This is a genomic window from Flavobacterium psychroterrae (assembly GCF_018380615.1).
In the GTDB taxonomy this organism is placed as follows: Bacteria; Bacteroidota; Bacteroidia; order Flavobacteriales; family Flavobacteriaceae; genus Flavobacterium; species Flavobacterium psychroterrae.
In genome coordinates this window covers 1-115343 of sequence record NZ_JAGYVZ010000013.1, presented here as the reverse complement: position 1 = coordinate 115343, position 115343 = coordinate 1, and the positions used below count along the sequence as shown (strand labels likewise).

The following is a 115343-nucleotide window of genomic DNA, read 5'->3' as shown; positions in this document are numbered from 1 at the left end:
GTAAAATGATAATAATAATAATAATAAAGTAAAGATGAAAAAAGTTCTTTTATCTGCAATTGCAGTTATGGCATTTACATTTGCTAGTGCACAAGATGTAAAATTTGGTATTAAAGGAGGCTTGAATGTCTCAAACTTTTCTGGAGATACAGACGGTATAGATTTGGCATCTAGAGTTGGATTTAATATAGGGGGTTTTGTAGAAATAAAATTATCGGAAAAATTTGCTTTACAACCAGAACTTCTATATTCTACTCAAGGAGCAAAATTTAAGAATGTAGGGGCAGAAGTTGATGGAAACTTTTATACAGGTGATGTCAACTTTAATTTGGGATATATTAATGTACCAGTTATGTTTAGATACTACGCAACAGAAAAGTTTTCAGTTGAATTAGGTCCTCAAATTGGATTTTTGACTTCTGCTAAAACTAAAACGAAATTAGATGGTTTTAGTCGAACGAATGAAATGGATGTAAAAGATATGTTTAAATCGACCGATTTTGGCTTAAACTTTGGTGCTGGATATTATTTAACAGAAAATATTTCTGTTGGGGCGAGATATAACTTAGGATTATCTAATATTATCAAAACTGAGGCTGAAGATAGTGACAAAGTACATAATGGAGTATTTTCGTTATCTGTTGGATATAAATTCTAATTATTTTTTCCGAATATATTATAAAACCTTCCTTAATCCGGAAGGTTTTTTATTATTTCATTTTTATATTGAAAGAAAAAGACTACTTTTACACATCAATGAATTAAGTATGAAAATGAAAAAAGTTATTTTATGTATGATTGCCATTATAGTATTTGGATTTGCAAACGCACAAGAAACGAAATTTGGATTAAAAGGTGGTGGAAATATTTCCAATTTCTTGGGAGACGTTAATGGTTTCAAATCAAGGGTTGGATTCAATGTTGGTGTTTTTGTAGAGATTAAATTATTGAAAAATTTTTCAATTCAACCAGAAATATTATATTCACAACAAGGCGCAAAATTAAAATATGCAGGTAACTTTTATGATGGAAATAATTATCAATATTATAAAACCAAACTTATGTATAATTTAGGTTACATTAATGTGCCAATAATGTTTAAATATTATGCAATTGAAAAGTTAGCTATAGAGGCAGGACCGCAGATTGGATTTTTAGTTAGTGCAAATGGTAAAACAAAAGTTAATGGTTTGAATACAGACATTAGCATTAAAGATTTTTATAAAACAATTGATTTTGGCTTAAACTTGGGTGCTGTATATGATTTTACAAAAAATATTTCTGTTGGGGCGAGATATAACCTAGGATTATCTAATATTATCAAAACTGAGGCTGAAGAAAGTGACAAAGTACATAATGGAGTTTTCTCGTTATCTTTAGGGTATAAATTCTAATTATTTTTTCCGAATATATTATAAAGCCTTCCTTAATCCGGAAGGTTTTTTTATGCCTAAAAATGTTTTACTTTGTAGTATGAATTGGAATAGGTATATAAAAGATTATCAGTCGTATTTAAGAATCGAAAGAGGGTTGTCTAAAAATACAATCGAAAACTATGGTTTTGATATTGAGCGTTTATGTCTTTTTTTAGAAACCAATCAAATCGAAGTTTCACCTTTAAAAATTACAGATGAAACTTTACAGCAATTTATTTATGCAGTTGCCAAAGAAGTAAATCCCCGTTCGCAAGCAAGAATCATATCGGGATTAAAAAGCTTTTTTGGTTACTTAATTTTTGAAGATTATAGAAATGATAATCCTTTAGAATTAATCGAAACACCAAAAACAGGTCGGAAATTACCGGATACTTTATCCGTTAAGGAAATTGATTCGCTTATTGCTGCTATCGATTTGAGTTCTAATGAAGGCGAGAGAAATCGGGCAATGTTAGAAACACTTTATGGTTGCGGACTTCGGGTTTCGGAATTGGTTTCGCTAAAAATTTCAGATTTATTTTTTGATGAAGGATTTATAAAAATTACCGGAAAAGGAAATAAAGAACGTTTTGTCCCTATTGGGAAACTGACTCAAAAATACATGCAGATTTACCAAAAAGAAGTTCGCGTAAATCTCAATATAAAAAAAGGTTGTGAAGATACTTTGTTTTTAAACCGAAGAGGGAATCAGCTCACGCGCGCAATGATTTTTACGATTATTAAAGACTTGGCAGTAAAAGTAGGGTTGAATAAAAATATCAGTCCGCATACTTTACGACATTCTTTTGCAACCCATTTACTTGAAAATGGTGCCGATTTAAGATCTATTCAATTAATGTTAGGTCATGAATCGATTACAACTACCGAAATTTATGTGCATTTAGACAGGAGTTTCTTAAAGGAAGTAATGCATTCGTATCATCCACGAAAATAATATTCTACGTAAAACGCTCATTTTTAATGTAAAAATCAATATATTGTGTGATATTTTGTGTTAATAGAGAAATTAAAAAGTAGGAATTAGATCTTTTGTTGAGATTATCTTAAATAATTGAATCTACAAATAAGTGATGTATGGTTTTTGATTTATATGGAAATGAGGATTGCTTAGATGTAAATAATTTTTATAAAAAGTTATTGGCAGAAATGCCTGATTTGCTTTTTCAATTTGTTATTGATTGTGATAATAATTATTCTTTTCCCCTTGTTAGTAAATCTGCCCACGAAATTTTTGAACTTACAGCTGAAGTGTTCTCTAATGACGCCAAATTAATTATTTTTAATAGAATTCATCCTCAGGATCGTGATCTGTTTTTTCAATCTTTGGTTAAAGCGCGAAGAGAAGTAAAACCCTGGCATGCTGAATTTAGGGCGATTTTGCCTAAAAAAGGATTGCGATGGTTTAAAGTTTCTTCTAAAACCGAATTATCTTTAGAGGGTTGTGTTAGCTTTTATGGACATGTTTCTGATATTACAGAATTAAAAGACAAGGAAGAAAAACTTCGAATATCCGAAGAACGCTTTCAGTTTGCCCTTGATGCCTCGACAGCCGGAATCTGGGATTGGGATATGGTCACTAATAATGTTTTTTATTCCTCCCTCTCGCTAAAAATTTTAGAAGTAGAATCCTGTGATATTTTTGATGATCCGGAGCGTTGGGATAAAATTGTTCATCCTGATGATCTCACAAAATACTACTCAGATATTCAGGAACATTTTGATAATAAGATTCCGTACTACGAAAATTATCATCGCGTAATGACTTCGAGTGGTAATTACAAATGGATTTTAGACCGCGGAAAAGTAATTAAAAGAGATGAAAACGGTAAGCCATTACGTGTAATTGGAACGCATACAGATGTTTCTTCGCAAAAGGAAAAAGAGTTGGAGCTTTTAAAAACGATGAAACTTTACAGTGATCAAAATAGCCGACTGGTTAATTTTTCGCATATCGTTTCTCATAATTTAAATACTCAGGCAGGAAATATAAAATCGATTTTAGACTTCATTGACGCTGATGTCGAAAGACAAACGGTGAACGAAATGCTGGAACATTTGCGAACAGTTTCGAATGATTTAAATGATACAATTGCAAATCTAACTCAGATTGTAAAAACACAAAGTAATATTAATATTGCTGTTATACCACTAAAGCTTTGTGATTATATCGATAAAACAATCTCAACGATTAAAGGATTTGATAAACAAAAAAATGTTTCGATAATAAATAACGTTCCTAAATATCTAACGGTTAACTTTAATCCTGCTTACATGGAAAGTGTTTTGTTGAACTTTGCAACAAATGCGATAAAATATGCACATCCGGACAGAGATCCCGTTATAATTTTTGATTTTGGCATTGAGCCGGAAGGTTATAAATCATTAAAAATTACAGATAATGGATTAGGAATTGATCTCAATGTTTACGGTGAGTTATTATTCGGGATGTATAAAACATTTCATAAACATCAGGAAGCTCGAGGAATTGGTCTTTATATTACCAGAAATCAAATTGAAGCCATGAAAGGCAGTATTTCTGTAGAAAGTGAAGTTGGAGTAGGAACAAGCTTTAAAATTATCTTTAATGATGTTTAAAGTGATTTAAATTGTGAGTATTTTTAAAACACATTTTTTAGTTCAATCTAGTAATTCTGAGGAAGGAAGAATTTCACAAGTTGCTCCATACAGAGGCGAACTCAAACTTTGTAGAGTTACTCATGGAGATTCTTCGTTTCTCAGAACGACAAGATTGCGTTAAAAAAAGAGAGGCTGTCCTTTTGGGACAGCCTCTCTTTTTTATATTGTTTGGAGAATTACTTCGCAATATTCACTGCTCTTGTTTCTCTAATTACAGTAACTTTTACCTGACCTGGATAAGTCATTTCGGTTTGGATTTTTTGTGAAATTTCAAAAGATAAGTTTGCTGCATTATCATCAGAAACTTTTTCGCTTTCTACAATCACACGAAGTTCTCTACCAGCCTGGATTGCGTATGCATTTTTTACACCGCTAAATCCGTAAGCAACTTCTTCAAGATCTTTTAAACGTTGAATGTATGAATCTAAAACCTGACGTCTTGCTCCTGGTCTTGCACCTGAAATGGCGTCACAAACCTGAACGATTGGAGAAAGTAATGATTTCATTTCAATCTCGTCGTGGTGAGCTCCAATTGCATTACAAACTTCTTCTTTTTCACCATATTTCTCCGCCCATTGCATTCCTAATAATGCGTGAGGTAAATCACTTTCAGTATCCGGAACTTTACCAATATCGTGAAGTAAACCTGCTCTTTTAGCCAGTTTTACATTCAAGCCTAATTCGGCCGCCATGATACCACAAAGTTTAGAAACCTCTCTGGAGTGTTGTAATAAGTTTTGTCCGTAAGATGAACGGTATTTCATTCTACCTACAACTTTAATCAATTCAGGGTGTAAACCGTGAATTCCTAAGTCGATAACAGTACGTTTACCAACTTCAATAATTTCGTCGTCGATTTGTTTCGCTGTTTTAGCAACAACTTCCTCGATTCTTGCTGGGTGAATACGTCCGTCAGTTACCAATTTGTGCAATGCCAAACGAGCAATTTCTCTACGAACAGGATCAAAACAAGAAAGGATAATAGCTTCCGGTGTATCATCAACAATGATTTCAACTCCCGTTGCAGCTTCAAGCGCTCTAATGTTACGACCTTCACGACCAATAATTCTACCTTTAACATCATCAGATTCGATGTTGAAAACAGATACGCAATTTTCAACTGCTTCTTCAGTTCCAACTCTTTGGATTGTATTAATGATGATTTTCTTGGCTTCTTGCTGTGCAGTAAGTTTTGCCTCTTCAATTGTATCCTGAATGTGAGACATTGCTTTGCTTTTAGCCTCGGCTTTTAAGCCTTCTACTAATTGTTCTTTTGCTTCTTCGGCAGAAAGTCCTGAAATCGCTTCAAGTTGTTGTAATTGACTTTTGTGTAACTTATCAACTTCAGCTTGTTTTTTGTCTAAAACCTCAATTTTGTTGTTGTATTCTAATGTTTTAGCTTCAAAATCGTCGTTAACTTTCTTGGCTTTTGAAAGCTCATTTGAAATTTGAGATTCCTTATCACGTACTCTTTTTTCTACTTCGGCTACTTTTTTATCTCGGGATAAAATTACTTGTTCGTGTTCAGATTTTAATTCTATGAATTTTTCTTTTGCCTGAAGGATTTTATCTTTTTTAATGTTTTCAGCTTCTAAATTGGCATCTTTTAATATGGAAGAGGCTTCTTTTTTTGCATTTTTGATTAAGTTAGAAATATTGCTTTTTTCGATAATTTTAGCGATTGCAAAACCTGCTGCAATCCCTACAATACCTGAAATAATGATCGTTATGATGTCCATGTTTGTTAAAATTTATATATAAAAAAAAGCCTACATTAATTGCTTGAATAAACTCGTAAAGACAAGTTTTGAGCTAACTCGCTGTTCAAGTTTCCGTGCAAAAGCATGGCATACTATAGTAGCGAAGATTCACTCACTTTAATTTGTTAGTGTTGAGTTTACCAATTGTGAACTAATGTAGGCAGTATCTTAGTTTCTGTAAAGAACGTTTAATTTTCGAGATATTGATCTAATAGCGAATTTAATCTTTTAATTCTTTCAATGGTTTCTTCGCCATCGATTGCGTTATCAATTTGTTTTTGTTCTACTTGTGATGCAAATTGCAAAGCACACATAGCCAGAACATCTTGTTTATCACGAACCGCGTAACTTTCTTCGAATTGCTTAATCATAGCATCAATTTTTTTAGAAGCACTTCTAAGTCCTTCTTCCTGAACAGGTTCAACCGTTAACGGGTAAACTCGGTCTGCAACTGATATCTTAATTCTAAGCTTTCCGTCCATGTTTTCTAATCTGATAGTTGTGCTATACAGTAATCAATTTCGCGAATTAATGAATTTATTTTAAGCTTTGTCTCTCTCTTGTTATTGTCGCTGCCAAGCAACGAATTGGCTATCTTAAGTGTGTCATATTGCTTTTTCAAAGCCTCCATTTCTTCAGATTGTTTCTGGATAATTTGCGCAGCTTTGGCTAATTCTAATCGTAAAACCTGATTGTTCTTCTCCAAACCTTTTGATTTCTCAAAAAGCTTTTCGACTTTATATTCAAGAGTATCAATTATTTCTGCAATTACACTCATTGTAAATCCTATTCATTACTTAATCATACAAAGTTAGTATTCCTTTTTATTAATGCAATTTTTTATCGATTTTTTTACATTAAAAATAACCAATTATATGAAATTCAATCAATTGTATTTTTGTAGCTTTATACTCGGTTTTCGCCTCTTATTTTTTTATCTTAGCAAAAATGTTGCTTATGAAAATGACTGTACTTTCCGTGTTTTTTTGTTCCTTTATATTTGCTCAGACTCAATATCCAAAGGGAGATTTTAGTCCGCCGCTTGATATTCCTATGCAATTGTCGGGGAATTTTGGGGAACTTAGACCCAATCATTTTCATGCCGGTTTCGATTTAAAAACAAATCAAAGAGAAGGTTTAAATGTGTATGCAATTGGCGATGGATATGTTTCCAGAATCAAAATTTCAACTTACGGAAACGGTAAATGTATTTATATTACGCATCCAAATGGGTACACTTCGGTTTATGGACATTTGCAAACGCCTGTAGGTGAAATCCAGAATTATGTTACAAAAACGCATTATAAAGAGCAGGCTTATGAAATTGAAATGTTCCTTAAACCTAATGAATTACCAGTTATAAAAGGACAAATAATAGGGCTTTCAGGCAATACAGGTTCATCAGAAGGACCGCATTTGCATTTTGAAATCCGTGATTCTAAAACAGAATTTGTGATTAATCCGATATTCTTTGGTTTTGATAAAAATATAAAAGACACTAAAAAGCCCACAATTTCAAGCGTTTATGTTTATCCGTTAGACAATTCGACCGTCAATCAGTCCAAACAGCCATTATTGCTGAATCTTGTGCTTCAAAAAGACGGAACTTATTTAGCAAGCAAAGTAAAGGCGAACGGGAAAATTGGTTTCGGAATTTCTGCTGTTGACTTTGATGATGTTTCATTTAATAAAAATGGCGTTTTTAATGTATCTACATTTTTTAACGGAAATCAAAATTACAATTATCAGTTCAATACCTACTCATTTGATGAAATGCGCTATATAAATGCATTTATTGATTATTATAAATATAAAAAATCAGGTCAGCGCGTTCAAAAACTGTTCATGAAAACGCCTTTTGCCCTGAGTATTATTAAAACGGATTCGCTTCGTGGAATTATTTCGGTCGAGCCGAATTTAGCTTCAACCTACAGAATTGAAGTTTCGGATTACTTCGGGAATTTAAATTCAGTTACGATTCCTATTGAATATGATTCGGCAACGCCAATTGTTTCAGCCGAACCTGTAGTTTCTAAATATTTTATAAAAATCAATAAAGACGCGATTTTTGAAAAAGAGAATATGTCAGTATTTTTTCCTGCAGGAACTTTTTACGATGATTTTAATTTGAATTTTGACGTAAAAAATAATCGCATTTACATTCATGATGATACCGTTCCCGTTCATTCAAATTTTACAATTACAATAAAAGATGATTCTTATCCCGAAAATTTAAGAGATAAACTTTTCATTGGAAAATTTAGCGGAAACAGCGCCAGCCATAATGGTACAGTAAGAAAAGGCGACGTTTTTACAGCAAAAGCAAAAATATTGGGACAATATGGATTAGTTCTGGATACGATTGCGCCAAAAATTACTATCGCTAAACCTATTGAAGGCAAATGGATTAGTGATGTTAAAAAAATACAGTTCACTATTAGCGACAGTTCATCAGGAATTAAATCCTATAACGGTTACTTAAACGGAAAATGGATTTTGTTTGAATATGAAAATAAAACCAAAAAAATCACACACACTTTTGATGATACAATTGTTGCCGAAGGTGCCAATGATTTAAAAATAGAAGTGATTGATAATGTGGGTAATTCTGCTATCTTTGAAACTCATTTTTTTAGAAGCCAACAAAAATAAAACCAAAACATTTGAACCCAAATAAGCAATTATTCGTATTTCTTTTTTTCTGCATTACCAGTATTTCATTTGCTCAAAATGCTCATGTTAAAGGTATTATTTTAGACAATCAAAATCGTCCGGTTGCCGATGTTAATATTACTTCTTCAGGTAATACAAAACAATCAGACGCAAACGGTTTTTTTGAAATCGATGTTCCTTCAAATAAAAAAATAGTTCTGATTTTTACTCACATTTCTTTAAAAATGATGAGCTTGACGGTGAGTTTAAAGCCAAATGAAGTTTTTGTTTTTAATCCTGTAATGAATAATTCAGAGGAACAAATGGGAGAAGTTTTTGTTTCTTCTAAAAATAAAAAACGAGTTCAGGGAATTACAACTGTTGATGCTGCTACAATTAAAAAAATTCCAGGCGCAAATGCCGGAATCGAAAATATTCTAAAGACATTGCCGGGAGTAAATTCAAACAATGAATTAAGTACACAATATGCAGTTCGTGGCGGAAATTATGATGAAAATTTAGTTTATGTAAATGAAGTCGAAGTGTATCGGCCTTTTTTAATTCGTTCAGGACAACAAGAAGGTTTGAGTTTTACAAATACAGATTTAGTTCAGAATGTTGACTTTTCGGCGGGTGGATTTCAGGCTAAATTTGGCGATAAATTATCCTCGGTATTAGATATTACGTATAGAAAACCAACTGAGTTTGGCGCTTCTTTAGAGGCAAGTTTATTGGGCGGAAGTATTTCTGTTGATGCCGTTTCGAAAAATAAAAAATGGTCGGCAGTAACCGGTGTCCGTTATCGTGATAATAGTTTGCTGGTTAATAGTCAGGATACACAAACCAATTATACGCCCACTTTTGCAGATATCCAGACGAATGTTAATTATGATATTTCGGATAAATGGCAAATTAGTTTTTTAGGAAATATTTCTCAAAATAAATATTTATATCAGCCTTTAACGCGCGAAACAAAATTTGGAACCATAGATCAACCCATGTCGCTTGCTGTATATTATGAAGGTAAAGAACGCGATCAATATGATACTTATTTTGGCGCTTTTAAAACCACTTATAAAGTTTCTCCAAGTTTGACGTTGAAATTTATAGGTTCATTATTTCATACCATAGAGGAGGAGCATTTTGATATTTTAGCACAATATCGTTTAGGAAATGTGGGCGAAGATGGATCTACCGATGTTGATTTTACCCGCGGAATTGGTTCACAACTTAACCACGCCCGAAATGATTTAGATGCTTTGATTGCAAATGCCGAGATTAAAGGATTTAAAGAATGGAAAAATGACAGCCAATTAGAATTTGGCTTAAAATACACCAGAGAATCTATTCGTGACAGAATTGTAGAGTGGGAAATGATTGATTCGGCTGGGTTTTCTATAAATCCGCCAATTGTTGTTTTGCCAAAAAACAATCAGCCTTATGAACCTTATACCGGACCACTTTTGCCGTATCAGGATGTTCGCGCTACAAACTTTAATAATATTAACCGATTTTCCGGTTATGCACAATACAATAAAAAAGCAGAATTAGGATCGAATCAAATATGGTATAATATTGGTGCTCGTTTCCAAAGCTGGAATGTTTCCGGAGCAGCTGTTGAAGGTAAAAATCAAATTGTTGTTAGTCCCCGTGCTCAATTTGCCATAAAACCGGATTGGGATATGGATATGGTTTTCAGGCTTTCGGGAGGATTATATTATCAGCCGCCTTTTTACAGGGAACTTCGTGATTTGGATGGTGTTGTAAATCCGAACGTAAAAGCACAGGAATCGGTACACATTGTTTTGAGTAACGATTATAATTTTAAAATGTGGAATCGTCCTTTCAAATGGGTTACAGAAGTGTATTATAAATCACTTTCGGATGTAAATGTGTATTCTATCGATAATGTCAGAATTCGTTATATCGCCAATAATAATGCAACCGCATATGCTCAAGGTCTTGATTTTAGATTAAACGGAGAATTTGTTCCAGGAACTGAATCGTGGATTAGTTTTGGTTATTTAAAAACCGAAGAAAATTATGCAGATAAAGGATATATTGCCAGACCAACAGATCAACGTTTGAAATTTGCAATGTTGTTTCAGGATTATATGCCAAGTATTCCAAGTGTGAAATTATATCTTAATTTAGTTTATAATACTGGTTTGCCTGGCGGATCTCCTTCATATTCAGATCCTTATTTATATCAAAGCCGTTTAAATGATTATCGCAGGGCAGATGTGGGTTTTGCCAAAGTTTTTGTAGATAACAGTACCAAAGTGGCAAAGGCAAAATGGTTGAAAAACTTCAAGGAATTATCTGTAGGATTAGAGATTTTTAATCTTTTCAACAATCAAAACGCAATTACCAACACTTGGGTTCGCGATGTGTATTCTAAAAATCAATATGCAATCCCAAATTATATGACTTCAAGAGTTTTTAATGTGAAGCTGAATGCGAGGTTATGATAGAAAAACGTGAAAGACGAAAGAAAATTTTTTATGTGCCGGGATTGATTTCGTTGGTTTTTATACCTGTTTTATGTTTGATTTTCTGGTATAAGACAGATGCTTTTAAAGAAGAAAGCTGTATTAATATCTCGTTTCGCGCAGAATCTCTTACTAAGCCAAATTTGTTGTCTTTTAAAAGAAATTATCAGGTTTTTAGTTTCAATAGTTCTGAGGTTGCATTGCGTAAAGATTTAGGGAATCTTCAGGTTGCTTTAAAGAAATTAAATCGTGAAAATGATACGATAAATGGAGTTCGGATTCATTTAGGTAATAAAATGAAGTATGAAGTTTATATTAGGCTTCTGGATATTTTTGCAATTGAAGAAATGTCAAATTTCGAACAATATAATAATGATTTTTTTGTTGTAATGGTACCAAAGCCAAAATATGATAAGAATTTACGAAAAATCGTTCCTGTTAAATGTGGGTATTGGGAAGCCAATAAAAAATTTTTCTTAAAAGAAGAGAAAGAAAAGCAGTTTCAATATGTTTTGGCGCTGTATAAAAAGTATTGGTTTATTTTTCTGGGTTATCTTGGCATCGTATTTCTGAATATCTTTGCCCTAGTAAAATTCAATAAAACTAGATAATACAATCAAAAATACTATATTTGATATCCTAATATAATTTAGCATACATGAAAAATTCCTTAAAATATATAACCTTAGCAATCATCGGAACATTAGTGAGTTGTAAAGATGACGCTCAGAAACCAAAAGTAATTTATGATGCTGCAAGCAAAACAAATGTTGTTTCAAAAACCGATTCGACACAGATTGAAGTAGCTGATTTGCCAATTCAAATGCAGGGAACGGATTATTTAATTCATCCTGTTGGAGATTTGCGCGTTTTCGAACGAGGAACAAAATCCCGTTACGGATCATCGAGTGTGAATGATGTGAGTTTTACAATTTCGAATTTAGGAGAATATGAAATTACAGGATATTTACAAAACCTGAAATTTCAAAAAGTAGATTCAGATTCTATCCGACCTTTAACGGATAAACCTGCTTTGATTTTAACTGCGACTTATTTAAAAGCAGTTGCTGATAAAACTCAAAACCAAATTATGGTATATACTCTGGCTGATTCTGATACTAATAAAGATGGTAAAATTGACTCAGGAGATATTAAAACATTATATCTAAGTAATATTAGCGGTGAAAATTTCACTAAAATATCAGAAGATTTTCAGGAACTAATCGATTGGAGTTTAGTAGAATCTAAAAGCCGTCTGTATTTTAGAACAATCGAAGACACGAACCAAAACGGACAATTCGATAAAAATGATGTTTTACATTATAACTATGTCGATTTAACTGCTAAAAAATGGGAAGTTAAAAGTTATAAACCTATTTGATTTCTGACTAAAGAGATTTCATAATGTATTCTGAAGCAGAACTGAAAGATCAAGAAAACAAAGTTAAAAGTGTGTTATGGTACATTTTTATGCCAATATTGTTTTTATCATTAATTGGAGGATACTTTCAGACTAATTCAATAGGCTATATTGAACGGGAGTATAAAGAAGCTAATGAATATAGTTTTTCCGGTATTGTTTATGAAAAAAAGGTTGAAGGAGGTGATGGATATCGTTTTCCTCATTGTTTATTTTTAAACACAGGAATAAGATGGGTTGTTAGTAATTCGCTGTATGATAAAATTCAGATAGGAGATTCTGTTGTGAAGAAAAACAAATCTGATTCAGTTTTTTATTATATCAGGAAGAATAATCAAACAATAATAGAAGACGAAAATCTTTATCTACGAGAAAAATATTTGAACAAGCTAAAACAAAAATAATCTAAATTAATATTTCACTTTCTTATATAAATTTTAGATTTAAAATTTTGACCTTGATCAAACAAAAAACCATTTGAAAATTAATTTTCAAATGGTTTTTTGTTTTTTAATTTGATTAAAAAAGAGCCGCTAGGCTCAATCAATATTGTAGAGCTGGACTTCAGTCCAGTTTAGAAATAACGGTTAAAAATGACCACGATCTAAATCAAAATATCACTTTCCAAATCTGACTTCTCAATTTCAAATCCAAATCCCAAGCGATCAACCAATTCAATAACCAGTTTTTTGTACCAGTTTTCTGATTTTGGATGAATGTAAATCTTTTCGATTAATTGTTTGAGATCAACATTGATTTTTAAACCATCATTCAATTTTGAAATACTTTTTGAAGTATCAGTAATAATGCGGACTTCGCGCTCGTATTGAAAACTCTTTCGTTTAAACAAAAACGGAAAGAACAAATCATCAAACGGAATATATTCTTTTTTGTAATCGATATAATTGACTTCTCCAATATACTGATCAAAATTATTCTCGGGATTCAATGCCTTTTGCAATCTGCCTATAGTCGACTGAATCGCTAATCCTTCGCTGTTTTGAGTAAAAATCTGCCACATAGCAAATGACTCATATTCATTAATGTGCCAGCTGCTTATAGCAACTTGTTCGCGGTGCGTTTTATAATAATTTAAAAAGTCAGGATTATCAATCGCCAGTTTTTTAATCTCTTCAAAAGTAGGTTCGCTGAAAGTCCCTTCGTACTGGTCTTCAAATTTATCAGAACGGGACATGAATAATTTCTTGGATAATAATAAGTCCAGGAATTTAGACAAGTCTAAGTATTTCCAAACAATAGTATCTGGATCATCAGGAAGCTTTATGTTCGAATTATTGAGATACATTTTTATTTGTTTTAAGATTTATTCTAAAAAAATAGCCACAGATTATAAAGATTAAAATGATTTATTTCGTTAAAAAAAGAATCTGTGTTAATCTGTGTAATCTGTGGCTAAAAGATATTTTTCTTTTATTTACGACTCAAAAGACTGCATTGTAACTAGTTTATTGTACGTTCCGTTGTGTGTAATTAGTTCGTCATGTGTACCTTGTTCTACAATTTTTCCTTTTTGCATGACCACAATTAAGTCTGCTTTCTGAATTGTTGAAAGACGATGCGCAATTACAATTGAAGTTCTGTTTTGCATCATATTTTCAAGTGCAACCTGAACAAATTTTTCACTTTCAGTATCTAATGCTGATGTAGCTTCATCCAAAATCATAATTGGAGGATTTTTCAATACCGCACGCGCAATTGATAAACGTTGTTTTTGACCGCCGGAAAGTTTGTTTCCACTATCACCAATATTAGTATAGATTCCTAAAGGCAATTCATTTACAAATTCAAAAGCATTTGCGATTTTTAGCGCTTCGATAATTTCATCATCAGTAGCATCTAATTTTCCTAACGAAATATTCGCTTTTATAGTATCATTAAATAAAATACTATCCTGAGTTACTAATCCCATCAAACTGCGAAGCGATTGTAAATTCATATCTTTAATATTAACGCCGTCAATCGAAATTGTTCCGTCATTTACATCATAAAAACGAGTCAGCAAATTTGCAATCGTACTTTTTCCACTTCCGGATTGTCCCACAAGCGCAACAGTTTGACCTTTTTTAATTTGAAGAGAAAAGTCTTTTAAAACCGTTTCATCTTCATATTTAAAGTTGATATTCTGAACGCTTATATTGTTATCAAAAGTTGTTTTTTCGATTGCATTATCTTTTGATGTAATCGTGTTTTCCTGCTCTAATATTTCAAGAACACGTTCTGCTGCCGCATTTCCTCTTTTTACTCCATAAGAAGCTTTAGAAATTGCTTTTGCAGGTGTCAGGATATTATAAGCTAATCCCATATAAGCAATAAAAGAAGGTCCGTCAAGGGTTTTTTCAATCAAAACCATTTGTCCGCCGTACCACAGTAAAATAGCGATAACCGTAATTCCCATAAATTCACTTGCAGGCGAAGCTAAGTTCTGGCGATTGCCTATACTATTTGATAATTTAAAAAAACGTTCTGTCGAATTTTGAAAAACAGTATTAAAATAGTTTTCAGAATTATATCCTTTTACGACTTTCAATCCGCCAATAGTTTCTTCAATAGTTGATAGGAAAATACCTTGTTCCTGTTGTGCTTTACTGGATTGTTTCTTTAGTTGTTTTCCAATTAATGAAATGATATATCCTGATATTGGAATAAAAATGAATACAAATAAAGTTAGTTTGGCGCTAATGATTAACATTGCAAATATTGTAAAAACAATAGTCAAAGGTTCTTTTACAATAAGTTCTAAGATAGCTAAAAATGAAGTCTGAACCTCATTTACATCGGCAGAAATCCTTGAAATGACATCTCCTTTTCTTTTCTCAGAATAAAAAGCTAATGGCAGTTCCAGGGTTTTTTTATACAATGCATTTCGCATATCTCGCAAAACACCATTTCGTAAAAAAGTGATGAAAAACATAGCCAGATAATCGGCTAAATTTTTCAATAAAAATATCGAAATAATTAGCGTAACCATTACCGAAAGTACAAAACCTGGATTATGAGGATCTGTATTTGTGGTAATATAATAACTTAAATAGTTTTCTCCATATTCTTTGATATGGGTGATTCCTTCATAAGTTGGCATAATAGTATTCTTCTTCGTTTTATCAAATAAAACCTGAAGCATAGGAATCAATGCCATAAAGGAAAGTGTACTGAAAAGCGCATACAAAATATTAAAAAAGATATTTAATAATGCGTATTTCTTATACGGATATATAAAAGGAACTATTTTTCTAAAATTACTCATTATTTGTGGATGTTATTTTCTGCTATGGCAATGGCTCTTTCGAGTTTTTCCAGCAATAATTTTTTTTCTGGTAATTGGGTTAAATAAGCTGAAACTTTGATTTGTTCGTCGTTATCAAGCATTAAATAATTGATTTGTTCAGGAGATTTTTCACTGCACAAAATTAATCCAATTGGTTTGTTTTCACCTTCTTTTTGCTCATTTTTCTCTAACCAGCGAAGATATAATTCCATTTGACCTTTATATCCTGCTTTAAATTTTCCAAGTTTTAAGTCAATAGCAACCAATCGGCGTAAGCCACGATGGTAAAAAAGTAAATCAATATAAAAATCTTCATCGTCGATTGTTATTCTTTTTTGGCGGGCAAGAAAAGCAAATTCGCTTCCCATTTCGGTAATGAAATTTTGTAATTGAGCCAAGATTGAACTTTCTAAATCTTTTTCAGAATAACTATCATGCAATCCAAGAAAATCTAAGAAATAAGGATCCCGAAAAGTTAAATCAGGACTAATTTGTTTTTCGTTTTGTAATGACGCTAAATCATTAAGGATAGTTTGTTCAGGTTTTTTACTAATGGCAGTTCTTTCAAAAAGCATACTGTCAATGCGTTCCTGCAAAGTTCTTACGCTCCAACGTTCGTGTATGCTCATTTGAACATAGAATTCACGTTTTATGTGGTCTTCAATGTAAATTATATTTCTAATATGAGACCAACTCAATTTTGCACACAGTGTGTGCAAAATTGTAAAGTCTTCAATTACAGTATTTAACTTGATAAAACTTTGTAGATTTCTTTTGTTAAAACCTACTCCGTATCTTTTTGTTAATGCTTCGCTTAATGCTGGAATTATTTTTTTTCCATAATCGGCTCTATCGTTTTTTAGAATCTCTTCATTTATGGTTTTTCCAATATTCCAATATAATAAAGTCAATTCCTGATTAACCGTTTTGGCAACAAAATGACGCGTCTGATCTATTAATCCAATGATTGAATTTAATAGTTCGGGCTGATCATTTGTTTCCGGTTTGTCACTCATTTTTTTATTTCAATTGCATTCCTGCAATGATATTTTGTATTTTTTCGTCTAGGAAACTTTCCGCAGCATCAAAATTAGTAACCGAATCTAATTCAGCATTAACGCTAATGTAGAATTTAATTTTAGGTTCAGTTCCGCTTGGTCTTGCACAAATTTTAGAACCATCCTCCGTATAATAAATCAATACGTTTGATTTCGGAATATCCATTGTAGATTCTTCACCCGTCAATAAATTCAAAGCAATTGATGATTGATAATCCTCTACCATAATTACTCTTTGTCCGCTGATTTCTTTCAAAGGATTTTCACGTAAATCAATCATCATCTGAGTAATTTCCTGTAAACCTTCGATTCCTTTTTTAGTTAACGAAACCAGGTATTCTTTATAAAAACCATTTTCAACATAAAGCTGTAAAAGTTCTTTGTAAACACTGCTTCCTGCTGCTTTTGCCTGAGCTGCAACTTCGCAAATTAATAAAGTAGCTGCAACAGCATCTTTATCTCTCACGGCATCACCAACCATAAAACCAAAGCTTTCCTCGCCACCACCAATAAATTCGAGTTCCGGGAAATCCTTAATCATTTTGGCAATCCATTTAAAACCGGTCAAACCAACTTTACATTCAACGCCATAACTGGATGCTAATTCCATCATCATAGGAGTTGAAACAATTGTAGAACCCACAAATTGTTTACCGTTAATTTTACCCGCTTTTTTCCATTGCTTCAATAAAAAAGAAGTCATTAAAATCATGGTTTGATTTCCGTTAAGCAAAATCATTTTACCATCATTGTTTCTAACCGCAACGCCAAGACGGTCACAATCAGGATCAGTTCCTACTACAATGTCAGAATCTGTTTTATCGGCAAGAGCCAAAGCCATAGTCAAAGCCTCAGGTTCTTCAGGATTTGGAGATTTCACTGTTGGGAAATTTCCGTCAGGAACAGCTTGTTCCGGTACAATATGTACGTTTTTATAACCCGCTTGCGATAAAGTATCAGGAATAGATTTTATTGAAGTTCCGTGTAACGAAGTAAAAACAATCTGAAGATTATCTTTGGCTTCAGCCGGAGTATTAAAACTTGCGTTTTCTATAGATGATTTTATAAAAGCTTTATCAATTTCAGTATCAATATATTGAATCAGGCTTTCGTTAGCATTGAATTTAATTTTATCGTAATCCAGATTTTCGATTACATTAATAATCGCTGCATCTTCAGGAGGAACAATTTGTCCGCCATCTTCCCAATATACTTTATAACCGTTATATTCCGGTGGATTGTGTGAAGCTGTTAAAACAATTCCGCATTGACAGCCTAAATATTTAAGCGCAAAAGACAATTCCGGGGTTGGGCGTAAATCAGAGAATAAATAAACCTGAATTCCGTTAGCTGAGAAAACATCAGCCACAACTTTAGCAAGCGTATTACTGTTATGACGGCAATCATAAGCAATAACAACTTTTAAAGGCTTGTTAGGGAAAACTTCGTGTAAATAATCAGATAATCCCTGAGTGTTTTTTCCAAGCGTATATTTGTTAATTCTGTTGTTTCCAACGCCCATAACACCGCGCATTCCGCCAGTTCCAAATTCCAGATTTTTATAAAAACTTTCCTCAAGTTCCTTTGGCGACGTGGTCATTAATTCCTTAACCGCAGCTTGTGTTTCGTTGTCAAATGTAGGGGTCAGCCATTCGTTTACAGCATTCAAAATATTAGGTGCTATATTCATCATTCGTATATTTTTATGTTTAATAATAATTTTCAGGAGCTATTTCCTGCTGTCATTCCAATCTTTTTTATCCGCCGCGGCGGATAAAAAAGGATTTTCCCTTCCATCAGGGCTAGGGATTTACGTTAAAAATTAACCTCTCGGGCAACTTTATAACGCGCTTCATTACTTTTGGTTCTCAAAATAATTTCTCCCAGAAAACCTGCAAGAAATAATTGCGTTCCTAAAATCATGGTTGTTAAAGCAATAAAAAACCAGGGATTGCTGGTGATTAAGCTATATTTCATTCCGTTATACATATGGTATAATTTAGAAATACCAATATAACCCGCAGATAAAAAACCAATAATAAACATAATTGAACCCATTGCACCAAATAAGTGCATTGGTCTTTTGCCGAATCTTGATAAAAACCAAATCGTAATCAAATCCAGAAAACCGTTTATAAAACGCTCCATTCCAAATTTTGTTTCACCATATTTACGAGCCTGATGAATTACAATTTTTTCGCCAATTTTACCAAAACCGGCATTTTTAGCCAAAACCGGAATATATCGATGCATTTCGCCCGAAACTTCTATGTTTTTTACAACGATATTTTTATATGCTTTTAATCCACAGTTAAAATCGTTCAATTCAACACCGGAAGTTTTTCTTGCCGCCCAGTTGAACAATTTCGACGGAAGATTTTTTGCTACAACAGAGTCGTAACGTTTCTTTTTCCAGCCGGAAACCAAATCGTATTTATCAGCCGTAATCATTTCGTATAATCCCGGAATTTCGTCCGGACTATCCTGTAAATCGGCATCCATTGTAATAATTACATCGCCTTTTGCTTTTGCAAAACCAGCATGTAAAGCCTGTGATTTTCCAAAGTTTTTCATGAAACGAATCCCTTTTACATTCGGATTTTCATTAGAAAAACTTTCAATTATATTCCAGGAATCATCCGTACTTCCATCATCTACAAAAATGATTTCATAAGAGTAATTATTAGATTGCATCACTTTAATGATCCACGAATAGAGTTCCTTTAGTGATTCCTCCTCATTAAGAAGCGGTATAAGTATAGATAAATTCATTTAAATTTTTATAAACTTTGAGTTTTGTTATTCTTTATAATTGCTCCTATAAGTGACGAATACAATAATCCGAAGAAAGAGTACATCACAAGCGTTACAGGGAAAACAATTGCAGGATTCATGAATTTTTTTATCATAGAAACTCCCATCTCCATTTCCTTAGCTGTCATTTCAGGGTTTTTGGCAAGCATTCCCTCTTTAGAAATATCAATCATTTCGTTTATGAACTCAGGAAAAATCAAATTAAAAATCACGCTAAAAGCAGCATAAACAAAAGCAGCAACAAAAGTGATTGAAATTCCAACTTTTAAACATTCACTGAAAGAAATAAATCCGTTATTAACATTTTTCTTATAATTAGTGCAACCTATATATATAAACAAGATTGGTAATACAAGATAGTTTCCTATGTTTACAATTGTACCAATGCTGGAATTTACCAGCGATTTCATACCTATTATATACATAATAACAAATTCTAAAACCATGATGACACCAAACAAAACACCATATAGTATTGATGATTTAGCAGGAGAAGTATTTTTTTCCATAAAACGATGATTTATTAATCCACAAATATAGCAATTCCCAATATAATCAGAGATAAAAAAAGCTTTTTGAATTTAAGTAAAAAAAAGTGGGCTAAACATTTGAATATTAAAAAAGAATTGTAAATTTGCAAACTCAAATAATTAAACGTTTTAAACAAAAAAAGAGTATCCTTTGTTTACACCTTTTTCTAACCACGGAAAAGCTTCAAAATAAAAATGCTCTAAACAATAAATAAAAGAAAAGATGAAAAAAGGAATTCACCCAGAAAATTACAGATTAGTTGCATTTAAAGACATGTCAAATGACGAAATTTTTATCACTAAATCTACTGCAGATACAAGAGAAACAATTGAAGTTGACGGAGTTGAGTATCCAGTTGTAAAAATGGAGATTTCTAGAACATCTCACCCTTTTTATACTGGTAAATCTAAACTTATCGATACTGCAGGACGTATTGATAAATTCAAAACTAAATACGCTAAACACGCTAAATAATAAAAGCTGTTTTTACTTATATAAAGCCTTCCAATCCGGAAGGCTTTTTTTATGGAGTTATTTTTTGCTATAAATGATAGTCTCAATTTTTTAACTACAGAGATCAAAAAGGTTTCGCAAAGTTTACAAAGGTTTTCTGGTGAAGTTATTGAAGCAAGTACGCAAAGCTTTGTGTTTTTATAAAACCGGCTGATAAAAAGCTTTGTGCACTTTGTAGTAAAATTTCAATACGCGATTTCAATACGTTTAATGAGACAAATAAAATATTTGTAACTTTGAACCCGATAACCAAATCAATTTTTTAACAAGTACCAAATTTAATATTTATGAATTACATTCTTTTTGACGGTCCCGTCCGGAATGCTTTACTCCCTTTTACTTTTACAAGACCTGTTGCTGATATATTAATTGGAATAATGACGATTCGCCAGAAATGGGAAGCGCGTTTAGGTTCGACAATAACAACTATTACCGAAGAATATCTGTCAGAGAAATTCCCAATGGTAGAATTAGAAGAAAATGTTATGATCAATGCGGCGTATTTACCAAATGATACGCTTACTGAAATGGTTTCTGACTTAAAAGAAAATCAGGCAATTTTTAAAGGCGATGATGTAATTGCTTTTTTTACAAATGAAAATCAGGAAGAAGTAGATTTTGACACTTACGAAATCATTCAGTATAATGGGGAAGCCTTGACTGTAGAACATACTTGGGATATTTTCTCTAAAAATGATGCTGCAATCCGTGAAGACTTTATCTATTTAACCGAAGACAGAAAATCACAGCCCATCCCAAAAAGCGTAAATGTAATTGCGCCCGAAAATATATTTATTGAAGAAGGAGCAAAATTAGAATTTGTGACCCTAAATGCTTCAAACGGTCCTATATATATAGGTAAGAATAGCGAAATTATGGAAGGAACCGTAATTCGTGGTCCTTTTGCTTTATGCGAAAACGCACAGGTAAAAATAAGCGCAAAAGTTTACGGCGCAACAACAGTTGGTCCGGGATCAAGAATAGGAGGAGAGGTTAAAAACTCTGTTCTTTTTGCAAATTCAAACAAAGGGCATGATGGATTTTTAGGAGATTCAGTTTTAGGAGAATGGTGTAATATTGGTGCAGATAGTAACAACTCAAATTTGAAAAACAATTACGAAGAAGTAAAATTATGGAGCTATGAAACAGAAGGTTTTGCAAAAACCGGACTTCAGTTTTGTGGTTTAATGATGGGTGATCATAGTAAATGCGGAATCAATACTATGTTCAATACCGGAACTGTAGTAGGAGTAAGTGCTAATATATTCGGAAGTGGTTTTCCCCGCAATTTTGTTCCGAGTTTTTCATGGGGCGGAGCAGCAGGTTTTACAACTTACATTACTAAAAAGGCTTTTGAAACCGCAAGATTAGTGATGGGCAGACGAAACATAGATTTCGATGCAACGGAAGCTGCAATACTGGAACACATTTTTGAGGAAACTAAAAAATGGAGAAAAGATTAATTAGATAATTAGTCAATTTGATAATATGATAATTTCAAAAAGCAACAAACCTGACTGGTTTTTATAAACTTGTCGGGTTTGTTGTTTTTTATTAAGTACTATTTATCAATTTTAGTAAAATCTCCTTTTAAGGTGAATTTTAATTCTAAACCGTTGGTAAGTTTTGTTTCATAACCAGAAGTTCCTATTTCTATTTTGGTTATTTTTTCTTTGCGAAAGTTGTCTTTCACATAAGAAGCAATTTTTTTCGGAATAATAGATGAAGGTATTTTGGAGCTGTTTCCATCAACTTCTTTCCAGTTTCCTTTTTTATCAAATTCTATTTCCATTTTATTATCAAATTGAACCTTATATTCTGTAGAAAGGATTTCTTTGTCCTCAATTATATAACTGGGTTTTTTTGATCCAAAGTGAGTCTTTAAGAAAGTTTGAGCATTTGCAGGTAAAGCTTCTTTTTTAATTATTGTTTTTTGTGCATTTGCTGAAAGTCCAAATAGTAATCCTGTAATTAGACTGGCTATCACGTTCAATTTCGTTCTCATATATTACTGATTTTTGATTCTTATACAAGATAAGATTAAATTTTTAAAGAGGTAAGAATATTGGTATAAATTAAAAAACGAAATATCTTAAAAAAGAAAAGCCCCGAAATTAAATTCGGAGCTTATGATTTCTGTAATTGCGTGTTTATTTATCAATTCGGATAAAATTTCCCTGAAGATCAAAAACTAATTCAAGATTGTTAGAAAGTTCAACTTCAATAAAAGTTTTTTCATTGTCAATTGAAGTTACAAACTGGTTTGGATAATTTGTTGTGATATAAATGCTGATTTTTTCAGGAATCAACTCAACAGGAATTGCCTGATGATTTCCATCAATGTCAATCCAGTTTCCATTAGCATCAAAATCAATTTCAAAATCATTTGTTAAATAAACATCATATATAGAGCCGTCTGCATCTGGTTTGTCCTGTTTTTTTATTACCTGATAAGTAGCATTAGGAAAATATGTTGTAATAAATGTACTTGCCGTTTGTGGTAAATCCGTAGCTGTAATTACTGTTTCGCGATCGTCGTCATCGCTGTCACAAGATGTTGTAGTGAATAAAAGTGATAAGGCGATAAAACCTGATAATAATATTTTTTTCATGATGGTGTTTTTAAAATGTAAATGCTTAATTGTCGATTCTTGTAAAGATGCCTTTAGAGTTAAATTCCAGTTCTAATCCGTTGTTTATATCTACTTCATAACCATTATAGTCTTTACTGATTTTGGTTACTGTTGTGTTAGCAAAATTTGCTTTTAAATAAGTTGCAATTGTTTTAGGAATTATTGCAGCAGGAATTGCAGTATGATTTCCATCAACTTCTTCCCAATTTCCTTTTCCGTCAAATTCTACCTCAGTATTGTTTGTAAACTGAACTTTATAATCTGTGGAGAAAGTTTCTTTATCTTTAATAATGTAAGATGGCTCTTGTCCTGCGAAATGAGTTTTTAAAAAAGTCTGAGCATTTGCTGGCAAAGCAGCTTTTGTAATTGTTGTTTTTTGTGCATTTGCTGAAAATCCAAATGCTAATCCTGCAATTAGGCATGTAGCCAAATTTAATTTCGTTTTCATAATTGTATGTTTAAATTCTGATACAAGATTAATACCTGAATTTGGAAACAATTAGGAAAGAATAATAAAAAGACTACTTTTTTGGAAAAATAATTTTAAACTGATGGTTTTTGGTAAACAGATATTCTATAGTAATTGAATAATTGTTTATAATAGATTTTACAATCGATAATCCTAAACCTGTTGATTCATTAGTTGTAGTGTGGCGATAGAATCTGTTGAAAATTACTTCAGGATTTAATGGAGAATTGTTTGCACTATTCGAAATTATGATATCGTTTTTGTTAATGATGAAGTTTACAAAACCATTAGGATGATTATGGATTATGGCATTCTTTAATAGATTACTAATCAATGCTATTGCTAATCCCTTGTTTATCATGAAATGCAAAGAATCATTTTGTGTTACGGTGATTTTTACTTTTTTATAATCTGACAAATCAGCATAATCTTCGACTAATAATAAAACGAGCTCATTAAAGTTAATGTTTTTTTCTTCAGAAAATTGCTGGTTTTCTATTTTGGATAACATTAATAAAGATTTGTTCAGTTTTGTTAATCGATTTAATGTATCTGTTATTTTTCCTAATTCCATCATTTGTTCATCAGGAAGAATATTGTTCTCAGCAAATAATTCAAGTTTATTAATGCTTATTGCCAGAGGAGTTTGTAGTTCGTGGGAAGCATTTTCGATAAATTGCTTCTGACTTGCGTATAACATTTCATTTCTGGTCAACATTTTTTCGACCTCTTTTTCTAAAATAATAAATTCATCTATCGAAGAATTTATAGGTTTTAATTTGCTGCCGGTTCCTAATTTAATTTCTTTTAGGTTATCTAAAATAACATGAAATGATTTCCAGATTCTTTTTAAAAGTAAACGGTTTACCAGCAATATGCTAATTACAAGCATAACATATAAACCTATTAACGCCAAAAATAAATCTTCTAATAATTCATCTTCTTCAACGATCGAAGCTTTTATAATTAATTCATATGAGTTGCCTTTGTCATCATCAAATACCGTTTTTAATGTTCTGATGGGTTCGTTGTCATTATCATATTCCATGAATTCTTTTAAGGTTGAAAACTCTTCTTTATGAGAATATTGACCTTTAGGAAGTGGCTTTATCGTGAATTTATTGATTCCAAATTCAGGTGAATTCAATAATTCTTTGTTTGCAAAAGCATGACGAACAATTATAATTTTAGAGTTTTTTAAATCATCGTCAATATTGTCATACACTTCATCGAGAATTAGCACATAAAAAATTCCTGCCCAAATTGGGATTACAAGCAATAATGTTATGGCGAGATAGCGAAGTGTGTAGTTTTGTAATTTCATTAATTCATTTTATAACCAATACCGTAAACCGCCTGAATATCAATTTCGGCATCACTTTCTTTTAGTTTTTTTCGTAAATTTTTAATCTGCGAATATACAAAATCTAAATTGTCAGCCTGATCTGTGTGATCGCCCCAAACATATTCCGCAATAGCGGTTTTATTAATTAATCGGTTAGGATTGATGATAAAATAATACAGTAAATCAAATTCCTTTCGGTTCAGGATTAGTTCCTTATTATCTATAGCAACAGTTCTTTGCTCGGGAGAAAGCGTGACATTTTTGTAAACGATCAAATTATCTCCATTATGATTGTTCCTTCTAATTGCCGATTTGATTCGGGCATGCAATTCAGATAAATGAAATGGTTTGCTTAAATAATCATCGGCACCCAGATCCAGTCCTTTTACTTTATCATCAACAGCATCTTTTGCCGAAATTATAATAACTGCACTTTGCTTTTTTTGTCGTTTTAATTCCTGAAGTAAATCAAGACCATTTCCGTTAGGCAGCATAATGTCGATTAAAATACAATCATAATCATATGCGCCTAATTTGTCTAATCCTGAAATATAATCATGTGCCGTTTCTACTATGTATTTTTCTTTTTCAAGTGATTGTTGCACTACTTCACGTAAACCAGCTTCATCTTCTATTATTAAAATTTTCATCCTTGCCTGTTTTATGTATTTCAAATGTAAGAATACAAGTTCAAAATAAACCTCTGTTTCTGGAAACATTTGGGAATTTTATCAGACTTCTTAGATTGTTGGATTTTTTAGATTTCTTAGATTTTTAGAGTTTACTGCCCGAAGTTTAATCTCTTTTACTAATTTCGGACAATTCAATAATCTAAAAATTCAGAATTCTAATTGCCTAATTATCTAATTAATCTATCTTTGCGCTTTCAAAAAATACTTGCTGAGAAGTCTAAAAATCTAAGCGGTCTAAAAATCTAAAATCTAAATGATTACAGTTAACGATATTTCGGTTCAGTTTGGTGGAACTACACTATTTAGCGATGTTTCTTTTGCTATAAATGAAAATGATAAAATTGCCCTTATGGGTAAAAATGGTGCGGGTAAATCGACACTTTTAAAAATAATTGCCGGTCAAAGCAAGCCTTCTACCGGAAGTATCTCTGCTCCTAAAGATGCTATTGTGGCGTATTTGCCTCAGCATTTATTAACTCAGGATGGTGCAACTGTAATGGAAGAAGCATCAAAAGCTTTTGGTGAAATTTTTAAAATGAAAGCCGAAATTGATGAAATCAACGAGCAATTAACCGTTCGTACAGATTATGAAAGTGATGCTTACATGAAATTAATCGAAAGAGTTTCTGACTTAAGCGAGAAATTTTATGCAATCGAAGAAGTAAATTACGAAGCTGAAGTTGAAAAGATTTTAGTTGGTTTAGGTTTTGAGCGTGAAGATTTTACACGTCAGACATCTGAATTTTCAGGAGGATGGAGAATGCGAATTGAACTGGCGAAGATTTTACTTCAAAAACCGGATTTGATTTTACTGGATGAGCCAACCAACCACATGGATATTGAAAGTATTCAATGGTTAGAAGATTTCTTATTAACTCAGGCAAAAGCAGTTGTGGTAATTTCCCACGATAGAGCATTTGTAGATAATATCACAAATCGTACTATCGAGGTTACCATGGGAAGAATCTACGATTATAAAGCAAAATATTCTCATTATTTAGAGTTAAGAAAAGATCGTCGTATTCACCAGCAAAAAGCATATGATGAACAGCAAAAAATGATTGCTGATAACAGAACTTTTATTGATCGTTTTAAAGGAACATTCTCTAAAACAGATGCAGTTCAATCACGTGTTAAAATGCTTGAGAAACTGGTGATTGTACAAGTTGATGAAGTAGATAACTCTGCATTGAAATTGAAATTCCCGCCGGCAGCACGTTCAGGACAATATCCTGTAGTGGTAAAAGAACTTTCTAAGTCATACGGAGATCATGTCGTTTTTAAAGATGCTAATATTGTTATCGAAAGAGGTGAAAAAGTTGCTTTTGTAGGTAAAAATGGTGAAGGAAAATCGACTATGATCAAAGCGATTATGAAAGAAATAGGTATCGATGAAGGAAGTGTAGAAATTGGACATAATTCACAAATTGGATATTTTGCCCAAAATCAGGCTTCATTATTAGATGAAAATGCTACCATTTTTGAAACTATCGATGCAATTGCGGTGGGAGATGTAAGAACTCAGATTAAAAATATTCTTGGAGCTTTTATGTTTCAGGGCGATGATATTACCAAGAAAGTAAAAGTACTTTCAGGAGGAGAAAAAACGCGTTTGGCAATGATTAAATTATTGCTTGAACCAGTGAATTTATTGATTCTGGATGAGCCTTCAAATCACTTAGATATGAAGACAAAAGATATTATTAAAGATGCATTGCGTGATTTTGACGGAACTTTAATCCTGGTTTCTCACGATCGTGATTTCCTTGACGGATTAGCAACTAAAGTTTTTGAGTTTGGAAACAAACGTGTGAAAGAACATTTTGAAGATGTTGCAGGTTTCTTAGCGCATAAAAAAATGGATTCTATGAAAGAGATCGAAAAGTAATTTTGCTTAAATAAATAAATAGTAAAAAGCACAAGTTAATTCTTGTGCTTTTTTTGTTTAAAATTTGAGACATATAGGTTTATTTGTGTAACCTTAATGAATTATATCAAAGACTTAGTCACCGGATTAACAATGTTACTTATTTACATGGTTATCGGTGGGCTGTGGCTGAGCCTTATTTGTTATTTTAAAATTAAATTCGGATTCCCGGTGGAAGTAGTTCTTTGTACACAGGATTTTTTTTGATGAATAATACGATTCTGGGATGAATAGGCATTAGTTTAAATTTCTTTTCAATGATAATGTCCATGATGCTTTTAAGCACTTGATCAATTATTGCTTGATTTTCATACCCTTCAGGTTTGTTGATTTTTGTCAGGAAGATTTTCTTTTCCTGAAATGAATATTCAACAGAAAGTAATCCTTCAGGGACTATGGTTTCAAATTGTCTTGCAAAAGTATTGTCTTTGATTTCCATAGTTTCAATAGGTTCCATATTAGTCATGTTTTGGGGATTGAATTAAAAAATAATAGAAAAAGAACGTTCATAATATTATATAACAGACCTTTGGAAGATTTGTTAAATATTGATTATTATGACTGCAAAGGTAATCATTTGATTTTCAATATAAAATTATTTTTGAAGACGTAATAGATGTTTAACATTTAGGGTTTTTTGTAATTTTATTTTATTAAAAAAATATTATGGTGTAAGATTTGCATGCATATTGCTAAAAAAAGTAATTTTAGCTTGAAAATACGAGCTGTAATCCTAATCCATTTTCTATCAAATGAGTAAAATTCCTGTATACTTTATGCCCGGTTTGGCGGCTAGTCCGGCTATTTTTGAAAGAATCATATTAGATGAGTCTATTTTTGAAGTATGTATGTTAGAATGGGAAATCCCAAAAGCAAAAGAATCTTTGACGGATTATGCACTCCGAATCTGTAAAAATATCAAACACGAAAATCCGGTTTTAATTGGAGTTTCGTTTGGTGGAATCCTGGTTCAGGAAATCGCAAAACATATCGAAGTAAGAAAAGTGATTATTATTTCGAGTGTGAGAAGTAATGCGGAATTTCCGCGACGAATGAAAATCGGAAAAACTACAAAGGCTTATAAGCTGATTCCGATGAAGTTAATTTTGAATATTGAGAATCTTGCGAAATATTCTTTTGGAGAAAAAATCAATAAACGAATTAAATTATACGAGAAGTTTTTAGCGGTTCGTGATCTTAAATATTTACAATGGGCTGTTGAGTCTGTCATTTTATGGAATAGAAACGAGATTGATGCCAAGGTTGTTCATATTCACGGCGATCAGGACGATGTTTTTCCTATTAAGTATATCAACAATTGTATTGTAGTAAAAGGCGGAACGCATATTATGATCCTGAATAAATACAAATGGCTGAATGAGAATTTGCCTTCGATAATCTTAGAGGATTAAATTCTGAATTTTTTAAATTCCAAATTCCAAATTTCAAATTCCAAATTCCAAATTCCAAATTCCAAATGTTTAATGGTTAGAAGCCTTTACGTGCATAGTAAACCCGACAGGTTTTAAAAACTTGTCGGGTTTCGTTGCGTAATCGTTGTCGATTTACTTGTGTGATTTCTCATTCTTCGAAATGACAAGATTGGGTTTAGCTTCGACTTCGCTCAGAGTGACAATCAAATTTTAAAAATCTAAAATCAAACCTCTGAAATTTAAAATAAAAAATCCCAAACTCACGATTGGAATTTGGGATTTTTAAAATATTTTGGAATTTAAAGAAATTTAGATTTTCTTCATTTGATCTTTCATCATTGTGATTTGCTCTTTCAGCATTCCTTGTTTGTCTAATTTCTTAGCTTCATTTAAAAGGTTTGTTGCTTCAAGTTTTCTTCGGCGTGACATTGCAACTCCTGCAAGGTTTAATTTTGCTACGGCTAAATCCATATCCATTGATAGTCCAAGTTCGATAGCTTTTTTGAAATGTTTCTCGGCTTGGTTGATATTTGTTTGAGAAAGCATGATTCCGTGAAGGTAATTAAAGTATCCTTGTTGTTTTCGCACTAAAGCAGCTTCCGGGTTTTTGATGTATGCCAGCCATTTTTTAGCGCCTTCAAAATCTTGTTTTCTTAATTTAAGGAAGGCTAAAAGGATAAATTCGTTTTTAAAGTAAAGAAATATTGGAATTGCAGTCAATAAAATAAGGAATATTCCGTTCCCGATATTACTCTCTGTAAATTGATAAATGCCAGCAACTACAAGAAGTCCGGCTAAAATAAGCTTAATATTTTTGTGAAACATAATAGATGTATATTTGTGATTGCAAATATAGTAAAATGAATTAAAAATATTTTTATTAAAGTGCTTGCGAGAAAAAAAAGTCTTTGTATATTTGCACTCGGTTTTGGAATAACGATATTCAAAACAGAAAAACAGATAATAGACACCATTTTAAAGATACAAAGCAATGAGCAAAAGAACATTTCAACCATCGAAAAGAAAAAGAAGAAATAAGCACGGATTTATGGACAGAATGGCTTCTGCGAATGGAAGAAAAGTTCTGGCGCGTAGAAGAGCTAAAGGAAGACATAAATTGACTGTTTCTAGCGAACCTAGACACAAAAAATAATGTTTGTATAAACATAAATAAGGCGTTACTTTTTTTAGTATCGCCTTTTTTTATACCTTGTCGGTAAAAAAACCTGTAACATTCTAGTTTAGAATAATCTATGAATGTTTTTTGAAGTACTTTTATATAACTACACAATACAAATAAAATGCCTAAAGACACATCAATAAAATCCGTTTTAATAATAGGTTCAGGACCTATTGTTATTGGTCAAGCTTGCGAATTTGATTATGCAGGTTCTCAATCTGCACGTTCTATTCGTGAAGAAGGAATTGAAGTTATCTTGATAAACTCAAATCCAGCAACTATTATGACCGACCCAACAATGGCGGATCATGTATATTTGAAACCTTTAACTACAAAATCGATTATTGAAATTCTGAAAGAACATCCACAAATTGATGCTGTTTTGCCTACAATGGGCGGACAAACAGCTTTGAATTTATGTTTGGAAGCTGAAGAAAAAGGAATTTGGCAGGATTTCGGAGTACGATTAATTGGAGTTGATGTAAACGCTATTAATATTACGGAAGACAGAGAGCAGTTTAAACAGCTTTTAGAAAGAATAAATGTACCAACTGCACCTGCAAAAACGGCTACTTCGTACTTAGAAGGAAAAGAAATTGCTCAGGAATTTGGTTTCCCGCTTGTAATTCGTCCTTCGTTTACACTTGGAGGAACAGGAGCTGCAATTGTTTACAAAAAAGAAGATTTTGATGAGCTTTTAACTCGCGGACTTGAAGCTTCGCCAATACACGAAGTTTTGATTGACAAAGCTTTGATGGGGTGGAAAGAATATGAATTAGAACTTTTAAGAGATAAAAATGATAATGTTGTAATCATTTGTTCGATCGAAAATATGGATCCAATGGGAATTCATACCGGAGATTCGATTACGGTTGCACCAGCGATGACTTTATCTGATAAAACATTCCAGAAATTACGTGATTATGCGATCTTAATGATGCGTAGTATTGGAAATTTTGCGGGAGGTTGTAACGTACAATTTGCAGTTTCACCAGACGAAAAAGAAGATATCGTAGCAATCGAGATCAATCCTCGTGTGTCTCGTTCATCTGCATTAGCATCAAAAGCAACCGGATATCCAATTGCTAAAATTGCTTCTAAACTTGCTCTAGGATACAATCTTGATGAATTGCAAAACCAAATTACAAAATCAACTTCGGCTCTTTTTGAACCAACTCTTGATTATGTGATTGTAAAAATACCTCGTTGGAACTTTGATAAATTCGAAGGTGCTGACAGAACTTTAGGACTTCAGATGAAATCTGTTGGTGAGGTAATGGGAATTGGACGTTCGTTCCAAGAAGCTTTACACAAAGCAACTCAATCTCTTGAAATTAAAAGAAACGGTTTAGGGGCCGACGGAAAAGGATATAAAAACTACGAAGAGATTATAGAGAAACTGACTTTTGCAAGTTGGGATCGTGTTTTTGTAATTTATGATGCAATTGCAATGGGAATTCCGTTGAGCCGTATTCATGAAATCACAAAAATCGATATGTGGTTCCTAAAACAATATGAAGAGCTTTATACTTTAGAGAAAGAAATTTCGAACTATAAAATAGGTACTCTTCCAAAAGAACTTTTGCTTGAAGCGAAACAAAAAGGTTTTGCCGACAGACAAATTGCTCACATGTTAAATTGCTTAGAAAGTGAAGTTCATACTTTGCGTATGGAGAAGAATGTTAATCGTGTTTTTAAACTGGTTGATACTTGTGCGGCTGAATTTAAAGCAAAAACACCGTATTATTATTCTACTTTTGAAGCTGAAATTGAAAAAGCAAATGGCGAGCGTTATGTAGATAACGAAAGCATTGTAACGGATAAAAAGAAAATTATCGTTCTGGGTTCAGGACCTAACAGAATTGGACAAGGAATTGAGTTTGATTATTCATGTGTTCACGGAGTTTTAGCGGCAAAAGAATGTGGTTATGAAACGATCATGATCAACTGTAATCCTGAAACGGTTTCGACAGATTTTGATACAGCTGATAAATTATACTTTGAACCGGTTTTCTGGGAACATATTTACGATATTATTCAGCATGAAAAACCTGAAGGAGTTATTGTTCAATTAGGTGGACAAACGGCTTTAAAACTGGCTGAAAAATTATCTAAATACGGAGTAAAAATCATCGGAACTAGTTTTGATGCACTTGATTTAGCCGAAGACAGAGGTCGTTTCTCTGAGTTATTAACGGAGTTAAACATTCCTTTCCCACAATTTGGAATTGCTGAAACAGCTGATGAGGCTTCTGCATTAGCAGATACTTTAGACTTCCCGTTATTGATTCGTCCTTCTTATGTATTAGGAGGTCAGGGAATGAAAATTGTAATTAACAAAAAAGAACTGGAAGAGCATGTTGTCAACTTATTGAAAACGATTCCAGGAAACAAATTGCTTTTAGATCATTATTTAGCCGGAGCAATCGAAGCTGAAGCAGATGCAATTTGTGATGCTGATGGTAATGTTTACATCATAGGAATTATGGAGCATATCGAACCTTGCGGAGTTCACTCTGGAGATAGTAATGCGACATTGCCTCCTTTTAACTTGGGAGAATTCGTGATGCAGCAAATAAAAGATCATACGGTAAAAATTGCAAGAGCGCTTAAAACAGTTGGTTTAATCAACATTCAGTTTGCGATAAAAGATGATACGGTTTATATTATCGAAGCAAATCCAAGAGCTTCCAGAACAGTACCGTTTATTGCAAAAGCTTACGGAGAACCTTATGTAAACTATGCTACGAAAGTAATGTTAGGACACAATAAAGTAACTGATTTTGACTTTAATCCGCAATTAAAAGGATACGCGATCAAACAGCCGGTTTTCTCTTTCAGTAAATTCCATAATGTAAATAAAGCATTAGGACCAGAAATGAAATCGACAGGAGAAAGTATCTTGTTTATTGATGACTTAAAAGACGATCAATTCTACGAATTGTATTCAAGAAGAAAAATGTATTTGAGTAAATAATAACTCGAATCCTGATATAAAAAAAGCTCCAATTATTTGGAGCTTTTTTTGTGGTTAATTTTTGGAAGTTGGTTTAATTAATATGTTTTAAATATTATTCATTAGATAACGACATATTATCTCTTGTATTTTTTTGTACCGAAATAGCGCCAAACAATGCTAATAAAAAAGCAAAAGCATAAAAACCTTTTTCGCTTGGTAAAATTGTAGCATTCCATAATCCTACTACCAATAAAACAATTGATAAAAGAGTTCCGAACCAGCAAATTCCGTAGTAAATATCAGTTACAGGAAGTTTTTCAAGTCTGTCTCTAACACTTTTTTGCAATGAAACTACCGCAAAAAGACCAAACATTAAAACAGTAAAATAATAACCTTTTTCGTTTAGTAACATTTCGGCTCTTGCAAGTCCAACTATAAATCCTACTGTTCCTGCTCCAAGAGCTACCCAAGATGCCGCTATAAAGGCATTCGATGTTTTTTGTACCATGGTTTTAATTTAATCATTAATTGGTGAGTCGCAAATATAATTAAATTCGGTTCAGATAAAAGTAAAACGCAACAATATTATTCAGGCTAATCTTCCAAAATTGTTGCATAAAAATTGCTATTTAATTTTATGCTAATATTTACTTTTCATGATTTTAAGAAGATCAAATAAAGCATTTTGTGCTTCTTCGGTTGCACAATTTATTAAAATGATATAAGCTAATTTCTTATTGTAATCAATTTGAGTAAAACTAAAAAAAGTTCCGTCTGATCCTGAATGCTGAGAAGTTTTTTCCTTTTCAGAATTTGTGTTAGCCCAACCAATTGAATATTCCTCTTTTCCATAGTGCAAAAAGTCATAAGTTTCAGATTTAATAAAAGCTTTAGATCCTGATAATCCTCTTAAATTAAGTTGTATAAATTTTGCATAGTCGGTGATTGGCATACTAATATCTCCGGCAGGTTCAGCGAGATATAGATGATAGGTATCTGTTGGAGGAACAGGAACTAAAGTGCGATTTTCAATCCAATGTCCCCAAGGTTGATTTAATTCGTATCTATTAGGCCAACCCAGTTTGTATTTCAATTTCAATTTTTTTGACAATATATCATCTATTAAAACTTCCCAGCTTTTTCCTGTTACTTTTTCCATCATTAAAGCTGCGATGCTATAGCCGGCGTTTGAGTAAGTGTAAATTTCAGAATTAGTTTTTGTAGGTTCATTTTTTAAAATATATTCACAAAACTGCTTTCTTTTTTCAGATGATGATCCTTTGAATTCAGGAAGTTTTTGATATTCTTCGCCGCTATTATAAGATGGTATATGTGCTCTGTGTGATAATAAATCTTCGAGAGTAATTGCATAAAATTCATTGTTACTTGTTTTTTTCCATTCAGGAAATAGATCGAAAAATTTAGTATTCCAGTTAAGTTTTTTTTGCTCTACCAAAGTGGCTGCAATAAAACCTGTGATTGCTTTTGTGTTTGATCCTAAATGAAAATAATCAGTAATTTTAGCATTGTCAGCATTTATATCAGAACTAATTTTATGACAACCAATAACTTGTTTTTCGATTATGTTTGTAGCTGAAATTACCGCAAAAGCCATTTCAGGAATATTATTTTTTATCCTTATACTGTCTGCAATTTTAGTTAAGTTTTGACCTTTTGAAGAAAAAGAAAAAAATATAAAAGAAAGGATTAATATTTTTTGAAGCATTTTTTTTATTTTCAAATATAACCGAAATATCTTATTTTTTATTTTTAAATAGAATTTACATAAAAAAAGCTCCAAAATAGGAGCTTTCTTCGTTTTAAAGTAAGATAGAAATATTATTTTTTTATAAGTTCCTGCAAAGGTTTCAATTGTTCCATGTTGATTTTTGATTCTTTCAAAACGGACATTAAGGTCATGATATTGTTTGGGTTCATATTTTTTCCTAAAACACGAACAACTGCAAAACCATTTTCTTTTCTGTTCGCAAAAACTACGAATTCCTCAATGTTATCGTCAGTCCCTACATAACTTATTGATGCGCCATCTTTACCTGAACCAAACTTCATTAATTCCTGGTATTTCGGATCTTTTAAAATCGCTTTAACTTTTGCTCTTTCTGTTTCAAATTGAGTTTGGTTTGTTGCATTTGCTTTAAAAGCTAAAATGTTCATTTTATCGAATGATTTCAAAGCTTCATTTTGTTCGGCAGATAATTTTGTTTTTTCCAAGTTTAAAATATCAGGCGAAACATCAAGCGCGATAAAATCTTTGTTATCTGTATTTTCTACAAAATAGCGCTGTAATGATGGGTTAGAATTACAACTTATTAAAGTTAGTAATACTAAAAGGGCTGAGGTAAAAATGTTGATTTTCATATTATTTTTTACCTTTAGAGGCTTTTTTTAAGTCAGCGCCACCAGGAAGTTGCATCTTATCTGTAAGTACTGAAATTTCGTTGATATCAAAATTACCTGTTAGTGATAATAAAACAGTTTCTTCGTTTTTAGCACCATCAACATACATTAATAATTCTCTAACCTGAGAATCTGTTGCTCCTGATTTTACAGATATTTTTACGTTTCTGCCACCGTCATTAATTCGCATTAACTCCTCTAAACCGGCTGTTTTTACATATTTTTCAGCAGATGCTTTCATCTCAGCTTCAACTTTAGGATTTTTAGTGGTAAACACTTTTAGGTAATCTAATTTTTTAATCAGCTTAATATATTGTTGAGTTTCCTTATCAGAAGCATCAACTTTTACCTTACTCATTAAGTCAAACATTTTTTTGTTGACAATTACTGAGGTTACATCGTCCTGACCATCAAATTTGTCAAATGCACCTTGTGCATAAAATGCGTGACTAACGAATGCGAAAACTAGTGTTATGATGAAATTTTTCATTTTTGATTGATTTAAATTACTGTTTAAAAATTTTGTTTTTTGATTGTTCATATTCGTTAATGTATTGTACACTTTCAATACCTACATTAACTTTGTTTGATAATAAGGCTAAAGCTTTTTGCGTTGCGGCAAGAGCTTCTTCCGGATCGTCATAAGTTCCTAGTTCTGATTGCGCTACAACCTGAGTTGCATTTTTTTCGCTAACATAAAAATAAGTTCCTACTCCGAGTAAAACAACAGCCGAAGCCGCAATTGATAACCACGCCACATTTCGTTTCTTAGTTTTGAGTGGGATTTCCTGCGTCGATTTCTGTTCTTTTACCTGAGAGAAATAACCAAACATAGGTTTGTATTGTTCTAAATGCTGCGCAACATTTGATGAAGAAAAATATTCTTTTAATTCATTTTCTTCGGCAATACTGGTTTCTCCCTCAAAATATTTTTCTAATATATCTTCTATTTTATTGAATTCCATAACGGTGTGTATTAAGCATTGATTCTCTAATTTTTTTTCTCGCTCGTGAAAGTGCTACCCGAATAGCCGTTTCATTCATGTTTACAATTTTTGCGATCTCATCAAACTCATATTGTTCAACATCGCGTAACTGTATTAATATTTGTAGTTGTTCAGGCAACTGGCTTATTATTTTTTGAACCCATTCTAAACTATTCGAATCCTCCAGTTTTTTATCTAATTGTGGTTCACGATCTGTGTAATTATTATGAACGATTTGAAGATTTCCTGCCCTTTTCGATTTTAATTGATCCAGACAATAATTCTTTGTCATTGTCATTGCTAATGCCTCGACGCTGCCATAAGAATCTAAACTCTCTTTCTTGTTCCATAATTTTACCATTACTTCCTGAGTTGCATCTTCGGCTTCTTCAGTACTGGTTAATAATCTTTTTGCCAGACGAAAAACTTTGTCTTTAAAAGGATTTATTAATTCTATAAAAGCACTTTGGTTCATCTATGGTTTATTTTTGGTTGGTTGTTATAAGCTTCTTTTTTAGATCGTCTAGACGATAAATTCACAGTCATTTTTTTTATTAATAAACCATTATAAGGAAGCTTATATAGTCAAGACGAGGCACTATTATTTTTGTTACAACAGATATGAAAATTTTATAATAAAAAATACTTTAAAATTATCAATGTTAAAACTAAAGATACTATTTTTACGTTAGTACTACATAGATACATACTATATGAGAACAATTTTAAAGAGCGTACTGCTATTGTTTATACTTGCCTTTTCTTTACAATCTTGTGAGGATCAGGATGATGTTGCTGTTTCTGGTGATTTGCAGGTAAATAATTTTATTTGGGAAGGATTAAATGACTATTATTTATGGCAAGCCGATGTGCCAAATTTAGCTGATGATCGTGAAGAAGGGCTTAATTCCTTTTTAAAAGGATATTCTAAGCCGGAAGATTTATTTCAGGATTTATTGAATAAACCTATTAGTAAATTCCCTAAAGGTCAGGCAATTGATCGTTTTAGCTGGATTGTTGATGATTATACTGTTTTAGAACAGGAACTGCAGGGAACTTCAAAAAATGATGGTGTAGATTTCAGACTAAGTTATAAGCCTAACAGTACTACTGATTTAGTAGGTTACGTTCGTTATATTATTCCAAACTCTGATGCATCAAAAAAAGATATCAAACGTGGTGATCTTTTTACAGCAGTAAACGGAACGCAACTTACGGTTTCCAATTATCAGTCTCTTTTAGCGGCTGATAGTTACACATTTAATATGGTGGCCTATAATGGAACTACTTTTGAATCTAACGGAAAAACAGTTTCTTTAGTGAAAACAACTTTAGATGAAAATCCTGTTTTTATCAATAAAGTAATTACTTCAGGAAGTCATAAAATAGGTTATTTAATGTATAATGGTTTTTATGCTTATTATGATGCGCAGCTAAATGCGGCTTTCGCCGAATTAAAAGCACAAGGAATTACAGATCTTGTTCTTGATTTAAGATATAACGGAGGTGGATCTATCCAGACAGCGACGCGTTTGGCAAGTATGATTACGGGTCAGTTTACAGATAAGATTTTTGCTAAACAAAAGTGGAATGCAAAAATTAATGCCTATTTCGCAGACAAGGATGCCGAGTCGCTTAACAATAGATTTGTTAATAATATGGATGGTGTAGCAATTAATAGTCTTAATTTAAGTAAAATTTATATTTTAACAACAAGCGGAACAGCTTCTGCAAGTGAATTAGTAATAAACGGTTTAGTTCCTTATATTTCAGTAATTCAAATAGGGGAAACTACTGTTGGTAAAAATGTAGGTTCAATTACGATATATGATTCTCCTAGTTTAGGAAAAGCAAACGTAAATCCAAATCATAAATATGCAATGCAGCCTTTAGTATTAAAAATAGTAAATGCAGCTGATTTTGGCGAATATACAGATGGTTTAAAACCAACATATGAGCAATTAGAGCGTGTTAGTAATCTGGGTGTTTTAGGAGATACATCTGAGCCATTGCTTAATGTTGCGATTTCTCAAATTACAGGAGTAACTACTAAAAAAGGACAAACGGATAAAGGTGTAGTTTTAAAAAACTTTACAGATGTTAAAGCGATGAACGGTTTCAAGAATCAAATGTATATTGAAAAAGCTCCCGAAGGACTTTTACGATCATTATAATAAAAATATAAACCCAATAAAAAAGGCTTTCTAGTAATAGAAAGCCTTTTTTAGTATTGCATTGTTCCAAAAACACAATTTATTCTAAACTAGAAATTAGTCATTAAAGTAGAAACCGTTTGTTCCTACACCCGTAGTTAATTCTTTTTGCAATGCTCCGGTTAAATCGTAAATGTAAGCCTTGCCATCTGTTGTAAAGTTTCCTTGTGAAACATAAATACGCCCATCGTTTACTGCAAATCCATAAACATAAGTCGCAGGAGATGTTAAAATTGCCGTTGTTGATGCAGCAGTAGCATTTGTGTTCATCGTGTAAACAGAACTTCCTACTGTGTAATAAATTTTATTGTCTTCAATATCCATAAATCCTGCACCACTTAAGCTTTCCGGAAAAGTAATTTTAGTAGTTGTTTTGTCTGATATTTTTACTTTTACAAGTTCACTGCTATTTCCAAAACCTCCTTTTAAAATGTATAGAACTCCATTTTCTTCTTCAATACAATCACCGTTAAAACCAATTTGCACAGGAGCATCCAGTTTTTTTGTAGCGATATCAACTACTAATAATTTATCATTATAAGCATCAGTGATGTAAAGTTTTCCATCTTTCAAAACCACTCTGTTAGCAGTAGCATTTAAGTCAATTTTTGATTCAACGATATTAGTTGTCAGGTTAATTACAGCTACATAATCATCTGTATCGCCTGTTGCAGCATTTTCGTATGAATATGTGTTTGCGTTCGTAACATATGCTTTACCATCTTTTACAACACCGTATCTTGGATTTAGTAAACCCGTTTCGATTTTAGTAATTAATTTAAAAGTATATCTGTTAACTACTGTAATATTGTTAGCTCCGCCAGAAATAATATAAGCATTGTCTCCGTTAAAAAAGATGTTTTGTGCATATCTCCCAAGTATATCACTTCCATTTACAGTTGAATAAACGTCTTTTGTAAAAGAAGTTAAGTCATTACTTGAAAATGAAACAGTACCTTGTGTAGTTCCCTCATTCAAAATAAAAAAACCATTATCATAAACTCCTTTTGGAGTATTATCTTCTTCATCATTTGAACACGAAACGAATAGCGAAACGCTAAGTGCTATTAAAAATAATTTGCTAAACTTCATATATTAAAATTTTAAGGTTAAATACATATTAAAATTACGACCGGGCATAGGTCTGTATTCCAGACTTTCATACTCTTTATTAAGAACATTGAGTACTTGAAAACCAAGTTTGAAAGTGTGCAGAAATTTAAAATCATAATCAATCCCGATATTTGAAACGTTATAATCATTAATAATTTCTGTTGGATCATTGTCTGCTCTTGTATAAACAAAACCATTAAACAAAAATTGATAATAAGCAGAAATTCTGTTTCTGGAATAAGAAACAGATCCTGTAACTTTATTTAAAGGAACATAAAAAAGCTGTTTTTTAGTTTCTTCATTTTTGGAAGCCGTATAAGCATAAGTTGCATTTACTGTAAAGTAATTTTTGCCATACTGTTTTTTCCAGTTTAACAATGTTTCAGCGCCATAGCTGTTTACCTTATCCGTATTTTGCGGAGACCAAATCCCGTTACTTCCCGGAATCCATTGTAATAAATCTTTTATTTTCATGTAATAAAAGGTTTGTGTCAAAGAGATATTTTTGAATGTGAAGACATTTCCAATTTCTGCCTGATAAGAACTTTCAGGTTTTAAATCCGGATTCCCTCCCGTTTCCCAATACAAATCATTAAAAGTTGGAATTCTAAAATTTCGGGATAAGTTCAGTTTTAAATCATATAATTTATTAAACTGATAAGAAGATCCCAGAGAAAATAAAACAGGAGATTCATAATTATCTGTAAATTCTTTTCGGATACCAAATTCATTTTTCCAGTCGTCCGAAAGTTCTTGTTTTACCAATAAAGCAGCTGAGCTTATTTCCCTGACATGATCGCCAACACCACTTCCGTAGCCTTTGGTTTTGTTATAATCAAAAATGGCATTTACTTGTGTTGATTTAGAAATTTGATAGCCCAAATCAGCTTTTGTGATAAGGCTTTCTGTTTTTCCGTAAGTAAAATTATTTGAAGAAATATTCCCGTAATATTGGTAATTTTCGAATATATATGCACCTTTTAAATTGGTAGTAAATTTTTCGAAATCGCCATCATATTCTAATAAGTTTCGGTTAAAACCATTTACATATCTGGTTTTAGTTTCAGTTTCTGATATTAATGAAGTGTTTCGATCTGTATTTGAAGTTTGAGTATATAACTTCAAACTATTTTTTGAGTCGAATTTATATCCTACATTGGCATTCACTGTAATAATATCATATTGACCGTTTTGGTTCCATCGCTGTTCACCTTTCCAGGTGTATAGATTTAAATATTTATAATCGTTTGTAGAACTGTTTTTAGAAAAGCCAATTTGAGCACTCCATTTTTCGTTAGAAATATTAGTTTTGAAGTTGATTCCAATAGTATTAAAACTTCCGTAGTCTAATTTTAAATTATTTTCGAATCGCTTATAAAATCCTAATTCATTATTTAAATGAACAGTTCCTCCAACGGCTCCGCTACCATAAATAACACTTCCGCCACCAGCTTTTACACTTATCGAATTATAATCTGAAGATGAAATAGTATTAAAATCAGTACTTCCGTTCATCTGAGAGTTGATATTAATTCCGTTCCAGATTACAGCCGTTTGCGATACAGTAGTTCCCCTAAAAGAAACTGTCGAAAGCATTCCGCGACCATATTCCTTAAAATAAATAGTAGAATTAAAATTTAATAAATCAGTAAGTAAAGCTTCATTTTTAGTAATGACAGAATCATTTAATACCTGAACCGATTGCGAACTAGAATATTTCTTAAGATTGACATCAGAAACGACAACCTCTTTCAGTTTATTAATAGAATCGCTTTGCGCGCAAATAATTTGGCACAACAATAATAGGCAAAAAGCGAAAAGTTTTTTTAAAGTCATAATTTCTACACTCTTTTTCCCGAGAGTTCGATATTTGTTTATAAAGGCAGGTCTCCTGGCTTGCGTTTTGTTGTTTACCTTCCCATTCGCGGGGGCGAGCAGTGGTTTTGTAGTTAACAACAAACATTCTTTTCAGAACTAAGCTTACAGTTGCGGGAACAGCTCAAGATTAAAACTTGATTCCCTTTTAATGTGTTTTTGAAATGAACACAACCTTAATTTCGTGCAAAGATAAAGTTAAAATTATCGATTTTTCAAATTTGTTTGACTTTTTAAACCAAATTCTAAGCAAAATGGTATTTATAGTGCTATTTTTATTACGTCTCCAAAATCTACTTTATTGTTAAAAGCGTCCTTTAATGGTAAAAAACTCTGATGACATAAAATACTTCGAATAATTCCGGCATGAGCTACAATTATAATTGGCGTATTTATTTCCTTTGGAATTTCAGCTAAAAAACTGCCCACTCTTTCATGTAATTCAATAAATGATTCGCCGTTTGAAGCAGCAATATTCACAAAATCTTCCATCCATGGATTAAGTTGTTCGGGCGAAATATCATTCCAGTTTTTCATTTCCCAATCACCAAAATTCATTTCCATTAAACGATTCTCTTTCTTAAACGAAATAGTTTTAATATTATTCTGAATGTATTCGGCTAAAATTACACAGCGTTGTAATGGACTTGAAAAAATAATGGCTTCCTGTGGTAATTGAGAAACGATATTTTTGAAAACTGCTTCAAAAGGCTCGGCTAACCCAATATCTGATTGCCCGTAGCAAACTCCTTTTTCGCAGATGGTTTGGGTATGACGAACTAGATAAATTTCCATATAAAAAGAATGCTTAAATAATAAACTACTTCACAAACCTGTTGCGTGGCTCCAAGGCAATCTCCCGTATAGCCATCAATCCATTTTTGAAAATAACGAGCTAAAAAATAGCGCATAATAAAAACAGGAATTAAAGCAAAAAGGAATTTATATTGAAAATAAGAGAAAACCAATAACGGAATTAACCCAAAGAAAAACGAACCTGCAATTTCTTTCCAAGTATGATTTTTAGCGATAGGTTTACTTTTGCTCGAAGCATCTTCACGAGAATATTCATGCGTAAAAATAATTGAAATCGCAGCAAGCCGACTCAAAGCATGCGCAGATATAAACAATAGATAAATTTGAAAAAGCGCAACAGGATCGTTTCCTTTAAAAAGTAAAACAGATTCAGAAAGTAATTTGAATTTCAGTAAAAAAAGTAAAACCAAACCAATCGCTCCGTAAGCGCCAATGGCACTGTCTTTCATAATAAGCAGAATTTTTTCTTTAGTCCATCCTCCGCCAAAACCATCACAAACATCAGCAAAACCATCCTCGTGAAAAGCTCCGGTTGTAAGTACAGAAACAATAAGAGCAATAATTACTGCAGTTTCTACAGAAAGAAAAAGTGAAGAAAGATAGAATCCCAGAAAATAAATACTACCCACAATCCAGCCAATCAAAGGAAAATAACGAGTTGCCTTATTCAAATAATCAGGATGATGATTTATGTTTTTCGGGCACGGAATTCTGGTGTAGAACATTAAAGAGGTAAAGAAGATGTGTAATTCTTTTTTCATGGATATTTATATAATTTATTTGGCTAAAGCCCTTGTGGTGTTCAATTCTTTAACCTCCAGATAAATCTGGAGGCAATTCAATTTTAGTTTGCGTACAAATTCAATTTTATATTGATTAGTTTTTTTGAATACCCCCCAGATTTATCTGGGGGGTATAAAATTCGCATTTAGAATGGCTTTAGCCAAATTTAGTTAATGATTCAATTGTTTTTTGATTACGAAATATTGATTTATTTGGCTAAAGCCTTTGTGGTGTTCAATTCTGTAACCTCCAGATAAATCTGGAGGCAATTCAATTTAGTTTGTGTGCAAATTCAATTTTAATTGATTGTTTTTTTTTTAGGCCCCAAATTTATCTTGGGTTATAAAAATCCGCAATTAGAATGGCTTTAGCCAAACTCTATTTACCAAACCCAAATTTGCTGATAATTTCATCATATTCTTCCTGAAAAGTTTTTTTCTTATGATGAATTTCTTGGTTTTTAATATAATCTCTAGCCTTATCTATAATAGATTCTGATACTGAAACCGCAAAATATTCCTCTTGCCATTCAAATTTTTGTTTCGTTAATTTATTTTTATTAATCCAGAAAGAAGATTCTCCTTTAAGCAATTGCATTATTTTTTGAATATTTTGATCAACTCCTAATCAAATAATGCAATGACAATGATCTGAATAACCGCCAATAAAATCAACAAAGATTCCTTTTTCTTTCGCATTTTCCTGAATATGCTTCCAAACTTTTTCTCGTAATTCAATAGAATCTAAAAATGGAAATCTGTTTTTTGTACTCCAAACAAAATGAATGTAAACTTTAATTAATGGCATATTTAATAATTTTGATCAACTGAATACTGAATACTGAAACTGAATACTGTGACTTCACTACTTCCCACTAACCCCCGCACTTTCAAAACTAGCCATTTCATTCAAAAAAGCTTCTGCCGATTTTAAAATAGGTAATGCAATCGCGCAACCCGTTCCTTCGCCCAAACGTAAATCCAGATGCAGAATAGGTTTTGCATTTAAATAATCCAGTAATTTTTCATGTGCTTTTTCAGCCGAACAATGACAGAAAACTGCATTTTTTAAAATGTCGGGATTTATTTTTGAAGCAATTAAAAAAGCAACGTTGCAAATAAAACCATCGACTAAAATCAATATTTTATTATCGAAAGCAGCTAACATTCCGCTTGCGATTTGCATGATTTCAAAACCACCAAAATAGGCGATTTGCTGTTTTAATTCGGCTGGACCGGAATAATTTTCAATTGCCTTTTTAAGGATATTTTGTTTTTCAAGAAGTTTATCATTTTCAACACCAGTTCCTTTTCCAACACATTCTTCGATAGGTAAACCAGTTAAAATGCTCATTAAAACCGAAGCTGTTGAAGTATTTCCAATTCCCATTTCACCAAAACCAATACAATTACAACCCGTTTTGGCAATATTATCAACAATTGATTTTCCTTTTTCAAAACACAACTGCAATTCGGTTTCACTCATCGCCGGAATATGTAAAAATGACTGAGTTCCTTTTGCAATTTTTGCATTTATCAGGTTCGCATTTGTTGGAAAATCATAATTTACGCCGGCATCTACAATAGATAAATTAATATTGTTTTGATTGCAGAAAACATTTATCGCAGCACCGCCTTCGAGAAAATTAGCTACCATTTGTCGCGTAACATCTTGCGGATAAGCACTAACGCCATGATTTGCGATTCCGTGATCAGCAGCAAAAACAACAATATTAGGGTTAATTATTTTCGGATTAAGAGTTTCAAAAACCATTGCCATTTGAAAAGCCAGCGTCTCTAAAGTTCCTAAAGAACCAATTGGTTTTGTCTTAGAATCTATTTTTTGCTGTAGAAGAGTAGCGAAATCATTTTTAATTTCAACTTGAGTTTTGGTTTTTAATGGTAAATCTGAAACAGAACTTTCTACAATATTATTAATTTCTTTACAAATGGGAGCTTCAGATTTTTGTTTCCAATGCAATTGTTGCAACATCGGTTGATTGTCATAATTCGTTGCAGGTTTTCCAATACAGAAATAGCCTAAAGGTTCAATATTTTCGGGTAAATCAAGAATCTTTTTGAACTCATAATAGTTCAAAATCGAAACCCAACCCATTCCAAAACCTTGTTCAGTAAGTGAAAGCCAGATATTTTGCGCCGCACAAACCGAGCTGAATTTTACCGCTTCGTTGCTTCCCACAGTTCCAATCGTAAACTGATTCAGCACAGATCGATCATACGCGATAATTAATCCAATTGGCGCTTCTTCAATTGCTTCCAGTTTCAGCGATTTATAATGCTCCTTTTGTTCCGTATTATCCGTTAATTCCTCCGCTTTTTTATTATAATCTAAAAAAAGATTCTTTACAGCATTTTTAACCTCAGTAGATTTAATGATATAGTATCGTGTAGCATCTGTCAATCCCACAGATGGAGCCCAATGCCCGGCTTGCAAAGCTTTTTCGATTACTTCATCAGGGACTTCATCGGTAGTAAAATGTCTTGTATCGCGGCGTGATTTTAAGATATCATCTAAATAGCTCATAATTTCAATGTCAATTTCAAAAATCAATTTCAATTACATCGAAAACGAAATTTAAAAATAATAATAATAATATTTTAAGTTATGTGGGGTATTGCTTTTAATTGTTGATTTTTTGCAATTGATATTGATTTTTGCAATTGTTAACCTTTAATCTTTACCGGAATTCCAGAAACCATTAAAACAACTTCATTGGCATTTGATGCTAAAAACTGATTCATCCAGCCTTGTAATTCTGTAAATTTTCTGCCAATGTGAGTTTCAGCATGAACGCCCATTCCAATTTCGTTCGTTACAATAATCAATGTAATATTTTCCTGATTGGCGATTAAAAGAAATTCCTTTTTAGCTTCTTCCAAACTTAAATTCACATCATATTTATGATCCGTAAAAAAATTCGTTAACCAAAGCGTCACACAATCAATCAAAGCCACTTTTGCAGTAAAATTAATTTCGCTCAAATATTTTTCATTCTCAATATTCGTCCACCGTTCATCACGTTCTTGTTGATGGCGGTCGATTCTGGTCTGGAAATCAGCATCCCACTTTCTCGCCGTCGCCACATAAATTGGTGCATCTGAAAGCTCTAAAGCTAACTTTTGAGCATAACTGCTTTTTCCTGATCGTTCGCCTCCGGTTATTAGGTAAATCATTATTATTGATTGTTAATTATAAATTGTTAGTTGTTAATTTTAAGAAGTGTCTGTTTAGAACTGATTTGACTTTTGGTAGTTTTGATGATGCTGGTTATTAATTTTAATATTGTAATTGCGTCATTATGAATGTTTGCAAATTCTTTTTCATTTAAATAATCAGTTGCTTTTAATAATTCCAGCCAATAAACTGATTCATTTGCCTCTTTTTGTGCAATGGCAAATTTATGAATAAAATCATTTTTACTTTCAGCATGTTCTGCTTCTCTTATCATTGCTCCAATACCTGTTCCGGATCGCAGCAATTGTTATGAAAGTATAAATTCTTTCTTTTCAACACACAAGTTTTGATATAGTTTAACTATTCGTATAGCAAAATCAAAGCTTTTGTCTTTTACGACATTATTTTTCATAATTAATAATTTATAATTAAGAATTCAATACGGGCAATGACGACAGTCATTTTCACAGCAAGTTCCTCTTTTTAGATGAAACCAGGCTTTAAAAACATAGTTCCCATTTTCGATATAATAGTCAATTCCTTCAATAAGTTTTTCTTGTTTTGGTAAAAATAGCGCTTTGTTTTTAAGTGCTTTTTGAGGTGTAAGAGTTTCTACATAAGCATCAATTTTGTCTTCGCAAGCTTCTTTAAAGCAATCCGGACAAAGGCAATCTCCTCCTTCAGAAAGATTAAAGATAGGAGGGAAATCATTGCACCAACATTTGTTTTCTGCTGAAATATCTCCACAATTAAAAGAAGATTCACAGCCAGAGCAAACTTTTATTTTTATGGTATTCATGGGGCGAAGATGGTATTTGTTGCTTTTTGTAAGAATAAAGATAAACAAAAAAAATAGAAATTGCGTTACCTTTGTCACTGGCAAAATGTAAATCATAATATTCTAATCATTCAAATTGCGAGTAAAAATAGCTAAAAGCAAAACCATATTCCTAAAATAATATAACCTGCAGATGAAACATTTATTATCTAAATTAATTTTTATTTTACCCTTTTTTGTTCTTATCGGATGTAAAAAGAACGAAACTCCTGAAATTACAAAACTAGAAATTGCAAAAAACAGCATCGAATATGCAACTGGACTTTCGATCATAAAACACGAAGGATATTCAGTTGTAACCGTTACAGATCCCTGGCCAAACGCCAACGCAAAATTCACTTATGTTTTAAAGGAAAAAGAAGCAAAAGTTCCTGATAGTTTACAAAAATATACCACAATAAAAATTCCGTTAGAATCTGTTGTAGTCACATCAACAACAAATATTCCGTTCTTGGAAATGTTAGAAGTTGAAGATAAATTAGTGGGTTTCCCCCACACCGATTATGTTTCATCAGAAAAAACAAGAGTTTTAATTGACAAAGGTTCCGTTAAAAATGTAGGCGAAAATGAAAAATTAAACATCGAACAATTAATCGAAATTGCTCCGGAATTAATTGTCACTTTTGGAGTCGATAATAATAATCCGGCATTGGAAAACTTGAAAAAAAGCGGACTAAACGTATTCATCCAAGCCGATTGGATGGAACAATCTCCACTAGGGAAAGCAGAATGGATCAAACTTTACGGCGCCTTATTTGGCAAGGAAGAAAAAGCAAAAGAATTGTTTGATAAAATTGTTACGAGTTACAATCAGGCAACAAAATTAGTAGCGGACCAACCCGCAACTTCAACCGTGTTATATGGTTCTATGTATGAAGATGTTTGGTATGTTGCAAAAGGAAATAGCTGGGTGGCGCAATTTATGAAGGATGCTCATGCCAATTATTTATGGTCAGATTTAAAAGGAACAGGAAGTGAAGGATTGTCTTTTGAAAAAATATTGGTAAAAGCTAAAACGGCGAATTTCTGGATTGCTTCAGGATCGTTTAAATCTTTAGCCGAAATTGAGAAAGCCAATCCGCATTACAGTCAGTTTGATGCTTTTAAAAATAAAAACGTTTATACATTCGAAGGTAAATTTGGCGCAACCGGCGGAACCGTTTATTATGAATTGGCACCAAGCCGACCTGATTTAGTTTTAAAAGATTATATCAAGATTTTTCATCCTGATTTATTGCCAAGCTATGAATTTACTTTTGCATCTAAATTAAACTAAGATCATTGATAAATAAAAAGCGAAATATAATCCTGTTTTCCATACTTGGTTTAGCACTTTTGTTCATGTTTTTTCTGGACGTAAGTTTAGGATCCATTACAATCCCTTTCAGGGAAGTTTACACCAGTTTAACAGGCGGTCAGGCAAGTAAATCGACTTGGGAGTATATAATTATTAACTACCGGTTACCCAAAGCAATAACAGCTTTTTTAGTGGGCATAGGATTATCAATAAGCGGATTGTTGATGCAAACATTATTTAGAAATCCGCTTGCAGGTCCTGATGTATTAGGTCTAAGTTCAGGATCGATTTTGGCAGTTGCAATTGTAATTTTAGGCGCAGGATTATTGCCGTCTTTTTTAAATTCAATTTTATTATCACCATACGGACTTGTGTTAGCGTCTACATTAGGGAGTGTTTCGGTTTTATTACTCGTTTTATTAGTTGCTCAGCGCTTGCGAAATACAATGGCAATTTTAATTGTAGGACTTATGTTTGGGAGTTTTACAAGTGCTATTGTTGGAGTTTTAACCTATTTTAGTTCAGCAGAACAATTGCAAAAATTTACTTTTTGGTCGTTAGGCAGTCTCGGAAATCTTTCCTGGACATCAATTGCTGTTTTGGCAGTTTGTGTAGGGATTGGTTTGCTTTTAAGTGCGAGCAGTATCAAACCTTTAAATGCATTGCTTCTTGGTGAAAATTACGCAAAAAGTATGGGTTTGAATTACAAAAAAGCCAGATTAACAATCATATTTGCAACTAGTATTCTGGCTGGAAGTATAACGGCTTTTGCTGGCCCAATTGCGTTTATAGGATTAGCGGTTCCGCATATTGCAAAGCTGACTTTTCAAACCAGTAATCATGCCGTTTTATATTGGAGTACTTTTTTTTACGGAGGAATAATCATGCTGTTTTGCGATATTGCCTCGCAATTACCGGGCTTAGATACAACATTGCCTATTAATGCCATTACCTCTATAATTGGAGCACCGGTTGTAGTGTATTTGTTAATGCGAAAAATAAATTTTAAGTAAAAACTTACAAATATTTTGTAATATTGCTTTTTAACACATAGAGACATAGTTTTTATTTCAATTAAAAAGATTTATGATTACTCAAAAATATTTGGATGAATTAACTTATGAAGTTTTAGGAGCTTCGATAGAAGTGCATAAAATAATTGGAAAAGGGCTACTTGAAAATGTTTATCACCAATGTTTAAAGGAAGAACTCTCACAAAGAAAATTAAATTTTTTCACAGAGATGCGAGTACCAATTCTATATAAAAATAAAGAATTAGTTGCAGATTTTAGATGTGATTTATTTGTTGAAAATTGTTTGGTAGTAGAACTGAAAACAGTTTCCGAAATAAATTCAATACATCAAGCTCAACTTCTAACTTATATGAAGCTTTTAAAAGCACCAAAAGGAATAATAATAAATTTTAATTGTTTTAATATTTTTAAAGAAGGTCAAAAAACGTTTGTAAATGAATATTTCAGATTGCTTCCAAAATTTTAGTACTGCAGCTATGTTTAATTTACAAGTAAATTTTAATTTCCTTTTTTAATAATAAAAAGAGACCTATGTTTCTATGTGTTTAAAAATAAATCAGCATAAAAAAAACTTAGCAACTTAGCGTCTTAGAACCTTAGCAACTTTAAAAATGATAACTATTTTACAAACCTCAAATTTAACCATTGGCTATAAGTCCAAGAAAGCAACTGTGACTATTGCCCAGAATTTAAATTTGAATTTAAAATCAGGGAAACTCATTTCATTAATAGGGGCAAACGGAATAGGAAAATCGACTTTGTTGCGCACTATGACTGGAATCCAGCAACCTTTAGAAGGAAATGTTTTCCTGAATGATAAAGATATAAATAGCTACAAACCTTTAGATTTAGCACAAAATTTAAGCTTGGTTTTAACCGAAAAATTGCCGCCAAGTAATCTTTCCGTATTTGAATTAGTTGCACTGGGTCGTCAGCCTTACACCAACTGGATTGGCACTTTGACCGAAACTGATATTGAGAAAGTTCGGGAAGCATTAGCTTTAACTCAAATCGAACATTTAGCTCAAAAAAAACATTACGAAATCAGCGACGGACAATTGCAAAAGGTTTTAATTGCACGAGCTTTGGCACAAGATACTCCGCTGATTATTTTAGATGAACCAACAACACATCTTGATTTATTACACAAAGTTTCATTGTTTAAATTGCTGAAAAAACTAACGCAGGAAACTCAAAAATGCATTTTATTCTCCACGCATGATATTGATTTGGCGATTCAGTTAAGCGACGAAATGATTATTATGACGCCAGATTTAATAGTTCAGGATGAACCGTGTCATTTAATTTCAAAAGGAAGTTTCGCAACTTTATTCAAAGACGAAAACATTGTTTTTGATGCAGAAAAAGGGAAGTTTGTAATTACTTAAGAGCTTTTGAGTCCCATCGGGACATCATATTTATAGAAAATGTTAAGCGTGTTTTATTAGAACCCCATCGGGGTGAAATATTTATTTGTCAACTGAACAATTAAGATATCGCTCCGATGGAGCTTTGGTTTGGAAATTAATATAATGCTATAAATATAACGCTCCTCTGGAGCTATTAATAAAAACAAATAAACGATTAAACTTTTAAACCAATCTGACGTTTTGCTTCTCCAACCACAAAAGCCACAGAATTCGCAATATTAAAGCTTCTGATTAATTTCGACATTGGAATCGTTAAATGATTTTCGAAACGTGCTAAAACTTCCTGGCTCAAGCCAACACTTTCCTTCCCGAAAACCAACCAGTCTCCATCCTGAAAATCAGTTTCAAGATATGATTTTTCGGCATGGGAACTCATTAAAAAAACACGGGATTGATCCGGAATCTGACTGATCCATTCTTCGATGTTTTGATATTCGGTAACGTCAAGATGTACCCAATAATCCAAACCGGAACGTTTTAGGTTTTTATCATTAATCACAAACCCAAACGGATGAATTAGGTGTAATCTACTTTCTGTACCTACACATAACCGACCAATATTTCCGGTATTGTTTGGGATTTCAGGTTCTACAAGAACAACGTTTAGCATTATCGTTTATTTGGTTAATTGTTAAATTGTTTGATCGTAAATTTGAGAATTATCTAATTTTCAAATTGACACATTTTCTAATTAGTTTCATTTTCTAATTTAAAATCCGGAACTTCTATAACTTCTCCGGCTTTCAGGTTTTGCAAATATACATTTCCTATACGAACCCGAACTAATCGCAATGTGGGAAAACCAACCGCAGCGGTCATTTTTCGAACCTGACGAAACTTCCCTTCATTTACCGTTATTGATGCCCATGAAGTTGGCCCGTGGCGTTCATCTCTTATTTTTTTTGCTCTTGGTCCAAAATCGGGAATTTCGGTAACAATAAAAGCAGAGCAAGGTTTGGTTTTGTATTTTCCGCCATCAAAACCTATTTCAACACCATTTTGTAATTCTTCAATAGCTTCGGGAGTTATAATTCCGTCAACCTGAACATAATATTCTTTATCGACTTTTTTGCTTCTTATTTGTTCGCTTACTTTTCCGTCCGTAGTCAATAAAAGCAATCCTTCAGAATCCTCGTCAAGTCTGCCAATTGCCATTGTTCCGTCGGGAAAATCGTGTAATTCACCTAAAAGCTTTTTCTTTCTTTTTAATTCATAGATAAATTGGCTTAAATAGCCATAAGGTTTAAAAAGAATGAAGTGTCTATGCATGTTTGCTTTTTTTGGGGCAAAGATAGTTTTGTTTGATAAGGAATTAAAATATTGGACAAATAAACCAAAAGCAATGTTAAAGCACTTAATTTTTAGCGTGAGAATTCGTAATATTATAATACTAACGCTAAAATATAAAATTATGGAAACTAATAATTTAGGATCAAAAAAGATAAATGGAGTACAAAAAGATATAGACGAATCTAAAGGGAAAAATATTTCTCACGATAAAGAATCTCATAAATCAGAGATGAAAAAAGAAGTTGTAACAGATCAGGATGGCAATAAAGAAGTTGTAGACAGAGCGAGAAATGAAAACGAAGAAATAAAAAAAGTTCCGGATAACTCAGGAAATACTAAGGAAACCGGGAACCGCGGAGTTGCTACAGAAGAAGAAGCGCAAAAAACCGTCGAGAACAAAGACAGAAACTCAGATGTAACACCAGACCGTTATCCTAATTCAAATCCTGAAAGTCATAAAGATCGCGGAAATATGAAATTAGATGAAGAATAATGCTTCTCTTAAAATAATGAATTTTTAGCTGGTGTAAGGGCTTTTCTTCTAAAATAACATTTGATTGGCAAACTGCGTTAATGTTATTCTAAACTCTGTTTTCATAGAGGCTGCCCGTCAAGATCTTCGTAAATTGTAGTATAAATTTAAAATATATTAAAATGGCACTTTTAGAAAACAAGGTGGCTTTTGTATCAGGTGGAGGTTCAGGAATTGGACGTGCAGTTGCAGAAGCTTACGCTCGCGAAGGAGCAAAAGTAGTACTTTCAGACATTAACGTTGATCACGGTGAAGCAACTGTAAAAATTATAAAGGATAATGGTGGAGAAGCTTTTTTTGTAAAAGGAGATTCATCTAGCGCAAGCGACAATAAGCATATGGTTGAAGTTACCGTTTCTAAATATGGCCGACTTGATATTTCCTGTAACAACGCAGGAATGGGAGGTCCGGCAAAACCTACGGGAGAATATGAACCGGAAGCATGGGATAAGGTAATTGCCTTAAATTTAAGCGGTGTTTTTTATGCCTGTCGTTACCAGTTAGAACAAATGGAAAAAAACGGAGGAGGAAGTATTGTAAATATTGCCTCTATTCACGGTCAAGTTGCTGCACCATTAAGTCCTGCATATACAGCATCAAAACACGGAGTTGTAGGCTTGACTAAAAATATTGCTGCAGAATATGCACTTAAAAATATTCGTTGTAATGCAGTTGGTCCCGGTTATATTGAGACTGCTTTATTAAAGGACAATCTTAACAATGATGCTATGAGTGCCATTGCCGCAAAAGCACCAATGAACCGTTTAGGAACTTCTGAAGAAATTGCAGAATTAGTAGTTTTTCTAAGTTCTGAAAAATCTTCTTTCACCACCGGAAGTTACATAATTGCCGATGGTGGTTATACTGCAATTTAAAGTTTTTTCGTATAAATTATATAAGGCTATCTTAATTTGAGATGGCCTTTTTCATTGGTTTTAAGTGCCTAAAATAAAGTTTTATCTTGTTAAAGTAGTGTGACTGAGGGAATTCTCACAATAATACATAATGCTGTAAAGTCAATGTATGTGTAGTAATTGTTTAAGTAATTCATGAATAAAATGAATCTTGTTATAGTATGTTTATAAAATGAGAAACAATAAGTTTATAGTTTCACAATATTGGCTTAACTTTAGAGTATATAAATTTGACCTCTAAAAACTCTATTTTTTAATCGTATGAAAAACAATTACTCTGTACGCCATTTCATGGCTTTTTTAAGTTTTTTTTGTTGCTTGTCGGGTAATCTTTTTGCTCAGACAATGCCAACGGCGCAAGTATTACCATATACACAAAATTTTAATGTGCTAGCTGCTACATCCACAACTTATCCTTCAGGTTTTCAAGGATGGACAGCGGGAACATCTCCAGGGGCGACTTTTTTAACCGGAGCAACTTTGACTGCTGACAGGGCTTTATTTGCCAGCAGTACAGCGGTTACCAACAGTGGTAATTTTCACAATTATGATGGTAAAATTGGATTTTTAAATACGGGTTCACTTGATTTGGCTATTGGTTTTGCGTTTAATGCGACAGGACAAACTGCCATACAGGTTAAATTTGATGCAATGACAATTCGTAATCCTTATGATGTACCGCCAGCTACCGCTAATACTCGTATTAATGAAATGGTTTTGCAATATAGAGTAGGAACGACTTCTAATTTTATTACATTATTGCCAACTGCTTATTCCAATAATGATGTAAAACAAATCACGGCTGTTACAACTCCGCAGAATGTAAAAACAATAAAAGTAACTTTACCGGCAGATTGTGATAATCAGCCTGTAGTACAAATAAGATGGATTTCAAGACAAGTTTCCGGAGGTGGTTCCCGTCCTTCTTTTGCTATTGACAATATCGATATCAGAAGTGATAAAACGGCACCAATAACTGAAGTTGGTTATCCAATAGCAGAAAATATTTTATCCGGAAGTTTTGATTTTTCTAATAAATTAGATGAACCAGGGGAGACCTATTATGTTTTATTACCCTCTGGAAGTGCAACGCCAACACTTGCTCAAATTAAAGCAGGGAATGGTGCAGACGATCTTGCTGCTTTACAATCAGGATTTTTAAATATTGCTGATCAATCTCAGGTGTATTCTAAAACTTTTTCGGGTTTAGCACTTAATACAACTTATTCTGTTTTCTCTGTTTCCGAAGATCTTTTTGGAAATATTCAAACAGTTTCCAATAAATTAGATGTTACAACATCAAGTGTTGTGATTCCGTCTTTAGCAACAACAATTACTGCGCTTGATTTAGGATTTTCAGAAGCTAATTATGATTCAAATATAGCAAGTTACCAAATTCAGGCAAGCAATATTGCTACAGATGTAACAGTAACTGCAACAGGAAATTTTACAATTTCAAGTGATGGTATTACTTTTGGAACTTCGTTGACATTTGCAGCTTCGACTTTTGATTTAAATGCAACGCCAACAGTTTATGTTAAGTTTACTCCAAATGCAATTGGCGGATTTTCAGGACAAATATCGCATGAAACAACAGGTGCAACTACAAAATTAGTAGCACTTACAGGGACAGGAATTAATCCTTACGTACAAGGTTTTAATGATCCAAATGTTTTAACAAATAGTGGCTGGACACAATATAATGTTGCCGGTCCTTTAAATAAATGGATACCAACAACTGTAGCAAGAAATATAAATTCAGGTCTTGGCGCAGTAATTATGAATGGCTATTCTGATACCGGAGCAAGTAAAGACTGGTTGATTTCACCAAAATTACGTTTAGATAATTTTAGCCAATTTCCGTTATTATCTTTCTTCTCACGTAAATTTTATGCAGGAACTGATTTAAAATTAATGGTTTCTACAGATTATGATGGTACAAGTAATCCTGAAACTGCTACCTGGACAGAATTGCCTGGCAACTTTGCAACTACAACCGGAACTTACGCACAATCACAATTCATAAATTTAGGAAATTATAAAACCAATCATACTTATCTGGCTTGGGTTTATCAAACTACGGCTGGTGGAACAAATTTTGCCGCAGAATGGTCATTAGACGACGTAGCGATTACAAACGAAATAGGTTATGTAGCGGCAAATCCTATTTTAGATTTTGGAGACGTATTACCAAATACAATTTCTGCAAGTCAGTCTTTTATTTTTAAAGCAAACGGTTACAACGATATTACAATTGCAGCTCCTGCAGATTATCAAATATCTTTAGATAATAGTACATTTCAATCTACTGTTGTTGTTACTGAAGCCGATGCAACAGCAGGAAAAACTGTTTATGTGAGATTTACGCCTTCAGTAAAAGCATTAACGATTTCGGGAGTATTTACAGTAACAGGAACTTCTTTAAACAAAACAATTGGTTCTGTAACAGGTTCTGCTATTCCAAAAGCAGATACTTTTGATATTGTAAGTTACAATTTAGAGTTTTTTGGTACAGCTGTTAAAGGTACGGACGGAATAGAATTTGGTCCAACGGATAATGCTTTACAAATCGAAAATGTTGCTAAAGTAATGAACAAGCTTAACGCAGATGTTTATGTCGTTCAGGAAGTATCTGATGAACCTGCTTTAGATGCTTTGATTCAAAAAATAAGTATCAACGGAAAAACATTTGACAAAACGATTTCTACATCTTGGTCGTATTCTTTTAATCCGGCAGACCCTAATTTCCCTCCTCAAAAATTAGTCGTAATCTATAATACGCAAACAGCAACAGTAACAGATACACGCGTAATGTTTAAGGATTTATATGATGAAGTTCGTGCAGGAACTACAACTTTACCAAGTTATCCGGGCGGTAACGGCGCAAGCTTTTTCTCCTCAGGACGTTTGCCTTATATGGTACAAATAGAAACAAACATTGGCGGAGTAAAAAAACTGCTTAATTTAGTCGATCTTCACGCACGTGCAAACAGCGGAGCAGATATTGCAAGATACAACATGCGTAAATACGATGCTCAGGTATTAAAAGACAGTTTAGATCTGTATTATGCAAATTCTAATTTAATTATTTTAGGAGATTATAATGATGACGTAAAAGCATCAGTAATTACGCCAAATCCTTCGTCTTACAAGATGTTTGTAGATGATACTGTAAATTATAATGCGCTTACTTTAGGCATTAGTCAGGCTGGAGCTTTTAGTTATTTAAGTTCAAGCGGATTTCTGGATCACATTATGATTTCTAATGAATTAAACGATCAATACATTCAAAATTCCATCGCCGTTTATGATCCACGTAATGATATTTCAAATTACACTAACACAACTTCTGACCACGGACCGGTAATTGCACGTTTTGAATTAAAGTCGTCAAACTTGTCTACAATTGATTATGAAATCAAGAACGGATATTTTGTACAAGCATTCCCTAACCCAACAACAGATGTTTTAAATGTGGTTGTAAAAGCGAATAATGATAAAAATCTGAAATTGAAAATTTATGATATTTCAGGTCATTTAGTTTCGAATCCTATCGAAATAAATGCAAATCAGGATGTAAGTACAACAGCGGTTTCGGTAAGTCATTTACAATCCGGAATCTATATTTATACTTTGACAGAAAACAATAAAATTGTTTTTAAAAGTAAGATTATAAAAAAATAAGTCATGCTTTAAAATGTAAAAGAGGCATTCGCTACGGTGAATGCCTCTTTTTTTATGTTTTAAAATAAAGCTTTGAATCTTTCTAAATCAAGGTGAGGATTTATACTGTAAAAATAATTCAATTGCCATTGCTGGGTTTTTTGGGCTTGTTTACTTGTCGTTTCATCCCAGGGCGGATAAATTCTTGTGGCTCGTTTTCCGTCTCTAAATTCCGTAGAAAAAATTCCTTTTTCAAGTAAAATATTTTTCGGAAAAATAAATTGTCCAAGGAAATCATTCTTCCTAACGCTTACAATTACAAAATCAATTGTGTCTAAAAAATCAAAAGGTTCAATTATTCCTGCTGTATTACGTTTCCATAAAGTTACAAATTGACCTGTTTTAGTTGGAGTTATTTTTGCTGTTCTGTAACAAATGTTCTTTCCGTTAATTTGAAAATGGTACGCATCATAATCAGCACTTTCAGCTTCCGGTTGAGGTTGCGTAACATCAAAATTGCAACAATCATAAACCAATTCTTTAACAATAATAAGCTCTTTAGGCAATGATTCGAGATCATTCCAATTGTTTTTGATTGTCATTTTACGGAGATTCTTTTGAAGTTATTTTGGTAAAATTACCAAAAAAAGAACTTTAAAAAGAAACATTCAAACCAAAATTTAATCCCCATTGAAACTGATTAAAAGATTGATTGTTTAATGGATTGATGTAATAATTCATCGCAGGTTCAACAAAAACATTCGTCTTTTTATAAACGCGATATTGCAAAGTACTGCTCAATGTAGAACCATAAACATAATCATTCGCATTTACATTCTGACCAATTGAATTACCATCTAAAGCCACATTATTCGAAATCAGTTTCCCCACAAAGCCTCCCGTATTTAAATTAATACTTGCTTTGTTTTTGCTAAAAATAGAATACGAAACCTCTAAAGGCATTTCGATATATCGTAAGTTTTGATCTAAATTTCCACTTTGAATATTATTGCTTTCAATATTATTTTGTTTCAGAGCATTTGCAGTAGCTGTAGGCACAAATACAACATCAGAACTTGCTGCAATTCTTGGCGCCGCAGCCGTAGTATTCATATTAAAATAATCATTAGAACTAAAAAAAGCATTGTTTTTTGCACTCAAATACGAAACATTTGCAACACTTTGACCTAATTCATTTATTTTAAAACCAGAAGCGACAGCCCACTTTTTGTTGATTTTATACTTGGTTTTTACACCGTAAGAATTACTTTGTTTCGAATCATTTGCGTTGCCTAAAGTTTTATCATTTTTATAATTTTCAGAATTTGCAACTCCTGCAAAAACTTCAACAGCCCATTTTTCAGCATTAGAAACAGGATTTTTTTCCTTTTCTATTTTCTCTTCAGGAGTTTGTGGAGTGATAATTCCTTTTTCTAAGTTTTGAAGTTCTGCTAATTGAACAGAATCTTGCTGGCTTAAAACATCATTAAATTTTGAATTGCTTTTTTGGTTGCTGGCAATTTGTTGCTCAGATATTAAACTTCCGTTATTTTGTTTTGTATTGCTTTCGTTTATCGTTTTTTGATTTCCTTCCACATTTGATTTTGAAGCATTAGAGGCAATATTGTAACTGTTTTTTGAAGCTGTTTGATCTTCAAAAAATGATTTAGACAATTGATTTTTTGCAGTTGGATTAAATGGATTTGTTTTGCCAAAAGTTTTTTCAGCTAAAATTTTATCCGAAGCTTTTTTGTCAGCACTTGCAATCTGATTTTTTGAATTAGAATTGAAACCATTTTTCTGATTTGAAACCGAAGCTTTTTTAGTCAAAGTTGCATTAGAAACTTTTTCATCCACATTTGCAATCTGATTTTTTGAACCAGAATTGAATCCGTTTTTCTGATTTGAAACCGAAGCTTTTTTAGTCAAAGTTACATCAGAAACTTTTTCATCCACATTTGCAATCTGATTTTTTGAACCAGAATTGAAACCGTTTTTTTGATTTGATGAAGAAGCTTTTTTAGCTAAAGTTGCATTAGAAACTTTTTCATCAACATTAACAAGCTGATTTTGTGAATCAGAATTAAATCCGTTTTTCTGATTTGAAACAGAAGCTTTTTCGGCTACAGCCTGATTATTATTAACTATTCCATTATTTAATGTTGGATTTAAAACATCAGAATTATTTTTGTTTTTGGTATCAGAATGAGCAACTGCCGTTTTTTGATTTTGATTTTTTTCAGAATTTGCAATTGGATTAACCTTGTTTTCTACAGATGAAACTGATTCTGAATCATTTGATTTTTTTTCAGAAGTTGTAGTTGCTGCAGTATTACTTTCGGGAGCAGAAAGTGTTTTGTTTCTATTTGAATTGTTTTTTTGATCATCAAGAACAACGCTATTATCAGGAGCATCATTTTTTATAGTTTTGATTCCTGAAGCAGAATTAAAATGTAAAACAGAAGGAAGCATTAATCCTAATAATAAGCATGCCGCAGCCGACCACCAAAGAATAGCTCTTTTCTTCTTTTTAGGTTTGTCTAGTTTTTCCTCAATTTGCCCCCATAATTCCGGCGGCGGAACACTTGAAAAGTCTTCCATTGATGAAAAAATATCTTCTATATTTTGCTTTTTCATGCTATTTTAAAATTTTTTATGCTCAGTATTCTTTTTTGCAATATTTGCTTGGCGCGGTTTAAATTTGATTTTGATGTTCCTTCGGAGATTTTTAATAATTCGCCAATTTCTTTGTGTTTCATTTTTTCAAAAACATACAAGTTAAAAACCGTTCGATATTGATCAGGCAAATCCCGGATATATTCTAACAATTTTTCTTGTTCTATTGGTATCGGATCTAATTCTTCCTCCTCAACAAAATCCGTATCAGGATCAAAAACATCTAAAAAAAAGCTTTCTTTCTTTTTCTTATTTAAAGTTTCAATCAGTTTATTAATGAAAATACGTTTTAGCCAGCCTTCAAAACTTCCCTCAAATTTATACTGACCTATTTTTTGAAAAACAATGACAAATGCTTCCTGAAAAACATCCTTAGCATCATCTTCGTTTTTCATATACTTTAGGCAAATACCATATAAAACAGGAGAGAACAACTGATATATTTTCAGTTGTCCCTCTCTGTCATTTTTTATGCACAGCTTGATGTATTTTTCTAAATCGTCTTTCAAAAATGTGGTATTGTTTGGTTTTGCAAAAATAGTCCTTATAAGCTTATAAAACTATCTTTTAAAAATAGTACGAGCTGCGTCTTCGTTATTGCTAACAATTGTTAGGTTTTGATTGTCAAGGTTTTCGATAACATAAGTCTTCCCTTCAAAGGTAATTAAGTCATGTTGTGACTTGTCAAAAAAGCTAATGCCTTTTTCTACCTGATACGTACTATTTCTAATTTCAACATCATTTTTGTAAGTGATCACACGACCGTTTGGTGTAAATACCACCTTTTTAGTAAATCCAATAGTTTTAGGAGTTGCAGTATAAGGATTGCTTGTACCGCCCATTGATTTTTCCCAGATCCATGTGTTTACAATCGATCCTGAACCGGTGCTTGTTGATTCCAGGGAATAAGCCGAAGAAAAAAGGCAAGACAAAACAATAAATAAGAAGAATTTTTTTTTCATAATTTAGATTATTTTAAAGCTGTAATTTTATCCTGAATCGCTTTTTTGAAAACTTTTACTTCAGCACTTTGATCCGAAGTATCAGTATTGTCAATAAAAACTTTAGTTGTTACTGCGCCTTGACGAAGTTCAAAATAAACACCACCATGATCAGCCGCATCCGGAGTGCCGTAAGTTTTAGTTTGACCTTTTAAGTTTAAAATTTCCGTAGGCACATTTTTAAGGAAAAGCGTATAATCACCTTTTTTAGTTGTTGAAGTATATCTGTATGGGCTAAAATCATAACCACCGGCAACAACATTTAAGAATTTTAAAATGCTAAAATCATTGATCTGATAAAATTTTTGACAATCAGCACCCGTACATTGTTTGCTAAAAGTTCCCACTACAATATTGTCAGTAGTTTCGGTAGTTTTATTAAAAAGAATTTGTTTTCCGGTTCTTGGAATTAAAATAAAATCAGACGGATAGCTAGGTCCTTGCGTAAGAGTTTCACCAGCCTGAGGCGCTTTTTCGTAATAATTAATCAAGATTTCGCACTTGTTTTCTACTATACTTGTTATTTTAATCGAATAGCCGTTTGTTGGTTTTAAACCTGCAAAAAGTCCAACTAAAATTTCTTTAGTAAAATCGATAGGAGTATCAGTACTATTAGGGCAGCTATTTTCATTTTTTGTGAATAAAGCTTTCATTGTTTCATCAGACCCAACTAAAACAGGCGTTGGATTATTAGGCAACGTTTTGACACTATATGAACATAAAAGTGGAAATCCTGTAAAAACTTTGTCTTCGCTGGCTCCGCAATCCACATTTAAGTCATCATTATTAAGAGAACAGGCACTGAATCCAAAAGCTATAAACAAGCTTAACATTAATTTTTTCATGGTAAAATTTTAATAGGTTATATATGGTAGATGTGCATTATTTGAAATGGTTGCGTGAAAAAAAATAATTTTTCTGTTTAATTCTAAAATGAGCAGCCAGCATTTAAATGTTTATTAAATTTAGAATAGTTACTAATTAGTGAAATTTCAATTTTAAAATTATGCACTACGTATTATTCCTTACTTTTACTTTAAAAAATAAAGTTAGATATGTTTGATTTTTTGCCTTATTTACTGGCTTTTATTGTGGCATTATTCATAGGTGTTTACTTAGGAAAGGTGCTGTTTTCGGCTCGATCTCAATCAGAAAAAATAAGTTTAGAAGAACGGTTGAATGCTCACATCAATCAGTTGCAAATGCAGAAAGAGCAATTTGAAAGAGAAAGAATTAGTTATGAAAAACAGCTTGACTTATCTGCTTCGGAAAAAGAAAACATCAGAACCGAAAAAGACAGTCTTGCAATTCAGCTTTCTAAAAAAGAAGTAGATTTTGAAAATTTATGGGAACGCCATAAAGAACAAAAAAGTGAGATAACAGAGCTACAGGAAAAATTCACCAAAGAATTTGAAAACTTAGCCAATAAAATTCTCGAAGAAAAATCAGCAAAATTTACCGAACAAAATAGTGTAAACATGAAAAGTATCTTGCTTCCGTTGCAGGATAAAATTCAGTTTTTTGAGCAAAAAGTAGAACAAACCCATAAAGAAAGTATTGATTATCACGCAGCATTACGTCAGCAAATTATTGGCTTAAGCGAAATGAATGCGCAAATGAGCAAAGAAACCCTAAACCTGACAAAAGCTTTAAAAGGCGATAATAAAATGCAGGGAAATTGGGGCGAACTTGTTCTGGAACGTGTTTTAGAAAAATCAGGTCTCGAAAAAGGTCGTGAATACGAAGTGCAGCAAAGTTTTTTAAATAACGAAGGAAACAGAGTTTTTCCGGATGTTGTCATCAATTTGCCCGATGGTAAAAAAATGATTGTCGATTCTAAAGTTTCCTTAGTTGCCTATGAAAAATGGATCAACGAAGAATCGGAAATTCTTAAAACAGATTATTTAAAAGAACACGTAAACTCCATTAAAAGGCACGTTGAGCAACTGGGTAATAAAAATTATCATGATTTATACCAGATAGAAAGCCCGGATTTTGTTTTGCTGTTTATTCCAATAGAACCCGCTTTTGCGATTGCCTTAAACGAAGATTCCGGTTTATACAACAAAGCATTTGACCGCAATATTGTAATTGTTACGCCAACCACTTTATTAGCAACCTTAAGAACTATTGACAGCATGTGGGCAAATCAAAAACAACAGGAAAATGCTTTTGAAATTGCCAGACAAGCTGGAGCATTATATGATAAATTTGAAGGTTTTGTAGCCGATTTAGTCAGAATTGGAAACAAAATTAAAGATACTAAAACCGAATACGAAAATGCAATGAGCAAACTTGTTGACGGCAGAGGAAACTTAATTTCAAGTGTCGAAAAATTAAAGAAAATGGGAGCAAAGGCTAAAAAGTCACTTCCGGAAAATATTATTGCAAGAGCTTCAACTGAAGATGAAAATCAATTATTAAATTAAAATCTATGAAACGAATTTTATTAATTATCGCGGCAATGTGTGTGTTAGGTTTTGCAGCTTATTTTGCTTTTATCTACTATGTTTCATACAGTGAAGGATATCGCTCCGGCGAATTAATCAGGATGAGCCACAAAGGTGTCATGATGAAAACCTGGGAAGGAGAATTAAGTCAGGGCGTTTCAGGATCGCAAATTTTTAGGTTTTCGGTTTTAGACAGTGATAAAAAAGTAATAGAACAATTGAACGAATTACAAGGTCAATATGTAAAAATGACGTATGTTGAAAGATACAGAACTTTTAGCTGGTGGGGAGATTCCCATTTTTTCATCACCGCTGTTCAAAAAGAAACTTCCCCATTTAAATACAAATAAAATATGACTACAGACTTTAAACCGGTATCATCGTCAAAAATCAGTATTTCAGAACTGATGCTGCCGTCGCATACTAACTTTAGCGGAAAAATTCACGGAGGATATATCCTGCAATTACTCGATCAGATTGCGTTTGCTTGTGCATCAAAATTCAGCGGCAATTATTGCGTAACAGCTTCTGTTGATACAGTGAATTTTTTAAAACCTATAGAAGTTGGAGAATTAGTAACCATGAAAGCCTCTGTAAATTATGTAGGCAGAAGTTCCATGATTGTAGGTATTCGCGTTGAAGCCGAAAATATTCAGACAGGAGCAATAAAACATTGTAATTCATCATATTTTACAATGGTTGCTAAAGATAAAGAAGGCAAAAGCGTACAGGTTCCCGGATTAATTTTATCAAATTTAGATGAAGTTCGTCGTTTTAGAAAATGCATCAAACAAATTGAAGCTAAAAAAGAAGTCGAAGAACATGCTAAAATCACCAATGTAAACTCGATTGAAGATTTAGCAACTTTAGACAAGTATAATGTATTGATAGAAATAAGTTAGAATATACAATCAAATTAAAATTTAGAATATGGTAAAGTTTGGATATACAATTTTATATGTAGAAGACGTAGAAAAGTCAGTTGCATTTTATGAAAGTACATTTGGGTTTTCAAGAAAATTTGTAACGCCCGAAAATGATTACGGAGAATTAATTACCGGCGAAACAGCGATTTCATTTGCCTCAAAAAAATTAGCCGCTCAAAATTTAAGTGAAGGTTTTATCGAAAGCAGTTTAGAAGATAAACCTTTTGCCATTGAGATAGGATTTATTACTGATAACGTGGCAGAATTGGTTCAAAAAGCAACATCTTTTGGAGCAATATTAGTAAAAGAACCAACCGAAAAACCTTGGGGACAAATTGTGGCGTATGTGAGAGATTTAGACGGTTTTTTAATTGAGATTTGTACAGAAGTACAAGGATAAAAAAGCATTTTTTTTTAAAGATATAAAGAATTTGTGTAGTCCCTAAGGGAGAATAATGCCGATTGTTAATTTTTTCTACCAATATTTAATTCCTAACGGAATATTTCTGGTGAAGATTAATTATCGGTATTTTTTTATGATTACAATAGAAGAAGTATTGATGATTTCAAATCAATATTTGGCAGCAAAAAAATATCTCGTAGAGATTAAATGTTGGTTGAAAAAATAATGCGACACGACAATTTTGTCCCGTAGGGACTATCCATTATAAGTTGCAAAAAACATTTCACCAATCCCATTTCAAATTTTACATTTTCCACCAAAAACATTTCACAAATATTTAGCACATAAACGACATCTAACAGCCGGAAATTTTCGTAACTTTAAGTACAATCATTTGATTACTATACTTTTCACGGAATACTGCCATTCTATTTTTTAAATTTAATTTGAGTTCACTTTAAAAAATCCGAATGACATAATTGTTTAATTGCTGACGATTATGAAAAAAATTACTGTATTATTACTTTTTACCGCGTTCTCAATACTTGCTCAGGATAAATTTAAAACCACTACAGCAATTGTAAATTTTGAAGCTTCAATTCCTCTTTTTGAAGAAGTAACGGCGGTAAATAAGCTTGGAACAATAGTTCTGGAACCAGAAAGCAGCACATTAATTTGTAGTGTTGCTGTAAAAGATTTTCTTTTCAAAATGGATTTAATGCAAACTCATTTCAATCAAAATTACCTGGAAAGCAATCGGTATCCGAAAGCTGTTTTTAAAGGTAAAATTGAAAAATTTGATCTAAAAAACGTCGACGGAAGTGAAAAAGAATATGACGTAAAAGGAAAACTTTATCTCCATGGAAAATGGAAAATAATTGACATGAAAGCGTTGATAAAACGAGTTCCTGAAGGCATACAGATTTCTTGTAATTATCCCATTTCAATCTCAGATTTTAATGTCGCAATACCAAGTGTTGTTGCTGGCAAAATTTCAAAAACCGCCAATACCAAATTAAGCGGAGTTGTGAGAAGTGATGAAATAAGGTATCTCACATTGAAATAAACTTAATTCAGACAACTTGCGAGGGCACTTTCTAAATCAGTAAATTCAAATTTAAAACCCATTTTTTCCAGTTTTTCAGATGAAACCCTTTGACCTTCTAAAACAGCCAGGCTCATTTCGCCCAAAACAATTTTCAGGACAAACTTAGGCGCTTTGGGTAACCAGATTTTATAACCTAATAAGTTTGCCAAAGTTCGAGATAAACTTTCATTTGTAGTATCGTCTGTAACGCAGGAATTATACGCGCCGCTCATTTGATCGTCCTGAATTGCTTTTAAATAAATCTGACATAAATCATCAATATGAATCCAGGGAACATACTGTTTTCCTGTGCCTAAAATAGCACCAAAACCTAATTTAAAACTGGGCATAATTTTTTTAAGAAAGCCTTCGTCTTTTCCCAAAACAATTCCGGTTCTCACTTTTACGGTTCTAATCCCTAGTGAATTTATTTTATCGACCGCTTTTTCCCATTCCTGACAAGTTATACCTAAAAAGTCATTTGCTGGCGCATCATTTTCGGTACAAATGGTATCATTGGTAATTGCGCCATAAATTCCAACTGCTGATGCCGAAACAAAAGCATCCAGCGTTTTATTGTGTTTTTCTAAAATAGAAAATATTAAATCAACAGGTTTTGTTCTGCTTTCAAGAATGTCTTTTTTGCGTTTTTCTGTCCATCGTTTTTCAACAATACCTTCTCCGGCAAGATGAATAATATAATCAGCATTTAAAATCGCTTCTTCATCAATGTAATCTCGTGTCAAATCCCATTTGTAATATGTAACTGCGGCAGAATTTTTTCTGTCAGATCGGCTCAAAATAGAAACTGAAAAACCATTTTCTATAAGTAAATCAGTCAAATTTTTTCCTATGAATCCAGTTCCTCCGGTTAGTAAAATATTTTTAGCCATAATAGTTTATAATATATTTAACAACATATTTTGTTTAACGATAAGTAAAGATACTTAAACATTGCGTACCTTTAAAACAAAATTTAAATTTTAATAAGATGGAAGCTAAAAATAAGATAATCAGTAAGGAAGACATCGTTTCACTATATATGGATGAGGTTTTAGAAAAGGGACAAAAACCAAAATCAGTTTATCTTTTTGCAAAAGAGAACGATTTTACAGAAGCTGAATTTTATCCTTTTTTTGGAACTTTAGAAGCTTTGGAAAAAGAGATCTTCAGAATGTTTTTTGAAAACTCAGTTAATTTATTGCACCAGCATCCGGACTATTCAGGTTATGATATGAAAAACAAAATGTTGAGTTTTTATTTCACCTTTTTCGAAATCCTGACTGCCAACAGAAGTTATGTTTTACAATCATTAAAATTCGACAGAAATCCGCTAAGAAATTTAGTCCAGCTTTCAACTCTTCGAGACAGTTTTAAAGAATATGTTTCTGAAATTCTAACCGATGATTTTAGATTAGAGTATGAAAAACTGCAAAAATTTCAGGAAAAAGGAATTCAGGAATCAGCTTGGTTACAATTAATGCTAACGATAAAATTCTGGGTTGACGATGAATCTCCTTCTTTTGAAAAGACAGATATTTTTATCGAAAAATCAGTTAACGCTTCATTCCAACTAATGAATATCGCGCCACTAAATCACTTAATAGATCTTGGAAAATTTCTATTTAAAGAAAAAATATACAGCAAATCATGAAAACAATCGATTATATACCAACGTCAAAAATAGAAAGAGCCAGTAAATTGGTACAAACCGGTGCAAAAGTAGGCGTAAACTACATAAAACATTACGCCGAAAAAATGGTAAACTCTGATTTGACGCGCGATAAATTAAACGAAAATAACGCCGAAGACATTTACGACGGATTAAAAAGACTGAAAGGAAGCGCGCTTAAAGTAGCTCAAATGTTGAGCATGGACAAGAACTTTTTGCCTCAGGCATATGTTGAGAAATTTTCATTGTCTCAATTTTCAGTTCCGCCACTTTCTGCTCCGTTGGTTTTAAAAACTTTCAAAACAAATTTCGGAAAAACGCCTTATGAAATTTTTGATGAATTCAATGCAAATTCAGTAAATGCAGCGAGTATTGGTCAGGTACATTTGGCTGTAAAAAATGGCAAAAAGTTAGCCGTTAAAATTCAATACCCGGGAGTTGCCAACAGCATTTCGTCAGATTTGGCTTTGGTAAAACCTATCGCTGTCAGAATGTTTAATCTGCAAGGAAAAGATTCTGATAAATATTTTAAAGAAGTTGAAGATAAACTGATCGAAGAAACCAATTATTTATTGGAATTAAAACAAAGTCAGGAAGTAGTTGAAGCGTGCAGTAAAATCGAAAATTTACTTTTCCCGAGGTATTATCCTGAATTTTCATCAGAGAAAATCATCACAATGGATTGGATGACCGGAATTCATCTTTCAGAATTTACGGCAATAAATAAAAATAAAGAAGTTGGCGACAAAATTGGTCAGGCACTTTGGGATTTCTATATGTACCAAATTCACGTGTTGAGAAAAGTTCACGCAGATCCGCATCCCGGAAATTTTTTAGTAGACGATCAAAACCATTTGATAGCCCTGGATTTTGGATGTATGAAAAAAATTCCGGATGATTTTTATGTACCATATTTCGAATTAATCAATAAAAATGTAATTACTGATAAGACACTTTTCAATCAGAAATTATTTGAACTTGAAATTCTTCGTCCGGACGATACTCCAGCCGAAATTGAATATTTTACCGAGATGTTTAATGATTTATTATCACTTTTCACGAAACCTTTCCAAAACGAAACCTTCGATTTTGCCGATGAAACTTTCTTTGAAAGCATTGCGAAATTAGGCGAACGTTTTTCAAACGATACCAATCTTAAAAAAATGAACGGAAATCGTGGTTCTAAGCATTTCATTTATATGAACAGGACTTTCTTTGGCTTATATAACTTGATGTTTGATTTAAAAGCGAAGATTGTAGTAAATAATTATGTGAAGTATTAGGAGCTATTTCCTGCTATCCGCTATATCTTTTGTGGCGAACCCCGCCACAAAAGGATATCGCTTCTATCAGGGCTAGGGATTTAGGTTCATAAGAGCTTTGTTTGCGCGCGACTGTCAAAGTTTTCATAAAGTAAATACAAAGTATGCTCTCCAAGGAACTAGGAATCTCCGTGACGACAGTTTTCTCAAAACAAAAATCTGCTCAATCTGCAAAATCTGCGAGAGTAAAAAAACAAATCCTAATGAAAAACATACTAATTATTGGAGGAAGCAAAGGAATCGGGAACGCGGTTTTACTGCAGCAACTTGAAACCAATAAAGTCTATAATATAAGTAGAACTGCACCTGAAATTAGACACAATAATCTAAATCATTTCAGTTTAGACGTACTGAATGACGAACTTCCGGATATTGAAAACATTGATGTTTTAATTTATTGTCCGGGATCAATTAATCTCAAACCTATTTCTGGTTTAAGCGTTGATGATTTCAGAAATGATTTCGAAATCAATGTTATTGGAGCAGTAAAAGCCATTCAGAAATATTTGCCCGTTTTAAAGCGAGGAAATAAACCATCCATTGTTTTATTTAGTACCGTTGCGGTAAAATTAGGAATGCCTTTTCACGCCAGTATTGCAACCGCAAAAGCTGGTGTCGAAGGATTGACAAAATCACTTGGAGCCGAATTAGCTCCAACAATTCGTGTCAATGCAATTGCGCCTACAATCACCGAAACATCGCTTTCGGCTTCGATTTTAAGAAACGATCGCATGAAAGAAAATATGGTCGAACGTCATCCCATGAAAAGTTATTTAAAGGCTGATGAAGTGGCTCATATGGTTGATTTTCTAATATCTGAAAAAGCAAATTCTATTTCAGGTCAAATTTTTGAAATGGATTACGGATTGGTGACTTTTAAAATGTAACGTTTATGAAAATTCTCTTAACAGGCGCAACAGGTTATATAGGCAAACGTTTGTTGCCCATTTTAGTGGCGCAGGGACACGATATAATTTGCTGTGTAAGAGATAAAAACAGATTCTACGTACCTGAAATTTTTGAGCAGAAAGTACAAGTTATAGAAGTCGATTTTTTAGATAAAAATACATTATCGTCAATTCCATTAGACATTGATGCAGCTTTTTACCTCATTCATTCCATGTCCGGTCCTGATACTAATTATGATGAATTAGAAAGTACCTCTGCAAGTAATTTTACCCAAAGAATAAATCAAACCCTAGCGCAGCAAATCCTCTATTTAAGCGGAATCGTAAATGATAAATCCCTTTCAAAACATTTAGCATCACGTAAAAATGTTGAAAATATTTTAGCCAAATCAACCGTGCCGCTTACAACCTTAAGAGCCGGAATTATAGTAGGATCGGGGAGTGCGTCTTTTGAAATCATTCGGGATTTGGTCAATAAAATTCCGGTAATGATTACGCCTAAATGGCTCAATACAAAATGCCAGCCTATTGCGATAAATGATGTTTTGGAATTTCTCTCAAAATCACTTTTAAATCCTGTGACTTACAACCAAAGTTTTGATATTGGCGGTCCGGATATTTTAACTTATAAAGAAATGTTACTGGCTTTCGCCGATGCACAAAAGCTAAAACGATACATTTTTACTATTCCGGTTATGACGCCAAAATTATCGTCGTATTGGTTGTATTTTGTTACTTCTACCTCATACAAACTGGCGACAGCTTTAGTAAGCAGTATGAAAGTTGAGGTAATTTGCAAAGATCATCGCATTAATGAACTTTTAAATGTAAAACCAATGACTTATAAGGAAGCACTTTCACGTGCTTTGCTTAAAGTGGGTGAGAATAATGTGGTTTCGAGCTGGAAAGATTCTCTTGTAAGCGGACGTTTTAGCACCAATATGTCCGAATATTTAAAGGTTCCTAAAAAAGGCTGCTATATCGATCGCAGAAAAAAAGAAATTGAAGACAGGGATTTTACCATCAATAAAATTTGGTCAATTGGCGGAGAAAGTGGCTGGTATTATGGAGATTGGCTTTGGAGTTTACGCGGTTTTATTGATAAATTATTTGGAGGTGTAGGTTCACGAAGAGGCAGAACCAATAGAAACGATATTCATTCCGGAGATGCTTTGGATTTTTGGCGTGTTTTATATGCCAACAAGCAAGAAGGAAAACTGATTTTATACGCCGAAATGAAATTACCCGGCGAAGCCTGGCTGGAATTCAAAATTATTCACAATACTTTATATCAGGCTGCAACGTTTAAACCCAAAGGTATTTTAGGTAAATTATATTGGTATTCTGTTTTGCCTTTTCACGGTTTTATTTTCAACGGAATGCTTAATAAACTCATTAAGTAGTTTTAGAAGCTGTTTCCTGCTATCCACTTGTATCTTTTGTTTTTTAAAGAAAAAAACAAAAGGATACCGCTTCTATCAGGGCTAGGGATTTAGTTTTTATTAGAAGTTTCATCGATTAATGTCATAACAGCGATCTTGTCTTTCCTGATTCTTCTTGAAATCTGATTTTCGTTATATCAAAAATCATCGTTGTAAGTCCCAGAGGGACGATATATTTATAGAAAATTATTTTTTTTTGAAGAGAACCCCAGCGGGGTGGTATATTTTATAATCTTAAGAGCAATTATATGTCGCTCCGCTGGAGCTTTAACATGATGATGTGTACTCTTTTCTATAAATATATCGTCCCTCGGGGACTTGAATTGTCTTTATATTCTGTTGGTCTAAATATCAGGCAATTTGTACTTGCGTACTCAAGTTTTAAAGCATCAGATGTTTGGAATTTGGTCCCGAAGCTTCGGGATAAAAAATTGAATTTATTTAACTATCCCCGCCTTATAAGTCGCAATTGCGCGATCTCTTGCAAAAGCGTGATCGATCATTGGTTCGTTATAACCCAAATCAAATTCAGGAATCCATTTACGAATGTAAATCCCTTTGTCATCGAATTTCTTTTGTTGGATTTCCGGATTAAAAACCCTGAAATAAGGTGCAGCATCACAACCAGTTCCTGCTGCCCATTGCCAGTTGCCTACGTTTGATGCTAGTTCAAAATCCAGTAATTTCTCGGCAAAATACGCTTCGCCCCATTGCCAGCTGATGAGCAAATGTTTGCATAGAAAGCTTGCTACAACCATGCGAACGCGATTGTGCATATAACCGGTTTCGTTCAGTTGACGCATTCCGGCATCAACCATTGGGTAACCTGTAGTTCCGGAACACCAGCGTTTAAAATCGTCTTCGTTATTACGCCATTGAATCCCATCATAAGCCGATTTGAAATTGTGATTGACGCAATTTGGGAAGTTAAACAGAATCTGGATAAAAAATTCTCTCCAGATTAGTTCGCTTAAAAAAGTTTGGTTTTTCTTGTTTGCCCAATTCACTAATTTCCGAATACTTACGGTTCCAAAACGTAAATGTGGCGAAAGATAAGAAGTGCCATCCACAGCTGGAAAATCCCGAATTTCTTTATAATCCCCAATTTGAGTTAAGTTATGCGGCACTACTTTTATAGCGCTTCTTTCAAAACCGATGTCTGATAATTCAGGAAATTTGAATTTGCTTTTGGCAAAATTGGGGAACAAAGGTTTTGTGTCATATTCCTGCGCTTGTCCGGTAAGATGGTATTTCTCCAGCCACTTATTTTTGTACGGCGTATAAATAGTGTACGGAAGTCCGTCGGCTTTTGTGATTTCTTTTTCTTCAAATATTACGTGATCTTTGAATGAAACGGCTTCAGCATTATTCTTTTTTAATAAATCAGCAATTATTATGTCGCGTTTTATTGCGTATGGTTCATAATCTTTGTTGAAGAAGATTTGCTGAATAGCATATTCCTGAACAAGTGATTTCCAAACATCTATTGTTTTTCCTTTTTTGATTAAAAGAGAAGATTCAATAGTATTTAATTCTGTATTTATATTTTGTAATGAATCATAAATAAAACTTACACGCGCATCATTTTCAGGTAAATTGTCCAGAATATCTTCATCAAAAATAAACAACGGAATTACAGGAAAATCAGATTGTAAAGCATTGAATAATCCTATGTTATCATCCAGACGTAAATCACGTCGAAACCAGAAAAAAGTAACTTTTTGTTTTGCCATTATATTGTATTCTGTTTTTTATGCACAGATTAAGGGAATACTAAAAGATTTTTTTCTCACGCAGATTGTGCAGATTTTGGAGATTTTATTTTTTATCGTAATTGAAATAAATCTGGAACTATCTGCCTAAATCTGCACAATCTGCGTGAAAGAATTAAAGAACTATATTTAGCGTTAATCTGTGGTAAACAATTATTTTAAATTGAATAATTCTTCAATTTTGTTGTGACGATATTCGAAAATTGATTTCAGTTTATTTCTGACCATTATTTTATTGGCGAGCTGTCCTAAAAAGCCAAACGGCAATGCATAATGCACAACATCGGTCATTTTTACGCCGCTTTCCGTGGGTTCAAAAAAGTGTTTGTGATGCCATAAAGCATATGGTCCAAAACGTTGTTCGTCGACAAAATATTTGTTTTCTTGGGAAACTGTAATGATTGTCATCCAATTGATTTTGATTCCCAAAAGTGGTTTTAATGTGTAGGTAATAACTTGTCCGGGATACATTTTTTTGCCATCGAAATCCTGAATTACAAAACTCATATCGTTAGGTGTTAGCGTTTCCAGGTTTTGCGGACTCGAAAAAAAGTCCCAACATTTTTCGATACTAACGTTTAAGTGTTGTACGGTTTCTAATTTATATACTTTCATAAATCGATTATTACGAATGGTTCTTGAGATACGTTTGCGTTAGGGGTTGTAGTGGAGCTCTTTTTGTGTCAGGCTTTTTCTGCCTGATACAAAAAAGCGGGAACGGAAGACCCGACCCGCTTTTTCTGCGGGTAACGCCCAAATTATGCTACATTTTATAATACTTGAAAGGAACGAATAGCATTCCGAAACATTCTCCGTGTTGTTTGCCGAGATGTTTGTGGTGAATTTTATGTGCTTTACGTAAACCAATCAGGTATTTATTTTTGGTATTTTTAAACCATTTAAAACGCTGATGAATTAAAACATCATGAATTAAAAAGTAACAAATTCCGTAAGACGTAATTCCGCAAGCAACGAAAAACAAATAATTGAAGCCGCCCTGAACGCCAAGATAAAAAAGTGTAATACTTGGAATTGCAAAAATGACAAAAAATATGTCGTTGCGCTCAAATGTATGTTCGTATTTTGGCTGATGATGATCTGCGTGAAAATACCACATTAATCCGTGCATGATGTATTTGTGTGTTAGCCATGTAACACATTCCATGAAGAGGAAAACGCCTAAAAAGATTAAAAAAGAAATCATTTTTTATGTTTTGAATTGTTTGAAAAGTAATTCTTGATTTTAATTGTGTGGTCATTTAAACAGATAGAGACATAGCTTTTGTTAGCTTTAAAAAGAGGCGTTTCACTTGTTGAAATACACATAGCTATGTGAAAATGATTTGTCATATTATTTTTAACTTCTATTCAAACGGGAATTCTATGTTTCTATGTATTAGAAATTGATCCTACACTAATTTTAATTTATAAGTTACAAAAGATTGTGCTAAAAGTCCGGCTTTCGTGTAATTTGAAACTCTGATTCTTGAAGTTCCTATTTCGTAATATGGTGTATTGTTGAGTTTTTTTAGTAGTTTTTTATAATAAATATACGCTGTATAAACTCCAAATTGTGCTTCGATTGGGAGTTTTACAATTCCCTGATAGGCGATTCTGAAATCTTCTTCGATTTCGTTTATGATGGTAGTTTTTGCATTTTCATCGAAAGAATTTAGATCAACTCCCGGGAAATAATTTCTATTTAAAACCAAATTATCATCTTTTAAATCTCTAAGGAAATTGACTTTCTGGAAAGCTGATCCCAATCGCATTGCTTCATTTTTGAGCTGATCGTATTTTTGGTCGTTTCCTTTTACAAAAACTTTCAGGCACATTAAACCCACTACATCGGCTGAACCGTAGATGTAATCTTCATATTCGGTTTGTGAATTATAGGTAGATTTGATAAGATCCAGTTTCATGCTTTTCAAAAAAGCGTGAATAAGATCATCTGTAATATTGTATTGTTTTACGGTGTGCTGAAATGAGTTGAGAATTGGGTTTAAGCTTATGCCAAATTCTATTGCTTTGTAATATTCTTTTTCAAAATCATTGATAAGGCTTTCTTTGTCGTAATCATGAAATGAATCGACAATTTCGTCAGCAAAACGAACGAATCCGTAGATGCTGTAAATTGCTTCGCGAATGCTTGGTGATAACATTTTTACCGCAAGCGAAAATGAGGTGCTGTAGTTTTGAGTGACCAACTTACTGCATTTGAATGATACGGTGTCAAATAGTGATTTCATTTTTTAAGATCTAAAAGATTTTTGAATTAACTCAGCTACTAATTTTCCTGATATTAAAGCAGGCGGAACACCTGGTCCAGGAACGGTTAATTGTCCTGTGAAATATAAATTTCTAACTTTTTTGCTTTTCAGCTTTGGTCTTAAAAAAGCTGTTTGCAATAATGTATTTGCCATTCCGTAGGCATTTCCTTTGTAAGCATTATAGTCGTTTACAAAATCATTTTTACAGAAAGATCTCTTAAATATAATGCTATTTTTGATTTCTTGTTGTGTAAGTGCTTCAAAACGAGTGATTATTTTTTCAAAGTATTCTTCTCTAAGTGCTTCGCTGTCATTTATTCCCGGCGCTAACGGAATTAAAAAGAATCCACTTTCCATGCCTTCGGGTGCTGCGGTAAGATCTGTTTTTGAGGGGAAATTAGCATAGAACAATGGTGCGTCAGGCCATTTTGGTTTATCATAAATATCAATTGCATGCTGATTAAAATCAACATCAAAAAATAGGGCGTGATGGGAAATGTTTTGTATTTTTTTATCAAACCCAACAAAAAATAAAAGTGACGATGGAGCAAAAACCCTGCTTTCCCAATAGTTTTCAGAATAAGCGCGATGTTCGATTTCTAATAAAGTTTCGGTATGATGATAATCGGCACCGCTTAAAATAATATCTGCTTTGATGGTTTCGCCGTTAATTACGATTGCTGTTGCAGTTTTATTTTCGACAATAATTTTTTCTATTGTTGAGTCGGTTTTTATTGTAACGCCAAGTTCCAAAGCCAGTTTTTCGATTCCGCGAACGACATCAAACATTCCTGTTTTTGGGTGCCAGGTTCCTAATCCGAAGTCGGCATAATTCATGAAATTGTAGAAAGATGGCGTTTTGGTAGGTTTTGCTCCCAGAAATAAAACCGGAAATTCAAGAATCTGAATCAGTCTTTCGTTTTTGAATTTCTTATGAATGTCATTACTTACAGTGCTAAAAAACTGATTGAGTTTTAATGTAGTTTCAAGTGTAATTAATTCCAGCGGAGAAACTCCGGGACGATAAACAAGATCTTTAATGGCAATATCATAATTGCTTTTGGCTTGTTTAATAAAGGTTTCAAGTTTTTTGCCGCTTCCTTTTTCAATAGATTCGAAAGTGGTTTTTATGGCCTCGAGATTATCATAAATACTGATGAAATCATCTACTCCAAAATAAACCCTGTAAGCAGGATTTAGTTTTATGAGTTCATAATAATCACTGGTTTTTTTATTGAAATCATTAAAGAAACGTTCGAAAACATCTGGCATCCAATACCAGCTTGGTCCCATATCAAAGGTAAAACCGTCTTTTTTAAATTGTCTGGCTCTTCCGCCAATAGTTTCATTTTTTTCATAAATAGTCACTTCGTTACCTTGTTGTGCGAGGTAACACGAAGCGGCTAAAGCAGAGAAGCCTGATCCTATTATTGCTATTGTTTTTTTCATTTGTTTAACAAATGTACAAAAACTTTAAACAAAATAGGTTATAGCATGCTAATTGTTTCTTCCATAGAATTGAAAACCTGCATTCTGTCTGATAGTAATTTTGGATCAATATGTTCTGCCATTTTGCCCATAAGCCAGATTTCATTGTTTTTTTGAAGTAGTTTTTGTCCCATAGATTTCACATATTGATTGATAACGGTGCGATCCGGCTGCACTGTCATGAAGGAAACAAAGGTAATGTTCTCAAAATGTTTGGTCAGATCGTGAAGGTTTTCTATTGGCATACTTTCGCCAAGATATATGGTTTTGTAACCGTGAGATAAAATTTCATATTGCAGGTATAATAACCCTATTTGATGAATTTCATTTAATGGTAATGAAAGCACAAATATTCGATTGGTTTTCGTAGGTTTTTGTATTTGAAGACTTTCTGTATAAATTAATATTTTTTGTTTGATCAAATGACTCATAAAATGTTCATTTGCGGGAGTTATGGTTTCTGATTGCCATAACAATCCTAATTCTTTCAATAAAGGAAGAAAATGATCTTTGAAAACTTCCTTGAATGATTTTTCAGAAATAAGCCAGTCAAATGTGTTGAAGAATATTTCCTGGTCAAAATTCATCATCGCCATTTTGAAAGAAGTTATAGCGTAATTCTGAGAATTTTTCTTGGAAATGATTTCACGGACTAATTGTGGAATTTTTTCTTCGGAATAAGTTGCGATTTTTGAGATCTTATAACCGTATTCGTGTAATAAAGTAATATTTAAAAGCTTTTGTAAATTTTGCAAGTTGTAGAGTCTGATGTTGGTGTCAGTCCGCATAGGCTCTAGGATGTTGTATCTTTTTTCCCAGATACGAATAGTGTGTGCTTTTATTCCTGATAAGTTTTCAAGATCTTTTATGCTGAAAACAGTCTTAATATTGTTTATCATTACTGGTTATTTAATGAACAAAAATAGAATAAAATCTTAGATTACATTGATAACTGGATTAAAATGTTAAAATGTTAAAAATTGACTTTTTGGTAATGGTTTAATTTATCAAGATGCAAAATGGTTTTTGAACCATTTTTACTTCTGTCATACATTGTTTCGAACTTTGCTCCGTACGTTATTTCTCTAAAAGTATATGATGTTCTGGCGGCAACGGTATTGCTGTACATATTGTCAAAAGTGGTGATGAAAACAAATATTTCGCCTTGCATTTTTTTGAAATCCTCTTCGCTGAAATTGTATAACGGACTATCTTCTGTAATGGGATGAACTAGTGTCCAGCTTAAGGAAAGGGCATTTATTTTTTCTAATTCAAGTTCTAAACTATAAAATTTATTCGTTTGTACCCCATTTTCTTCTAAGCTCATTGCTAAGGTAACTTTTGCCGTAGCATCTGTAAAATTGGTATTTTTAAAAGGTACCAGACGAATCATTAATCCTTTGTTTTCTCCGTAAGGCGAAATCAATGCGTTGTCTGCAAATTTTAAAAAAGCGGTGGGTTTGCTGAATCTTCCAAAAAATAATCCTGTTGCAATGGCAAAACTCAATAAACCTATTAATGCCTCGGCGGCTGATAAAGCGCTGGTTAAAAAACCGGTTGGACTAATATGTCCGTAACCAACTGTTGTGAATGTTTGCGCACTGAAAAAATAAGCTTGTCCAAATTGGGTTAAGACACTTTGAGACTGTTCGATTCCGTCCAGATGTTCAATACCGATGGCGTAATAAATAAGAGCAAAAATAAAATTAAGGACAATATAAAAAATAAACAATATCGACATGAATTTCCAATTCGGCATGTCAATCATGGTATGATACCAACTAATGCGACGAAATAAATGCATGCCTCTTTTCTCGATATTTGGAGTGCCGTCTTTGTTTACAAATCTTCCGCCGTAGCTGTTTGCATTGACTCCAAAACCTGAATTTTTATCGGTTTGTGCTTTATGATTTATCTTTTTTAAAAGTGCCATTCAATTGGGTTTAAAGGACAAATGTAAGGAAGATTGTAAATGAAATTGCAGATATTTTTTTAATAAAAAAAGCAATCTGTAAATGTGATATTTACCAGATTGCTTTGTGTTTTGAGAGTTGCTTTTGTTTTATTTACAAAATGTAGCTCTGTTTTTTATAGCACTTTGACTGCCTAATTCGATAGCTTTAGAGAAATCTTTGCAGGCATTTTTTTTGTCTCCGCTTTTGTTATAAGCTAATGCTCTTAAATTATAAGCCACATAATCTTTTGGGTTTAAACCTAAAGATGCTGTACAGTCGTCAATAGTTTCCTTGTACTTTAAAAGTTTGTAGTTTACGTTTGCTCTTCCGGTAAAAGCGTCAGCATTCATGTCGTCTAATTCGATTGTTTTGCTAAAATCAGCAAGAGCGCCTTTTAAATCGTTTATGTTGTACTTTGCAACTCCGCGATTTTGATACGCTTCAACAAAATGTGAATTCATGGCAATTGCCTTTGTGTAGTCAGCAACGGCACCTTTATTATTGCCGGCTTCGGCTTTTTTCAGGGCTTTATCAAAATAGCCGGTTGCAGATTGTGCCCATGTAGAGCAAGTTATCATAATAAATGATAAAAGTAATAAGTGTTTCATAAACCAATTTGGGGATTAGGTTAGCAGGTTAATTAATTAGAGGACGAATTTAATAAAGTTTTGTTTTGTATTGTATTTTCTTTTGTGAAAAAATGGTTAGGAAATGAAATAAACTTATTATGAAACCAAATGTCCTAGCCCAGACAGGAACGGCATCCTTTGCTTGCTTTCTTTAAGCAAGGAAAGATATAGTGAATGGCTGGATTAGCTTCAAATAAAAATGGTACAATGAAAAAATCTTGGTATCATTTTTTGTGGTTAATAATGGATTGAATTTTTGTTCTAATTTTTTTCGGATATATTTTTTTGTGTAAATTTGATTGTTATCTGTTTGTAAAACAATCTTATAATGGGTTGATGTGGTGGGTGAATGTGATGATTTTACTGCAATAAAATGTTTTAATTAGCAACCTGAAATTATTAAAAGGAATGAAAAAATATTTTGCTATTGCATTTGGTGCGCTTTATATGTTGTTTTTTGCAATTCCTTTTCCTATGATTATTTATTATAGTGTTAACAGCGAGTTTGATGTGAACACGCTCAGGGATACTGATCCGTGGCTGGCTTTGAGTATTGTTGGGATATCGATTATTTTATGGCTGATTGTTTTATTGGGATATTTTTATAAATGGATTCTTCACATTTTTATTTCGAAAAAACATATAGAAAGCCTTAAATCTAAAGGAATAGCGCGTGAAGCAAAAATTTTGCATGTCGTGAAAAAATCAAAACCTGACGCAAAATTTACTACGTATGAACTTGAATTATTATTTAAAAATCTGGCTGATACAGAAATCACTCATAAAACTGTCATTACAGATGGTAAACCTCAACAACGCAGATTTGAGGTTGGTAAAAAAATAAGTTTAATTCTTGATAGGGATTCAAAAAAAGAACCGCATTTTATTATTGCAACGACTGAGGTTGGAATAAATATAATTAGAATACTTCTTATTTTTTTAGGCTGGCTTGTATTTGTTGGCTTGGTTTTAGGTTATTATGTTTACGCCTATCAAACGGAAAGTTATGGTATGGGTTGGCGTTTTATGAGTTTTGGACATCCGTTGATTGTTTGTCCGGCGGTGCTTTTGTTTTTTAGATATCTCTTAAAATTTATATTCAGTAAACTTACGGGTTTAAATGGCGATGCTGGATTGATTAAGTTTAAAGGAATGAAAACCTGGGCTAAATTGATAAAAGTGAGTCAAACGGGAACTTATATTAATGATCAGCCAGAAATTAGGTTTGAACTTGAATATAGTGACAATAAACATCATGTGCATCGAAATAGCCTGAAAAAAGTGATTAGGCTTCTTGATCTTGACATTACGAAACAGGAACGAATAGAAATTTTTTATTTGCCGGAAAATCCTAATCAAATTGCTTTTGCCAGCGATTTAAATACTATAAACTAGCCATGAAAAAAGCAATTATATTATTTGTTTGCTGTCAGCTTTTTTTGAGTTGTGAGCAAATATCAAAAAGTATCGACGAGACATTAAAATCAAATGATACTTTAGTAACTAACAAAAATGTAAATCCTGTGTCTCCGCCTGTTGTAAATACTCAAATGGATGTTGAGAAAATAATAAAAACGGCTCTTGAAACGCATTCGGTTACTTACACGGAACAACATACTGAAGGTAAAAATATTGATTTTTTGACGGATATAAATGCATTAGAAAACGCCGAAGAAGCGCTGCGAAAATTGCCCCAATATGCCGGAAAGGAGATTTTTATTTATTCGACTTTATATTTTTATAATGACGGATTGATTAATGTTATGCTTCAACACCCAACGAATCCTAAGTATGTTGATATTTATACGTATCAAAACGGAAAATGGTCAGAGCCAAAACCGTTGCAATTATCGGTTAGGGATGATGTTGGAAAACGTTTGGTTTCGCTTAATAAAATCAAATTTGTAAATGTTGCCAAAGTCACGACGATCTATAATAAAAAAGCAGCAGAAGTTGAAGGAGCAAAAACGCTCACTAACGCGTATGTTTCAATATGGGATAATAAAATGCGCTGGTATCCTACCAATATTAACGGAAGCAGGGAAAGATATTCGATCCAGTTTAATGATGACGGAACTTTGAAATCGTTTCATCAGGATTAAAGATTATATAAAATAACCAATTGAATTCTTATTCTGTGTACTACTAATCATGTTTGTTTTATTTAAATTTGAAATTTTTCTTACTTTTTTTAAACATCATGACACGACTATTTTCTTTCTTTTTTCTTTTTCTGTCTTTTAATATCTATTCTCAATCTTCAGCACAAGATATGATTGATAGTTTAAATAGTATTAACAATCCTCAGAAAAAAGTAGAATTGTGCCGTAAAATTGCTTTAAAACTCAAAAATTCAGATTGGGACAGAGCTATAAAATACATTGAATTAGCTGAAGCCGAAGCGAAAAAAACAAAGGATCCGGAACTCAATTTAGCTCAGGTTTACATTACAGCCGGCAAAATGTACAATTCAAAAGATGTTTTAGATATTGCTTTAAAATATTACCTCAGAGCATATGATATTTACAAAACGAACAATAACATTGAGGAAGTTGCTAAACTGGAAAACAATCTTGCGATTATTTATGCAGTAGGTAATAATAAGGAAAAAGCACTACAGTATTTCTTAAATGTATATCGCTATCAAAAATCCAGGCATGATTCTGTCAAGCTGATAAAAATATTAAACAATATAGGAACCCTATATCTAAAGAAAAATTTAGACTCTTCTCTGCATTACTACAAAAAAGCATATCTCATAAATAAAACTTTAAAAGACAATGACTTAAAAGTTAATGTGTGTACTAATTTAGCACGAGCCTATGATTTGAAAAAAGATAAGATAAATGCTGACTATTATTTTGATGAAGCTTTTTCTTTAGTGAAGACTGGGGTTAATACTATAGTAGAAACTTTTGTGTATGAGTCATTTTCTGAATATATGCTAAAACAGAAAAAGTATGATGCGGTAATCGTAAATGCAAAAAAAGCATTAGAATTAAGTAAAGAAAATGTTTATAGTTTTTCAGGTTTAAACCTCAACAAAATGCTTTATCAGGTATATATAAACAAAGAGGATTATAAAAATGCGGTTTATTATTTTCAGAAATATAATGCGATCAACGATAGTATCAATGTCGAGGAAAAGGCTGTAAATATTGAAAGAATAAAGCTGGAACAGGATTATAAAGCCAGAACCCAAATAAAAACACTTATTGAACAAAAGCAACAATTTAAATATTATGTGGTGGGACTGATATTAATTGTAGGCATATTGATATTGATTATTTTACTGATTAAATATCGAAATACAAATATTAAAAATCAACTTGAAAAAGAGAAGTTAAACACTAAGATGCAAGCGTTAAATCAAACCCTGGAAGCTAAAAAGAAGGTTTTGATAGGAAAAGCAATGGCAGAAATACATCGTACAGATAATATTAATGAAATTCTGACTGATCTTAAACAAATCAAACTCAAAACCGTTAATAGGGAAATGCAGCATGCTATTGATATAGTCTTAAAGCGTCTGGAAAAGAATTTAAATACGGATATCTGGAAGGAATTTGAAATAAGTTTTGAACAGGTTCATAAATCTTTCTTTGATAAATTAACGGTCGATTATCCTTCACTTACTCCGAAAGACCGCCGACTTTGCGCTCTTTTATATCTGGATTTAACCACAAAAGAAATTTCTCAAATTACCGGACAATCCTTTAAATCAATCGAAAATGCCCGAACAAGACTTCGTAAAAAGTTTGATTTGACTAATGAAAAAGTAAATCTCTCTACATATCTCAATACATTTAAACCTGAATAATTGTAAAATAAAAACCAAACTAATGATCTGATTTAGTTTGGTTTATTTTTTTATGAGTGTTTTTTTGGTGCCCCATTTTTACCAAAGAGTGTTTTTGCAATAGTCCTTTTTTTCAAAAACAGAAATGTCAATTCTACATTTACCCAATCGATGTAAATAGATCAGGATGAATGCGAAGAAAAAAAATAAACCTCTTAAAAGTTTAGAACAGCTTCTGGAAGAAGCAAAAACAAAAAAGGAAACTCTTTTAAAGATCCTGAAAAAAATAACTAACGATAATTCTGAAAATCAAACACCAAATTGATTTTTAGCAACCGCTTTTATGGTTTGCTATGAACTATGAAGCGTGATTATTATGAACCAAAATAAGTATTAATTTAAATTTTAAAGAATGAATCAAATTTACTTCAAAACCAGGTATTTGTTTGTTTTGTTGAGTTTCATTGCCTGTTCTGTGGTCATGGCTCAGTCACCTTTGCAAAACATACCGCAAGGGAATCTAAAAACTGCATTAGGACCGTCATCCACAAGTCAGAAAGATCAGGTCTCTGACAAAACAAGCGATCCAAATTCCAGTCAGGATAATGATGCAAATAATTTATTTGCTCAGGACGATCAAAAGATAAAAGGTAAAGAACTGTCTGCGGCAGAAAGTGAAGCAGTAACAAAACAATTGCAGCAAAGCCAGAAATTATTTGTGGGAAAGCTTGCTAATACTGCAGAGAAAACAAATCCGCAGGATTCTGTTAGTACAAAAGTCAGGTCTTTTGCTAAATCTTCAAATTTAACGGCGAAAAATATCTTTGAAGTTAAAAAAGCAGATTTTAATTTAGGCAGTTCAGACAAAATGCAATTAAAATCCATTTCTGATAATCATGGGAGAACTCTCGCTACTTATCAGCAATTGCGTAATAATATTCCTGTTGAAGGAGGAATTTATAAAGTAAGAGAAAATAAAACTAAAATTGATGCATTTGGATCTATGGCTAAGAAGTTACCTGGCAGTAATTTTAAAATCAGTGCCGCAACAGGTTTAGAAAACGCACTTAAAACAGTAAATGCGAAACAATATATTTGGGAGAGTAAAAAATTAGGTTCGTTAGTTAATAAAAATATTAGCACAAAGCCGCAGGGGGAGCTGGTTTATGTTGGACCTGATTTTTCTTCTGATTTAACGGAATATCATTTGGCTTGGAAATATGATATTTTTGCGACCAATCCGCAATCAAGCCAGACCATTTATGTTGATGCCAATTCAGGAAAAATAATTGTTGTTATCGACCTCAATCGGGATGTTAAATTTACTGGTCAAAGTCTCGGAAAAGGTAAATCCAGATATTCGGGAGATGTAACTTTTAATACAAAACAATATGCAGATGGTTACAGATTAGAAGCTTTACAAAGTAAATTCAATGTACCTGTTGTTACCTGGAATATGAATCACGCAGATAATGCTTCGGATGAAGTAATCACTGAATTTATTGATGAAGATAATATCTGGAACGAACTTCATAATAAAAATAATGATGAGGTTGCCATAGATATTCATTGGGGAATGCAAAAAACGATTGACTATTATGCGGAAAAATTTAACCGAAATAGCGTCGATAATAAAGGAATGCAAATTATTGGTCTGGCGCATTTAGGTATCAATGTAGAAAATGCTTCATGGACGGGCGGATGGGCTCAATTTGGAGATGGTTACAACACGCCATATGTTGGTTTAGGAATTACAGCACATGAACTAACACATGCCGTAACACAATTTTCTGCCGGTTTAATTTATCGTGGAGAATCTGGTGCAATGAATGAATCTTTCAGTGATATTTTTGGCGTTTCTGTTGAGTTTTATGCTGGAAAGGACAAAAAAGAAGATATCTGGATGCTGGGTAATGAATTGTACTCGCATGGAAGTATGCGTAGCATGTCTAACCCAAAGGCACAAAATCAGCCGGACACTTACGGAGGACTAAACTGGGTAAATCCGTTAGCGACTACTTACGATAACGGAGGTGTTCACTTTAATAGCGGAATCACCAATTACTGGTTTTACCTTTTAAGCGAAGGCGGTCAGGGTACAAATGACTTCAATAATAGCTACGATGTTAAAGCTATTGGTCTTGCTAAAGCAGAGAAAATTGCTTACATCACGCTTACAGAGTATTTATCTCCTTCTTCAAACTTTAGCGATATGCGCCAGACCACTTTAATGGTTGTAGAAGATTTGTACGGATTAGAGTCTGAAGAATACAAACAAGTTTCAAATGCCTGGTATGCGATTGGTATTGGAGCTTCATATTCAGACAAACAAATTGCGCTTGTCTCTGTTGAAAAACCTTCTGTTACTTGTGGTACTTTAAAAGGAGATGAACCTTTTTATGTAAAAATTAAAAACACAGGATCTACTGTAATTAAAGCAAATGAAACTCTAAATTACAATTAATGACTGTTGGTTCTAGTGGCAAATTCAACACTTTCTATACTAAAGACGATAGTATTAGTTTTGCTAAAAATCTGGCGTTAGGCGAAGAGATAACTATAAAAATTCAAGATAATCTTCCTTACGTGATAAGTGCAACAGCTGCAAATTATGTAGAAATAAAATTTGATTTCAAGCCTATTGAAGAGTTTGGCACAAAAGACGGAGTTTCTTTTGTCGCTAATTTATTAGTTCCTCCTGCTCAAAAAGATTTTGATATCAAATTTGTGGGATTAAATCTTCCGTCATATTCAGGAGAAACATTGTCTGCAAGTCATCCATTAGTGTTTACTATCTATAATTTAGGCTGTCAGGATATACCAGCAGGATCTAAGTTAAAAGTAGGATATGCAAATACACTTTCCGGAAGCGAAACTGTATGGAAAGATATTACGCTAAATACAGCTTTTAAAGGCAACTCAGAAATGACAATTCCTTTTGATGGTACTATCGATTTATCTGCAACAGGTTTGCATACTTATGAAGCTTTTGTAGCATACAGCAAAGACCCGGTAACAACTAACAACAGTACTATAAATGCTGTTTATAGCGGTATCGTAACTCAATTTCCGTATTCTCAAGATTTTGAAGGAACACCTGGAGGCTGGTTTTCAGAATCATTAGTTACAAATCAAAAATTTATATGGCAGCCATATTCATATTCCTTTAGAGATACCAATTCGAGATATTTGTGGGCAACCGTAACTCTTGGCACTTCTGAGCTATTGCAACTCAATGCTGATTTTACATTACAATCTCCAATATTTGATTTTACTAATGTTAGCTCTCCCTATGTTGAGTTTGATATGACTTATTTATTCTATAGAGGATATCACGGATTAATTGTCGAATATTCTGAAGACAATAAAAACTGGAAAAAAGTTACAGGTATCGATTATCCTGATACTGTACATTATAATAATTTAGTTTCAGGACCATGGTTTACTGGAATTAATAATGATCCAACTAAAAAACCATATGGAATGCGTTTAAATGAACTAGCAGGTAAAAAAGGGGCTATTCGTTTTCGTGTAATTGCAGATAATAATAGCAGTAGGTATTTAGGTGCTTTTATAGACAATATTCGCGTAGGTAATGCACCTTATGATCTGGAAGTTGCAGATGTAAAATTAGATGCAGGAACCTGTACCATTAACAATAACAATGTAACCATAAATGCTAAGATCATTAATAATTTCTCGACAACAGGTGAGCAGGTTAATGTTACAGTCAAAATTCTTGATAATGCAAAAAATGAAGTTTTTTCAAAAAATGAAAAGGTAGTTCTACTGTTTACTAAATTTAGAGATACTATAACATATTCTATTCCAAATATTAATTTAACAAGCATTGGTGCAAATACAGTTGTAGTTTCGGTTTTTCCTGAAGATATAACTCAAGATGTTAAACCTGAGAATAATACCTTCACATTTGGTTACGATAGCTGGAATAATGAAGATATGAAAGTATCTGTGCTTCCTTATACAATGGATTTTGAAGATGCAACCAAATATAAAGGATGGAGAACATCTGAAAATAAAAATGCAACAGGATGGCAACATGGAGTAAATACTGATTTACGTTCACCTGGTTGGTTTGTAACAGAACATACGCATTTTATGGCGAGTAACGATGATAAATGTGGTTGTAACTCTTCAAACGATATGTTAATTTCACCTGTATTTGATTTGGGTAATTATAAAGAAGCTCACCTATCATTTGATGGTTTTGGAGATGCGAAGAGACTTTCAGACGGATATGTAAAAGTGAGTACAGATGGAGGTGCAACCTGGGAAACGGTATTTAAGGTACCATATTTAAGTAATTGGTACGAATATCACGTAGATTTAAGCGCGTATGCAGGACAATCTTGTGTTCTGGTAGCATTTCAGCATGATGATAATGGATTATTTGCCAGTGGTTTTGCGGTAGACAATATTAAGATTAAAGAAACAGCAGATTATTTGCAGTTATCTAATTTAAGTATGCCAGAAATTGTTTACGAAGATGCTCCATCGCATGAATTTTTAATCAGTGCAAAAAATGTTTTTTACAATAAAGTTGATAAAGCTACAATCGAATATCAAATTACCCAAAATGGTAAAGCTGTAGGTGAACCAGTTGTATTAGAAAGAAATAATCCAATATTGCAATATCAAACCATTGTCTATACCGGAGATGGTATTCCGCAACTACCAGCAGGAAATTATGATATTACTGTAAAAATAATTTCAAACGGACAGCCAAAAGATCAGGCAGAAAGTCTTACAAAATCTTTTCAGGTTATTACGAAAGCACCACAATTAGATATTGAGACTTTTTCTGATGTACCTGTAGGTTCCCTATTTGGATCAAAAGGTTTTGTTTCTGGTAAAAGTGATAGAGATTTCGCGTGGCAAGCAGTAGTTAAACCTGATAATAAATATTTAACTATTCCTGTTAAAGATCATACAGGAGATGCTGCTGCAACAATGCTTTATCATCCGCTCGAAAATGGTTATAACTATGGAGAACTAATATTACCTCTATACAAGTTAGCTGAAAATGCAACTGCAATGGAATTTTATTATGCAATCGACAGTAATGCCAATAATACCTTTATTGTAGATGTTAAAACCATAGGAGGGGAATGGAATGAAGCATGGAAAACTACCAAAGAAGTACTTCATTCAGACAAAGAATGGCAAAAAGGAACAGTCAATTTAAATAAATATGCTGGCAAATCTATAATGTTGCGATTCAGACATTCGCTGACTAGTGGGTATTCTTATATGATATTAGATGATTTAAAAGTAATAAGTGAGCCTTTTTTAGACGTATCATTACAAATAGTCTCACCAAAAGATGTATGTGGCGGAACTGAAGTTAGAGTTAAGCTAACCAATGAAGGGCAAATTGCAATTGCAGAAAATGCAATTCAATTAGTTTTAGAATATGTTAACACAAGCGAAACTATTTCAGAATCTGTTGAAAATGCAATTCCTGTTGGAGAAAGTATAGAATATACTTTTAAAAAGCAGCCTGAACTTGACTTAAGTGGAGACTCTCATGTATTCAATGTTAAGGCAAAACTGGATAACAATGTTGTGCAACAAAACAACGAAATAAAGAATTATATCTATCAGGGAGTATCATCAGATTTCAAAATATTTGATAATTCGATAATTCACGGATATGAAGGCAAAACCTTGTATGTTGATGCTGCAACTAATTTTAGTGTTAAAAAACTCAAAGTAACTTCATACAAGTGGAGTACAGGCGATGTTACTAATGGCATTGAAATAAATAAAGCTGGAGATTACACAGTCACGGTTGTAATGAATAATGGTTGTAAACTAACAGAAAAGATAACGGCAACATTTGAAACTTTTGAATCTGATTTAGTAAGCGGAGATGTTTGCGGTCCTGAAGTTGTTTTAAATCCTGGAAACTACAAATCATACGAATGGTTTGATGGCTCAACAGAGTCAACTTATGCTACAAAAGAAAGCGGAGACTATTTTGTAACGGTTTATAACGAAAATGGGATTGGTAAAACTTTTAGTACTTCCATTTCAATTCTTGAAAACAATATTGTACCTGAAATTCAGATGATAAGTGATAAAAAAATAAGTTCATCTGTAGAAGAAGTTTCTTATCAATGGTTTTTAAACGAAAGACCGATACCAAACGCAACCCAAAAATTTTTAATCGCAATTTGGGAAGGAAATTATAGTCTGCAGGTAAGTAATAATAACGGATGCAGCAGTGTTTCAGCGCCATTTGATTCAAAAGGTATGCTTCTTGGAAAAATAACAAATGCTTTTAGAGTATTTCCTAACCCGGCAGTTGATAATGTAAATATCTTTTTAGCAGATGAAATTGAAGGAGAAACAAATATTAATATTTACGCAATGGATGGAAAAGCGGTATGGAATAAGTCTTTTTCAAGTATTCCTTCAACTATAAATATAAGCGGATTAAGTCCTGGAGTATATGTTTTAGACTGCAGTATACAAGGAAAGAAATATACAGCTAAAATTATTAAAAAGTAAAAAAAATCCAAATAGAAATAGGTAGCTCTCATTTTTGAGAGTTACCATTCTAAAAAAAATATCTACATATGAAGAAATCAATGTTAATGATATGCACGCTCTTTTTAAGTGTGACTATAACGGCACAAAATCAGAAAGTTAAAATAGGTTTAAAGGCAGGTTTAAATATTTCAAACCTCGCTATTGATGAAAGCGAATTAAATTCATCAGGCAAAACAGGATTTACGGCCGGTATTATGGTTGAAATCCCTATAGTTAAAAATTTCTCCCTTCAGCCTGAAGTTTTGTACAGTCAGCAGGGAACAAAAAGCTCCTTTTTTGATCCGGACGTAACAAATTCTAATTATAAAAGTACTATAGATTTGAATTACTTAAATATTCCGGTAATGCTAAAATATTATGTGCTAAAAGGATTAAGTGTGCAGGCGGGACCCCAAATAGGCATACTGTTAAAAGCGAATAATAAGTATCAGGATAATTTTTTAGGCTATGAAAATCAGGAGAGTTTTAATTTAAAAGACTATTCATCTGGTATTGATACTTCGGTAAATTTTGGATTGGGATATCAATTTAAAGATAAATTTTATACAGACTTGCGATATAATATTTCGTATTCGAATGTTTTTAAAGAGGGAGATGCAAATCATTTCATTAATAGTGATATGAAGAACAGGGTTTTTCAGGTAACAGTTGGATATTTTTTTAAGTAAATTATGTCCTAGATATTTTGTTAATCAATAAGTAATACAATGGATTGAAAAAAGTATCACTGAACCTTGTTTTATCGTTGAGGTTATAAATGGGTTTATTTAAAAAGCATTAAAGCCTGTAAATTTAATTTACGAGCTTCATTATTTACATATTAAAATGTTGTCTTGTTTTTCTGGTGTTGATGGAATTTGAATCCATACGCCCTTAAGATGGCAAGTCTACGCTTTATCAACATAAATAAAAAAGGTCAAGTAAATTAATACTTGACCTTTTTTGTGACCCGACTGGGGCTCGAACCCAGGACCCCATCATTAAAAGTGATGTGCTCTACCAACTGAGCTATCGAGTCTTTTTCCTTTCTTGAACGCGGGTGCAAATATAAGAAGTTATTTTTGATATTTCACACCTTCTTTTAAGTTTAATTTCATGTAATATTTATGGATGTAAAAATTGAGATATAAACAAAAAAAAGATAAAACACATACTACTATATTTTACCTTTTTTGTGACCACGGTGGGATTTGAACCCACACGCCCTTACGAGCACCACCCCCTCAAGATGGCAAGTCTACCGTTTCTCCACGTGGCCTTAATAAAAAAAAGGTCAAGTAAATTAATACTCGACCTTTTGTGACCCGACTGGGGCTCGAACCCAGGACCCCATCATTAAAAGTGATGTGCTCTACCAACTGAGCTATCGAGTCATTGCTATCAAGAAAAGTATTTGTAAATCACAAATTTTGTGACCCGACTGGGGCTCGAACCCAGGACCCCATCATTAAAAGTGATGTGCTCTACCAACTGAGCTATCGAGTCATATTCTTTCCTTGAATGCGGGTGCAAATATAAGGAGTTATTTTTGATATTTGCAAGCTTATTTATTATAAATTTGTCTTTTTTTACTCAAAATTTACAACGCCTTAATTTATAGGTTCTTATTAAAATGAAAAAGATTATATTATTAGGATATATGGGTTGCGGAAAGTCAACAATTGCCCAAAACTTGTCAAAAGTTACCAATATTCCGTTTTTGGATTTAGATAATTGTATCGAAAAAAAAGCAAATTTATCAATAAATGAGATTTTTGAGCAATTTGGAGAAATCCATTTTAGAAAATTAGAACACGAAATGTTTCTTGAATTACTTCAGTCTTCAGAAAACAGCATAATAGGTTTAGGTGGAGGAACACCTTGTTATGCCAATAATCATGAATTGTTAAAAAGAGAGGATGTTACTTCAATCTATTTAAAGGCTTCAATAGATACTTTATATAATAGATTAATTCATAACAAAAGCAAACGCCCGTTGATAGCTAATATGAATGAAGAAGAAATGAGGGAATTTATCGCGAAACATTTATTCGACAGAAGTTATTATTATCACCATGCGCAACATAAAGTTTCGGTAGATGGTAAAGCTGTCGAAGAAACGGTTCAGGATATTTTAGAACTCTTAGCTTAAAAACGCATAATTGTCCCCATTGTCATCAAAAACAACCTGAACATGTTCTAATAAAGATGTGGAAAGGGAGATCCCTTTAAAATCTGCCTTTACAGGGTATTTTTTATGATTTCTGTCTACAAGTACCGCTGTTTTGAATTTCTTTAGCGGAACGTCAAGGAAATGACGAACAGCATAGATCAAAGTAGTTCCTGAATTTAAGACATCATCCACAAGAACTAATCCTTTGTTTTCGTATTCCTCTTTTGTTAATGAGGTTTGTATTGGCAATTGAGGATTTTGTTTGTCGACCTTAACTTCGCAAAGCGAAACTTTGAGCGTTGAGATAGTGCTTAAGGCTTCTGCAAGTTTTAAAGCAAAAATTGATCCGTTAGAAGCTATTCCGGCAATTACAACTTCTTCTTCATCAACAAAAGTCTCGTATATCTGATAAGCGATACGTTTTATTTTATGTTCGATTTCCTGATTCGTTAAGATGATGTTTTTGCTCATGATTTATTTTTTTTGCTAATATAATTAATTTTAATTCCAATACTAAAAAGGAAATTCCAAATATGAAAATTCCAAATTTTGACTTTTGTGTTTTGGTTTTGTTTTAGATTATTTGGTTTTATCTAGTTTTGGAATTTGGAATTTAAAAAATTGAATTTAATTTTCCTCTTCATCGCTAACAATATCATTCCCATATTCATCAATATCTCTTCTGTCTTTTTTAGTTGGTCGTCCTGTACCGGTTTTACGATAATGCTCTTTAGAAAGTTTTAGTAATTCTAAATGGGCATATGCTTCAGGCGAAGTTTCGTTTTTTCTATAAATATCCACCAGTTTTGCGCCAACACGACTTTCCGGAATGTCAAGTACTGTGATGATTTGCGTAATCTGATCTTTTCTAAAAGTGATTTTGTCACTTGGGAAAACTTCTTTCGAGGGTTTGGCAACCTGCCCATTTACTGTAATGTGGTTCTTTTTGCAAGCTTCAGTAACCATATTCCTGGTTTTGTAATAACGTACGCACCATAAGTATTTATCTATTCGCATAATTTTTCTAAATTCAAAGTTAAATTCTTTACAAAAATAAATCAATATTGTATCTTGCGCACTTAAAAAATTAACAATAATGAATAAATTTAAATATTATTTTATTTTATTGCTTGCCGGCATTTCTTTGGTTTCTTGTAATAAAAGTGATGATGATGATGTAGTGACCGTTCCTTTAAGAGATTATACGGTACAATATAAAGCAGATAATGATTCAATTATTAAATTTTTAAAAACTAATTATATTGAGAGTGTTTCAGCTGATTTTGATATTAAAATCTCTAAAATCCCTGCTGGAGGAACACAGATATCTATTTACGATCAACAAACTTACCCTTTACAATCAAGAGATGTATATAGTAATGATATAACTTATAAAGTGTATTATTTGTCTTTAAGACAGGGATTAGGCAGTTCGCCTACTAATACAGATAAAATTGTAGCCTCTTATACAGGTAGTTTGTTAAACGGAACTGTTTTTGATTCTTCTTATGGACTTCCTGGAACATTTAATTTATTTCCTTATGCTAATGAAGGTGCTGTAATAGAAGGATGGTCAGAGATTTTTCCTAAATTTAAAACCGGTACTTCAACAACAGATCCTGCCAGCGGAGTTATTTCGTATCAGGATTATGGTGCAGGAGTTATGTTTTTGCCTTCTGGTTTAGCATATTATGAGTCTGGCAGTGGTAGTATTCCGGCTTATACTCCTATAATGTTTAGTTTTAAATTGTTCGATCTTCAAAGAATGGACAATGAATACAGTATTTCATCATCTACCGGAGGAAGAGTTTTTCTTGGTGATGGTATTCCTGATTATTTAGAAGATTTAAACGGTGATGGTTATCTTTATGATTTTAGAGATAAAACTAAATATCCTAAACCGCCACCTGAATTAATTGATGATACAGATGTTGACGGAATTGCTGATTTTTTAGATTTTGATGATGATGGTGATGGTTTTACTACAAGATTTGAGCTTACTAAGCCAGCTACTGAAATTGGTGTTGTAAATGGTTTTAATTTTGGTTCCAGACTTTATTATCCTTGGCAACCTCTTGTTGATAATCCGGCTACGCCAAATACAGACGAAACAGAGCCTAGAGGAATTCCAAGAAGACCCACGGGAGCATTGGCAGACCCTGCTAAAGCAGAATCTTCAACTAATGTAAGAGCTTATTTGCCTGAAGATTATACAGCAGAACCAAGAACAAGAATTCATTTAGATAATACCTACCCTATCAAACAGAACTAAAGTTTGATTTAAATATTTAAAAACCTCGAAAGTAAATTTCGAGGTTTTTTTATGCTTGCTATTTTAGTTTTGAGAATGAAGTAAGCTGTAGAATGTCTTTAGATCAAATACATTCTTAAAAGAATTGAACTGTTAGTTTTTGTACACAAAAAAACCTCGAAAGTGATTTCGAGGTTTTTGATATAAAGTAAGAAAATTTTAAAATTATTTTCTTTTGATAACTCTTTCTACAGCTTCAACAATTGCTTGATTGTTCAATTTGTATTTTTCCATTAATTGCTCTGGAGTTCCAGATTCACCAAAACTATCGTTTACGGCAACAAATTCTTGTGGAGAAGGAGTATTTAAAGCTAATACTCTTGAAACGCTTTCTCCAAGACCTCCAAGAATGTTATGCTCTTCTGCAGTTACAACACATTTTGTTTTAGCCAATGATTTTAGAATTGCTTCTTCATCAAGAGGTTTGATAGTATGAATATTGATTACTTCAGCAGAAATTCCTTTAGCTTCCAGAGCTTCGGCAGCAATAAGAGCTTCCCAAACTAAATGTCCTGTTGCAACAATTGTTACGTCAGTTCCTTCGCTTAATAAAATTGCTTTTCCAATTACGAATGGTTCATCAGCTGGCATAAAGTTAGGCACAACCGGACGACCGAAACGTAAATAAGCAGGACCATGATGATCTGCTAATGCTAATGTTGCAGCTTTAGTCTGGTTGTAATCACAAGTATTGATTACAGTCATTCCAGGTAACATTTTCATTAAACCAATATCTTCTAAAATTTGGTGCGTTGCTCCATCTTCACCTAGTGTTAAGCCAGCGTGAGAAGCACAAATTTTTACATTTTTATCAGAATAAGCAACTGATTGACGAATTTGATCGTAAACTCTTCCTGTAGAGAAGTTGGCGAAAGTTCCTGTAAAAGGAATTTTTCCTCCAATTGTTAAACCAGCAGCAATTCCAATCATATTTGCTTCTGCAATACCAATTTGAAAAAAACGCTCCGGGTGATTTTTCTTGAAATCATCAAATTTTAATGATCCAATTAAATCAGCACAAAGTGCTACTACTTTTTCGTTTTTTTGACCTAATTCAGTCATTCCTGCTCCAAAACCAGAACGGGTATCTTTACTTCCTGTATTTTCGTATTTTTTCATTGTTTATTTTTTGAGGTGCTAAGTTGCTTAGTAACTAAGGTTCTGAGTTTAAAAACTGAAAACTGTTACTGAAAACTGAACACTTTTTTAATAGTCGATTTGATCTGCTGAATAGTTCTGAGCTAAAGCACTTGCTAACTGATCGTTGTTAGGCGCTTTACCGTGCCATGCATGAGTATGCATCATGAAATCAACTCCATTACCCATTTCAGTATGTAATAAAATACAAACCGGTTTTCCTTTTCCTGTTCTGGATTTAGCATCATTTAATCCGGCTAAAATTGCATCGATATTATTTCCTTCAGCAATTTCTAAAACGTCCCAATCAAAAGCTTCAAATTTAGCACGGATACTTCCCATTGCTAAAACCTCGTCAGTTGTTCCGTCGATTTGTTTACCGTTAACATCAACAGTGGCAATAAGGTTGTCTACTTTTTTAGCAGAAGCATACATGATCGCTTCCCAGTTTTGACCTTCTTGTAATTCACCATCTCCGTGTAAAGTATAGATCAAATGATTATCACCATTTAATTTTTTTGCCTGAGCAGCACCAAGAGCTACAGATAAACCTTGTCCTAATGAACCAGAAGCCATACGAATTCCCGGCAATCCTTCATGAGTTGTAGGATGTCCTTGTAAACGGGAATTTAATAATCTAAAAGTTGCAAGTTCTGAAACAGGGAAATAACCGCTACGTGCTAATACGCTATAAAATACAGGTGAAATATGACCATTTGAAAGGAAGAAAATATCTTCTCCAATTCCGTCCATATCAAAACCTTCTTTGCGCTCCATAATATTTTGGTATAGTGTTACCAAAAATTCAGTACAACCTAGTGAACCACCTGGGTGACCTGAGTTGACAGCATGTACCATTCGAAGAATATCTCTTCTTACTTGGATAGTTAAATCGCTTAATTGTTGTGTGTTAGGCTTCATTTTATGTGTAAAAGTTAAACTGGTGCAAAAGTAATTTTTATTTTGCGGGCTGACAAATGATTTTTCGCTTTAGTTTGCCGGAATTGTTAAATTCTGAATGTTTTTTTATAGATAGTATAAAAAACTCCAAAATCTGCTATATAAAAGTTTGCCACAGACTAAAACGATTAAAATTGATTTAAAAAAAATCTGTTCTAATCCGATTAATCTGTGGCAAAAAAAAACTTAAATAAGTGTGATACTTATAATAGCTGTTTATTCAGTATCGCCTTCGCTGTAGAAATTGTTTTCTTCATCTTCTGAACCAATTTCTTCTTCTTCGTCATCTAGTTCTGAACCTGGAATATCTAAATCATTTCCAAGTTTGTCACTGTTTTGTTTCCATTCGTTATTGTTGCTTTCAGGATTTATTATTCTTTCTCCTGAAATTCCTTCTGGATCAATATCTTCCAGTTTGTCTTCATTTGTATAAATATCTTCGGACGCCGGATATTCTAATTCATCCAGATTTCTTTCGATTTGCTCTTCGTTTATTTGATCTTTATTGATATGGTTTTGATCGTCTGAATTTATCATGATTTCTTTTTTTTAATATTGTTCTATAAAATTATAAAATCTATGATTATTAACTGTTATAGTTTTTGAATAGTAAAGTTGTAGTATTCACATTATTTAAATCAAATCCCAATTTTTAAATCCCAAATTCCAAGGTTTGTTCAAGTCAATCAAATCATTATCTCATTTTCTTATTGACAAGTTTTCTAATTAATTTTCTGAATCTCTTTCCAGGTAATGAGTTGAATATTATTTTCTTTTAGTTTTGATTTGCATTCCTCGCTTGTAAAAAAGTCAAAATCAATTTGTCGCCATTCTGAGCCGAAGTTTGGATGATTGATTGTAATTCCTTGCATTTCAAAATCATCAAAAGCGGGATGAAGAAGGAAAATATTAAAACCTGATTTTATATTATCCAAAGCTTTTGCATAAGAATTTCGTAACTCGCCTTTTTCAAAATCAGTAAAATATCCAATTAAAAGATCGTCTGCTAAAAGCGTGTTTTCGAAGTTGTATTTTTCATCTGATAAACTGATTGATTCAACGAATTGTTTGTTTATGAAAACAGGAAGGTTGTATGTTTTTCCAAGGTCTTTATAAATGTCTAAAATTTCGGGAGTAACGCCAACGCTGCACATATGTGAATCGAGATGTGTGGGTTGGATTCCGAATTGTAGCGCTTTTTCGATTTGAGCGGTAAGTTCTTTTTTTATTTCTGATGGAATTGCATTGTTTTTAAAATCGGATCTGGTTTTGTAAAAATAACCGTTTTGATCGACCAAACTTGGAACTTCAGTAATAGGAAGAATTGGTCCGAATTTATAATTTTCCCATTCGCAAGTCAATGTTAAATGAATTCCGCAATCATAATTTGGATTGGTTTTAGCAAATGTTGCCATTTCATAAAACCATGCGCAGGAAACCATTATACTATAGGAGTTTACAGATCCGTTTTGAAGTGCTTTTATAGTTGCCTGATTTTCGGAATGTGATAATCCGGCATCATCTGCATGAATAATTAATAGTTTTGTGTTTTCGGGATATCCGAGTTTTTGGGCTAGATTCATTTTTTTGTTTTTATTTTTTTGCACGCAGATTTTGCAGATTAAGCAGATTATTATTTATGTAAATGGCTTTGCTTCGCGTTGGCTTCGACTCCGCTCAGCCTGACAACCCACTCCGCTCAGCCTGACAATAGTTTTATTCAAATTTAAAGTTTTCTTGTTGAACTGTCACGTCTTTTTTTTGCGTTAGGGATATAAGCCAATGTCATTAAGTTAAGGGGGAAATCTATAAAATTACTTAACAGTTAATCAGGAAAGTAATTAGAAAAAATCCGTTTTCATCAGCGTTTTCGCGTTAGCGAATCAGTAAAATCAGCGTCTATTTTTGACGCGGATAAAACAGATTTACTTCGTAAAAACGCGGATAAAAACGGATTTGATTTGCAATGATTTTATTTTTTAAAGTTTAATTTAATGACATTGGGATAGATATCCTTTTCTGACATCTTTAAGTTCTTAATTAACTATGATAATTGCTGGAGCAAAAGATATAGCAGATAGCCCTACCGGAGAGAAAGCCCAAAACTTTAAACTTTCAATTTTTTAAAATTCCAAAACCTATTTGTTTCAAGATTTTATTGTTTCAGGTTTCAAGTTGATTAGGCATCATTATCTAATTATCTCATTGCCTAATTATCCCATTTTCTAATTGACAAATTAACTAATTAAAATTTCCTCAAATTAGCCTATCTTTGCCGACTGAAAAAAGAAACAGATGAAGTTTGATTTATTACAAAAAGATCCGCAGTCTAAAGCAAGAGCGGGAAGTATTACTACAGATCACGGCGTAATTGAAACGCCTATTTTTATGCCTGTTGGAACCGTTGCATCTGTAAAAGGTGTACACCAACGTGAGTTGAAAGAAGATATTAATCCGGATATTATTCTGGGAAATACATACCATTTATATTTACGTCCGCAAACCGAAATTCTTGAAAAAGCAGGCGGATTGCATAAATTTATGAACTGGGATCGTAATATTTTGACTGATTCTGGTGGATATCAAGTGTATTCGCTTTCGAATAACAGAAAAATTAAGGAAGAAGGTGTTAAGTTTAAATCGCATATTGATGGTTCCTATCACTTTTTTTCACCGGAAAGTGTAATGGAAATTCAGCGTACTATTGGAGCTGATATTATTATGGCTTTTGATGAATGTACGCCTTATCCTTGCGATTACAGATATGCACAGCGCTCCATGCACATGACGCACCGCTGGTTAGATCGTTGTATTGGCCATCTGGATAAATTGCCTTTTAAATACGGATATGAGCAAACATTTTTCCCGATTGTTCAGGGAAGTACGTATAAAGATTTACGTCAGCAATCTGCTGAATATATTGCTAATTCAGGACAGCAAGGAAACGCAATTGGCGGATTATCAGTAGGGGAACCTGCCGAGGAAATGTATGCAATGACAGAAGTTGTTTGTGAAATTTTGCCGGAAGATAAACCGCGTTATTTAATGGGAGTGGGAACTCCAATTAATATTTTAGAAAATATCGCGTTAGGTATTGATATGTTCGACTGTGTTATGCCAACTCGTAATGCCAGAAATGGTATGTTGTTTACGTCAAACGGAACAATTAATATCAAGAACAAAAAATGGGAAGATGATTTTTCGCCAATCGACGAAATGGGACATACATTTGTAGATACTGAATATACTAAAGCATATTTGCGTCACTTATTTGCTGCAAATGAATATTTAGGAAAACAAATTGCAACGATTCATAATCTTGGTTTTTATATGTGGTTGGTTCGTGAAGCCAGAAAACATATCTTAGCAGGAGATTTTAGACCATGGAAAGAAATGATGGTTAAAAATATGAGTCAAAGACTTTAAAAGAGTTTAATTGTTTAATCGTTTATTCGGTTAAACAATTAAACAAATCAACAATTAAACTTTTTTATGTTAACGATAATAGATAAGTATATTTTAAAAAGATATTTAGCCACTTTCTCGGTGATGATCTTATTATTTATCCCCATTGGGATTGTAATTGACGTCTCGGAAAAGGTGAATAAAATGTTGGAAAACGAGATTCCTTTCACGGCAATTGCGGTCTATTATTACAATTTTACGGTCTATTTTGCAAATTCCCTTTTTCCGATATTTTTATTTTTATCGGTAATTTGGTTTACCTCAAAACTGGCAAATAATACAGAGATTATTGCAATTTTAAGTTCGGGTATTTCATTTACGCGTTTTTTGCGTCCTTATATTATAGGTGCTTCGATCGTTTCGGTTTTTGTACTTTTAATGGGTTTTTTCATTGTTCCGGCTGCAAGTGAAGGTTTCAATAATTTTAGATATACCTATTTAAAAGGAAATGGAAAACAGCTAATGCGCGGTGAAAATACAAACGTTTACAGACAGCTTAACGACAATGATTTCATCTTTGTGAACAGCTTTAACGAAGAGTCTAAAACGGCCTTTAATTTTACGCTGGAACATTTTGAAAAGGATGTATTGACATATAAAATTACAGCAAGCCGTATAAAATGGGATCCTAAAAAAAAGACTTACATTTTGTATGATTATACAAAAAGAACACTTGGGGAATTGAATGATGTAATTGAAAAAGTGCCTGAAAAAAATGTTCCTTTCAAATTTGAATTAGCAGATTTAACTCCTGTAGTTTATATTGCAGAAACACTTCCGTTAGGAAAATTGATCGATTTTATCGATAAAGAACGTAAGAGAGGTTCAGGAAATATCAATACCTATTTAGTAGTACTTTATAAAAAATACAGCGTTCCGGTTTCGGCTTTTATTCTTACGATTATTGCGGTTGCAGTTTCGGCTATGAAACGCCGTGGTGGTATGGGAACCAATCTTGCCATAGGAATTGCAATTGCGTTTTCATTTGTGTTTTTTGATAAAATATTTGGTACTCTTGCCGAAAAATCTACTTTCTCACCTTTATTAGCTGTTTGGTTCCCAAATATTGTTTTTGGAGTTCTGGCAGTTTACTTATTACGTAATGCGAAACGATAATTTAAAAAGTTACCTAAACCTTCATTTAATTGTTTTTATCTGGGGTTTTACAGCAATTCTTGGCGCTTTAATTACTATTGATGCCGAAAATTTAGTTTGGTTCAGAATGCTTCTTGCCGGACTTTTTCTGGCTGGTTTTATTGTGTATAAAAAGCAGTCTTTTGTAATATCAGCTCAGTCTTTTGCCAAATTAATTTTTGTGGGATTATTGATTGCGCTTCATTGGATTTTCTTTTTTAAGGCAATTCATGTTTCTAATGTTTCCATCACACTTTCTATATTTTCGTTAGGGGCCTTTTTTGCCTCTTTATTAGAACCGCTTTTTTACGGAAGAAAGATTTTATGGTATGAAGTTTTTTTTGGATTAATTATCATTGCCGGTTTAGGTTTGATTATGCAAGTTGAAGTGAAATACCTGCACGGAATGTATTATGCTTTGGCATCGATTATTCTTGGAGTTCTGTTTACTTTGATGAATGGAAAACTAATTTCAGATCATGAACCGTCCGTAATTACCTTTTATGAGTTTGGCGCGGGAGTTTTCTTTATTACAATTTACTTTTTAGTACAAGGAAAATTCAATGCTGATTTTTTCACAATGTCTTTAAATAACTGGATTTTGTTACTGGTTTTAGCTTCGGTTTGTACGGCTTATGCTTTTACGGCATCTGTAAAAGTAATGCAGAAATTAACTCCTTACACGGTAATGTTAACGACTAATTTAGAGCCTGTTTACGGTATTATGCTGGCTTATTTTATCCTGGGCGGAAAAGAGAAAATGAGTACCGAATTTTATATTGGTGCTTTGATTATCGTGATCACAGTAATCTTAAACGGCGTTTTTAAACATTATAAAAACAAGAAAGAAGTGTAATAATTTACTTATTTTTAAATTACATTTTTATATTTTAAATACGATTTAACGACACCAATGATATAATATTTTTATATTTGCGGTTCGATTTACAAACAAAATTCAAAAATCCATGGAATATTTAGATTTTGAGCTTCCAATAAAAGAACTTGAAGAGCAATTACAAAAGTGTGTTATAATTGGAAAAGAATCTGATGTTGATGTAACACCAACCTGCCAGGAAATCAACAAAAAATTAGAGCAAACTAAAAAAGAAATATACAAAAACCTTACTGCTTGGCAACGAGTTCAACTATCAAGGCATCCCAACAGACCATATACATTAGATTATATCAGAGCAATTTGCGGTGATACTTTTCTTGAGCTTCATGGAGACAGAGGTTTTAAAGATGATAAAGCGATGGTTGGCGGACTAGGAAAAGTAAACGGTCAGTCGTTTATGATTGTAGGTCAGCAAAAAGGTTTTAATACTAAAACACGTCAATACCGTAATTTTGGTATGGCAAACCCAGAAGGATATCGTAAAGCTTTGCGTTTGATGAAAATGGCAGAGAAATTTGGGATTCCGGTTTTAACTTTAGTAGATACTCCGGGTGCATATCCAGGATTAGAAGCCGAAGAAAGAGGACAAGGGGAAGCTATTGCCAGAAATATTTTTGAAATGGTTCGTTTGAAAGTGCCAATTATCACGATTATTGTTGGTGAAGGTGCTTCTGGAGGAGCTTTAGGAATAGGTGTTGGAGATAAAGTATATATGTTAGAAAATACTTGGTACTCTGTAATTTCACCAGAATCATGTTCGTCTATTTTATGGAAAAGCTGGGAGTACAAAGAACGTGCTGCCGATGCTTTGAAATTAACTTCATCAGACATGAAAAGACAAAAATTAGTTGATGATGTTATACCTGAACCATTAGGAGGTGCACACTACGATCGTGAAACTACTTTTAAAACAGTGGCAGAATATATTACCAAAGGATATAACGAATTGAAAGACTTATCAACAGCCGACTTAATTGCCCAAAGAATGGACAAGTACAGTCAGATGGGCGAGTATAAGGAGTAAATTCTTACAGGAATATTTAAAATCCGAAGCCTTACAGTTTCGGATTTTTTTTTGGTTATGAACAAAAATCTCTTATTTATAAACAATTAATAGTTATAACTCGATAGCAATTTTTTTTTAAATTTTGCTACTTTCGCTATATGGAAAATTTCAAAAATGTAAATCCTGTAAAGGTAGATAAAACCACAATTATTAGTCTGGAAAAAGGAAAGCTTCCTCCACAAGTACTTGATTTAGAAGAGGCTGTACTTGGGGCAATGATGATTGATAAAAAAGGGGTAGATGATGTAATTGACATTTTACAAGCCGATGCATTTTATAAAGATGCACATAAATTTATATTCGAAGCAATCGTTCAGCTTTTTACAGAAACACAGCCAATTGACTTGTTGACCGTTTCGGCACAATTGAAGAAAAACGGAAAATTAGATTTAGTAGGCGGTGATTTTTATTTAATTCAGCTTACGCAAAAAATTGCATCTTCGGCGCATATTGAATTTCACTCCCGTATCATTCTTCAAAAGTTTATTCAAAGGAGTTTGATTCGAATTTCTTCTGAAATTATTGAAGCGTCGTATGATGAAACAACAGATGTATTTGATTTGCTGGATCAGGCAGAATCGAAATTATACGAAGTTACACAAGGAAATATCAAACGTAGTTCTGAAACTGCGCAGAGTTTAGTACTTCAGGCAAAAAAACGTATTGAAGAAATTGCGAAACAGGAAGGTTTAAGTGGTGTTGAAACCGGTTTTACAAATCTTGACAAACTAACTTCAGGATGGCAGCCTTCGGATTTAATTATTATTGCGGCGAGACCTGCGATGGGAAAAACCGCGTTTGTACTTTCAATGGCCAGAAATATTGCAATTGATTTTGGACATCCGGTGGCATTGTTTTCTCTGGAGATGGCTTCGGTTCAGTTAATTACAAGGCTAATTTCATCAGAAACAGGATTGTCATCTGAGAAATTACGTACCGGTAAATTAGAACCTCACGAATGGACAATGTTGAGTACTAAAGTAAAGAACCTAGAAAAAGCGCCTTTGTTTATTGATGATACGCCATCACTTTCGATTTTCGATTTAAGAGCAAAATGCCGTCGTTTAGTTTCACAACACGGTATTAGAATTATCATTGTCGATTATTTGCAATTAATGACTGCCGGAGGAAATGGTAAAGGAGGAGGAAATCGTGAGCAGGAGATTTCTACAATTTCCCGAAACTTAAAGGCTTTGGCAAAAGAGCTAAACGTTCCGGTAATTGCACTTTCGCAGTTATCGCGTGCTGTTGAAACCCGTGGATCAAGTAAACGTCCGTTGCTATCAGATCTTCGTGAATCCGGGGCGATTGAGCAGGATGCGGATATTGTATCGTTTTTATATCGACCTGAATATTATAAAATTGACGAATGGGATGATGATGAAGCTTCGCCAACAGCAGGTCAGGCGGAAATTATGATTGCAAAACACCGTAATGGTGGTATCGAAAACGTTCGTTTGAAATTTATAGGACACTTAGGAAAATTTGATAACCTGGATGATTTCTCAGGAAATTATGACGATTTACCATCAAAAATGAATCATGAGGAAAATCCATTCATAACTAAAAATCTGCCATCGGCTAATGAAGCTTTTGGAAGTAATTTAAATGATGATGACGACGACAGCGATGTCCCATTTTAATAAAACAATTAAGCCTCTTTATGAGGCTTTTTTTTATGGGTATTAATGTTAATTTTCTGATAAAATTGAGTAGTTTAGCTAAACAATTGTTTAAAACAATTACACATTAACTTTTAACCAAAAACAAATTTAAATTATGTCAGAAGAAAAAAATTTAGGATCAGTTGAAGTCGGTCTAACACAAGCAAAAGTGTGGGTAGATAAATATCGTAAAGCTCCGGCAGAAGATGAAGAAGGCAAAAATAAAACAAGTGCTTATTTAATTCCTTTAGAAACATTAAAACTTGTACTAGATCAGGATATTGATGCTGTTCGTGCTTACAAAGGTGTTAATAATGCAGGGGAGCAGGTTTTATTATTCGTTGGTACTAAATTAGATAAAAAAACAGGTATTTACAGAGATGTTTTTAAATCAGGAAATGAAGTAGAAAACGATGATGTTGTTTATGATGCTACTCGTCCTTGTCCTCCAAATGGAGATCCTGATAGTCCACTTTAACAAAACCACATGTTATATTTGTTCTTTACATATTTTGGTTATTTAGTTTTGATAATCAATTTTATATTATATTCTAAAGGCTTTTCCAAATTTGGGAAAGCCTTTCAGACTTATAATTATTATCTTTTTTTATTAGTGATAGTGCAGTTTGCAATGGAGGTACTCGTTTTATTTAAAATAAATAATCTCTATTTAATTCATTTATATTTTATTGGACAGTTTATTTTATTAGGGCTATTTTATAAAACCCTTTTAGGTAATAATCCGTTACAAAAAAAAATAGTTGTAATTTCCATGTATTCAGGTTTATTAGTGTTGGCAGTTCAGTATTTATTTGAGCCTGAATTGTTTTTTAAATTTAACTTGCTTGAAATTATACTGACATCACTGTTAGTTGTTTTTTTTGCTCTTCTCTATTTATATAATATGCTTTTAAACAATAAAAGATACTATTATATCACAGTGGGGTTGATTATTTATTTATTAGCAAGTACTGTATTGTTTCTTGTAGGTAATCTGACAATTGATCTAAGTAATGATTTTAAACTTATAACCTGGAATCTAAATGCCTTTTTTGTGCTTGTGAATCAGTTATTTATATTATATGAATGGAATGTGAGTTTTAGAACTAATAAAGCAATATAAAACAACGTTATGAGCGAAACTCCCGTTTACGAGAAAGAAATTGTTGCCATAATTCTTTACACATCATGTTTTTTTATGGTTGTGGCAATTTTTTTAATCGCATTTTTTTATTTCTCCAGAAAAAAAATTATTCAGAAAGAATTAGAAAAACGTGATCTTGAAATTCATCTTCAAAAAGAACAATTACACGCCGTTATTGTTGCTCAGGAAGAAGAACGAAAACGAATAGCTCAGGATTTACATGATGATATTAGTTCTAAACTTAATATTGTTTCATTAAATACTCATTTACTTTCGGCTCCAAATTTAACAGAAGAAGAAACACAGGAAATTACCGGAAATATTATTAATCTAACGGCAAAAGCGTTAGAAAATTCCCGAAAAATTGCCCATAATTTATTACCTCCTGTTTTTGAAAAATTTGGACTTAATGCGGGTGTCGAAGAATTATGTGATGAATTTGAAAGCAGTAAATCTGTAAAAGTTCATTACAAAAACGAAATTGACTTTGATCAAAATGAAATCGATCGTCATTTGCATATTTTCAGGGTTTTGCAGGAATTAATGAATAACTCTTTACGTCACGGAAAAGCAACTGAAATCTGGATCAAATTTAAAAATGAAAACGGAATAAATACTTGTACTTATGAAGATAACGGAGTAGGATTTAATATCGAAAACTCTGAAAATCAAAAGGGATTAGGTATGAAAAACATAGATAGTAGAATTTCATTTTTAAACGGAACTTTAAAAATTGACTCTCAAATTGGTAAAGGGATTCAAGTAATTTTTACGTTTTAAGTTAAAATATAGATATAAGCAAGTTTTTTAATTAATATATTAAGATTCTTGTATCATTTTTCATTTCATATTTTGTAATTTCGGCATACCAAACGACCAAAATCAAATAAAATGAGTGCCGCTATTAAAATTGCTTTAGTCGATGATGAAGTTTTATTCCGGAAAGGAATTTCTTTTTTGTTGCAAAGAGAAGATAATATCGATATTATTTTTGAAGCATCTAACGGAGAGGAACTTCTTTCTAATTTAAATGACATTGAAATCAAACCGGATATTATTGTGATGGATTTGAAAATGCCTGTCTTAAATGGAGTAGAAGCTACAAAAATCATTCGTAAATTATATCCCGATATTAAAATAATTGCTTTAACAAGTTATGATACAAAATCATTTATTGCTAATATGATTCAGGTAGGGGCTGTTGCTTATTTAATAAAAAACACAACTCCAAAAGATCTTATCCATACAATTAATCAAGTAGCAAGAAAAGGATTTCATTATAATGAAAATGTTTTAAAAACAATTCAGGAAACTATTATTTCGACTAAAAATTCTAAAGGAAATTTAGAAACAGGTTTTCTTTCGCAGCGTGAAATAGAAATTCTACAACTTATTTGCCAGCAAAAAACGACTCACGAAATTGCTGAACATCTTTATTTAAGTCCGAGAACTGTCGAAGGTCACCGTAACAATTTACTGCTAAAAACAGAATCCAGAAATATTGCGGGCTTAGTTGTGTATGCAATTCAAAATGAAATTGCTGTATTGACAATCTAAATTTAGCTGGTTAAAAATTGAATTGATAAAACATAGTATAAAATAATACTTAGTACAAGTACACATAATCCTATTTTTCGCATCATATTAAATCCCTTTGGTTGGTTATTATCATCATTAAACTTCATAGTGTTTGGTTTTACATTGATTAGTTTGATGATCTGGGGTAACAAATGTAACAATAATATATTTTGAAAAAATGCGTGTTTCTACGTGATTTTGATAAAACAGGATATTTTATTTAACGTTTATTACGTTATAAAAGACAAGTATCTATTGTGTTTTTTAATGCTTCCTTTATATCTTTACTAAAATAATTTTTATAATGAATAAGAGTTTAGTTTATATCTTCATATTTCTACTTTCATTAACTGCAAAAGCTTCGTTTATTTTAATTCCGATGGACGAAACCACACAACAAAATCATCTAAAAGCATACGGAATAACCTATTGGTGTTTAAGTAAAGATTATAAGGCAAGCTGGTTATTGAATTATCGCGGAGGTTCATTTTTGCTTCCGGATGCAGAAGAAATTCGTAGAGAATGCAAGATTCGTGGTGTGAGTTTTGAAATAATTTCAGATAGTGAAGAAGCTTCCATTTTAGACGAAATTTCAAGTCCGTCACAAAATATGGAATCTGTGATACTGGAAAAAGCGCCTAAAATTGCAGTTTATACTCCAAAAGGCAAACAGCCGTGGGATGATGCCGTGACATTAGTTTTAACGTATGCCGAAATTCCTTTTACTCCAATTTATGATGAAGAGGTTTTAAGCGATCAATTATTACTTTATGACTGGCTGCATTTGCATCACGAGGATTTTACCGGACAATACGGAAAGTTTTATGCTGCCTACAAAAATACACCTTGGTATATAGATCAAAAAAAGGATGCAGAAGCTCTTGCCACTAAATTAGGATATAGCAAAGTCTCGCAGGAAAAAGGCGCAGTTGCAAAAAAAATCAGGGATTTTGTCATTGGTGGAGGATTTATGTTTGCAATGTGTTCTGCAACAGATAGTTTTGATATTGCACTTTCGGCAGATGGTGTAGATATTTGTGAAGCTATGTTTGATGGCGATGCAAGCGAATCAAATTATCAAACAAAATTAAATTACGGAAATTCATTTGCCTTTAAAAACTTTACACTAGAAAGAAGACCTGAAGTTTATGAATTTTCAGATATTGATATGACAACAAAACGCAGAATTTCCATGGAAAAAGATTATTTTTCATTAATGGAATTCTCAGCAAAATGGGATCCAATTCCAAGTATGTTATGTCAAAACCATACACAATTGATAAAAGGTTTTATGGGACAAACGACTTCCTTTGATACTGCTTTAATAAAATCAAATGTCCTGATAATGGGAACTTGCGAGCTTAATGGGGAGTCAAGGTATATTCACGGAGAAAAAGGAAAAGGAATGTTTACTTTTTTTGGTGGTCATGATCCTGAAGATTTTCAGCATCAGGTTGGAGATCCTTCTACGGTTTTAGATTTGCACCCAAACTCTCCCGGTTATCGTTTGATTTTGAACAATGTTCTATTTCCTGCTGCCAAAAAGAAAAAATTAAAAACATAATTAGTTCATAGAAAATTCAAACCAAATAGGGACATGGTCGGATATTTTTCGGGCTTCTTTTAAGGAATTGAAATTTTCATAAAACGGAATTATTCCTGAATGAATGTACGTTAACGAAATTGCCTTATAGAAAATATTATCAAATTCAGATGCAAGACAATTATTGTTTTTGCATTGTTGTTTTAATGTTGTTTTTTGATTTTGTAAAATAGGAGTGTAGCCCATTTTTTTCAATGGATTAAAAACTGTATGAGATTGCGGACAATTAAAATCGCCTAAAAACACCAAATTTAAAGCGGGATATTCAAGTGGTAAAAACTTAAAATATTTGATTTCAGTTTCAGGCTGTTTGCTTTTGGTTATCGCATGAAAATTAACTAAAGTTATAGTCTTATTGTTGATTTCAAATGTGCCAAAATAGGGTTCGCGATCAATTTCTAAATGATATTTTTTTTCCAGCCATGCATTTCCTTTAAGTTTTACTCTGCTGGTTTTCCAGATAAAAGCATAACGTTCGGTTTTATAACTGCTGCTGCTTGTTGGGTTACTAATTGTGTAATCCCATTTAGATCCTTTATCATTCAATGCTAAAGCGAGTTTTGCGACAGCTTGGGCTCCTCCATATCCTGCAACAACTTCCTGAATTGCTATAATATCATAATTTAATATGGTATTGGCAATGTAATTTAATTCGGATTGAGATTTAGATTTTCCAAAGTTTTCCAAATTCCAGGATAGAATTTTGGTTTGCGAAAAAGTTAAAGAAGTATAAAATAAGAAAAATAATCTTAAAATGTTTTTCATGCTAAATTTAAAAGTTCAAATATAAGCATTTCAAAAGTTTGATAATTTTTAAATAGTATTTAATCTGCGTTTAAAAAACATCTTTTTAAGACAAGATTTATTTCTTACAAAGACGAGATTTAATGTTTTTTATATCTGTTTTTTAAAGCTGTTCCTATGATTATAATTTGCAATACCAAAAGAGCAGGAATAAAAATAATTTTCCAATCAACTTCAAGCCATCCTGTTTTTTCAGAAACAAATGCAAAGCTTAACGATAAAAAAAGGCAGAGTAACATTGTTTTCACGATAATTTTATTTTTGGTTGTACTAATTTTTAAGATGAAGTTTTGCCGTAAATCTTTCTCAGAACTAAGATTATATTTGGTTTTCATTTAATTGCTAATAGATTTAGTACAAATGTAAATTTATAAAAAAACATTTCCTTACGGGAAACCGTAAAATACTTATATAATTTACACTAAGCCAAAATCTTTAGCAATTGCGATCAAATGAACATTATTATTTGCCTTAAAATATATTTTTAACTTATTGATTCGTTTTTCAATGCTGCTTGTTCCGTTTGGAGTTATTGACGACGATTTAAATTCGCTAGAGATATTTTCTAATATATAACCTTGAGCTAGAAGCTTTAAAATTGAGATGTCATACGATTCAATTTCAATTAACGACTTGTCATTAAAATTAAAAGACAAATCAGAAGAAAGTATTCTTTCTTCGTTTCTAAAAGTTCCTTCAATTGCTTTTCTTAATTCAGAAATACTATTTCTACCTTTAGAAACATAAGCATTTATTCCTAAATCATAAAAAAGTGATTTTATACGATAGGACTTATCTTCGATAGAAAATACTATTTTTTTTAATTTGGGCTGAACTCCATTTGCTGATTCTATAAGTTCTTCACCACTAGAAAGATGAATGTCACGATGGTCTGTTTTAAAAGATAAATCGCTTATTAATAGATCATAAGGTTCGTTCTCAAGCAAAGCTTTTTTAATTTTTAGTAATCCATCATCACAATATTTTACATGGTGAATTGTAGGGATTTGTAAGTCTTCAAGTACTTGAATAACTGCAATACTTATACTATCTAAATCTTCGGCAACTAAAACTTTTTTGAACATATTGTTGTGTTTATAAAGGAATAGAGAATGTTAATCTAAATCCTTTTTCTAAATTATTGTCAAAAATAATATTTCCATTTATAGTTTTAATACGGGTTTCCACATTTTGTAATCCATTTTTTGAAATTGTAGTCTTTTTATTAGTCCCAACACCGTTATCATTATAAACTACAGTTAATTTTTTTTCATCTTTTTTTAAATTAATGCTTACTAAAGTTGCCTGACTGTGTTTTTTCATGTTTGAAAATAATTCTTGTAGTACTCTGTAAAGGATAATTTTTTTATTTTTTTCAATTTTATTCCAGGTTATTAAATCAAAACCATTTAATATAATATTGATATCTGAAGTTTTATAACCGGATATCATTTCTTTCAGTGCAATGTTATAATTTTCATTTGTTATGATAGGACTATTTTCTTTAGAAATATTTCTGGTTCTGAAATAAATAGTATCCAGAATATTCAGTAATTGTTCTCTATTCTTTTCTTGTGAAAGATCAATTTTTTCGGCATAGGCCAAAGTTTTATACACATCATTAGCGAGTTCATCATGAAGTTTTCCGGATATTCTCATCTCGCTTTCAAAAATCAGCTTGTCTTTTTCTTTTTTTACTTTCGAAGTTAAATGAAAATAAAGCGCAAAACTTGATACAGTACTAAAAAAGATGATGACATAAGAAATAATATTTCGTTTTTTCTGTTTTTCTAATTGCAAATCATTTTCTGCTTTTTGAGCTTTTAATTGAAAATTCTCCTCTTTATCTTTTTTAGATTCGTATTTTATTGTAGAAAATTGATTTTTAGCCTGTTTTCTTCCTTTTGTAATACTATCAATTATTTTGATATAATCCAGCGAGTATTTTTTTAGATCATTCCCTTTTGTCGTTTTTATTAATTGTGCCAAAGAATTTGCTTTGTTAGTGGCCGAATTAACTTTACAGGCTCTTTGATACGATTTCTTTGCGTATTCCTTAGCGAGTTCAGGATTACTAATCAGGTAATAATTAGATAGATTCTTATAATTATTAATTAACCCAAAGTCATTATCTAATTTAAGATTTGCTTTTAAGCTTTTATTGTACAAATTTAAAGATCCGTTTATTTTTAGATTGTAATAACAGAATCCCAGATTATTTAATATCTCAAAATAAAGTTTCTCACTTGATTGGGGATCTTTCTTAAACGTGATTTTTTTAGAAGCTAATATTTCTAATATTTCAGCAGCTTCTTGATATCTTTTCTGGGCCAAATATACAAGTATGATATCTGTTAAAATAAGTGTTTTCTTGAATGATGAACCCGGAAGATGAAATGCTTTTCGGTGATATAAAATAGCATTCTGGTAATCATACATATTATAATAATTATACCCAATGAAACTGTAAACATTCCGGGCATATATAGGTTTACTGGTTTTTTTTAAATAAGGAAGTGTTTTTGTCAATAATGCTTCACTTACAACATAATTACTAAATACAGATTGAATTTCTGCCATAGAGGACAAAGAGTATACATATTCATCAATATTTACTTTGGGATTACAAATTAGTTGAGCTTTATTATAATATAAATAAGAGCTATCTAGTTTGTCAGCATAATAATAAAGATCAGCCTTGTTAATATATTTTTTGATTTGAGAAGAATAATTTTTTATCGAAGGTCTCTTTTCTGTTTTTTTTTCGCAGGATTGCGTGCAAAATATAATTGCAAATAATAAAAAAAAGTTTGTGCCCTTAATGATCACATTGTTTTTCAGAAAATATAATAAATGTCTCATCAAATGGGAAATTTAATAAAAACCTTAAATCCAGATCCGGTTATTGAATCAATATCAATTTGACCTTTAATGCTCTGAATTCTTTTTTCAACATTCCTTAAACCATTTCTTGGGACATTATTATTTAGATCGGCGCCATTTCCGTTATCAGTATAATTAATAAACAGATTTTGATTCAATATTTTAAATGTTATTACAACTAAAGATGCATTGCTATGTTTTTTCATATTAGAAAACAATTCCTGTAAAACTCTAAAAAGGACTATTTTTTTATTTTTTGCAATTTCATCCCAAAAAACAGAATCAAAACCATTTAATATTATATTAAGTTCCGGTGTTTTAAAGCCGGAAATCATTTCCTTTAGATTATCTCCATAATTTATACCTGTAGTAATAGCACTGTTTTCTTTAGAAATATTTCTGGTTCTCAAATAAATAGTATCTAAATTATTCAATAACTCTTCTTTATTTTCTTCTTTCCCAAGATCTGTATTTTGGGTAAAACTTAGCGTATGATAAACATCATTAGCAAGTTCGTCACTTAGTTTTTTAGAAATTCGTATTTCACTTTCAAATATGGCTTTATTTTTTTCCTTTCTTGATTTCAGTATTAGATAAATATAGAGAAATAAACTTATTGCAGTTGTAAAAAAGATAATGATATACGAAATACTATTTCGATTTTTCTGTTTTTCTAATTGTAATTCATTTTCAATCTTTTGAACTTTGAGTTGCAGATTTTCGGCTTTATCTGTTTCAGATTCATATCGAATTCTTGAAAATTCATTTTTTGCTTTTTGTCTTGCAGAGGTAAAACTATCTGCAATTTTAATAAAATCTAATGAATATTTTTTAAGTTCTTCTCCTTCACTTTTTTCTATTAATGTAGCTAAACCAACAAGTTTATAAATTATAGCATTTGTTATCGATGCACTTTTATAGGCTTTCTTAGCATATAATTTCGATAATTTTTGATCGGTTTTTGAATATAATAATGAGAGAGTATTGTAAGTTCCTATTAATCCATATTGATCATTTTGTTTCAATTTAATTTTTAAGCTTTTATTAAGACAATCTACAGCTTTGGGATTTCCCAGCTTGTAGTAGCAATATCCTAAATTATCTAACAAAAGCGAATAATTGTTATCTGTTTTCCTTGGATCGTTTTCATGGTTTATTTTTCTCGCTGTCAATGGGATTAATATTTTTAAAGCCTCAATATATTTTTCCTGACTTAGATAAATAAGAATAATATCATTTAAAATCACTGATTTTTTATAGGATGTTTGTGCTAGTTTTAGTGCTTTAAGATGGTATAAGATTGCGCTGTTATAATCAAAACTATAGTAATAATTATATGCTATTAAAGTGTAGACGTTATACGCATATTCGGGGTTTTTGATGTTTTTTAAATAAGGAAGTGTTTTTGTTAGTGTTTCTTCAGAAGCAAAATAATCACTATTGTTTTTTTGAATATTCGCTATACAGGAAAGCGCATAAACGTAATATTCTGCGTAATCTTTCTTAGGTTCACAAAGTAATATAGCTTGATTTAAATAAAAGTATGCGCTGTCATTTTTTGCTTTATTTAAAAAGTAATCACCCTTTTTTATTTTATTTTTTATTTCTGTTGTTTGGTTCTTTTTGATGATTTTCTTTTCAGTTATCCTTTCACAGGATGGCATAACAAGTAAACCCAGCAGAATAAAAAATAGAATTTTAATCTGTAAGCGATTTTGAGTCCAATACTTAAAAAGGTTTAACCTCTTTTTCATTCTTATAAAATCAATTTAATAAAAACTTTAAACCCCATATCTGATCTGGAATTGATATTAATTTCTCCTTTAATATTTAATATACGATTTTCAACATTTTTTAAGCCATTTTTAAAAGAAAGGTCATCTATATGAATTCCTTTTCCGTTATCCATATAATTTATAAAAATGTAATTATTTGCTGTGCTAAAATTGATTACCACTAATGAGGCATTACTGTGTTTCTTCATGTTTAATAGCAATTCATGTAATACTCTGTAAATAGTGATCTTTTTATTTTTGTCTATTTTGGTACATAATATTGAGTCAAATCCATTTAAGATGAAATTTATTTCAGAGGTTTGAAAACCTGAAATCATTTCTTTTAGTGCTGCGGGATAATTTTTGTCAATTATTACAGGACTATTTTCCTTCGAAATAGTTCTCGTTTTTGAATAAATAAGATCTAAATTACTTAATAAATTTTCTTTATTATCATCTTTTTCTAAATCACTATTTTTTGCAAAAGTCAAAGTTTGATAAATATCATGAGTAAGTTCATCACTTAGTTTTTTAGATATTCTTATTTCACTATCAAAGATTGCAGCATCTTTTTGTTTTCTTGATTTCGATTTTAGATGAAAATACAAAAATGTAATAAAGCTTATAATAAATAACCCGTTGGGTGAAATTAAATTATTTGATTTTTAATATTATTAATTGGTCTGTCAAATATAAATTTGTTAATATATTGAACCAATGTAAGTGCTGCTATTTTTGCTAATATTCTTGTTTTAAAAC

General features: G+C 32.5%; 107 protein-coding genes, 4 tRNA genes, 3 pseudogenes and 1 riboswitch. Of the genes and pseudogenes, 50 read left to right on the top strand and 64 right to left on the bottom strand.

The window, feature by feature from the left end; all coding sequences use genetic code 11:
• Positions 1-34: 34 nt before the first annotated feature.
• The 4 genes from KHA90_RS14815 (at position 35) to KHA90_RS14800 (ending at position 4031) form a co-directional block, all read left to right on the top strand.
• A complete protein-coding gene (locus KHA90_RS14815) occupies positions 35-658 on the top strand; it encodes a porin family protein (protein WP_213301846.1) in 624 nt (207 codons plus the stop codon).
• Between the two features lie 115 nt (positions 659-773).
• On the top strand, positions 774-1394 hold the full coding sequence (locus tag KHA90_RS14810; protein WP_213301843.1) for a porin family protein: 621 nt from the start codon (positions 774-776) through the stop codon (positions 1392-1394).
• 79 nt (positions 1395-1473) lie between these two features.
• Positions 1474-2370: a site-specific tyrosine recombinase XerD gene (gene xerD / locus KHA90_RS14805; RefSeq protein WP_213301840.1), complete on the top strand. Its 897-nt coding sequence runs from the start codon at positions 1474-1476 to the stop codon at positions 2368-2370.
• A gap of 140 nt (positions 2371-2510) precedes the next feature.
• Positions 2511-4031: a sensor histidine kinase gene (locus tag KHA90_RS14800; protein WP_213301836.1), complete on the top strand. Its 1521-nt coding sequence runs from the start codon at positions 2511-2513 to the stop codon at positions 4029-4031.
• 218 nt (positions 4032-4249) lie between these two features.
• Here KHA90_RS14800 and rny read toward each other — a convergent pair whose 3' ends face one another.
• From rny to KHA90_RS14785, 3 genes are all read right to left on the bottom strand, one after another.
• On the bottom strand, positions 4250-5812 hold the full coding sequence (gene rny, locus KHA90_RS14795) for a ribonuclease Y (protein WP_213301821.1): 1563 nt from the start codon (positions 5810-5812) through the stop codon (positions 4250-4252).
• Between the two features lie 209 nt (positions 5813-6021).
• Positions 6022-6315 carry a cell division protein ZapA gene (locus tag KHA90_RS14790; RefSeq protein ID WP_213301807.1) on the bottom strand — a complete coding sequence of 98 codons (294 nt, stop codon included), beginning with the start codon at positions 6313-6315 and terminating at the stop codon, positions 6022-6024.
• 5 nt (positions 6316-6320) lie between these two features.
• A complete protein-coding gene (locus KHA90_RS14785) occupies positions 6321-6611 on the bottom strand; it encodes a hypothetical protein (RefSeq protein WP_055091878.1) in 291 nt (96 codons plus the stop codon).
• A 170-nt stretch (positions 6612-6781) separates the two neighbouring features.
• On the opposite strand from KHA90_RS14785, the gene KHA90_RS14780 reads away from it, so the two are divergent.
• From KHA90_RS14780 to KHA90_RS14760, 5 genes are read left to right on the top strand one after another with little or no spacing between them, the layout of a single operon-like run.
• The gene (locus KHA90_RS14780; protein WP_379785507.1) at positions 6782-8485 is read left to right on the top strand and encodes a M23 family metallopeptidase; all 1704 of its coding nucleotides are present in this window, start codon (positions 6782-6784) and stop codon (positions 8483-8485) included.
• Positions 8486-8496: 11 nt separating this feature from the next.
• On the top strand, positions 8497-10956 hold the full coding sequence (locus tag KHA90_RS14775; RefSeq protein WP_213301787.1) for a TonB-dependent receptor: 2460 nt from the start codon (positions 8497-8499) through the stop codon (positions 10954-10956).
• Positions 10953-11588 (top strand): hypothetical protein, encoded by a 636-nt coding sequence (locus tag KHA90_RS14770; RefSeq protein ID WP_213301784.1) that lies wholly within the window; start codon positions 10953-10955, stop codon positions 11586-11588. Before KHA90_RS14775 ends, KHA90_RS14770 begins: the two co-directional genes overlap by 4 nt.
• 47 nt (positions 11589-11635) lie before the next feature.
• On the top strand, positions 11636-12358 hold the full coding sequence (locus tag KHA90_RS14765; RefSeq protein ID WP_213301781.1) for a hypothetical protein: 723 nt from the start codon (positions 11636-11638) through the stop codon (positions 12356-12358).
• A 23-nt stretch (positions 12359-12381) separates the two neighbouring features.
• Positions 12382-12801 (top strand): hypothetical protein, encoded by a 420-nt coding sequence (locus KHA90_RS14760; RefSeq protein ID WP_213301778.1) that lies wholly within the window; start codon positions 12382-12384, stop codon positions 12799-12801.
• 200 nt (positions 12802-13001) lie between these two features.
• On the opposite strand, the gene KHA90_RS14755 is transcribed toward KHA90_RS14760, so the two are convergent.
• The 6 genes from KHA90_RS14755 to KHA90_RS14730 form a co-directional block, all read right to left on the bottom strand.
• Positions 13002-13703, bottom strand: a complete 702-nt coding sequence (locus KHA90_RS14755; protein ID WP_213301775.1) for a DUF2971 domain-containing protein — start codon at positions 13701-13703, stop codon at positions 13002-13004.
• Positions 13704-13832: 129 nt separating this feature from the next.
• Complete coding sequence (locus KHA90_RS14750; protein ID WP_213301772.1) at positions 13833-15662, bottom strand: ABC transporter ATP-binding protein; 1830 nt, start codon at positions 15660-15662, stop codon at positions 13833-13835.
• Positions 15662-16699 (bottom strand): PDDEXK nuclease domain-containing protein, encoded by a 1038-nt coding sequence (locus KHA90_RS14745; protein ID WP_213301769.1) that lies wholly within the window; start codon positions 16697-16699, stop codon positions 15662-15664. The genes KHA90_RS14750 and KHA90_RS14745 overlap by 1 nt, the downstream gene beginning before the upstream one ends.
• 4 nt (positions 16700-16703) lie before the next feature.
• Entirely contained in the window at positions 16704-18431 is a 1728-nt protein-coding gene (locus tag KHA90_RS14740) for a phospho-sugar mutase (RefSeq protein ID WP_213302072.1), read from the bottom strand.
• A 125-nt stretch (positions 18432-18556) separates the two neighbouring features.
• Positions 18557-19513, bottom strand: coding sequence for a glycosyltransferase family 2 protein (locus KHA90_RS14735; protein WP_213301766.1), 957 nt, complete (start codon positions 19511-19513; stop codon positions 18557-18559).
• Positions 19514-19521: 8 nt separating this feature from the next.
• Positions 19522-20064 carry a DUF4199 domain-containing protein gene (locus tag KHA90_RS14730; RefSeq protein WP_213301763.1) on the bottom strand — a complete coding sequence of 181 codons (543 nt, stop codon included), beginning with the start codon at positions 20062-20064 and terminating at the stop codon, positions 19522-19524.
• Positions 20065-20308: 244 nt separating this feature from the next.
• Here KHA90_RS14730 and KHA90_RS14725 point away from each other — a divergent pair, with 244 nt between their 5' ends.
• Both KHA90_RS14725 and KHA90_RS14720 read left to right on the top strand, forming a co-directional pair.
• Positions 20309-20560: a type B 50S ribosomal protein L31 gene (locus KHA90_RS14725; RefSeq protein ID WP_213301759.1), complete on the top strand. Its 252-nt coding sequence runs from the start codon at positions 20309-20311 to the stop codon at positions 20558-20560.
• Positions 20561-20886: 326 nt separating this feature from the next.
• Entirely contained in the window at positions 20887-22062 is a 1176-nt protein-coding gene (locus tag KHA90_RS14720; protein WP_213301749.1) for a GlmU family protein, read from the top strand.
• 98 nt (positions 22063-22160) lie between these two features.
• On the opposite strand, the gene KHA90_RS14715 is transcribed toward KHA90_RS14720, so the two are convergent.
• The 5 genes from KHA90_RS14715 to KHA90_RS14695 form a co-directional block, all read right to left on the bottom strand.
• On the bottom strand, positions 22161-22604 hold the full coding sequence (locus tag KHA90_RS14715; protein WP_213301746.1) for a PepSY-like domain-containing protein: 444 nt from the start codon (positions 22602-22604) through the stop codon (positions 22161-22163).
• 145 nt (positions 22605-22749) lie between these two features.
• Positions 22750-23211 carry a PepSY-like domain-containing protein gene (locus tag KHA90_RS14710; RefSeq protein WP_213301743.1) on the bottom strand — a complete coding sequence of 154 codons (462 nt, stop codon included), beginning with the start codon at positions 23209-23211 and terminating at the stop codon, positions 22750-22752.
• Between the two features lie 25 nt (positions 23212-23236).
• On the bottom strand, positions 23237-23680 hold the full coding sequence (locus KHA90_RS14705; RefSeq protein ID WP_213301728.1) for a PepSY-like domain-containing protein: 444 nt from the start codon (positions 23678-23680) through the stop codon (positions 23237-23239).
• A gap of 73 nt (positions 23681-23753) precedes the next feature.
• Entirely contained in the window at positions 23754-25025 is a 1272-nt protein-coding gene (locus tag KHA90_RS14700) for a sensor histidine kinase (protein ID WP_213301713.1), read from the bottom strand.
• Positions 25025-25696 carry a response regulator transcription factor gene (locus KHA90_RS14695; protein WP_213301710.1) on the bottom strand — a complete coding sequence of 224 codons (672 nt, stop codon included), beginning with the start codon at positions 25694-25696 and terminating at the stop codon, positions 25025-25027. The genes KHA90_RS14700 and KHA90_RS14695 overlap by 1 nt, the downstream gene beginning before the upstream one ends.
• A 295-nt stretch (positions 25697-25991) precedes the next feature.
• On the opposite strand from KHA90_RS14695, the gene KHA90_RS14690 reads away from it, so the two are divergent.
• Positions 25992-27626, top strand: coding sequence for an ABC-F family ATP-binding cassette domain-containing protein (locus KHA90_RS14690; protein ID WP_213301707.1), 1635 nt, complete (start codon positions 25992-25994; stop codon positions 27624-27626).
• 193 nt (positions 27627-27819) lie between these two features.
• On the opposite strand, the gene KHA90_RS14685 is transcribed toward KHA90_RS14690, so the two are convergent.
• A complete protein-coding gene (locus tag KHA90_RS14685; RefSeq protein WP_213302069.1) occupies positions 27820-28104 on the bottom strand; it encodes a GNAT family N-acetyltransferase in 285 nt (94 codons plus the stop codon).
• Between the two features lie 313 nt (positions 28105-28417).
• Here KHA90_RS14685 and KHA90_RS14680 point away from each other — a divergent pair, with 313 nt between their 5' ends.
• Complete coding sequence (locus KHA90_RS14680; RefSeq protein WP_213301704.1) at positions 28418-29077, top strand: alpha/beta hydrolase family protein; 660 nt, start codon at positions 28418-28420, stop codon at positions 29075-29077.
• Positions 29078-29407: 330 nt separating this feature from the next.
• Here the strand turns inward: KHA90_RS14680 and KHA90_RS14675 are convergent, their stop codons facing one another.
• Positions 29408-29923: a hypothetical protein gene (locus tag KHA90_RS14675; protein ID WP_056246554.1), complete on the bottom strand. Its 516-nt coding sequence runs from the start codon at positions 29921-29923 to the stop codon at positions 29408-29410.
• Positions 29924-30089: 166 nt separating this feature from the next.
• Here KHA90_RS14675 and rpmH point away from each other — a divergent pair, with 166 nt between their 5' ends.
• Positions 30090-30251 (top strand): 50S ribosomal protein L34, encoded by a 162-nt coding sequence (gene rpmH / locus KHA90_RS14670; RefSeq protein WP_008464848.1) that lies wholly within the window; start codon positions 30090-30092, stop codon positions 30249-30251.
• Positions 30252-30399: 148 nt separating this feature from the next.
• Positions 30400-33255 carry a carbamoyl-phosphate synthase large subunit gene (carB, locus tag KHA90_RS14665; RefSeq protein ID WP_213301701.1) on the top strand — a complete coding sequence of 952 codons (2856 nt, stop codon included), beginning with the start codon at positions 30400-30402 and terminating at the stop codon, positions 33253-33255.
• 94 nt (positions 33256-33349) lie between these two features.
• On the opposite strand, the gene yiaA is transcribed toward carB, so the two are convergent.
• The 6 genes from yiaA to KHA90_RS14635 form a co-directional block, all read right to left on the bottom strand.
• Complete coding sequence (yiaA, locus tag KHA90_RS14660) at positions 33350-33745, bottom strand: inner membrane protein YiaA (RefSeq protein WP_213301687.1); 396 nt, start codon at positions 33743-33745, stop codon at positions 33350-33352.
• A gap of 132 nt (positions 33746-33877) precedes the next feature.
• A complete protein-coding gene (locus KHA90_RS14655) occupies positions 33878-34963 on the bottom strand; it encodes a serine hydrolase domain-containing protein (protein WP_213301684.1) in 1086 nt (361 codons plus the stop codon).
• 113 nt (positions 34964-35076) lie between these two features.
• Positions 35077-35616, bottom strand: coding sequence for a DUF4252 domain-containing protein (locus tag KHA90_RS14650; protein ID WP_213301681.1), 540 nt, complete (start codon positions 35614-35616; stop codon positions 35077-35079).
• Position 35617: 1 nt separating this feature from the next.
• Entirely contained in the window at positions 35618-36145 is a 528-nt protein-coding gene (locus tag KHA90_RS14645) for a DUF4252 domain-containing protein (RefSeq protein ID WP_213301678.1), read from the bottom strand.
• 16 nt (positions 36146-36161) lie between these two features.
• Positions 36162-36620: a hypothetical protein gene (locus KHA90_RS14640; RefSeq protein WP_213301675.1), complete on the bottom strand. Its 459-nt coding sequence runs from the start codon at positions 36618-36620 to the stop codon at positions 36162-36164.
• The gene (locus KHA90_RS14635; protein WP_213301672.1) at positions 36607-37116 is read right to left on the bottom strand and encodes an RNA polymerase sigma factor; all 510 of its coding nucleotides are present in this window, start codon (positions 37114-37116) and stop codon (positions 36607-36609) included. The genes KHA90_RS14640 and KHA90_RS14635 overlap by 14 nt, the downstream gene beginning before the upstream one ends.
• A 238-nt stretch (positions 37117-37354) precedes the next feature.
• On the opposite strand from KHA90_RS14635, the gene KHA90_RS14630 reads away from it, so the two are divergent.
• The gene (locus tag KHA90_RS14630) at positions 37355-38815 is read left to right on the top strand and encodes a S41 family peptidase (RefSeq protein WP_213301669.1); all 1461 of its coding nucleotides are present in this window, start codon (positions 37355-37357) and stop codon (positions 38813-38815) included.
• A gap of 96 nt (positions 38816-38911) precedes the next feature.
• Here KHA90_RS14630 and KHA90_RS14625 read toward each other — a convergent pair whose 3' ends face one another.
• The 9 genes and pseudogenes from KHA90_RS14625 to KHA90_RS14585 form a co-directional block, all read right to left on the bottom strand.
• Complete coding sequence (locus KHA90_RS14625) at positions 38912-39946, bottom strand: YncE family protein (RefSeq protein WP_213301666.1); 1035 nt, start codon at positions 39944-39946, stop codon at positions 38912-38914.
• 3 nt (positions 39947-39949) lie between these two features.
• Positions 39950-41803: a TonB-dependent receptor plug domain-containing protein gene (locus tag KHA90_RS14620; RefSeq protein ID WP_213301663.1), complete on the bottom strand. Its 1854-nt coding sequence runs from the start codon at positions 41801-41803 to the stop codon at positions 39950-39952.
• Positions 41804-41831: 28 nt separating this feature from the next.
• Positions 41832-42036: riboswitch (cobalamin riboswitch) on the bottom strand.
• 67 nt (positions 42037-42103) lie between these two features.
• The gene (gene cobC / locus KHA90_RS14615; protein WP_213301660.1) at positions 42104-42637 is read right to left on the bottom strand and encodes an alpha-ribazole phosphatase; all 534 of its coding nucleotides are present in this window, start codon (positions 42635-42637) and stop codon (positions 42104-42106) included.
• Entirely contained in the window at positions 42622-43419 is a 798-nt protein-coding gene (locus tag KHA90_RS14610; RefSeq protein WP_213301657.1) for an adenosylcobinamide-GDP ribazoletransferase, read from the bottom strand. The genes cobC and KHA90_RS14610 overlap by 16 nt, the downstream gene beginning before the upstream one ends.
• 400 nt (positions 43420-43819) lie before the next feature.
• A pseudogene (gene tnpA / locus KHA90_RS14605) lies at positions 43820-44248 on the bottom strand (IS200/IS605 family transposase).
• Between the two features lie 57 nt (positions 44249-44305).
• Entirely contained in the window at positions 44306-45985 is a 1680-nt protein-coding gene (cobT, locus tag KHA90_RS14600; protein WP_213301654.1) for a nicotinate-nucleotide--dimethylbenzimidazole phosphoribosyltransferase, read from the bottom strand.
• A gap of 140 nt (positions 45986-46125) precedes the next feature.
• Positions 46126-46635: a bifunctional adenosylcobinamide kinase/adenosylcobinamide-phosphate guanylyltransferase gene (cobU, locus tag KHA90_RS14595; RefSeq protein ID WP_213301651.1), complete on the bottom strand. Its 510-nt coding sequence runs from the start codon at positions 46633-46635 to the stop codon at positions 46126-46128.
• A 26-nt stretch (positions 46636-46661) separates the two neighbouring features.
• Positions 46662-47048 (bottom strand): annotated as a pseudogene (locus tag KHA90_RS14590) (four helix bundle protein).
• Positions 47049-47072: 24 nt separating this feature from the next.
• A complete protein-coding gene (locus tag KHA90_RS14585) occupies positions 47073-47435 on the bottom strand; it encodes a DUF5522 domain-containing protein (RefSeq protein ID WP_213301648.1) in 363 nt (120 codons plus the stop codon).
• Positions 47436-47607: 172 nt separating this feature from the next.
• Here KHA90_RS14585 and KHA90_RS14580 point away from each other — a divergent pair, with 172 nt between their 5' ends.
• From KHA90_RS14580 to KHA90_RS14565, 4 genes are all read left to right on the top strand, one after another.
• On the top strand, positions 47608-48750 hold the full coding sequence (locus KHA90_RS14580; RefSeq protein ID WP_213301645.1) for an ABC transporter substrate-binding protein: 1143 nt from the start codon (positions 47608-47610) through the stop codon (positions 48748-48750).
• A 5-nt stretch (positions 48751-48755) separates the two neighbouring features.
• Positions 48756-49784 (top strand): iron chelate uptake ABC transporter family permease subunit, encoded by a 1029-nt coding sequence (locus tag KHA90_RS14575; protein ID WP_379785494.1) that lies wholly within the window; start codon positions 48756-48758, stop codon positions 49782-49784.
• A 73-nt stretch (positions 49785-49857) separates the two neighbouring features.
• Positions 49858-50271 carry a GxxExxY protein gene (locus KHA90_RS14570; protein ID WP_213301643.1) on the top strand — a complete coding sequence of 138 codons (414 nt, stop codon included), beginning with the start codon at positions 49858-49860 and terminating at the stop codon, positions 50269-50271.
• 145 nt (positions 50272-50416) lie between these two features.
• Entirely contained in the window at positions 50417-51193 is a 777-nt protein-coding gene (locus tag KHA90_RS14565; RefSeq protein WP_213301640.1) for an ABC transporter ATP-binding protein, read from the top strand.
• 196 nt (positions 51194-51389) lie between these two features.
• Here the strand turns inward: KHA90_RS14565 and KHA90_RS14560 are convergent, their stop codons facing one another.
• Positions 51390-51845, bottom strand: coding sequence for a tRNA (cytidine(34)-2'-O)-methyltransferase (locus KHA90_RS14560; RefSeq protein WP_213301637.1), 456 nt, complete (start codon positions 51843-51845; stop codon positions 51390-51392).
• 77 nt (positions 51846-51922) lie between these two features.
• Positions 51923-52504, bottom strand: coding sequence for a pseudouridine synthase (locus KHA90_RS14555; RefSeq protein ID WP_213301636.1), 582 nt, complete (start codon positions 52502-52504; stop codon positions 51923-51925).
• Positions 52505-52646: 142 nt separating this feature from the next.
• On the opposite strand from KHA90_RS14555, the gene KHA90_RS14550 reads away from it, so the two are divergent.
• The 3 genes from KHA90_RS14550 (at position 52647) to KHA90_RS14540 (ending at position 57655) form a co-directional block, all read left to right on the top strand.
• Positions 52647-53018 carry a hypothetical protein gene (locus KHA90_RS14550; protein ID WP_213301634.1) on the top strand — a complete coding sequence of 124 codons (372 nt, stop codon included), beginning with the start codon at positions 52647-52649 and terminating at the stop codon, positions 53016-53018.
• A 161-nt stretch (positions 53019-53179) separates the two neighbouring features.
• The gene (locus KHA90_RS14545) at positions 53180-53932 is read left to right on the top strand and encodes an SDR family NAD(P)-dependent oxidoreductase (RefSeq protein WP_213301632.1); all 753 of its coding nucleotides are present in this window, start codon (positions 53180-53182) and stop codon (positions 53930-53932) included.
• Positions 53933-54232: 300 nt separating this feature from the next.
• On the top strand, positions 54233-57655 hold the full coding sequence (locus tag KHA90_RS14540) for a T9SS-dependent choice-of-anchor J family protein (RefSeq protein WP_213301630.1): 3423 nt from the start codon (positions 54233-54235) through the stop codon (positions 57653-57655).
• 59 nt (positions 57656-57714) lie between these two features.
• Here the strand turns inward: KHA90_RS14540 and KHA90_RS14535 are convergent, their stop codons facing one another.
• The 5 genes from KHA90_RS14535 to KHA90_RS14515 are packed head-to-tail and all read right to left on the bottom strand — an operon-like array spanning position 57715 to position 62156.
• A complete protein-coding gene (locus KHA90_RS14535) occupies positions 57715-58236 on the bottom strand; it encodes a MepB family protein (protein ID WP_213301628.1) in 522 nt (173 codons plus the stop codon).
• 52 nt (positions 58237-58288) lie between these two features.
• A complete protein-coding gene (locus KHA90_RS14530) occupies positions 58289-60271 on the bottom strand; it encodes a hypothetical protein (RefSeq protein ID WP_213301626.1) in 1983 nt (660 codons plus the stop codon).
• The gene (locus KHA90_RS14525; RefSeq protein WP_213301624.1) at positions 60268-60819 is read right to left on the bottom strand and encodes an RNA polymerase sigma factor; all 552 of its coding nucleotides are present in this window, start codon (positions 60817-60819) and stop codon (positions 60268-60270) included. The genes KHA90_RS14530 and KHA90_RS14525 overlap by 4 nt, the downstream gene beginning before the upstream one ends.
• A 51-nt stretch (positions 60820-60870) precedes the next feature.
• Positions 60871-61272 carry a hypothetical protein gene (locus tag KHA90_RS14520; protein ID WP_213301622.1) on the bottom strand — a complete coding sequence of 134 codons (402 nt, stop codon included), beginning with the start codon at positions 61270-61272 and terminating at the stop codon, positions 60871-60873.
• Positions 61273-61280: 8 nt separating this feature from the next.
• Complete coding sequence (locus KHA90_RS14515; protein WP_213301620.1) at positions 61281-62156, bottom strand: protease complex subunit PrcB family protein; 876 nt, start codon at positions 62154-62156, stop codon at positions 61281-61283.
• A 210-nt stretch (positions 62157-62366) separates the two neighbouring features.
• Between KHA90_RS14515 and rmuC the strand changes: the two genes are divergently transcribed.
• The 5 genes from rmuC (at position 62367) to KHA90_RS14490 (ending at position 66156) form a co-directional block, all read left to right on the top strand.
• Positions 62367-63740, top strand: a complete 1374-nt coding sequence (rmuC, locus tag KHA90_RS14510; RefSeq protein ID WP_213301611.1) for a DNA recombination protein RmuC — start codon at positions 62367-62369, stop codon at positions 63738-63740.
• A 5-nt stretch (positions 63741-63745) separates the two neighbouring features.
• Positions 63746-64111, top strand: a complete 366-nt coding sequence (locus KHA90_RS14505) for a 6-phosphogluconate dehydrogenase (RefSeq protein ID WP_213301608.1) — start codon at positions 63746-63748, stop codon at positions 64109-64111.
• 3 nt (positions 64112-64114) lie between these two features.
• Positions 64115-64663 (top strand): acyl-CoA thioesterase, encoded by a 549-nt coding sequence (locus KHA90_RS14500; protein WP_213301605.1) that lies wholly within the window; start codon positions 64115-64117, stop codon positions 64661-64663.
• Between the two features lie 28 nt (positions 64664-64691).
• The gene (locus tag KHA90_RS14495) at positions 64692-65087 is read left to right on the top strand and encodes a VOC family protein (protein WP_213301602.1); all 396 of its coding nucleotides are present in this window, start codon (positions 64692-64694) and stop codon (positions 65085-65087) included.
• Between the two features lie 502 nt (positions 65088-65589).
• Positions 65590-66156, top strand: coding sequence for a YceI family protein (locus KHA90_RS14490; RefSeq protein ID WP_213301599.1), 567 nt, complete (start codon positions 65590-65592; stop codon positions 66154-66156).
• 2 nt (positions 66157-66158) lie between these two features.
• On the opposite strand, the gene KHA90_RS14485 is transcribed toward KHA90_RS14490, so the two are convergent.
• On the bottom strand, positions 66159-67070 hold the full coding sequence (locus KHA90_RS14485) for a TIGR01777 family oxidoreductase (RefSeq protein ID WP_213301596.1): 912 nt from the start codon (positions 67068-67070) through the stop codon (positions 66159-66161).
• Positions 67071-67168: 98 nt separating this feature from the next.
• Here KHA90_RS14485 and KHA90_RS14480 point away from each other — a divergent pair, with 98 nt between their 5' ends.
• The 4 genes from KHA90_RS14480 (at position 67169) to KHA90_RS14465 (ending at position 71482) form a co-directional block, all read left to right on the top strand.
• Positions 67169-67831, top strand: a complete 663-nt coding sequence (locus KHA90_RS14480) for a TetR family transcriptional regulator C-terminal domain-containing protein (RefSeq protein ID WP_213301593.1) — start codon at positions 67169-67171, stop codon at positions 67829-67831.
• The gene (locus KHA90_RS14475; RefSeq protein ID WP_213301590.1) at positions 67828-69132 is read left to right on the top strand and encodes an ABC1 kinase family protein; all 1305 of its coding nucleotides are present in this window, start codon (positions 67828-67830) and stop codon (positions 69130-69132) included. The genes KHA90_RS14480 and KHA90_RS14475 overlap by 4 nt, the downstream gene beginning before the upstream one ends.
• A 242-nt stretch (positions 69133-69374) precedes the next feature.
• A complete protein-coding gene (locus tag KHA90_RS14470) occupies positions 69375-70058 on the top strand; it encodes an SDR family NAD(P)-dependent oxidoreductase (protein WP_213301587.1) in 684 nt (227 codons plus the stop codon).
• 5 nt (positions 70059-70063) lie between these two features.
• Positions 70064-71482 (top strand): SDR family oxidoreductase, encoded by a 1419-nt coding sequence (locus KHA90_RS14465; protein WP_213301584.1) that lies wholly within the window; start codon positions 70064-70066, stop codon positions 71480-71482.
• A 476-nt stretch (positions 71483-71958) separates the two neighbouring features.
• On the opposite strand, the gene KHA90_RS14460 is transcribed toward KHA90_RS14465, so the two are convergent.
• From KHA90_RS14460 to KHA90_RS14425, 8 genes are all read right to left on the bottom strand, one after another.
• The gene (locus KHA90_RS14460; protein WP_213301581.1) at positions 71959-73254 is read right to left on the bottom strand and encodes a cryptochrome/photolyase family protein; all 1296 of its coding nucleotides are present in this window, start codon (positions 73252-73254) and stop codon (positions 71959-71961) included.
• A 192-nt stretch (positions 73255-73446) separates the two neighbouring features.
• Positions 73447-73908, bottom strand: a complete 462-nt coding sequence (locus KHA90_RS14455) for an SRPBCC family protein (RefSeq protein ID WP_213301578.1) — start codon at positions 73906-73908, stop codon at positions 73447-73449.
• A 148-nt stretch (positions 73909-74056) separates the two neighbouring features.
• Entirely contained in the window at positions 74057-74497 is a 441-nt protein-coding gene (locus KHA90_RS14450) for a sterol desaturase family protein (RefSeq protein WP_213301576.1), read from the bottom strand.
• Between the two features lie 205 nt (positions 74498-74702).
• The gene (locus KHA90_RS14445) at positions 74703-75542 is read right to left on the bottom strand and encodes a phytoene/squalene synthase family protein (RefSeq protein WP_213301561.1); all 840 of its coding nucleotides are present in this window, start codon (positions 75540-75542) and stop codon (positions 74703-74705) included.
• A 3-nt stretch (positions 75543-75545) separates the two neighbouring features.
• Positions 75546-77012 (bottom strand): phytoene desaturase family protein, encoded by a 1467-nt coding sequence (locus KHA90_RS14440; RefSeq protein WP_213301559.1) that lies wholly within the window; start codon positions 77010-77012, stop codon positions 75546-75548.
• Between the two features lie 38 nt (positions 77013-77050).
• Entirely contained in the window at positions 77051-77950 is a 900-nt protein-coding gene (locus tag KHA90_RS14435; protein WP_213301556.1) for a MerR family transcriptional regulator, read from the bottom strand.
• 74 nt (positions 77951-78024) lie between these two features.
• Entirely contained in the window at positions 78025-78984 is a 960-nt protein-coding gene (locus KHA90_RS14430) for an ion channel (protein ID WP_213301554.1), read from the bottom strand.
• 129 nt (positions 78985-79113) lie between these two features.
• Positions 79114-79614: a tetratricopeptide repeat protein gene (locus KHA90_RS14425; RefSeq protein ID WP_244860362.1), complete on the bottom strand. Its 501-nt coding sequence runs from the start codon at positions 79612-79614 to the stop codon at positions 79114-79116.
• 429 nt (positions 79615-80043) lie between these two features.
• Between KHA90_RS14425 and KHA90_RS14420 the strand changes: the two genes are divergently transcribed.
• From KHA90_RS14420 to KHA90_RS14395, 6 genes are all read left to right on the top strand, one after another.
• Entirely contained in the window at positions 80044-81030 is a 987-nt protein-coding gene (locus tag KHA90_RS14420; RefSeq protein WP_213301551.1) for a hypothetical protein, read from the top strand.
• A gap of 2 nt (positions 81031-81032) precedes the next feature.
• Positions 81033-81737: a hypothetical protein gene (locus KHA90_RS14415; RefSeq protein WP_213301548.1), complete on the top strand. Its 705-nt coding sequence runs from the start codon at positions 81033-81035 to the stop codon at positions 81735-81737.
• A 98-nt stretch (positions 81738-81835) separates the two neighbouring features.
• A complete protein-coding gene (locus tag KHA90_RS14410; protein WP_213301545.1) occupies positions 81836-83455 on the top strand; it encodes a tetratricopeptide repeat protein in 1620 nt (539 codons plus the stop codon).
• A gap of 391 nt (positions 83456-83846) precedes the next feature.
• Positions 83847-85898, top strand: coding sequence for a M4 family metallopeptidase (locus tag KHA90_RS14405; RefSeq protein ID WP_213301542.1), 2052 nt, complete (start codon positions 83847-83849; stop codon positions 85896-85898).
• On the top strand, positions 85898-89968 hold the full coding sequence (locus KHA90_RS14400) for a T9SS-dependent choice-of-anchor J family protein (protein WP_213301539.1): 4071 nt from the start codon (positions 85898-85900) through the stop codon (positions 89966-89968). Before KHA90_RS14405 ends, KHA90_RS14400 begins: the two co-directional genes overlap by 1 nt.
• A gap of 68 nt (positions 89969-90036) precedes the next feature.
• Positions 90037-90678 carry a porin family protein gene (locus tag KHA90_RS14395; RefSeq protein WP_213301536.1) on the top strand — a complete coding sequence of 214 codons (642 nt, stop codon included), beginning with the start codon at positions 90037-90039 and terminating at the stop codon, positions 90676-90678.
• A gap of 277 nt (positions 90679-90955) precedes the next feature.
• On the opposite strand, the gene KHA90_RS14390 is transcribed toward KHA90_RS14395, so the two are convergent.
• The 4 genes from KHA90_RS14390 to KHA90_RS14375 all read right to left on the bottom strand — a co-directional run bounded on the left by KHA90_RS14390 (position 90956) and on the right by KHA90_RS14375 (position 91495).
• A tRNA-Lys gene (locus KHA90_RS14390) sits at positions 90956-91028 on the bottom strand.
• A 157-nt stretch (positions 91029-91185) separates the two neighbouring features.
• A tRNA-Leu gene (locus KHA90_RS14385) sits at positions 91186-91268 on the bottom strand.
• 42 nt (positions 91269-91310) lie between these two features.
• Positions 91311-91383 (bottom strand) — tRNA-Lys (locus KHA90_RS14380).
• A 39-nt stretch (positions 91384-91422) separates the two neighbouring features.
• Positions 91423-91495, bottom strand: a tRNA-Lys gene (locus tag KHA90_RS14375).
• A 127-nt stretch (positions 91496-91622) separates the two neighbouring features.
• On the opposite strand from KHA90_RS14375, the gene KHA90_RS14370 reads away from it, so the two are divergent.
• Entirely contained in the window at positions 91623-92141 is a 519-nt protein-coding gene (locus tag KHA90_RS14370; protein ID WP_213301533.1) for a shikimate kinase, read from the top strand.
• Here KHA90_RS14370 and KHA90_RS14365 read toward each other — a convergent pair.
• Positions 92133-92633, bottom strand: a complete 501-nt coding sequence (locus tag KHA90_RS14365) for a phosphoribosyltransferase domain-containing protein (RefSeq protein WP_213301530.1) — start codon at positions 92631-92633, stop codon at positions 92133-92135. The two genes, KHA90_RS14370 and KHA90_RS14365, sit on opposite strands and share 9 nt — an antisense overlap.
• Positions 92634-92789: 156 nt before the next feature.
• The gene (locus KHA90_RS14360; RefSeq protein WP_213301527.1) at positions 92790-93179 is read right to left on the bottom strand and encodes an RNA-binding S4 domain-containing protein; all 390 of its coding nucleotides are present in this window, start codon (positions 93177-93179) and stop codon (positions 92790-92792) included.
• Positions 93180-93258: 79 nt separating this feature from the next.
• On the opposite strand from KHA90_RS14360, the gene KHA90_RS14355 reads away from it, so the two are divergent.
• On the top strand, positions 93259-94434 hold the full coding sequence (locus KHA90_RS14355; protein ID WP_213301524.1) for an FKBP-type peptidyl-prolyl cis-trans isomerase: 1176 nt from the start codon (positions 93259-93261) through the stop codon (positions 94432-94434).
• A gap of 204 nt (positions 94435-94638) precedes the next feature.
• On the opposite strand, the gene KHA90_RS14350 is transcribed toward KHA90_RS14355, so the two are convergent.
• The 4 genes from KHA90_RS14350 to KHA90_RS14335 all read right to left on the bottom strand — a co-directional run bounded on the left by KHA90_RS14350 (position 94639) and on the right by KHA90_RS14335 (position 98153).
• Positions 94639-95592 (bottom strand): transketolase family protein, encoded by a 954-nt coding sequence (locus tag KHA90_RS14350; RefSeq protein ID WP_213301521.1) that lies wholly within the window; start codon positions 95590-95592, stop codon positions 94639-94641.
• An 87-nt stretch (positions 95593-95679) separates the two neighbouring features.
• A complete protein-coding gene (locus tag KHA90_RS14345) occupies positions 95680-96531 on the bottom strand; it encodes a transketolase (protein WP_213301518.1) in 852 nt (283 codons plus the stop codon).
• A 255-nt stretch (positions 96532-96786) separates the two neighbouring features.
• Complete coding sequence (locus KHA90_RS14340; RefSeq protein WP_213301515.1) at positions 96787-97107, bottom strand: hypothetical protein; 321 nt, start codon at positions 97105-97107, stop codon at positions 96787-96789.
• A 185-nt stretch (positions 97108-97292) separates the two neighbouring features.
• Entirely contained in the window at positions 97293-98153 is an 861-nt protein-coding gene (locus KHA90_RS14335) for a polysaccharide deacetylase family protein (protein WP_213301512.1), read from the bottom strand.
• Positions 98154-98865: 712 nt separating this feature from the next.
• On the opposite strand from KHA90_RS14335, the gene tgt reads away from it, so the two are divergent.
• The 10 genes from tgt to KHA90_RS14285 all read left to right on the top strand — a co-directional run bounded on the left by tgt (position 98866) and on the right by KHA90_RS14285 (position 109083).
• Entirely contained in the window at positions 98866-99996 is a 1131-nt protein-coding gene (gene tgt / locus KHA90_RS14330) for a tRNA guanosine(34) transglycosylase Tgt (protein WP_213301509.1), read from the top strand.
• A 66-nt stretch (positions 99997-100062) separates the two neighbouring features.
• Positions 100063-101151: an LptF/LptG family permease gene (locus KHA90_RS14325; RefSeq protein WP_213301506.1), complete on the top strand. Its 1089-nt coding sequence runs from the start codon at positions 100063-100065 to the stop codon at positions 101149-101151.
• Positions 101138-102025 (top strand): DMT family transporter, encoded by an 888-nt coding sequence (locus KHA90_RS14320; protein WP_213301503.1) that lies wholly within the window; start codon positions 101138-101140, stop codon positions 102023-102025. Before KHA90_RS14325 ends, KHA90_RS14320 begins: the two co-directional genes overlap by 14 nt.
• 112 nt (positions 102026-102137) lie before the next feature.
• The gene (locus KHA90_RS14315; RefSeq protein ID WP_213301500.1) at positions 102138-103091 is read left to right on the top strand and encodes an acetyl-CoA carboxylase carboxyltransferase subunit alpha; all 954 of its coding nucleotides are present in this window, start codon (positions 102138-102140) and stop codon (positions 103089-103091) included.
• A 140-nt stretch (positions 103092-103231) separates the two neighbouring features.
• A complete protein-coding gene (gene dnaB, locus KHA90_RS14310) occupies positions 103232-104776 on the top strand; it encodes a replicative DNA helicase (RefSeq protein WP_213301497.1) in 1545 nt (514 codons plus the stop codon).
• 136 nt (positions 104777-104912) lie between these two features.
• Positions 104913-105275 (top strand): hypothetical protein, encoded by a 363-nt coding sequence (locus KHA90_RS14305; RefSeq protein ID WP_213301494.1) that lies wholly within the window; start codon positions 104913-104915, stop codon positions 105273-105275.
• Between the two features lie 153 nt (positions 105276-105428).
• On the top strand, positions 105429-105920 hold the full coding sequence (locus tag KHA90_RS14300) for a hypothetical protein (protein WP_213301491.1): 492 nt from the start codon (positions 105429-105431) through the stop codon (positions 105918-105920).
• A 9-nt stretch (positions 105921-105929) separates the two neighbouring features.
• The gene (locus tag KHA90_RS14295) at positions 105930-106721 is read left to right on the top strand and encodes a sensor histidine kinase (RefSeq protein ID WP_213301488.1); all 792 of its coding nucleotides are present in this window, start codon (positions 105930-105932) and stop codon (positions 106719-106721) included.
• Between the two features lie 111 nt (positions 106722-106832).
• Positions 106833-107498, top strand: a complete 666-nt coding sequence (locus KHA90_RS14290; protein WP_213301485.1) for a response regulator transcription factor — start codon at positions 106833-106835, stop codon at positions 107496-107498.
• Between the two features lie 325 nt (positions 107499-107823).
• Positions 107824-109083, top strand: a complete 1260-nt coding sequence (locus KHA90_RS14285) for an asparagine synthetase B (RefSeq protein ID WP_213301482.1) — start codon at positions 107824-107826, stop codon at positions 109081-109083.
• Here KHA90_RS14285 and KHA90_RS14280 read toward each other — a convergent pair whose 3' ends face one another.
• The 7 genes and pseudogenes from KHA90_RS14280 to KHA90_RS14250 form a co-directional block, all read right to left on the bottom strand.
• Entirely contained in the window at positions 109084-109887 is an 804-nt protein-coding gene (locus tag KHA90_RS14280; protein WP_213301479.1) for an endonuclease/exonuclease/phosphatase family protein, read from the bottom strand.
• A 119-nt stretch (positions 109888-110006) separates the two neighbouring features.
• A complete protein-coding gene (locus KHA90_RS14275) occupies positions 110007-110261 on the bottom strand; it encodes a hypothetical protein (RefSeq protein ID WP_213301476.1) in 255 nt (84 codons plus the stop codon).
• A gap of 81 nt (positions 110262-110342) precedes the next feature.
• Complete coding sequence (locus KHA90_RS14270) at positions 110343-111011, bottom strand: helix-turn-helix domain-containing protein (protein ID WP_213301473.1); 669 nt, start codon at positions 111009-111011, stop codon at positions 110343-110345.
• 10 nt (positions 111012-111021) lie between these two features.
• Positions 111022-112506 carry a tetratricopeptide repeat-containing sensor histidine kinase gene (locus KHA90_RS14265; RefSeq protein ID WP_213301470.1) on the bottom strand — a complete coding sequence of 495 codons (1485 nt, stop codon included), beginning with the start codon at positions 112504-112506 and terminating at the stop codon, positions 111022-111024.
• A 281-nt stretch (positions 112507-112787) separates the two neighbouring features.
• A complete protein-coding gene (locus KHA90_RS14260; protein WP_213301467.1) occupies positions 112788-114563 on the bottom strand; it encodes a tetratricopeptide repeat-containing sensor histidine kinase in 1776 nt (591 codons plus the stop codon).
• A gap of 2 nt (positions 114564-114565) precedes the next feature.
• Positions 114566-115192: a sensor histidine kinase gene (locus tag KHA90_RS14255; RefSeq protein ID WP_213301464.1), complete on the bottom strand. Its 627-nt coding sequence runs from the start codon at positions 115190-115192 to the stop codon at positions 114566-114568.
• 41 nt (positions 115193-115233) lie between these two features.
• Positions 115234-115343 (bottom strand): annotated as a pseudogene (locus tag KHA90_RS14250) (IS982 family transposase); the annotation flags it as partial.

Excerpts from the sequence above, each read along its gene's own strand:
- KHA90_RS14345 (WP_213301518.1), bottom strand. The coding sequence starts at position 96,531 with ATGAAGCCTAACACACAACAATTAAGCGATTTAACTATCCAAGTAAGA.
- KHA90_RS14810 (WP_213301843.1), top strand. The coding sequence starts at position 774 with ATGAAAAAAGTTATTTTATGTATGATTGCCATTATAGTATTTGGATTT.
- cobU (WP_213301651.1), bottom strand. The coding sequence starts at position 46,635 with ATGATTTACCTAATAACCGGAGGCGAACGATCAGGAAAAAGCAGTTAT.
- KHA90_RS14610 (WP_213301657.1), bottom strand. The coding sequence starts at position 43,419 with ATGAAAAAAGAATTACACATCTTCTTTACCTCTTTAATGTTCTACACC.
- KHA90_RS14490 (WP_213301599.1), top strand. The coding sequence starts at position 65,590 with ATGAAAAAAATTACTGTATTATTACTTTTTACCGCGTTCTCAATACTT.
- KHA90_RS14760 (WP_213301778.1), top strand. The coding sequence starts at position 12,382 with ATGTATTCTGAAGCAGAACTGAAAGATCAAGAAAACAAAGTTAAAAGT.
- KHA90_RS14755 (WP_213301775.1), bottom strand. The coding sequence starts at position 13,703 with ATGTATCTCAATAATTCGAACATAAAGCTTCCTGATGATCCAGATACT.
- KHA90_RS14785 (WP_055091878.1), bottom strand. The coding sequence starts at position 6,611 with ATGAGTGTAATTGCAGAAATAATTGATACTCTTGAATATAAAGTCGAA.
- KHA90_RS14555 (WP_213301636.1), bottom strand. The coding sequence starts at position 52,504 with ATGCATAGACACTTCATTCTTTTTAAACCTTATGGCTATTTAAGCCAA.
- KHA90_RS14495 (WP_213301602.1), top strand. The coding sequence starts at position 64,692 with ATGGTAAAGTTTGGATATACAATTTTATATGTAGAAGACGTAGAAAAG.
- KHA90_RS14675 (WP_056246554.1), bottom strand. The coding sequence starts at position 29,923 with ATGTTTCACAAAAATATTAAGCTTATTTTAGCCGGACTTCTTGTAGTT.
- KHA90_RS14450 (WP_213301576.1), bottom strand. The coding sequence starts at position 74,497 with ATGATTTCTTTTTTAATCTTTTTAGGCGTTTTCCTCTTCATGGAATGT.
- KHA90_RS14685 (WP_213302069.1), bottom strand. The coding sequence starts at position 28,104 with ATGGAAATCAAAGACAATACTTTTGCAAGACAATTTGAAACCATAGTC.
- KHA90_RS14565 (WP_213301640.1), top strand. The coding sequence starts at position 50,417 with ATGATAACTATTTTACAAACCTCAAATTTAACCATTGGCTATAAGTCC.
- KHA90_RS14630 (WP_213301669.1), top strand. The coding sequence starts at position 37,355 with ATGAGAACAATTTTAAAGAGCGTACTGCTATTGTTTATACTTGCCTTT.
- KHA90_RS14635 (WP_213301672.1), bottom strand. The coding sequence starts at position 37,116 with ATGAACCAAAGTGCTTTTATAGAATTAATAAATCCTTTTAAAGACAAA.
- KHA90_RS14415 (WP_213301548.1), top strand. The coding sequence starts at position 81,033 with ATGAAAAAAGCAATTATATTATTTGTTTGCTGTCAGCTTTTTTTGAGT.
- KHA90_RS14735 (WP_213301766.1), bottom strand. The coding sequence starts at position 19,513 with ATGAATTTATCTATACTTATACCGCTTCTTAATGAGGAGGAATCACTA.
- KHA90_RS14680 (WP_213301704.1), top strand. The coding sequence starts at position 28,418 with ATGAGTAAAATTCCTGTATACTTTATGCCCGGTTTGGCGGCTAGTCCG.
- KHA90_RS14740 (WP_213302072.1), bottom strand. The coding sequence starts at position 18,431 with ATGAATATAGCACCTAATATTTTGAATGCTGTAAACGAATGGCTGACC.
- KHA90_RS14520 (WP_213301622.1), bottom strand. The coding sequence starts at position 61,272 with ATGAAAAAAAAATTCTTCTTATTTATTGTTTTGTCTTGCCTTTTTTCT.
- KHA90_RS14500 (WP_213301605.1), top strand. The coding sequence starts at position 64,115 with ATGACTACAGACTTTAAACCGGTATCATCGTCAAAAATCAGTATTTCA.
- KHA90_RS14465 (WP_213301584.1), top strand. The coding sequence starts at position 70,064 with ATGAAAATTCTCTTAACAGGCGCAACAGGTTATATAGGCAAACGTTTG.
- KHA90_RS14435 (WP_213301556.1), bottom strand. The coding sequence starts at position 77,950 with ATGATAAACAATATTAAGACTGTTTTCAGCATAAAAGATCTTGAAAAC.
- cobT (WP_213301654.1), bottom strand. The coding sequence starts at position 45,985 with ATGAGCTATTTAGATGATATCTTAAAATCACGCCGCGATACAAGACAT.
- KHA90_RS14455 (WP_213301578.1), bottom strand. The coding sequence starts at position 73,908 with ATGAAAGTATATAAATTAGAAACCGTACAACACTTAAACGTTAGTATC.
- KHA90_RS14645 (WP_213301678.1), bottom strand. The coding sequence starts at position 36,145 with ATGAAAAATTTCATCATAACACTAGTTTTCGCATTCGTTAGTCACGCA.
- KHA90_RS14650 (WP_213301681.1), bottom strand. The coding sequence starts at position 35,616 with ATGAAAATCAACATTTTTACCTCAGCCCTTTTAGTATTACTAACTTTA.
- KHA90_RS14425 (WP_244860362.1), bottom strand. The coding sequence starts at position 79,614 with ATGAAACACTTATTACTTTTATCATTTATTATGATAACTTGCTCTACA.
- KHA90_RS14405 (WP_213301542.1), top strand. The coding sequence starts at position 83,847 with ATGAATCAAATTTACTTCAAAACCAGGTATTTGTTTGTTTTGTTGAGT.
- KHA90_RS14530 (WP_213301626.1), bottom strand. The coding sequence starts at position 60,271 with ATGAAAAAGCAAAATATAGAAGATATTTTTTCATCAATGGAAGACTTT.
- rpmH (WP_008464848.1), top strand. The coding sequence starts at position 30,090 with ATGAGCAAAAGAACATTTCAACCATCGAAAAGAAAAAGAAGAAATAAG.
- KHA90_RS14285 (WP_213301482.1), top strand. The coding sequence starts at position 107,824 with ATGAATAAGAGTTTAGTTTATATCTTCATATTTCTACTTTCATTAACT.
- KHA90_RS14315 (WP_213301500.1), top strand. The coding sequence starts at position 102,138 with ATGGAATATTTAGATTTTGAGCTTCCAATAAAAGAACTTGAAGAGCAA.
- KHA90_RS14640 (WP_213301675.1), bottom strand. The coding sequence starts at position 36,620 with ATGGAATTCAATAAAATAGAAGATATATTAGAAAAATATTTTGAGGGA.
- KHA90_RS14535 (WP_213301628.1), bottom strand. The coding sequence starts at position 58,236 with ATGACAATCAAAAACAATTGGAATGATCTCGAATCATTGCCTAAAGAG.
- KHA90_RS14395 (WP_213301536.1), top strand. The coding sequence starts at position 90,037 with ATGAAGAAATCAATGTTAATGATATGCACGCTCTTTTTAAGTGTGACT.
- KHA90_RS14325 (WP_213301506.1), top strand. The coding sequence starts at position 100,063 with ATGTTAACGATAATAGATAAGTATATTTTAAAAAGATATTTAGCCACT.
- KHA90_RS14445 (WP_213301561.1), bottom strand. The coding sequence starts at position 75,542 with ATGAAATCACTATTTGACACCGTATCATTCAAATGCAGTAAGTTGGTC.
- KHA90_RS14340 (WP_213301515.1), bottom strand. The coding sequence starts at position 97,107 with ATGATAAATTCAGACGATCAAAACCATATCAATAAAGATCAAATAAAC.
- KHA90_RS14260 (WP_213301467.1), bottom strand. The coding sequence starts at position 114,563 with ATGAAAAAGAGGTTAAACCTTTTTAAGTATTGGACTCAAAATCGCTTA.
- rmuC (WP_213301611.1), top strand. The coding sequence starts at position 62,367 with ATGTTTGATTTTTTGCCTTATTTACTGGCTTTTATTGTGGCATTATTC.
- KHA90_RS14350 (WP_213301521.1), bottom strand. The coding sequence starts at position 95,592 with ATGAAAAAATACGAAAATACAGGAAGTAAAGATACCCGTTCTGGTTTT.
- KHA90_RS14290 (WP_213301485.1), top strand. The coding sequence starts at position 106,833 with ATGAGTGCCGCTATTAAAATTGCTTTAGTCGATGATGAAGTTTTATTC.
- KHA90_RS14355 (WP_213301524.1), top strand. The coding sequence starts at position 93,259 with ATGAATAAATTTAAATATTATTTTATTTTATTGCTTGCCGGCATTTCT.
- KHA90_RS14620 (WP_213301663.1), bottom strand. The coding sequence starts at position 41,803 with ATGACTTTAAAAAAACTTTTCGCTTTTTGCCTATTATTGTTGTGCCAA.
- KHA90_RS14750 (WP_213301772.1), bottom strand. The coding sequence starts at position 15,662 with ATGAGTAATTTTAGAAAAATAGTTCCTTTTATATATCCGTATAAGAAA.
- KHA90_RS14335 (WP_213301512.1), bottom strand. The coding sequence starts at position 98,153 with ATGAATCTAGCCCAAAAACTCGGATATCCCGAAAACACAAAACTATTA.
- KHA90_RS14300 (WP_213301491.1), top strand. The coding sequence starts at position 105,429 with ATGGAGGTACTCGTTTTATTTAAAATAAATAATCTCTATTTAATTCAT.
- KHA90_RS14770 (WP_213301784.1), top strand. The coding sequence starts at position 10,953 with ATGATAGAAAAACGTGAAAGACGAAAGAAAATTTTTTATGTGCCGGGA.
- cobC (WP_213301660.1), bottom strand. The coding sequence starts at position 42,637 with ATGGAAATTTATCTAGTTCGTCATACCCAAACCATCTGCGAAAAAGGA.
- KHA90_RS14460 (WP_213301581.1), bottom strand. The coding sequence starts at position 73,254 with ATGGCAAAACAAAAAGTTACTTTTTTCTGGTTTCGACGTGATTTACGT.
- KHA90_RS14440 (WP_213301559.1), bottom strand. The coding sequence starts at position 77,012 with ATGAAAAAAACAATAGCAATAATAGGATCAGGCTTCTCTGCTTTAGCC.
- KHA90_RS14295 (WP_213301488.1), top strand. The coding sequence starts at position 105,930 with ATGAGCGAAACTCCCGTTTACGAGAAAGAAATTGTTGCCATAATTCTT.
- rny (WP_213301821.1), bottom strand. The coding sequence starts at position 5,812 with ATGGACATCATAACGATCATTATTTCAGGTATTGTAGGGATTGCAGCA.
- KHA90_RS14655 (WP_213301684.1), bottom strand. The coding sequence starts at position 34,963 with ATGCTTCAAAAAATATTAATCCTTTCTTTTATATTTTTTTCTTTTTCT.
- KHA90_RS14305 (WP_213301494.1), top strand. The coding sequence starts at position 104,913 with ATGTCAGAAGAAAAAAATTTAGGATCAGTTGAAGTCGGTCTAACACAA.
- KHA90_RS14580 (WP_213301645.1), top strand. The coding sequence starts at position 47,608 with ATGAAACATTTATTATCTAAATTAATTTTTATTTTACCCTTTTTTGTT.
- KHA90_RS14815 (WP_213301846.1), top strand. The coding sequence starts at position 35 with ATGAAAAAAGTTCTTTTATCTGCAATTGCAGTTATGGCATTTACATTT.
- KHA90_RS14540 (WP_213301630.1), top strand. The coding sequence starts at position 54,233 with ATGAAAAACAATTACTCTGTACGCCATTTCATGGCTTTTTTAAGTTTT.
- KHA90_RS14570 (WP_213301643.1), top strand. The coding sequence starts at position 49,858 with ATGATTACTCAAAAATATTTGGATGAATTAACTTATGAAGTTTTAGGA.
- KHA90_RS14420 (WP_213301551.1), top strand. The coding sequence starts at position 80,044 with ATGAAAAAATATTTTGCTATTGCATTTGGTGCGCTTTATATGTTGTTT.
- KHA90_RS14765 (WP_213301781.1), top strand. The coding sequence starts at position 11,636 with ATGAAAAATTCCTTAAAATATATAACCTTAGCAATCATCGGAACATTA.
- KHA90_RS14370 (WP_213301533.1), top strand. The coding sequence starts at position 91,623 with ATGAAAAAGATTATATTATTAGGATATATGGGTTGCGGAAAGTCAACA.
- KHA90_RS14780 (WP_379785507.1), top strand. The coding sequence starts at position 6,782 with ATGTTGCTTATGAAAATGACTGTACTTTCCGTGTTTTTTTGTTCCTTT.
- KHA90_RS14550 (WP_213301634.1), top strand. The coding sequence starts at position 52,647 with ATGGAAACTAATAATTTAGGATCAAAAAAGATAAATGGAGTACAAAAA.
- KHA90_RS14700 (WP_213301713.1), bottom strand. The coding sequence starts at position 25,025 with ATGAAATTACAAAACTACACACTTCGCTATCTCGCCATAACATTATTG.
- dnaB (WP_213301497.1), top strand. The coding sequence starts at position 103,232 with ATGGAAAATTTCAAAAATGTAAATCCTGTAAAGGTAGATAAAACCACA.
- KHA90_RS14430 (WP_213301554.1), bottom strand. The coding sequence starts at position 78,984 with ATGGCACTTTTAAAAAAGATAAATCATAAAGCACAAACCGATAAAAAT.
- KHA90_RS14320 (WP_213301503.1), top strand. The coding sequence starts at position 101,138 with ATGCGAAACGATAATTTAAAAAGTTACCTAAACCTTCATTTAATTGTT.
- KHA90_RS14265 (WP_213301470.1), bottom strand. The coding sequence starts at position 112,506 with ATGGCAGAAATTCAATCTGTATTTAGTAATTATGTTGTAAGTGAAGCA.
- KHA90_RS14485 (WP_213301596.1), bottom strand. The coding sequence starts at position 67,070 with ATGGCTAAAAATATTTTACTAACCGGAGGAACTGGATTCATAGGAAAA.
- KHA90_RS14280 (WP_213301479.1), bottom strand. The coding sequence starts at position 109,887 with ATGAAAAACATTTTAAGATTATTTTTCTTATTTTATACTTCTTTAACT.
- KHA90_RS14470 (WP_213301587.1), top strand. The coding sequence starts at position 69,375 with ATGAAAAACATACTAATTATTGGAGGAAGCAAAGGAATCGGGAACGCG.
- carB (WP_213301701.1), top strand. The coding sequence starts at position 30,400 with ATGCCTAAAGACACATCAATAAAATCCGTTTTAATAATAGGTTCAGGA.
- KHA90_RS14725 (WP_213301759.1), top strand. The coding sequence starts at position 20,309 with ATGAAAAAAGGAATTCACCCAGAAAATTACAGATTAGTTGCATTTAAA.
- KHA90_RS14475 (WP_213301590.1), top strand. The coding sequence starts at position 67,828 with ATGAAAACAATCGATTATATACCAACGTCAAAAATAGAAAGAGCCAGT.
- KHA90_RS14800 (WP_213301836.1), top strand. The coding sequence starts at position 2,511 with ATGGTTTTTGATTTATATGGAAATGAGGATTGCTTAGATGTAAATAAT.
- yiaA (WP_213301687.1), bottom strand. The coding sequence starts at position 33,745 with ATGGTACAAAAAACATCGAATGCCTTTATAGCGGCATCTTGGGTAGCT.
- KHA90_RS14365 (WP_213301530.1), bottom strand. The coding sequence starts at position 92,633 with ATGAGCAAAAACATCATCTTAACGAATCAGGAAATCGAACATAAAATA.
- KHA90_RS14400 (WP_213301539.1), top strand. The coding sequence starts at position 85,898 with ATGACTGTTGGTTCTAGTGGCAAATTCAACACTTTCTATACTAAAGAC.
- tgt (WP_213301509.1), top strand. The coding sequence starts at position 98,866 with ATGAAGTTTGATTTATTACAAAAAGATCCGCAGTCTAAAGCAAGAGCG.
- KHA90_RS14560 (WP_213301637.1), bottom strand. The coding sequence starts at position 51,845 with ATGCTAAACGTTGTTCTTGTAGAACCTGAAATCCCAAACAATACCGGA.
- xerD (WP_213301840.1), top strand. The coding sequence starts at position 1,474 with ATGAATTGGAATAGGTATATAAAAGATTATCAGTCGTATTTAAGAATC.
- KHA90_RS14625 (WP_213301666.1), bottom strand. The coding sequence starts at position 39,946 with ATGAAGTTTAGCAAATTATTTTTAATAGCACTTAGCGTTTCGCTATTC.
- KHA90_RS14705 (WP_213301728.1), bottom strand. The coding sequence starts at position 23,680 with ATGAAAACGAAATTAAATTTGGCTACATGCCTAATTGCAGGATTAGCA.
- KHA90_RS14695 (WP_213301710.1), bottom strand. The coding sequence starts at position 25,696 with ATGAAAATTTTAATAATAGAAGATGAAGCTGGTTTACGTGAAGTAGTG.
- KHA90_RS14505 (WP_213301608.1), top strand. The coding sequence starts at position 63,746 with ATGAAACGAATTTTATTAATTATCGCGGCAATGTGTGTGTTAGGTTTT.
- KHA90_RS14275 (WP_213301476.1), bottom strand. The coding sequence starts at position 110,261 with ATGAAAACCAAATATAATCTTAGTTCTGAGAAAGATTTACGGCAAAAC.
- KHA90_RS14720 (WP_213301749.1), top strand. The coding sequence starts at position 20,887 with ATGAATTACATTCTTTTTGACGGTCCCGTCCGGAATGCTTTACTCCCT.
- KHA90_RS14410 (WP_213301545.1), top strand. The coding sequence starts at position 81,836 with ATGACACGACTATTTTCTTTCTTTTTTCTTTTTCTGTCTTTTAATATC.
- KHA90_RS14710 (WP_213301743.1), bottom strand. The coding sequence starts at position 23,211 with ATGAAAAAAATATTATTATCAGGTTTTATCGCCTTATCACTTTTATTC.
- KHA90_RS14545 (WP_213301632.1), top strand. The coding sequence starts at position 53,180 with ATGGCACTTTTAGAAAACAAGGTGGCTTTTGTATCAGGTGGAGGTTCA.
- KHA90_RS14480 (WP_213301593.1), top strand. The coding sequence starts at position 67,169 with ATGGAAGCTAAAAATAAGATAATCAGTAAGGAAGACATCGTTTCACTA.
- KHA90_RS14270 (WP_213301473.1), bottom strand. The coding sequence starts at position 111,011 with ATGTTCAAAAAAGTTTTAGTTGCCGAAGATTTAGATAGTATAAGTATT.
- KHA90_RS14515 (WP_213301620.1), bottom strand. The coding sequence starts at position 62,156 with ATGAAAAAATTAATGTTAAGCTTGTTTATAGCTTTTGGATTCAGTGCC.
- KHA90_RS14585 (WP_213301648.1), bottom strand. The coding sequence starts at position 47,435 with ATGAATACCATAAAAATAAAAGTTTGCTCTGGCTGTGAATCTTCTTTT.
- KHA90_RS14715 (WP_213301746.1), bottom strand. The coding sequence starts at position 22,604 with ATGAGAACGAAATTGAACGTGATAGCCAGTCTAATTACAGGATTACTA.
- KHA90_RS14360 (WP_213301527.1), bottom strand. The coding sequence starts at position 93,179 with ATGCGAATAGATAAATACTTATGGTGCGTACGTTATTACAAAACCAGG.
- KHA90_RS14730 (WP_213301763.1), bottom strand. The coding sequence starts at position 20,064 with ATGGAAAAAAATACTTCTCCTGCTAAATCATCAATACTATATGGTGTT.
- KHA90_RS14690 (WP_213301707.1), top strand. The coding sequence starts at position 25,992 with ATGATTACAGTTAACGATATTTCGGTTCAGTTTGGTGGAACTACACTA.
- KHA90_RS14790 (WP_213301807.1), bottom strand. The coding sequence starts at position 6,315 with ATGGACGGAAAGCTTAGAATTAAGATATCAGTTGCAGACCGAGTTTAC.
- KHA90_RS14745 (WP_213301769.1), bottom strand. The coding sequence starts at position 16,699 with ATGAGTGACAAACCGGAAACAAATGATCAGCCCGAACTATTAAATTCA.